Annotated in this window: 107 protein-coding genes, 1 tRNA gene and 1 other RNA gene (2 of these 109 cut by a window edge); 57 read left to right on the top strand and 52 right to left on the bottom strand. The window is 57.4% G+C overall.

Annotation, left to right across the window (positions count from 1 at the left end; all coding sequences use genetic code 11):
- Positions 1-197: the end of a tetratricopeptide repeat protein gene (locus FGU71_RS02490; RefSeq protein ID WP_142787106.1), read on the top strand. Its footprint begins 769 nt before the window's first position; 197 of the gene's 966 nt are visible here — the last part of the coding sequence; its start codon lies off the left edge, out of view; its stop codon occupies positions 195-197.
- A complete protein-coding gene (gene tilS / locus FGU71_RS02485; protein WP_407644406.1) occupies positions 185-1,219 on the top strand; it encodes a tRNA lysidine(34) synthetase TilS in 1,035 nt (344 codons plus the stop codon). The genes FGU71_RS02490 and tilS overlap by 13 nt, the downstream gene beginning before the upstream one ends.
- A 36-nt stretch (positions 1,220-1,255) precedes the next feature.
- Here the strand turns inward: tilS and FGU71_RS02480 are convergent, their stop codons facing one another.
- The 5 genes from FGU71_RS02480 to zwf form a co-directional block, all read right to left on the bottom strand.
- Complete coding sequence (locus tag FGU71_RS02480; protein ID WP_325053152.1) at positions 1,256-2,143, bottom strand: L,D-transpeptidase family protein; 888 nt, start codon at positions 2,141-2,143, stop codon at positions 1,256-1,258.
- A gap of 132 nt (positions 2,144-2,275) precedes the next feature.
- Positions 2,276-5,065: a phosphoenolpyruvate carboxylase gene (locus FGU71_RS02475; RefSeq protein WP_142787104.1), complete on the bottom strand. Its 2,790-nt coding sequence runs from the start codon at positions 5,063-5,065 to the stop codon at positions 2,276-2,278.
- Positions 5,062-6,045, bottom strand: coding sequence for a glucokinase (locus tag FGU71_RS02470; RefSeq protein WP_234035604.1), 984 nt, complete (start codon positions 6,043-6,045; stop codon positions 5,062-5,064). The genes FGU71_RS02475 and FGU71_RS02470 overlap by 4 nt, the downstream gene beginning before the upstream one ends.
- 15 nt (positions 6,046-6,060) lie before the next feature.
- Entirely contained in the window at positions 6,061-7,866 is a 1,806-nt protein-coding gene (gene edd / locus FGU71_RS02465) for a phosphogluconate dehydratase (protein ID WP_142787102.1), read from the bottom strand.
- Positions 7,859-9,322, bottom strand: a complete 1,464-nt coding sequence (zwf, locus tag FGU71_RS02460; protein ID WP_234035603.1) for a glucose-6-phosphate dehydrogenase — start codon at positions 9,320-9,322, stop codon at positions 7,859-7,861. The genes edd and zwf overlap by 8 nt, the downstream gene beginning before the upstream one ends.
- A gap of 396 nt (positions 9,323-9,718) precedes the next feature.
- On the opposite strand from zwf, the gene FGU71_RS02455 reads away from it, so the two are divergent.
- Positions 9,719-10,738, top strand: a complete 1,020-nt coding sequence (locus tag FGU71_RS02455; RefSeq protein ID WP_142787101.1) for a LacI family DNA-binding transcriptional regulator — start codon at positions 9,719-9,721, stop codon at positions 10,736-10,738.
- On the opposite strand, the gene FGU71_RS02450 is transcribed toward FGU71_RS02455, so the two are convergent.
- Positions 10,735-11,535 carry a transglutaminase-like domain-containing protein gene (locus FGU71_RS02450; protein WP_142787100.1) on the bottom strand — a complete coding sequence of 267 codons (801 nt, stop codon included), beginning with the start codon at positions 11,533-11,535 and terminating at the stop codon, positions 10,735-10,737. The genes FGU71_RS02455 and FGU71_RS02450 overlap by 4 nt on opposite strands.
- A gap of 82 nt (positions 11,536-11,617) precedes the next feature.
- Positions 11,618-13,006 carry a 30S ribosomal protein S12 methylthiotransferase RimO gene (rimO, locus tag FGU71_RS02445; RefSeq protein ID WP_142787099.1) on the bottom strand — a complete coding sequence of 463 codons (1,389 nt, stop codon included), beginning with the start codon at positions 13,004-13,006 and terminating at the stop codon, positions 11,618-11,620.
- A gap of 67 nt (positions 13,007-13,073) precedes the next feature.
- Here rimO and FGU71_RS02440 point away from each other — a divergent pair, with 67 nt between their 5' ends.
- Positions 13,074-13,472 (top strand): DUF1761 domain-containing protein, encoded by a 399-nt coding sequence (locus tag FGU71_RS02440; RefSeq protein WP_142787098.1) that lies wholly within the window; start codon positions 13,074-13,076, stop codon positions 13,470-13,472.
- A gap of 46 nt (positions 13,473-13,518) precedes the next feature.
- Here FGU71_RS02440 and FGU71_RS02435 read toward each other — a convergent pair whose 3' ends face one another.
- Genes FGU71_RS02435 through sppA form a run of 4 tightly spaced genes read right to left on the bottom strand, consistent with a single transcriptional unit; the run spans position 13,519 to position 18,619 of the window.
- The gene (locus FGU71_RS02435; RefSeq protein WP_142787097.1) at positions 13,519-14,610 is read right to left on the bottom strand and encodes a potassium channel family protein; all 1,092 of its coding nucleotides are present in this window, start codon (positions 14,608-14,610) and stop codon (positions 13,519-13,521) included.
- A 21-nt stretch (positions 14,611-14,631) separates the two neighbouring features.
- Positions 14,632-15,396: a 5'/3'-nucleotidase SurE gene (gene surE / locus FGU71_RS02430; RefSeq protein WP_142787096.1), complete on the bottom strand. Its 765-nt coding sequence runs from the start codon at positions 15,394-15,396 to the stop codon at positions 14,632-14,634.
- Positions 15,396-16,679 carry a serine--tRNA ligase gene (gene serS / locus FGU71_RS02425; RefSeq protein ID WP_142787095.1) on the bottom strand — a complete coding sequence of 428 codons (1,284 nt, stop codon included), beginning with the start codon at positions 16,677-16,679 and terminating at the stop codon, positions 15,396-15,398. Before serS ends, surE begins: the two co-directional genes overlap by 1 nt.
- 59 nt (positions 16,680-16,738) lie before the next feature.
- Positions 16,739-18,619 (bottom strand): signal peptide peptidase SppA, encoded by a 1,881-nt coding sequence (gene sppA / locus FGU71_RS02420; protein WP_142787094.1) that lies wholly within the window; start codon positions 18,617-18,619, stop codon positions 16,739-16,741.
- A gap of 125 nt (positions 18,620-18,744) precedes the next feature.
- On the opposite strand from sppA, the gene FGU71_RS02415 reads away from it, so the two are divergent.
- Together FGU71_RS02415 and FGU71_RS02410 are read left to right on the top strand one after the other, a co-directional pair.
- Positions 18,745-19,770 carry an aspartate carbamoyltransferase catalytic subunit gene (locus FGU71_RS02415; protein WP_407644390.1) on the top strand — a complete coding sequence of 342 codons (1,026 nt, stop codon included), beginning with the start codon at positions 18,745-18,747 and terminating at the stop codon, positions 19,768-19,770.
- Positions 19,767-20,996, top strand: coding sequence for a dihydroorotase (locus FGU71_RS02410; protein ID WP_142787092.1), 1,230 nt, complete (start codon positions 19,767-19,769; stop codon positions 20,994-20,996). Before FGU71_RS02415 ends, FGU71_RS02410 begins: the two co-directional genes overlap by 4 nt.
- Before the next feature lie 80 nt (positions 20,997-21,076).
- On the opposite strand, the gene FGU71_RS02405 is transcribed toward FGU71_RS02410, so the two are convergent.
- From FGU71_RS02405 to FGU71_RS02395, 3 genes are read right to left on the bottom strand one after another with little or no spacing between them, the layout of a single operon-like run.
- Positions 21,077-22,510 (bottom strand): SPOR domain-containing protein, encoded by a 1,434-nt coding sequence (locus FGU71_RS02405; RefSeq protein ID WP_142787091.1) that lies wholly within the window; start codon positions 22,508-22,510, stop codon positions 21,077-21,079.
- Positions 22,511-22,536: 26 nt separating this feature from the next.
- The gene (locus FGU71_RS02400; RefSeq protein WP_142787090.1) at positions 22,537-23,124 is read right to left on the bottom strand and encodes a hypothetical protein; all 588 of its coding nucleotides are present in this window, start codon (positions 23,122-23,124) and stop codon (positions 22,537-22,539) included.
- Between the two features lie 15 nt (positions 23,125-23,139).
- Complete coding sequence (locus FGU71_RS02395; RefSeq protein WP_142787089.1) at positions 23,140-23,859, bottom strand: ParA family protein; 720 nt, start codon at positions 23,857-23,859, stop codon at positions 23,140-23,142.
- 230 nt (positions 23,860-24,089) lie between these two features.
- Between FGU71_RS02395 and FGU71_RS02390 the strand changes: the two genes are divergently transcribed.
- From FGU71_RS02390 to bfr, 4 genes are all read left to right on the top strand, one after another.
- Entirely contained in the window at positions 24,090-25,097 is a 1,008-nt protein-coding gene (locus tag FGU71_RS02390) for an SPOR domain-containing protein (protein WP_234035602.1), read from the top strand.
- 88 nt (positions 25,098-25,185) lie between these two features.
- Entirely contained in the window at positions 25,186-26,460 is a 1,275-nt protein-coding gene (locus tag FGU71_RS02385) for a DUF418 domain-containing protein (protein WP_234035601.1), read from the top strand.
- A 73-nt stretch (positions 26,461-26,533) separates the two neighbouring features.
- Positions 26,534-26,737, top strand: a complete 204-nt coding sequence (locus tag FGU71_RS02380) for a (2Fe-2S)-binding protein (RefSeq protein ID WP_142787088.1) — start codon at positions 26,534-26,536, stop codon at positions 26,735-26,737.
- 159 nt (positions 26,738-26,896) lie between these two features.
- Complete coding sequence (bfr, locus tag FGU71_RS02375) at positions 26,897-27,379, top strand: bacterioferritin (RefSeq protein ID WP_142787087.1); 483 nt, start codon at positions 26,897-26,899, stop codon at positions 27,377-27,379.
- Positions 27,380-27,505: 126 nt separating this feature from the next.
- Here bfr and FGU71_RS02370 read toward each other — a convergent pair whose 3' ends face one another.
- From FGU71_RS02370 to FGU71_RS02360, 3 genes are read right to left on the bottom strand one after another with little or no spacing between them, the layout of a single operon-like run.
- The gene (locus FGU71_RS02370; protein WP_142787086.1) at positions 27,506-27,982 is read right to left on the bottom strand and encodes a DUF2721 domain-containing protein; all 477 of its coding nucleotides are present in this window, start codon (positions 27,980-27,982) and stop codon (positions 27,506-27,508) included.
- A complete protein-coding gene (der, locus tag FGU71_RS02365) occupies positions 27,982-29,436 on the bottom strand; it encodes a ribosome biogenesis GTPase Der (protein ID WP_142787085.1) in 1,455 nt (484 codons plus the stop codon). The genes FGU71_RS02370 and der overlap by 1 nt, the downstream gene beginning before the upstream one ends.
- 51 nt (positions 29,437-29,487) lie before the next feature.
- A complete protein-coding gene (locus FGU71_RS02360; protein ID WP_142787084.1) occupies positions 29,488-29,787 on the bottom strand; it encodes a DUF3297 family protein in 300 nt (99 codons plus the stop codon).
- A gap of 143 nt (positions 29,788-29,930) precedes the next feature.
- On the opposite strand from FGU71_RS02360, the gene FGU71_RS02355 reads away from it, so the two are divergent.
- Positions 29,931-30,015, top strand: a tRNA-Leu gene (locus tag FGU71_RS02355).
- Between the two features lie 75 nt (positions 30,016-30,090).
- A complete protein-coding gene (gene tig, locus FGU71_RS02350) occupies positions 30,091-31,677 on the top strand; it encodes a trigger factor (protein ID WP_142787083.1) in 1,587 nt (528 codons plus the stop codon).
- A gap of 87 nt (positions 31,678-31,764) precedes the next feature.
- Here tig and FGU71_RS02345 read toward each other — a convergent pair whose 3' ends face one another.
- Entirely contained in the window at positions 31,765-33,366 is a 1,602-nt protein-coding gene (locus tag FGU71_RS02345; protein WP_142787082.1) for an amidase, read from the bottom strand.
- A gap of 198 nt (positions 33,367-33,564) precedes the next feature.
- On the opposite strand from FGU71_RS02345, the gene FGU71_RS02340 reads away from it, so the two are divergent.
- From FGU71_RS02340 to FGU71_RS02325, 4 genes are all read left to right on the top strand, one after another.
- Positions 33,565-34,851 carry an acyltransferase family protein gene (locus FGU71_RS02340; protein ID WP_142787081.1) on the top strand — a complete coding sequence of 429 codons (1,287 nt, stop codon included), beginning with the start codon at positions 33,565-33,567 and terminating at the stop codon, positions 34,849-34,851.
- Between the two features lie 94 nt (positions 34,852-34,945).
- On the top strand, positions 34,946-35,650 hold the full coding sequence (locus tag FGU71_RS02335) for an ATP-dependent Clp protease proteolytic subunit (RefSeq protein ID WP_142787080.1): 705 nt from the start codon (positions 34,946-34,948) through the stop codon (positions 35,648-35,650).
- A gap of 205 nt (positions 35,651-35,855) precedes the next feature.
- The gene (gene clpX / locus FGU71_RS02330; RefSeq protein ID WP_142787079.1) at positions 35,856-37,130 is read left to right on the top strand and encodes an ATP-dependent Clp protease ATP-binding subunit ClpX; all 1,275 of its coding nucleotides are present in this window, start codon (positions 35,856-35,858) and stop codon (positions 37,128-37,130) included.
- A 116-nt stretch (positions 37,131-37,246) separates the two neighbouring features.
- Positions 37,247-37,474, top strand: coding sequence for a hypothetical protein (locus FGU71_RS02325; protein ID WP_234035600.1), 228 nt, complete (start codon positions 37,247-37,249; stop codon positions 37,472-37,474).
- A gap of 112 nt (positions 37,475-37,586) precedes the next feature.
- On the opposite strand, the gene FGU71_RS02320 is transcribed toward FGU71_RS02325, so the two are convergent.
- The 5 genes from FGU71_RS02320 to mtgA all read right to left on the bottom strand — a co-directional run bounded on the left by FGU71_RS02320 (position 37,587) and on the right by mtgA (position 41,373).
- Positions 37,587-38,156 carry a fasciclin domain-containing protein gene (locus FGU71_RS02320; protein WP_142787077.1) on the bottom strand — a complete coding sequence of 190 codons (570 nt, stop codon included), beginning with the start codon at positions 38,154-38,156 and terminating at the stop codon, positions 37,587-37,589.
- A gap of 154 nt (positions 38,157-38,310) precedes the next feature.
- On the bottom strand, positions 38,311-39,117 hold the full coding sequence (locus tag FGU71_RS02315) for an anti-sigma factor (protein WP_234035599.1): 807 nt from the start codon (positions 39,115-39,117) through the stop codon (positions 38,311-38,313).
- Positions 39,114-39,698 carry a sigma-70 family RNA polymerase sigma factor gene (locus FGU71_RS02310; RefSeq protein WP_142787076.1) on the bottom strand — a complete coding sequence of 195 codons (585 nt, stop codon included), beginning with the start codon at positions 39,696-39,698 and terminating at the stop codon, positions 39,114-39,116. Before FGU71_RS02310 ends, FGU71_RS02315 begins: the two co-directional genes overlap by 4 nt.
- Positions 39,698-40,696 carry a cation diffusion facilitator family transporter gene (locus tag FGU71_RS02305; RefSeq protein ID WP_142787075.1) on the bottom strand — a complete coding sequence of 333 codons (999 nt, stop codon included), beginning with the start codon at positions 40,694-40,696 and terminating at the stop codon, positions 39,698-39,700. The genes FGU71_RS02310 and FGU71_RS02305 overlap by 1 nt, the downstream gene beginning before the upstream one ends.
- 5 nt (positions 40,697-40,701) lie before the next feature.
- The gene (gene mtgA, locus FGU71_RS02300; protein WP_142787074.1) at positions 40,702-41,373 is read right to left on the bottom strand and encodes a monofunctional biosynthetic peptidoglycan transglycosylase; all 672 of its coding nucleotides are present in this window, start codon (positions 41,371-41,373) and stop codon (positions 40,702-40,704) included.
- 96 nt (positions 41,374-41,469) lie between these two features.
- On the opposite strand from mtgA, the gene FGU71_RS02295 reads away from it, so the two are divergent.
- The gene (locus tag FGU71_RS02295) at positions 41,470-42,807 is read left to right on the top strand and encodes an amidohydrolase (protein WP_142787073.1); all 1,338 of its coding nucleotides are present in this window, start codon (positions 41,470-41,472) and stop codon (positions 42,805-42,807) included.
- A 68-nt stretch (positions 42,808-42,875) separates the two neighbouring features.
- Here the strand turns inward: FGU71_RS02295 and rpoH are convergent, their stop codons facing one another.
- Together rpoH and FGU71_RS02285 are read right to left on the bottom strand one after the other, a co-directional pair.
- Positions 42,876-43,778, bottom strand: a complete 903-nt coding sequence (rpoH, locus tag FGU71_RS02290; RefSeq protein WP_142787072.1) for an RNA polymerase sigma factor RpoH — start codon at positions 43,776-43,778, stop codon at positions 42,876-42,878.
- A gap of 113 nt (positions 43,779-43,891) precedes the next feature.
- The gene (locus tag FGU71_RS02285) at positions 43,892-44,845 is read right to left on the bottom strand and encodes an RluA family pseudouridine synthase (RefSeq protein WP_142787071.1); all 954 of its coding nucleotides are present in this window, start codon (positions 44,843-44,845) and stop codon (positions 43,892-43,894) included.
- 17 nt (positions 44,846-44,862) lie between these two features.
- On the opposite strand from FGU71_RS02285, the gene FGU71_RS02280 reads away from it, so the two are divergent.
- The 6 genes from FGU71_RS02280 to FGU71_RS02255 all read left to right on the top strand — a co-directional run bounded on the left by FGU71_RS02280 (position 44,863) and on the right by FGU71_RS02255 (position 48,990).
- Positions 44,863-45,258: a Mov34/MPN/PAD-1 family protein gene (locus FGU71_RS02280; protein ID WP_142787070.1), complete on the top strand. Its 396-nt coding sequence runs from the start codon at positions 44,863-44,865 to the stop codon at positions 45,256-45,258.
- Positions 45,259-45,454: 196 nt separating this feature from the next.
- Positions 45,455-46,108: a histidine phosphotransferase family protein gene (locus FGU71_RS02275; protein ID WP_142787069.1), complete on the top strand. Its 654-nt coding sequence runs from the start codon at positions 45,455-45,457 to the stop codon at positions 46,106-46,108.
- A 5-nt stretch (positions 46,109-46,113) separates the two neighbouring features.
- Entirely contained in the window at positions 46,114-46,824 is a 711-nt protein-coding gene (locus FGU71_RS02270) for an N-acetylmuramoyl-L-alanine amidase (RefSeq protein WP_142787068.1), read from the top strand.
- 91 nt (positions 46,825-46,915) lie between these two features.
- The gene (aqpZ, locus tag FGU71_RS02265) at positions 46,916-47,629 is read left to right on the top strand and encodes an aquaporin Z (protein ID WP_142787067.1); all 714 of its coding nucleotides are present in this window, start codon (positions 46,916-46,918) and stop codon (positions 47,627-47,629) included.
- Between the two features lie 73 nt (positions 47,630-47,702).
- Positions 47,703-48,119, top strand: an RNA gene (rnpB, locus tag FGU71_RS02260) — RNase P RNA component class A.
- A gap of 82 nt (positions 48,120-48,201) precedes the next feature.
- Positions 48,202-48,990 carry a hypothetical protein gene (locus tag FGU71_RS02255; RefSeq protein WP_142787066.1) on the top strand — a complete coding sequence of 263 codons (789 nt, stop codon included), beginning with the start codon at positions 48,202-48,204 and terminating at the stop codon, positions 48,988-48,990.
- Positions 48,991-48,996: 6 nt separating this feature from the next.
- Here FGU71_RS02255 and FGU71_RS02250 read toward each other — a convergent pair whose 3' ends face one another.
- Entirely contained in the window at positions 48,997-50,484 is a 1,488-nt protein-coding gene (locus tag FGU71_RS02250; RefSeq protein ID WP_142787065.1) for an FMN-binding glutamate synthase family protein, read from the bottom strand.
- A 105-nt stretch (positions 50,485-50,589) separates the two neighbouring features.
- A complete protein-coding gene (locus FGU71_RS02245; RefSeq protein WP_142787064.1) occupies positions 50,590-51,390 on the bottom strand; it encodes a metallophosphoesterase family protein in 801 nt (266 codons plus the stop codon).
- Between the two features lie 333 nt (positions 51,391-51,723).
- Here FGU71_RS02245 and FGU71_RS02240 point away from each other — a divergent pair, with 333 nt between their 5' ends.
- Positions 51,724-52,659, top strand: a complete 936-nt coding sequence (locus tag FGU71_RS02240; RefSeq protein WP_142787063.1) for a TorF family putative porin — start codon at positions 51,724-51,726, stop codon at positions 52,657-52,659.
- A gap of 100 nt (positions 52,660-52,759) precedes the next feature.
- On the opposite strand, the gene FGU71_RS02235 is transcribed toward FGU71_RS02240, so the two are convergent.
- A complete protein-coding gene (locus FGU71_RS02235) occupies positions 52,760-53,410 on the bottom strand; it encodes an SIMPL domain-containing protein (RefSeq protein WP_234035751.1) in 651 nt (216 codons plus the stop codon).
- Positions 53,411-53,623: 213 nt separating this feature from the next.
- Here FGU71_RS02235 and FGU71_RS02230 point away from each other — a divergent pair, with 213 nt between their 5' ends.
- Entirely contained in the window at positions 53,624-54,061 is a 438-nt protein-coding gene (locus FGU71_RS02230) for a VOC family protein (protein WP_142787062.1), read from the top strand.
- Positions 54,062-54,093: 32 nt separating this feature from the next.
- Here FGU71_RS02230 and nhaA read toward each other — a convergent pair whose 3' ends face one another.
- Positions 54,094-55,350, bottom strand: coding sequence for a Na+/H+ antiporter NhaA (gene nhaA, locus FGU71_RS02225; RefSeq protein WP_142787061.1), 1,257 nt, complete (start codon positions 55,348-55,350; stop codon positions 54,094-54,096).
- A 90-nt stretch (positions 55,351-55,440) separates the two neighbouring features.
- On the opposite strand from nhaA, the gene FGU71_RS02220 reads away from it, so the two are divergent.
- From FGU71_RS02220 to FGU71_RS02200, 5 genes are all read left to right on the top strand, one after another.
- Positions 55,441-56,850, top strand: coding sequence for a glycosyl transferase family protein (locus FGU71_RS02220; protein WP_234035598.1), 1,410 nt, complete (start codon positions 55,441-55,443; stop codon positions 56,848-56,850).
- On the top strand, positions 56,847-57,971 hold the full coding sequence (locus tag FGU71_RS02215) for a hypothetical protein (RefSeq protein WP_142787059.1): 1,125 nt from the start codon (positions 56,847-56,849) through the stop codon (positions 57,969-57,971). Before FGU71_RS02220 ends, FGU71_RS02215 begins: the two co-directional genes overlap by 4 nt.
- Before the next feature lie 99 nt (positions 57,972-58,070).
- On the top strand, positions 58,071-58,985 hold the full coding sequence (locus tag FGU71_RS02210; RefSeq protein WP_142787058.1) for a sulfite exporter TauE/SafE family protein: 915 nt from the start codon (positions 58,071-58,073) through the stop codon (positions 58,983-58,985).
- A complete protein-coding gene (locus FGU71_RS02205) occupies positions 58,982-59,749 on the top strand; it encodes a TIGR02186 family protein (protein WP_142787057.1) in 768 nt (255 codons plus the stop codon). Before FGU71_RS02210 ends, FGU71_RS02205 begins: the two co-directional genes overlap by 4 nt.
- A 123-nt stretch (positions 59,750-59,872) precedes the next feature.
- Positions 59,873-61,546 carry an ATP-binding protein gene (locus FGU71_RS02200; protein ID WP_142787056.1) on the top strand — a complete coding sequence of 558 codons (1,674 nt, stop codon included), beginning with the start codon at positions 59,873-59,875 and terminating at the stop codon, positions 61,544-61,546.
- Between the two features lie 34 nt (positions 61,547-61,580).
- On the opposite strand, the gene FGU71_RS02195 is transcribed toward FGU71_RS02200, so the two are convergent.
- The 4 genes from FGU71_RS02195 to FGU71_RS02185 form a co-directional block, all read right to left on the bottom strand.
- A complete protein-coding gene (locus FGU71_RS02195; protein ID WP_142787055.1) occupies positions 61,581-62,315 on the bottom strand; it encodes a 7-carboxy-7-deazaguanine synthase QueE in 735 nt (244 codons plus the stop codon).
- Positions 62,306-62,467, bottom strand: a complete 162-nt coding sequence (locus FGU71_RS14040; RefSeq protein ID WP_185960179.1) for a hypothetical protein — start codon at positions 62,465-62,467, stop codon at positions 62,306-62,308. The genes FGU71_RS02195 and FGU71_RS14040 overlap by 10 nt, the downstream gene beginning before the upstream one ends.
- A 58-nt stretch (positions 62,468-62,525) precedes the next feature.
- On the bottom strand, positions 62,526-63,506 hold the full coding sequence (locus FGU71_RS02190) for a serine hydrolase domain-containing protein (protein WP_142787054.1): 981 nt from the start codon (positions 63,504-63,506) through the stop codon (positions 62,526-62,528).
- A 145-nt stretch (positions 63,507-63,651) separates the two neighbouring features.
- Positions 63,652-66,405 (bottom strand): valine--tRNA ligase, encoded by a 2,754-nt coding sequence (locus tag FGU71_RS02185; RefSeq protein ID WP_142787053.1) that lies wholly within the window; start codon positions 66,403-66,405, stop codon positions 63,652-63,654.
- Positions 66,406-66,552: 147 nt separating this feature from the next.
- Between FGU71_RS02185 and FGU71_RS02180 the strand changes: the two genes are divergently transcribed.
- From FGU71_RS02180 to FGU71_RS02165, 4 genes are all read left to right on the top strand, one after another.
- Positions 66,553-67,665, top strand: a complete 1,113-nt coding sequence (locus FGU71_RS02180) for an ABC transporter permease (protein WP_142787052.1) — start codon at positions 66,553-66,555, stop codon at positions 67,663-67,665.
- Between the two features lie 3 nt (positions 67,666-67,668).
- Positions 67,669-68,496, top strand: a complete 828-nt coding sequence (locus FGU71_RS02175; RefSeq protein WP_142787051.1) for an ABC transporter ATP-binding protein — start codon at positions 67,669-67,671, stop codon at positions 68,494-68,496.
- Between the two features lie 62 nt (positions 68,497-68,558).
- Complete coding sequence (locus FGU71_RS02170) at positions 68,559-69,506, top strand: MlaD family protein (protein WP_142787050.1); 948 nt, start codon at positions 68,559-68,561, stop codon at positions 69,504-69,506.
- A 10-nt stretch (positions 69,507-69,516) separates the two neighbouring features.
- Positions 69,517-70,137, top strand: coding sequence for an ABC-type transport auxiliary lipoprotein family protein (locus FGU71_RS02165; RefSeq protein WP_142787049.1), 621 nt, complete (start codon positions 69,517-69,519; stop codon positions 70,135-70,137).
- Here the strand turns inward: FGU71_RS02165 and FGU71_RS02160 are convergent.
- The 5 genes from FGU71_RS02160 to crcB are packed head-to-tail and all read right to left on the bottom strand — an operon-like array spanning position 70,134 to position 73,351.
- A complete protein-coding gene (locus FGU71_RS02160; RefSeq protein ID WP_234035597.1) occupies positions 70,134-70,865 on the bottom strand; it encodes an ATP12 family chaperone protein in 732 nt (243 codons plus the stop codon). The genes FGU71_RS02165 and FGU71_RS02160 overlap by 4 nt on opposite strands.
- On the bottom strand, positions 70,832-71,071 hold the full coding sequence (locus FGU71_RS02155; protein WP_142787048.1) for a hypothetical protein: 240 nt from the start codon (positions 71,069-71,071) through the stop codon (positions 70,832-70,834). The genes FGU71_RS02160 and FGU71_RS02155 overlap by 34 nt, the downstream gene beginning before the upstream one ends.
- On the bottom strand, positions 71,068-71,724 hold the full coding sequence (locus FGU71_RS02150) for an HAD-IA family hydrolase (protein ID WP_142788930.1): 657 nt from the start codon (positions 71,722-71,724) through the stop codon (positions 71,068-71,070). Before FGU71_RS02150 ends, FGU71_RS02155 begins: the two co-directional genes overlap by 4 nt.
- A gap of 2 nt (positions 71,725-71,726) precedes the next feature.
- The gene (locus FGU71_RS02145) at positions 71,727-72,950 is read right to left on the bottom strand and encodes an RluA family pseudouridine synthase (protein WP_142787047.1); all 1,224 of its coding nucleotides are present in this window, start codon (positions 72,948-72,950) and stop codon (positions 71,727-71,729) included.
- 2 nt (positions 72,951-72,952) lie between these two features.
- Positions 72,953-73,351 (bottom strand): fluoride efflux transporter CrcB, encoded by a 399-nt coding sequence (gene crcB, locus FGU71_RS02140; protein WP_142787046.1) that lies wholly within the window; start codon positions 73,349-73,351, stop codon positions 72,953-72,955.
- Positions 73,352-73,589: 238 nt separating this feature from the next.
- On the opposite strand from crcB, the gene rpsU reads away from it, so the two are divergent.
- From rpsU to FGU71_RS02080, 12 genes are all read left to right on the top strand, one after another.
- Complete coding sequence (gene rpsU / locus FGU71_RS02135; protein WP_006834591.1) at positions 73,590-73,796, top strand: 30S ribosomal protein S21; 207 nt, start codon at positions 73,590-73,592, stop codon at positions 73,794-73,796.
- Positions 73,797-73,945: 149 nt separating this feature from the next.
- A complete protein-coding gene (locus FGU71_RS02130) occupies positions 73,946-74,530 on the top strand; it encodes an FKBP-type peptidyl-prolyl cis-trans isomerase (RefSeq protein WP_142787045.1) in 585 nt (194 codons plus the stop codon).
- A 15-nt stretch (positions 74,531-74,545) separates the two neighbouring features.
- Positions 74,546-74,848 (top strand): Asp-tRNA(Asn)/Glu-tRNA(Gln) amidotransferase subunit GatC, encoded by a 303-nt coding sequence (gatC, locus tag FGU71_RS02125; protein ID WP_142787044.1) that lies wholly within the window; start codon positions 74,546-74,548, stop codon positions 74,846-74,848.
- A gap of 20 nt (positions 74,849-74,868) precedes the next feature.
- Positions 74,869-76,350, top strand: coding sequence for an Asp-tRNA(Asn)/Glu-tRNA(Gln) amidotransferase subunit GatA (gene gatA, locus FGU71_RS02120; protein WP_142787043.1), 1,482 nt, complete (start codon positions 74,869-74,871; stop codon positions 76,348-76,350).
- On the top strand, positions 76,341-77,072 hold the full coding sequence (locus tag FGU71_RS02115) for a hypothetical protein (RefSeq protein WP_142787042.1): 732 nt from the start codon (positions 76,341-76,343) through the stop codon (positions 77,070-77,072). The genes gatA and FGU71_RS02115 overlap by 10 nt, the downstream gene beginning before the upstream one ends.
- Positions 77,073-77,133: 61 nt before the next feature.
- Positions 77,134-78,273, top strand: coding sequence for an acyltransferase family protein (locus tag FGU71_RS02110; protein WP_185960178.1), 1,140 nt, complete (start codon positions 77,134-77,136; stop codon positions 78,271-78,273).
- 78 nt (positions 78,274-78,351) lie between these two features.
- On the top strand, positions 78,352-78,573 hold the full coding sequence (locus FGU71_RS02105; RefSeq protein ID WP_142787040.1) for a hypothetical protein: 222 nt from the start codon (positions 78,352-78,354) through the stop codon (positions 78,571-78,573).
- Positions 78,566-80,065, top strand: coding sequence for an Asp-tRNA(Asn)/Glu-tRNA(Gln) amidotransferase subunit GatB (gene gatB, locus FGU71_RS02100; RefSeq protein ID WP_142787039.1), 1,500 nt, complete (start codon positions 78,566-78,568; stop codon positions 80,063-80,065). Before FGU71_RS02105 ends, gatB begins: the two co-directional genes overlap by 8 nt.
- Positions 80,066-80,104: 39 nt before the next feature.
- Positions 80,105-80,644 carry a hypothetical protein gene (locus tag FGU71_RS02095; protein WP_142787038.1) on the top strand — a complete coding sequence of 180 codons (540 nt, stop codon included), beginning with the start codon at positions 80,105-80,107 and terminating at the stop codon, positions 80,642-80,644.
- Positions 80,641-81,456: a hypothetical protein gene (locus FGU71_RS02090; RefSeq protein ID WP_142787037.1), complete on the top strand. Its 816-nt coding sequence runs from the start codon at positions 80,641-80,643 to the stop codon at positions 81,454-81,456. The genes FGU71_RS02095 and FGU71_RS02090 overlap by 4 nt, the downstream gene beginning before the upstream one ends.
- 130 nt (positions 81,457-81,586) lie before the next feature.
- On the top strand, positions 81,587-82,180 hold the full coding sequence (locus FGU71_RS02085) for a hypothetical protein (RefSeq protein WP_142787036.1): 594 nt from the start codon (positions 81,587-81,589) through the stop codon (positions 82,178-82,180).
- On the top strand, positions 82,177-83,184 hold the full coding sequence (locus tag FGU71_RS02080) for a hypothetical protein (protein WP_142787035.1): 1,008 nt from the start codon (positions 82,177-82,179) through the stop codon (positions 83,182-83,184). The genes FGU71_RS02085 and FGU71_RS02080 overlap by 4 nt, the downstream gene beginning before the upstream one ends.
- 92 nt (positions 83,185-83,276) lie before the next feature.
- On the opposite strand, the gene FGU71_RS02075 is transcribed toward FGU71_RS02080, so the two are convergent.
- The 3 genes from FGU71_RS02075 to FGU71_RS02065 form a co-directional block, all read right to left on the bottom strand.
- On the bottom strand, positions 83,277-83,579 hold the full coding sequence (locus FGU71_RS02075; protein ID WP_142787034.1) for a hypothetical protein: 303 nt from the start codon (positions 83,577-83,579) through the stop codon (positions 83,277-83,279).
- Between the two features lie 234 nt (positions 83,580-83,813).
- Entirely contained in the window at positions 83,814-86,684 is a 2,871-nt protein-coding gene (locus FGU71_RS02070) for a M16 family metallopeptidase (RefSeq protein WP_142787033.1), read from the bottom strand.
- A 72-nt stretch (positions 86,685-86,756) separates the two neighbouring features.
- Positions 86,757-88,979 (bottom strand): acylase, encoded by a 2,223-nt coding sequence (locus tag FGU71_RS02065; protein ID WP_142787032.1) that lies wholly within the window; start codon positions 88,977-88,979, stop codon positions 86,757-86,759.
- Positions 88,980-89,164: 185 nt separating this feature from the next.
- Here FGU71_RS02065 and clpB point away from each other — a divergent pair, with 185 nt between their 5' ends.
- Positions 89,165-91,741 (top strand): ATP-dependent chaperone ClpB, encoded by a 2,577-nt coding sequence (gene clpB, locus FGU71_RS02060; protein WP_142787031.1) that lies wholly within the window; start codon positions 89,165-89,167, stop codon positions 91,739-91,741.
- Positions 91,742-91,885: 144 nt separating this feature from the next.
- Here clpB and FGU71_RS02055 read toward each other — a convergent pair whose 3' ends face one another.
- Positions 91,886-94,984 carry a TonB-dependent receptor domain-containing protein gene (locus FGU71_RS02055; protein ID WP_142787030.1) on the bottom strand — a complete coding sequence of 1,033 codons (3,099 nt, stop codon included), beginning with the start codon at positions 94,982-94,984 and terminating at the stop codon, positions 91,886-91,888.
- Between the two features lie 430 nt (positions 94,985-95,414).
- Between FGU71_RS02055 and FGU71_RS02050 the strand changes: the two genes are divergently transcribed.
- From FGU71_RS02050 to FGU71_RS02025, 6 genes are all read left to right on the top strand, one after another.
- Positions 95,415-96,587 (top strand): acetyl-CoA C-acetyltransferase, encoded by a 1,173-nt coding sequence (locus tag FGU71_RS02050; protein WP_142787029.1) that lies wholly within the window; start codon positions 95,415-95,417, stop codon positions 96,585-96,587.
- A 64-nt stretch (positions 96,588-96,651) separates the two neighbouring features.
- Positions 96,652-97,437, top strand: coding sequence for an SDR family NAD(P)-dependent oxidoreductase (locus FGU71_RS02045; RefSeq protein ID WP_142787028.1), 786 nt, complete (start codon positions 96,652-96,654; stop codon positions 97,435-97,437).
- A gap of 156 nt (positions 97,438-97,593) precedes the next feature.
- Complete coding sequence (locus FGU71_RS02040) at positions 97,594-98,802, top strand: acyl-CoA dehydrogenase family protein (protein WP_142787027.1); 1,209 nt, start codon at positions 97,594-97,596, stop codon at positions 98,800-98,802.
- Between the two features lie 31 nt (positions 98,803-98,833).
- On the top strand, positions 98,834-99,964 hold the full coding sequence (locus FGU71_RS02035; protein WP_142787026.1) for an acyl-CoA dehydrogenase family protein: 1,131 nt from the start codon (positions 98,834-98,836) through the stop codon (positions 99,962-99,964).
- A 35-nt stretch (positions 99,965-99,999) separates the two neighbouring features.
- Positions 100,000-100,872, top strand: coding sequence for a crotonase/enoyl-CoA hydratase family protein (locus tag FGU71_RS02030; RefSeq protein ID WP_142787025.1), 873 nt, complete (start codon positions 100,000-100,002; stop codon positions 100,870-100,872).
- Positions 100,873-100,920: 48 nt separating this feature from the next.
- Positions 100,921-101,415, top strand: coding sequence for a MarR family winged helix-turn-helix transcriptional regulator (locus tag FGU71_RS02025; protein ID WP_142787024.1), 495 nt, complete (start codon positions 100,921-100,923; stop codon positions 101,413-101,415).
- Between the two features lie 88 nt (positions 101,416-101,503).
- On the opposite strand, the gene FGU71_RS02020 is transcribed toward FGU71_RS02025, so the two are convergent.
- The 7 genes from FGU71_RS02020 to FGU71_RS01990 form a co-directional block, all read right to left on the bottom strand.
- Positions 101,504-102,505, bottom strand: coding sequence for a type II secretion system F family protein (locus tag FGU71_RS02020; RefSeq protein ID WP_142787023.1), 1,002 nt, complete (start codon positions 102,503-102,505; stop codon positions 101,504-101,506).
- A 17-nt stretch (positions 102,506-102,522) separates the two neighbouring features.
- Positions 102,523-103,494, bottom strand: a complete 972-nt coding sequence (locus FGU71_RS02015) for a type II secretion system F family protein (protein ID WP_142787022.1) — start codon at positions 103,492-103,494, stop codon at positions 102,523-102,525.
- Between the two features lie 127 nt (positions 103,495-103,621).
- Positions 103,622-104,905: a pilus assembly protein CpaE gene (locus FGU71_RS02010; RefSeq protein WP_142787021.1), complete on the bottom strand. Its 1,284-nt coding sequence runs from the start codon at positions 104,903-104,905 to the stop codon at positions 103,622-103,624.
- 3 nt (positions 104,906-104,908) lie between these two features.
- Entirely contained in the window at positions 104,909-105,556 is a 648-nt protein-coding gene (locus FGU71_RS02005; RefSeq protein WP_142787020.1) for a CpaD family pilus assembly protein, read from the bottom strand.
- Positions 105,557-105,575: 19 nt separating this feature from the next.
- Entirely contained in the window at positions 105,576-107,219 is a 1,644-nt protein-coding gene (locus FGU71_RS02000) for a type II and III secretion system protein family protein (RefSeq protein ID WP_142787019.1), read from the bottom strand.
- An 80-nt stretch (positions 107,220-107,299) separates the two neighbouring features.
- Positions 107,300-108,358: a Flp pilus assembly protein CpaB gene (gene cpaB / locus FGU71_RS01995; protein WP_142787018.1), complete on the bottom strand. Its 1,059-nt coding sequence runs from the start codon at positions 108,356-108,358 to the stop codon at positions 107,300-107,302.
- A gap of 88 nt (positions 108,359-108,446) precedes the next feature.
- Positions 108,447-108,929, bottom strand: a complete 483-nt coding sequence (locus FGU71_RS01990) for an A24 family peptidase (RefSeq protein ID WP_142787017.1) — start codon at positions 108,927-108,929, stop codon at positions 108,447-108,449.
- A gap of 112 nt (positions 108,930-109,041) precedes the next feature.
- On the opposite strand from FGU71_RS01990, the gene FGU71_RS01985 reads away from it, so the two are divergent.
- The 3 genes from FGU71_RS01985 to FGU71_RS01975 are packed head-to-tail and all read left to right on the top strand — an operon-like array spanning position 109,042 to position 111,413.
- Entirely contained in the window at positions 109,042-110,043 is a 1,002-nt protein-coding gene (locus FGU71_RS01985) for an alpha/beta fold hydrolase (protein WP_234035596.1), read from the top strand.
- Between the two features lie 6 nt (positions 110,044-110,049).
- The gene (locus FGU71_RS01980) at positions 110,050-111,195 is read left to right on the top strand and encodes an NAD(P)/FAD-dependent oxidoreductase (protein WP_142787016.1); all 1,146 of its coding nucleotides are present in this window, start codon (positions 110,050-110,052) and stop codon (positions 111,193-111,195) included.
- 41 nt (positions 111,196-111,236) lie between these two features.
- Positions 111,237-111,413 (top strand): YegP family protein, encoded by a 177-nt coding sequence (locus tag FGU71_RS01975; RefSeq protein WP_142787015.1) that lies wholly within the window; start codon positions 111,237-111,239, stop codon positions 111,411-111,413.
- Positions 111,414-111,471: 58 nt separating this feature from the next.
- On the opposite strand, the gene rnhA is transcribed toward FGU71_RS01975, so the two are convergent.
- The 3 genes from rnhA to ispH are packed head-to-tail and all read right to left on the bottom strand — an operon-like array spanning position 111,472 to position 113,902.
- Positions 111,472-111,927, bottom strand: a complete 456-nt coding sequence (gene rnhA / locus FGU71_RS01970; RefSeq protein ID WP_142787014.1) for a ribonuclease HI — start codon at positions 111,925-111,927, stop codon at positions 111,472-111,474.
- A 28-nt stretch (positions 111,928-111,955) separates the two neighbouring features.
- Positions 111,956-112,909, bottom strand: coding sequence for a homoserine kinase (locus FGU71_RS01965; protein ID WP_142787013.1), 954 nt, complete (start codon positions 112,907-112,909; stop codon positions 111,956-111,958).
- Between the two features lie 18 nt (positions 112,910-112,927).
- Positions 112,928-113,902, bottom strand: a complete 975-nt coding sequence (gene ispH, locus FGU71_RS01960; protein WP_142787012.1) for a 4-hydroxy-3-methylbut-2-enyl diphosphate reductase — start codon at positions 113,900-113,902, stop codon at positions 112,928-112,930.
- 105 nt (positions 113,903-114,007) lie between these two features.
- Here ispH and FGU71_RS01955 point away from each other — a divergent pair, with 105 nt between their 5' ends.
- Positions 114,008-114,220: the beginning of a hypothetical protein gene (locus FGU71_RS01955; RefSeq protein WP_142787011.1), read on the top strand. The gene runs 438 nt beyond the window's last position; only the first 213 of its 651 coding nucleotides appear in the window; it begins with the start codon at positions 114,008-114,010; the stop codon falls past the right edge of the window.

Below are 114,220 nucleotides of genomic sequence, written 5' to 3'. Positions count from 1 at the left end.
ATTATCAGGCCGACCGGACGGCGGCACGCGCACCGGACAGCTTGCTGCTTCTGGCCGAATCCATGATCGCAATGAAAGACACGCGCCGCGCTTGCATCGCGCTTGCTGAGTTCGGAGAAACCTATCCTGCCATCGCAAGTGGTCGTTTGTTGGACAGTTACGAGGCCAACCGCCGCAAAGTGACCTGCGAGGGATAGGCTTTGAAGGAGCGGAGCCGCTGATTGATACGCAAATCAATCCTGAACTGATCGCGCGATTTCGCGCCGATCTGGATCGTTTCGGTTTTGCTGATACGCGGCTTGGCCTTGCGGTTTCGGGAGGTCCGGACAGCCTCGCTTTGTTATTGCTGGCCCATGCGGCCTGCGGATCAGAGCGTATTGCGGCAGCAACCGTCGATCATGCCTTGCGAGCCGAAAGCGCGGCAGAAGCCGAATTCGTCGCTGAAATATGCCGCCGGCTTGGCGTCGACCATGCGATCTTGAAGGTGAAAGTCGAGCCCGGCAATGTGCAGGCTGAGGCGCGCACAGCGCGGTATCTTGCGCTGGGCCAATGGCATGATGATGCGCGGGCGGCTGTGCTCATGACGGCGCATCATGCCGATGATCAGGCCGAAACCATATTGATGCGCTTAAACCGCGGAAGCGGTGTCCCCGGCCTTGCGGCGATCCGCTCAACCGCTGAAATTCCCGGCTGGGGCGGTACGCTTGCCCGTCCTTTGCTGCGTTGGAGCAAACGCGAACTGGAATCGGTGGTGTCATCGGCTCAGATCGAGCCTGTGCGCGATCCCTCCAACAGCGACGAGCAGTTTGATCGCGCCCGGGTCCGGCGCTTTCTTTCGGATCAGGATTGGCTTGATACGCAGGCTCTGGCGGCCAGCGCAGAGCATATCGAGGACGCCTGGCGCGCGATTGAATGGTTCGCTGCGGAGGACTGGGAAACACATGTCGTGCCCGATTCCGACGAGACAGGCCGCGGATTTCGATATTACGCCAATGTTCCGCGCGCGATTGCGATTGAGACGATCTGCCGCGTCATCGGCGAGCTGGGCGGAGATGCAGCGCGCGGCGACGCGGGGCGTGCATTCGATCGGTTATGGCGCGGTGACAATGCGTCTCTGGCAGGCGTCTTGATCGTTCCGGGAATCGAGCAGATTGCCCAGACGGGCGTAACCATGCGGGTTTGGCGTTTCAGCCCTGAACCGCCCCGCGCGGCGCAATAATTCGATCAAGTTTATGCGCGGGTATGTTTCCCGGCTTTAGCTCATGATTTTGTCGCCGACGCCGATCAATGACCCGCGAGTGATCACCACCTTGTCGCCGCGTTTCGCTAATGCGAACAGTTTTTCGGCAAAGGGATCGGGCACTCCGATACAGCCGTGACTGGCATAGCCATTGAGTACGGGTGAGCCGTGGATCGCAATCCCATCCCATGTCAGGCGCAGGGTCCAGGGCATCGGAGCGTTGTTGTATTTCTCCGAAATGTTATCCTTTTCCTTGGTCAGGATGGGGAAGGTACCGACAGGGGTCGGGTGCTTTTTGGTGCCTAGCAAAGCAACGGCGGTACCGATTTCGTGACCGTCGCGAAACACGCTGATGACGCGTGCATCCAGATCGACTGTCATAACGAGTTTACCGGTCGCTGGTGCGCGGCTTTCGTCCCAGTACCAATCGCCATATCGGATCGTGCCTTCGATTGGCAGGATGCTTTTGACGACGAAAGGATCATCTGCATCAAATGCGGGCGCTGCTTGGACGACAGGTTGCGCAATCATCCGTGCGGCAGGGCCGCGAGGAGGCAGCGCGGCTGGCGGCGGCGCAAAGGCCGGTTCGGCAAGTTCGGGCGCAGCCGCGATGGCTGCCGGTGCTGCACTGATTACAGGCAGGCCAGGTTCGAATTTTTCAGGTGCGTCCGTTGCCCCGGTTTCGGCGGCGTAGGGCATCGGAAGACTGGGATCTACGATCAGCGAAGATCCGCCAGTGGTTGGATCAATCCTGCGGATTTCGTCCTGCGCTTCCTGCGCGATCTGTTCGGCAGCGTCAGCAGCGGCATCGGTGGATGTCTGCTGGGCAAGGGCGGAATTGCTGGCAAGCGCACCAAGAGCGAGGGCTGCGGCAAAACTGGAGTAATGTTTCATCTTCATCATGCGGCGCATTATGCGCGAAATTGGTCTTAACTGCCAGTGACTAACACGCCTCCGTCTCGCGAAGGGACGGAGGGCAGGGGCAAAAGTTAACACGTAAAATCTTGTCGCGACGCTGCGAGAGGCTGCGCTCTTCTATCCGTGCGCTCCGAATTGATTCGCTATGCTGATCGAAAGCCTCAGCATCAAAGAATAGGCACGCTCGATCGGATCGATGAAATCGCGCCCGATCTGGGCATAACCCTCGCTGGTTGCATCCGGGTAATCCGCCGGTGCATCCATTGCGAAATCGCCGGGCGCGGGAAAGTGGGTCGGGAATGCACGGCGCATTTGCGCCAAGGCATCTTCGATCCGCAGGCTGAACACCATTTCAAGCACATCTTCGCGGCTGATATCGTTTGCCCGGCTGAACACCGGAACAGACACAGCCTTCAGGAAAATATGCTGCATCAAGGCAAGCCGGACAGATTGCGCAGCGCCAATCATCCTGCGGGTCGTTTCGCGGTTGGAGTCCGGATCTTCCGCCGGAAGCAGATCGAACAGGCGATAGAGTTTCAGCGCATCGACCCGCAAACGCGAAGCAAGCCGGCGATAAACTCCGGTGCGGTCATCCTTCGTCAGGAATTCTGCCAGTGTTTCACACGCGCCCGACAGGTGCGGCTCTGTCCCGCGATAGGGGCGGCTGGCCCAATAGGCCGAGTTGAACAATTCACCATAGGCGGCGACCGTTTTGATGCTGGCAAGGCCATTGGAAGCCCGTGCAAGGCTGATCAATTGCTGCCCGCGCGGGCTGGATTCAATCAGGCTGGCCAGTTCTTCATAATTGCCATCTGCGGCGCTGCCGATGCCGGAAATGACGTTCACCGGATAGCCGAGCTGCTGTAGCACGGAATTGTGCGGGATCGCGCGGATTTGCCGCAGGTTCATATCGCGGTCGGCTGAAATATCAGACTGACGTCGGGAAACACGGCTGCCTGTGGAATTGAGCAGACCCAGTCCAAACGCCGTGACCGCGCGCGAATAGGTCGCGCTGCGCAAATGTTGGCGCTGGTGAGCGCGAACTGCGCGATAGAAATCAAGGCTGATATCTGTGCGGCTGTAGAACGGATCATTGGCGGCATCGGCATTATCGACCGGTGCGCAGACGATGCGCGAAAGGGTGGCGAGCGCCAATTCCGGGCGCGAGAAGAATAGATAGCCGTCACCGCCTTGAAAGCTGACTTCGGGTTCCAGCTTGATGCCGGAACTGGCGAAACGGTGCCTTGCCCAACCGCTCATCGGCCAGCTTAGCCGGTCTTCAAAATTCGCAGGATGCGCGCCGCGCCCCATGCTTTCGCCGTGAGTGTTGAAAATCAGTGCAGCGACATCGGCGAGATCGTTTTTCGCCATGGCCTGGGCAAATCGGCCCTGCAGGCGTTCAATTGCGAGACTTGCCGGGATCTGCCCGACAAACCGGCCAGCGTCGGAGAACCCGGTCTGGATACACGCGCGCCCGCGCAACCGAACATAGTCGCGGTATTGCTGCTCTGCGCAAAGCGAATCCAGAAACCGTCCGCCATGTTCCAGCGCGCTTTCGGTCTCGAACAAAGGCGAGACATCGACTTTGTCCTCAATCCCGAAAGTGCGCGCAAAATACAGCGCGGCGAGCACGGTGGAGGGCTGTTCGCATTCCGCAATCAGCATCCGGATCGGGGTGTCTGCATCAATATGCTCGAGGATCTGAGCCATGGCCAGGAATTGCCGGATCGCGGTGGAACTTTCGATCGCCAGGCTGGCAAAATTGGTGCGCATCGGCTTTCTGCCGGCCAGCATCCGGCGCAGCGTCGCCACCGCGCCTTTGCTCGCAAGATCAAGCTCAGGCGTTTCGTGCATATGGCTGCGGATGGCGTTGTGCAGCTGTTTGGCGTTCACGCGGAAATGGACATGGCCCATTCCCAAACCATCGGCGCGCATACACGAGGTCAGGGTCTTGATCGCAATCGCCTGATCGAGATCGTCGCTCGCTGCGGCTTCATCATCCAGCTGGGCAATGATCGCTGTGAGCGATGTCAGTTTGTCGGGGTGGTCGTATGTGAGCCTGTTAGCGGCCTGAGACAGCGCTTCGGGCGCACTTAAATCCTCACCAAAATCCTCGGCGCTGCGGCCTGCGTGATCCGCGCCCGAACGCAATGTATCGATCAATGCGTGAGCAGGGACGATCGCTTCAAGATCATCGGCAAAGCGGCGTAAGCGTTCGGCTTTTTCCGACAGTCGGAACCGGATGGATGTGTACCATTTGATATCGGTCCGGCCATCCATGTCATATCCGACCCAGCTGGCGAACCGGAATGGCAGGGGCGCAAGCGCGTGCCATTGGTCAGGCCAAACCTTGGCCGCATAAGCCAGCGTTTCCGAGACGATCTTGGATCGTGCATCCTGCGCGTTGGCCAATGCCTTGCTCACTTCGCCGTGTTCGTATTCGAGCGTGATCGAAGGGCGCTGCGCATCTGCGGCGCAGACCGACCGTGATATGGGCGTATCCTGACTGGCGGCATCGGCCACGGCGGCAGATTGGCCCGGTGTCATCAGGAACGTCGGGTGGGCCGTAAACACAGCGTGCAGCCGGGGCGATTCCCACCGCGTACGAAACGCATCAAAATCATCCGCCGATCCGAGCGCGGCATTCAGCGCAGCTTCGTTCGCTTCTGGCGCGACAGGAGCGACCAGACGCTGCAAACGGCCTGCACGCGCCTCTAGCCCGGCACATTCGAGTTCTTCGACCAAGGCTTCAAGCGCGTCGAGATCGGTTGAGCCCCCCTCAAGCGCCCGCGACAAATCGAGCCCCAATTGAAATACCGGATTGAAAAGCGGTGTCTCGCGGGTGCGGGCATGAAGTTCCTGCAAGCGCGCACTGAGATCGGCGGTATTTTTAAGCGGAAGGGTCATGCGGGAGTTTCTCCGAGGTGTTCTTGTACAAAAGCCGCCGCCGCGCCGAGTAGGCCCGGTTGAGGATGGGTGATGAGTTTGACCGGCAGATTGCCCATCATTCCGGCGAAGCGCCCCTTTGCTGTGAAGCGCGATGCAAAGCCTGAGGCAATGATGGTTTCGCGGATCCGGTAACCTAGACCGCCTGCGATAACCACTCCGCTGGCTCCCTGGATCAAGGCGATGTCTCCGGCAACCGAGCCCAAGGCGAGACAGAACCGGTCGACCGCAGCCGCCGCCAGACTGTTTGAACCATCGGTGCCCGACGTCCAGATTTCAACATCGCTCAGCTCTTTGACCGCGCGGCCTTCCATTGCGGCAAGTGCTTCGTAAATATCGACAATTGCGGGGCCTGATACGACCCGTTCATCCGAGACACGGGTGTGGCGTTTGCGAAGGCGGGCGAGGATCGCGTCTTCGATGGCATCGACTGGCGCGAAATCACCATGCCCGCCTTCGGTTGCTTGTACGCGGTATGTGCCATCGGGGCTGCGGTAGAAATGGGCAACGCCCAATCCTGTGCCTGGGCCAAGCACGCTGATTGTCCCGGTTTCGGGCAGCTCGCCTTCGGGTCCGGCCAAATGAATAAACTCATCCGCAGGAGCGCGCGCCGCAGCATGAGCGACCGCGCCGAAATCGTTGATAATCGTGTGTTTACCGCAGCCCAGCTTACTCTGGATCAGAGGCGGGCGAATGATCCACGGATTGTTCGTAAAACGGATCAGATCGGGCTTGATCGGTCCTGCGACCGCCATGGCCAGCGCATCGGGCAGGCTTCCGCCCATCCGATCACGGTAATCTTCCCACGCAGTCTGGAAACTGGCGTGATCTTCGGTGTGCAGCGTGGTCGGTTCGCCTAATGCAATACTGCCATCTGCGCCGAGTTTCGCGATCGCAAAGCGGGCATGGGTGCCGCCGATATCGACCGCTACAATTTCCATGCTTCCGCCCATATCCTATAATCCAGCACTGGCGAGCATGGCCGAGGCACCTTGTTCCGCGCCGTCCGCTTGCATTTGCAGCATCCGGTACATTTCCCGGCCCACGCCCCATTGCGGCTGGGGATCGGGGGCGGGAGTGCGCGATGAAAGATCGGCGGTGGTCGACAATTCGCCAGTGCTCGCGCAGACTTTTACAATATCGCCGGTCTGGATCAGCGAGAGCGGCCCGCCGCCAAGCGCTTCGGGTGTGCAATGGATCGCAGCGGGCACTTTGCCTGATGCGCCTGACATCCGCCCATCGGTAACGAGCGCAACCGAATATCCCCTGTCCTGAAGCACAGCGAGCGAAGGCGTGAGTGAGTGAAGTTCCGGCATGCCATTGGCGCGCGGGCCCTGAAACCGGACGACGACGACGACATCCTGATCAAGCTCGCCCGCTTTGAAAGCGGTTACGACATCAGCCTGATTTTCGAACACGCGGCAGGGGGCTTCGACGGTAAAGCGATCAGGCGAGACGGCCGATGATTTGAAGCAGGCTCTGCCCAGATTGCCAGTGACAAGTTTCATGCCGCCATCGGCGATAAACGGATCGGAGGCAGGGCGCAGCATCGTATCATCGCGGCTTTCCTTCACTGGCGTCCATGACAGTGCATCATTTTCCAGAACGGGCTCTGCGGTGTACGCATCCATGCCACCTTCCCAAACGGTGAGGATGTCGGCGTGGGCCAGCCCTTCGTCCAGCAAGGTGTGCGTCACATAGGCCATGCCGCCAGCAGCATGGAAATGGTTCACGTCGCCTGCACCGTTCGGATACACGCGCGCAAGCAAGGGGACCACGCTGGAAAGCTCAGCCAGATCGGTCCAGTCAACGATGATACCTGCCGCGCGGGCCATCGCCGGAATGTGGATCGCGTGATTGGTCGAACCGCCAGTCGCAAGCAAACCGATGACCGCGTTCACGATGGCTTTTTCATCGACGACTTTGGCTAGGGTGCGCTCGGTGGTTCCGGCCAGTTCGGCCAGGCGATGGATCGCCGCACGATCGAGTGATTGGCGCAGTTTCGTACCCGGCTGGATGAAAGCGCTGCCGGGAATGTGCAGGCCCATCATTTCCATCATCATCTGATTGGAATTGGCGGTGCCATAAAATGTACAAGTGCCGGGCGAATGATAGCTGCCGAGCTCGCTTTCAAGCAGCGCGTCCCGGCCAATTTCGCCTGCGGCGAATTTCTGGCGGGTTTCCTGTTTCTGTTTATTGGATATGCCCGATGGCATCGGCCCCGAAGGCACGAATACCGCTGGCAAATGCCCAAATCTCAGCGCACCCATAAGCAGGCCGGGCACGATTTTGTCGCATATGCCGAGGCAGGCAATGCCATCATACATCTGATGCGAAAGCGCGATCCCGGTAGACATCGCGATTACATCACGGCTGAACAGCGATAGCTCCATGCCATCTTCGCCCTGCGTTACCCCATCGCACATGGCCGGCGTTCCGCCTGCAACCTGCGCTGTCGCACCGACTTCACGCGCAAAAATTTTCATGCGGTCAGGATACCGGCCATATGGCTGATGCGCGGAGAGCATGTCGTTGTAGGCGGTAACGATCCCAATGTTCGGACCGCGTCCGGCTTTCATCGCGTCCTGATCTTCCAGCGCACCGGCAAAAGCATGGGCCAGGTTGGAACAGGCCACGTCTTTATGCTCTGGCTTGCGGTCCGCTTCGCGTTGCATCAGTTCAAGATAGGATGCACGGCTTGCCCGAGAATTTTCGACAATCCGCTCGGTCACGCGGCGGATGGTATTGTTCAACTTAGTCATGCCAGCTTACTCCGTCACGCTCAGTCAGGGCTATGGCTGCGTTGGGGCCCCATGTGCCCGCGCTGTAGGGTTTTGGTTTGATCCCTGCTTCTTCCCAGACCGCGCGGATCGCATCAATCCATTGCCACTGCGCTTCGACTTCGTCGCGGCGCACAAACAGCGTCTGATCACCTTGAATCAGATCGAGCAGGAGGCGTTCGTAAGCAATCCGGCGATGCTGTCCGACAAAGGCATCGGGCATCGTAATCTCAAGCGGCACCTGACGCAATTTTACGCCATCCACTCCAAGGCCGGGAACTTTTGCCATTAAAGACAGCGTGATGTTTTCTTCCGGTTGAATTCCGATCAACAGCTGGTTGGGCTGCATGCCTGATCCCATCCCTTCGAAAATCGAATGCGGGACGCTGCGGAAGCGGACGACGATCTCGGTAACGCGTTCTTGCAGGCGTTTGCCGGTGCGCAGGTAAAAGGGCACCCCTTTCCAACGCCAATTATCAACATGGGCCTTGATCGCGACAAATGTCTCTGTGTCGCTGCTTTTACCCAGCTCATCATCATAGCCGGGCACGGCTTCGCCATCGACTGCGCCCCTGCTGTATTGGCCGGTGACCGTTTCATCGGCGGCAACGCGCCGAAGCGCGCGAAGGGCTTTCACCTTTTCATCCCGCACCGCGGTCGCATCGAAACTGGTGGGTGGCTCCATCGCGACCAGCGCAAGCAGCTGCAACATGTGGTTTTGCACCATGTCCCGCATCGCTCCGCTATCATCATAATATCCGACGCGCGATTCCAGGCCGACCGTTTCGCCAACGGTGATCTGGACGTGCTCGATATAATTGGAATTCCAGATCGGTTCGAAAAGGATATTGCCAAACCGCAGCGCGAGCAGGTTTTGGACGGTTTCCTTGCCCAGATAATGATCGATCCTGAAAATACGGTCTTCGGTAAAGGCTTCGGCCACCGCATTATTAATAGCGCAGCTGCTATCCAGATCGGTGCCAAGCGGCTTTTCAAGCCCGATACGCACATGGTCACCGGTCAATCCGGCATGCTGCAATCCGGCAATCGTCGGACCAAACAGGCTTGGTGCTGTTGACAGGAATATGGCCAGACCACCTTCGCCATCTTTGCTGGTGGATGGCCCCACTTTTTCAGCGAGGTCTACAAAACCGTCCAGTGTCGTCGCATCGAGCGCCTGATAGCTGAGCCGGTTCAGGAACGTGGCCATACCGCCGCGCCGCTCTGCGGGCAGGAATTTCTCAAGCGCTTCGCGCGCCATGTCGCGAAATTCGCTGTCGCCAATTTCACTGCGAGCTGTGCCTACGATGCGCAATGTCTCTGGCAACAAGCCATCTGCGTCCAATGCACAAAGGCTGGGCAAGAGCATGCGCCGCGCCAGATCACCGGTTGCTCCGAATAACAGCAGCCGGTCGGCAGATATCGCCGGTATATCCATATGTGACACTTCCTTTGGGTGTGGCGCTGTTATTATCTCAGCATGGTTTAGCGCGCTGCGCAGCGGACGACCATAGCGCCGCATAGCTATTCAAACATACCCCGAATTTCCGACCATTTGCCCGACCTGTGACATTCAGTGTCCCAAACCAAATTCCCGATCAAAGCGAACATCAACACAGCGTCGCGGTCCAGGGTGGCTCTGCGTAAGATATAAAGGATCGTAAATGAAATCTCTGATGACCGCGCCAAGAGGCAAATTCGGCGGTTGATGGCAGGCTGGGCAAAGCTGCGGCGATAAGTTGTGTGCATTATATCTTCTCACGCTGGTATGAAGGGCTATTGTCCGGCATAGGCAAATGCATAGCTATGCATTGCCCTTTGGGAGGGGCGCCTGATGAACTCCGTCCGTAAAGCCCCAAGGGTGACCAGTTTCGACGTCGCAGAACGCGCTGGCGTAAGCCAGTCAACCGTGAGCCGCGCATTGTCAGGGTCTGCCGTGATCAGCGAGGCGACGCGTGACAAGGTGCTCGATGCGGCGCAGGCGCTCGGATATTTTGTTGATGAACGTGCGGCGCGGCTGCGCCGGGGGCACACCGGCACCCTTGCCACGATTGTGATCTGCAAACCGGGCGGCGGCGCGCGCGATGTGAACCCGTTTTCCTATGCCTTGCTGGGCGGAATTTGTGCGGCTGCGGCTGAACGGGGGCTGGAAGTGCTTGTGTCGCTTCAGTCCGAGGAAGATCGCTTGTTCGGGCACTATGTCGAGCGGGGGCAAGCCGAAGGCATGATTGTCATCGGCACCACGGCCAATCGCACGGCGTGGGATTATTTTCGCAAGGCTGGAGAGACAACACAGCCGGTGGCTTATTGGGGATCGCCGCTCGGCGACCTTGATTGGGTGTCTTCTGATAATGAAACAGGCGCGCGGCTTGCCGCGGAACATCTGGCTGAGCGCGGGTGCAAAAAACTGGCAGTCATCGGATCGCACACCAGCACGCAGCGCCAGTTTGGCGAGCGTGTTGATGCGTTTATGGCGCGTGCCAAAGAGTTAGGCGTGACAGCCATCCTGGAAACGATCGAGCCGGGCGGAGCGCGCCGCGAACAAGGGCGCATGGCAGCCGAGGCCTTGCTGGAAAGTGGCACAAACTTTGATGGTGTTTTTGCCGTTTGTGATGCGCTGGCTTTTGGCGTCATGGATGCTCTTCAGGCGGCAGGCTGCTCCGTGCCCGATGATATCAAGATTGTCGGGTTTGATGGCATCCCTGCGAGCGAGCTGACCACGCCGCCACTCACGACGATTGAGCCGGATCTGGATCAGGCCGGCCGCCTGCTGGTCGAGGCTGTCGCCGATGGCAGTGAACATCCGAGCGTAAGGCGGGTGCCCGTCAGGCTTTTGGTGCGCGGGAGCAGTTAGGTCGTTTGCGCGACCTGTACCTCGCTGTATTCGAAAAGATGAGGTCCGAAACTGGTCAGGAAACTTACATCGGCTGCATCCCTGCCAACGCCGATAATCACGGTATCTTGCGGCGCGGCCATTCCTGTAGTGTCGATCAGATGCCAGGTCCCGCGATTATGATCCGCCCGATCGGCAAGGTATACCTGCGCAACGGCATGGAAATCGGGCGGGCTCACACCTGGTGAAAAGCACGCGACATAACGGGCAGGGATCATCGATGCACGTGCCAGCGTAATCATGAGATGCGCATAATCGCGGCAGATGCCTTGCCTCACAGCAAAGGTTTCCGACGCATCGGTTTCTGGTCCGCTGACCCCTGCGACATAGCTTAAATGATCGGCAATCCATGTCCGGATTGCGATAATCCGGTCGCCGCCCGAGGTGCCGCCAAATTCCTGTTCGACAAAGTTGTGAAAGTGCCCTGACGGGCAATAGCGGGAATCAAACAGATAGTTGGTCGCTATCCCGGACAAAAGGTGCGGCGGCATCGCTGGTAAACCAGCAAGATCCTCTTCGTTGCGTTCAATCAGAATCGCCGCATCATACCGCGCTTCGAAACGCCCCTTGGCATGGACCCACACCCGTTCGCCGACACCATCCTGAGCCGAAATTCGAGCGGTGTGATCGGCCGCGCTTAGATGCGTCTTGCTCGACAATATGACCTGACCTTCGATAGGCGCCGCTTCGAATTGGAGCAGCACGTCTGTCGGTTCATCAAGTTCAAAGGCAAATGAGGCGGTGATTTCAATTGGCATTACAGATGAAACGGCTGGTGGGCGGATCGTTCCTTATCCGCGCTCGCCCCAATCCGTATTCGGTCACTCTTGTGCAAGCGATCTAGTCCGCGATCACGCCGTACAAATCATGCGCGTCGGCGTCTTCGACATGGACGGTGACAATATCACCGGCCGTCAATTCCTCAGGCACATCGCGAAGATAGACCGCGCCGTCGATTTCAGGCGCGTCAGCCTGACTGCGGCCGGTTGCGCCGATATCGCCATCCTCGTCGGGTTCACCCACGTCATCGATAATGACCGGGATTGACCGGCCGACTTTAGCGGACAGTTTGGCTGCGCTGATCCGTTCGGTGACCTCCATCAGGCGCGCATAGCGCTCTTCCTTGATTTCTTCTGGCACCGGATCGGGCAGGTCATTCGCCTTGGCGCCTTCGACAGGTTCAAACCGGAATGCGCCAACCCGGTCGAGCTGGGCTTCTTCAAGCCAGTCGATGAGATATTTGAAGTCGTCTTCAGTTTCACCCGGGAAACCAACGACAAAGGACGAACGCACGGCGATATCAGGACAAATCTCGCGCCAGCCTTTAAGCCGTTCGAGAACCTTGGCCTCGTTCGCAGGGCGCTTCATGCGTTTCAGCACACTCGGCGCAGCGTGCTGAAATGGAATGTCGAGATAAGGCGTCAGCAACCCCTCAGCCATCAGCGGGATGACCTGATCGACATGCGGGTAAGGGTAAACATAGTGCAGCCTCACCCAAGGCGCAGCGTCATCGGATGTGCGCAACTGGCCCAGCTCACGGGCGAGATCGGTCATGTGGGCGCGGACTTCGCGGCCTTTCCATTGGCGCGGATCATGGCGGGTATCCACCCCATAGGCCGAGGTGTCCTGGCTGATAACGAGCAGCTCTTTGGTGCCAGCCTCAACCAGTTTTTCCGCTTCACGCAGCACCGCATCGATCCGGCGGCTGGCCAGTTTCCCGCGAAGGTCGGGAATGATGCAGAACGAACAGGAATGATTGCAGCCCTCTGAAATTTTCAGATAACTGTAGTGGCGCGGGGTCAATTTGATATCGGGTTGCGGGATCAGATCGACATAGGGGCCTTGCGAAGGCGGGGCGTGCGTGTGCACGGCGGCCACGACTTGTTCGTATTGATGCGCACCGGTCACGGCGAGAACTTGCGGATGGGCGGCGCGGATCGCGTCTGCGTCTTCGCCCATACAGCCGGTCACAATCACGCGGCCATTTTCTGAAATCGCTTCGCCAATCGCAGCGAGGCTTTCCTCTTTGGCGCTATCCAGAAATCCGCATGTATTCACCAGAACCACATCGGCTCCGGCATAATCGGGGCTCATCGCGTAGCCATCTGCGCGAAGGCGGGTCAGGATGCGTTCGGAATCGACCAATGCCTTGGGACAGCCGAGCGAAACCATGCCGACGCGTTTTTGATCGGCCAGCTTTGTTGGATCTGAGGTGGTTGTGTTGTTCATCTTGGCCGCGCCTCTACACGTAGGCAGGCGATTGCGCTAGTTTCGTAAACGAACAGGGAGATTCTTGATGAGCGATTTCGCACTTTGGCCCGTACTCGCTGGCGCAGGCGCGTTCTTTGTTGTCGGCGCGCTGTGGTACGGCGTGATCTTTGGCACAGCCTGGCAAAAGGCCGCCGGCATGTCAGATGATCAGGTGCAAAGCGGTAATATGCTTGTGATTTTCGGCCTGACATTTCTGTTTGAGATATTGATTGCGATGGTCCTGTGGCATCTTATCGCCCGCACCAATCCGGCTCCGCACGTGGTCATGATGATGTCTGTCGGATTTGCCATCGGCGTGATGATTCCCGCGGTCGGCATCCATTATCTGTATCTGCGCAAAAGCCTCGCGCACTTTTTGATCGATTCGGGTCACATGATCACCGGAATGGCGGCCATGGGCGGCGTCTTCCTGCTGTTCCTGTAAGAGCGGGCGCGGGCCCGGTCATCTGCGAATGCCGGGCGGTGTTACACTAATGCCCGTCGCCTTGGGTCTTGCCATTTTCGCTAGGCACGATTTCAACCAGCACGTCTCCCGGCTGAAGGCTCTCGCTTTCCTCTTCCCAGTATCCGATAGCGCGCCCGTTGCGATAGATCCGCAGGCCGCGCCCGCCGCTGCTGAGCTCTGTGATAGAGCAGCCGCATTCTTCTTCGGTCACGACCCGTTCGACCAATTGGACACGCCCGCTCACCGAAGCGAGATCGGCCAGATAATCGGCGATATGTTCTCCCTTTGCCGATCCGGCCAGCAACAGGCCGGTAAAGCGTACCGGGTTGATGACGTTGTTGGCACCCGCCTGACGGGCCAGCAATTCATTGTCATCGGCGCGAACGACGACGCTGATCGGGACTTTCGGTGCGAGGTGACGCACCGTAAGAACGATCAGGATCGAGGTGTCATCACGTCCGGCGGACACGAGCACATTGCTCGCCTCCTGAATACGCACCGCTTTCAGGGTCTCATCGCGTGTGGCGTCCGCACCCATCACATTCACACCGAGCTTTTCAGCCGATGCCAGTCGTTCCTCGCTCGGATCGACAACAACAATATCGTTCGGATCAGTGCCGCGTTGGATCAGTTCTTCGACGCTTTGCGAGCCCGATATGCCATAGCCGAGCACGACCACGTGATCGCTTAGTTTTTCCTGGATACGGGCCATACGCCATTTCTCCCAGCTACGTTTGATGATGAAATTGTAGGCAGTGCCCACGAAAATGAAAAAGACTGCAAAACGGATCGGGGTCACAATCACCGCTTCGATCAATCGCGCGCTGTCGGTGACAGGCGCGATATCGCCGAACCCAGTGGTGGTGATCGAAATCATGGTGAAATACACCACGTCGAGAAAACTGATTTCGCCATCGACGCTATCGACCAACCCGTCACGGTCAAGCCAATGGATCATCACCACGATGAAAATCAAGAAAAGCGCAAGACCAAGCCGGATGCTGAGATCGCCCCACACCGGCAGTTTTACAGAGCGACGCAGCGGCTTGAACTTGCTGGCGGCAACAATCCTGTCAGGTTTGCCGGAGAAAATCTTGTCCGTCTCGCGTTTTGCCATGAAATATCCCAGCCTCGCGGCTTACCCCTCAAACCGCTGTGCCATCGCATTAAGCGATGCGTGATGGGTAAGGTCAAGCTGTAGCGGCGTCACAGAAATATAGCCTTCGTCGATCGCTTCCAGATCGGTGCCGTGATCCAACGTGTGTTCGATGGCGTGAAGGCCAAACCAGAAATACCGGTAGCCGCGCGGGTCTTTGCCTTCGACAACGCTACCGCGCGAATAATCGTGGAAACCCTGACGCACAACGCGGATGCCTTTGACTTCGTTTGCCGGTAGGGGCGGGAAGTTCACATTGACCAGTGTGCGTTCTGCAAACGGAGCATTCAACAGCGGTTCGATCACTTTCGCGCCCCATTCCAAAGCCGCGCCAAAAGGCACGGTGTCGGCCATGCCTTCGCGGGCGTAGACTTGGCTGAGAGCGATGGAGCGGACCCCTGCCAGCGCGCCTTCGATGGCGGCGGAAACCGTGCCCGAATAGGTGATGTCATCGCCCAGATTGGCCCCGCGGTTCACACCGGACAGCACAAGATCAGGCGGACCGTCCATCACCTCGCGCAGCGCCATCATAACGCTGTCGGTCGGTGTACCCGTGACGGCGAACCGCCGCTCGGCAAATTGCTGCAAACGCACCGGGCGATTGAGTGTCAGCGAATGCCCTGCGCCCGATTGTTCTTCGGACGGGGCACAAATCCAGATGTCATCGGAAAACTGGCGCGCGATTTTCTCCAGCACTTCGAAACCGGGCGCGTGATAGCCATCGTCATTGGTCAAAAGGATGCGCATTAAGAAACAGGCTCCAGCTTGGTCACGCCGTCCATATAGGGATGCAGAACCTCAGGAACGAGAACGCTGCCATCGGCCTGCTGATAGTTTTCGATCACGGCAACAAGTGTGCGGCCCACGGCGAGGCCGGAACCGTTGAGCGTGTGGACGAATTCGGTCTTCTTTTTCTCGCCTTCGGGGCGGTAACGGGTGTTCATCCGCCGCGCCTGAAAATCGCCGGTGTTGGAACACGAGCTGATTTCGCGATAGGCGCTTTGTCCGGGCAGCCATACTTCGAGATCGTAGGTTTTGCGCGCGCCAAAGCCCATATCGCCGGTGCACAGCAGCACTTTGCGGTAAGGCAGATCGAGCGCCTGCAGGATCGCTTCGGCGGCGCCGGTCATGCGTTCATGTTCGGCGCTGCTGTCTTCGGGTTTGACAATGCTGACGAGTTCGCATTTTTCGAACTGGTGCTGACGGATAAATCCGCGCGTATCGCGGCCCGCTGAGCCCGCTTCGGAGCGGAAACATTGCGTGAGCGCGGTCAGGCGGATGGGCAGGGCGCTTTCGTCGAGGAGATCGCCCATGACGGACGCGGTGAGAGGCACTTCGGATGTGGGGATGAGCCAATGCGCTTCGGTTGTGCGGAAACTATCCTCGGCAAACTTTGGCAGCTTATCCGTGCCGTACATCGCCTCGTCCCGAACCAGAACCGGCGGCATACACTCGGTGTAACCATATTCGCGGGTCTGGCGGTCGATCATAAATTGGCCGAGTGCGCGGTGCAGGCGGGCCATGTCGCCGCGCAGGAAGGTGAAGCGCGCTCCCGAAAGCTTCGTGCCGGTCTCGAAATCCATGCCGAGATCAGGCGCGAAATCGGCGTGTTCCTTTGGCTCGAAATCAAATTCCGGTTTTGTGCCCCAAGTCGAAACTTCGACATTGCTCTCTTCGTTCGCGCCTTCGGGCACGTCATCAAACGGCATGTTCGGGATCACCGCCAGAGCGGTTTGCAGTTGCTCGCCCAGCTCACGCTCGCGCTCTTCCAGAGCGGGCATGTCCTGCTTGATCTGGGCGACTTCCGCCTTCAGCGCCTCGGCTTCGTCGGTGTTGCCTTGGCCCATCGCCTTGCCAATGGCTTTGGAGGCTTCGTTGCGGCGGCTTTGCGCCTCTTGCAGCTTGGTCGCGACGGCGCGGCGTTTCTCGTCCAGCGCAAGGATTGCGGCGGCAACAGGGTCGGCGCCGCGCCGGGCCAGCGCGGCGTCAAATGCTTCGGGGTTCTCTCGGATAAAACGAATATCGTGCATGGCTTGCGCCTATGCCCGCTTCGCATCGCCTTGAAAAGTGTTCGTGATCAGGCCCCGCGCTACTTTGTGATCACAGCGCGGAATATTTCGATCAGGTCCGAAGAGCTGCGCGAGGCTGAGGTATCGTATTCGGCCGGACATTCGAGGCAATAGGCCTGAATGCCGCGCGTGCCGGTAAGCCGTTCGATATCCCCTGCAAGCCTTCCCAGCATCAATTCGCGGTTGATCGCTGCGCGCGCGAACAGATCGGCGCCGCCCGTTGGCTGCGCGGTTTCAGCAGACAGCAATTGCCGGATCAGGGAATTGTAATTGGCAGCTTGTTCACCCAGGAACACCGGATGCCAGTCGCCCTCTTCAAGGTTGGCTTTGCCAGCAACCCATGCCAGCGCATCGTCCAACCCGCCGAATTGGTCGATCAGGCCAAGCTGACGGGCTGATCCGCCATCCCACACGCCCCCTTGGGCAATGGTGTCGACATCGGCGGTCGATTTGCCGCGCGCTTCGGCGACCCGCGCCAAGAACCGGTTGTAAGTGTTGGCAATGGACGCTTGCAAAATGGTGTCCACTTCCGGCGTCAAACCGCCGATCAGGTCCGGCTGACCAGACAGCGGCGTGGTGCGGAAACCGTCTGCGTTCACACCGATTTCGCCAGCGGCATTTTCAAAGGTTGGCAGCACGGCAAATACGCCGATGGAACCGGTGATGGTTTCTGGCTGGGCAAAGATGCGGTCGCTGGAGGTTGCGACCCAATATCCGCCGCTTGCTGCGACATTGGCAAAGGAGACGGCAACCGGAATATCCTTGGCCTGATGGCGCTCGATAGCGCGAAGGATTTCTTCAGAGGCAAGCACGGAGCCGCCTGGCGAATTGACGCGCACGACCAGTCCGGCAAGATCATCGGAAAGCGCATCGTCAAGCAGCTTGGCAATGCGCGTGCCGCCCGCCGTTCCCGGTCCCGCTTCGCCATCGACAATGGTGCCGGCAACAGTGACTACAGCGATCGCTTTGCCTTTTTTGGCGGAGGCTATGTCAGCGAGGAAAGGTGCAAAATCGCTTTTCGCATAGCTTCCGGGGGCTTTGCTCCAATCGTCTTCGCCAGCGACTTCGGCAACGCGATTGCCGAATTCAACGCGGTCACCCAGCTTGTCAACAAGCCCAGCGGCAAGCGCGGCTTTGGCCATGTCTCCGCCATTGTCCTCGATCCATGCAACCGGATCTTTGGTCACCTGTTCCAGATCGGCACCCGGACGCGCTTTGGATACGTTGGCCTGCCATTCTTCCCATAAAGCGCCATAGAGCGCGCCAATATTTTCGCGGGCTTCATCAGACATAGAGTTGCGCGAATAGGGCTCAACTGCGGCTTTAAATGTGCCGATACGGTAGATCCGGGCGTTGATTTTCAGCCGGTCGAGCAGATCCGCGTAATACAGATTGCTTCCCCCGGGGCCGGATATCATCGCGCCGCCGAACGGATCGGCCCAAACCTCGCTGGCATGGGCAGCCAGATGCATATGATCGTCACTGTATGCCAGCGCATAGGTAAAGACCGGTTTGTCGGCTTTGCGAACGCGGTCCATAGCCTCGCCCACTTCCTGCATGTGGACCTGACCGCCTCCCAGAAATGTGGTGAGATCCATCACCACCGCTTTGATGCGGTCATCCGAGGCCGCCGCGTCGAGCGCGCGCACAAGATCGCGCGCCTGATGTTCGATCGGCGGGGCCTGTCCGCTGAGCAAGGTCGCGATAGGATCGACTGATGAGCGTTCTTCAACAACAAAGCCGGACATATCGATGTAAAGCGCGCCATCGCGCACTTGGCCCGGATTGGGGCTGGCCGACAGCAGGCTGAACAGCGCCACAAAGAAAAGCAGCATGAAAATCATAACAAGGCCATCTTTGACCCCGACCAGGATTTTCCAGACTTTGCCGACAAAACTCATATAATCAGTCCCCTGTAGGGCGCACCGCCCATAATGTTGTGCCCACCTAGACACCAATGCAGCGAATTTCCATGGGCAAGGCGTTGCGCAATGGGTTGAGTGACGCATAGGCCTCGACTAAAGGCATGGCTTTAATGACAGCAGCAAATTCTTCTCAGGCGCAAAACCGCTTTCCAGCGGGCCGTCTCGCATTTCCGCATCGCAATCTGACCGGCATTGGCCAGCTAGAGCGGCACGAAATCCTTTATTTGCTGGATCAGGCCGAACAATGGGTCGATCTGAACCGTCAAAGCGCCAAACATGTGGATCTGCTGGGCGGGATGACGATCATCAATGCCTTTTTCGAAAACTCGACGCGCACGCTTTTGAGTTTCGAGATCGCGGGCAAGCGTTTGGGGGCAGATGTCGTCAATATGCACGCCGCGCAAAGCTCTGTGAAAAAAGGTGAAACGCTAATCGATACAGCGATCACTCTTAACGCGATGCGCGCGGATGCGATTGTTATCCGGCACGGTTCAAGCGGCGCGACGCAGCTTATCGCGGATAAGGTGGATTGCCCCGTTTTGAACGCGGGAGACGGGCAGCACGAACATCCCACACAGGCTTTGCTGGATGCGCTGGCGCTTCGTCACAAGCTGAAAGATCGCGGCGAGACGGGTGATGATTTCACCGGCATGACGATCACCATTTGCGGCGATATCTTGCACAGCCGTGTCGCCCGGTCGAATATCCTGTGCCTTCAGGCGATGGGAGCCAGTGTGCGCGTATGTGCACCGCCAGCGTTGATGCCGACAGGGATAGAGGCGCTGGGAGCCGAGGCCTTTCACGATTTTGACGCGGCGCTTTCGGGGGCCGATGTGGTGATGATGCTGCGCCTTCAATCCGAACGGATGGCCGGTCAATTCATTCCGTCTGAACGGGAATATCATCACCTTTATGGCCTTACGAAAGCGCGGCTCGGCAAGGCTGCAGATGATGCCATCGTCATGCATCCCGGTCCGATGAATCGCGGGGTCGAGATTGATAGCGAAGTCGCTGACATGATTGATCGTTCAATCATTACGCAGCAGGTCGAAATGGGTGTCGCGATCAGAATGGCGTGTCTTGATATTCTGACCCGCACTGCGCGCGGGCAGGAGGGGTGGTCATGAAACACATTCCTGCTGTCACCATCATAAACGGGTCACTGGTTACGCCCGGCGGACTGATCAAAGGCGCGGTCCGGCTGGAGAATGGTCTTATTGCGGAGGCGGGACCTGATGTCTGTGCCCGTGATGGGGATGAGACGCTGGATGCGCGGGGCAAATTGATTGCACCTGGACTGGTCGATCTAGGGGTTTTTTCAGTCGACAAGACCGCGTTTCATTTTGGCGGGATCACGCGTGCCGCATTGATGCCTGATCAGTCGCCACCGCTCGATTATCCCAGCCGGGTGAACTTCATCGCCAAGAGCGGAAAGCCGGACCTATGGGTGCATCCTCTTGCCGCTGGGACATGCGGGCTGGAAGGTCAGCGATTGGCGGAAATCGCCTTGATGAAAGAGGCCGGCGCGCGCGGCGTCGCCACGGGCAGGCACTGGATTTCTGATAGCGGTGTTATGCTGCGATTGCTGCAATATGCCTCGATGCTCGATCTGGTTGTGGTTTCCCATCCCGAAGATGGCAATCTGACTGGAAATGCGGCCGCGAGTGCAGGCGAAATCGCTACGCGTCTGGGCCTGCCCAGCGCGCCTGCCGAGGCGGAGGCTCTGGCATTGGCGCGCGATATCGCGCTTGCTGAAATGAGCGGCGCACGCGTGCATTTTCGGCAGGTCACAACCAAGCGCGGCTTTGATCTGATGCGCGATGCAAAGGCGCGGGGGGTGAATGTCACCTGCGGCATTACGCCTGCGCATTTCATGCTTTCGGATCTTGCAACGGCCGATTTCCGCACCTTTACCCGGTTGTCGCCGCCGCTGCGCAGTGAAGCGGACCGACAGGCTACGCGCGATGCAATCGGTGAAGGCGTGGTTGATGTCATTTCAAGCGGCCACGATCCGCGCGGTCCCGAGGGCAAGAGATTGCCTTTTGCCGATGCAGAGCCCGGTATGGCAGGGGCGCAAACGCTTCTGGCGTTGACACTGGGATTGGTTCGTGACGGCGTGATCGACATGACGCGCGCTTTCCAATTGCTGGCCGCGAACCCTGCGGATCTGCTTGGTGTGAATGCGGGTGCGATTTCAGCAGGGCGTGAGGCTGATATCGCGGTGATCGATCCTGATGCGCCGTGGTTTGTTGATCGCACCAAGATGGAAGCGACCTCTGACAACACCCCGTTTGACCGTCAGGGTGTCCAGGGCCGGGTTAAGGCGCTGTTTAAAGGCGGTGTGCGGATCTAAAGCTGCCATCTGCCAACCAATACAAAAATGCCCCCGAAACTCTCGCTTCGGGGGCAGTCTTGCTAAGAATTTGGGTGTGTTTACCGGGTGCGGGCAGCGATGCGTACGCCGCGATCCACTGCGCCTTTTGGCGGGCTGGATGCCGCATAGGCGAAACAGCCCAGGCCGCTCGATTTGACAGAGCCGCACATGGTGCGCGCGCTTTTGGAAGTGAAACCGGCTGCGGCTACGCGGAAATATGTTTTGCCGTTTACCTTGGCTTCCGTGATCACGACATCATGACCCTTCAGCTCAGGATGTTTGCGCTGCATATCATCCCACTTCGCCTCAGCCACAGAGCGGGTGTTGAAACTGCCTAGCTGAACCAGATGCGTGCTGTTCATGCCTGACGCAGCGGCCATGCGGCGCTGAGATGTTTTCTGTGCGACGCGTGTTGGCGCCGGAACTGGGGCCGGCTTTGCTGACGCAGCGGGGACCTTTTGTACCATCGTGTTAGATACAAAGCGCGGGCCGGATTTGGGCGCTGGCTTGGCTGCGACGCGGGCTGCCGGCTTGGTATCGGTGACCGTTTTACCGGCTGTAGGCGATACAGGCTTGCTTTGGGTGGCCGCCAGAATTTGGGCGACAGCAGGGTCGGCTTTGCGGACCCGTTTTGGTCCTTCGGACAGTGTCGCTGCCGAGTTTGGAACGGTGGCAACGGCTGGTTTTGCCATTGCCGTTTTAACAGGTGCCTGCGCGGCTGCTTCTGCGACCATCATTTGCTGGCTTGGGAAATTGCCCAGCGCAAGGCGTTGTGGTTGGCCGCCATCGGCCCGCGGTGACACATTCAACAAGGATGCGACGCGAACTTGAAAGTCCTCAGGCTTCGACTTGGACGCCCAATCGGACAAACGGCTATCGACCTGACCGGCGGGTACATCTTCGGCGGCCATCACGCGTGCAGCGCGCCAGTTTCCGGCGAGCGCATATGTGTAAGCAAGGTTCTGACGCACTTTTGCAGTGTTCTGACCGCCGCGCAGTGTGTTGGTAAGCACATGGACGCCGCGCTCAGGCTTTCCAGCGAGCGCGATCGCCAGACCGTAATCGGCGGGATTGATTGCGCTTTCCCACTCGCCAAGTTTTTGCAGGGCGGCATTGTTGTCACCCATAGCGACCTTTGCCAGCGCATAGCTTAGCACGGTGCGGGAATCTTCGTCGCCCAGTTCCATCGCATCTTCAAAACTGGTTGCTGCCGATTGGAAACGGCCTGCTTCAAGATATGCAGCGCCCAGCATGGCGCGGAAACCGGAATTGCGCGGTTCGGCATAAACAGCCTCCTCGGCAAAGCCGATCGCTTTATCGACCTGACCTTTTTCAAGCGCGACTTGCGCTTTGGTGAAAGACGACGCAGCCGGCGGCGCAGAAGACGTGGTGCAACCGGAAAGCGCAACGCTTGCAAGCGCTGTTGTCACGACAAGCGCCAATTTTGGCGCGTTCACGCGGCTCTTGGTGATGCTTTGAGTTGTGTTGGCCATGATTCTGTTTCCCTGTGCCGTATCGCTCAATTGCGTTTCATGCGCTCGGCGAGCGCATCTAGTTCTTGAAATTCGGTAAGCATGGCGTCGAGCGCTTCGGTTACGAGCGCTTGCGCACTGATGCCCTTGATCGTCGATGCAAGCCGCAGCTTGAGGTGACGTTCCGGATCAAGGCGCAGCGTAAAGGCTGCGCGTCTGCCAGACGTTTTGGCTTTCTTGATCGTGCGAGCTGCCCGGTTTGCGGTCTGCTCGGCAATCTTTTCACTGGTTGGCATCGCCGCCTGGGCGAGTACCCGTTCGGAAAGGTCTTTTTGCTGGCGGCAGACAATCGGGCTGGGGGCCTCGATGATGTCCTCATTCGCCGCGCTGGCAGTGATGGAAACCACCTCAGCACCGCGGTCTGGGCCATGGTTTGTCGCAGTGTTCCGCGGCGTCTCGGCGTTTTCACCGCCCATATCGTTCCAGCCCAGATCTTCGAGCTGTTCGTCCGCCATCGCTGCCATCTCCGCCGGATCGTTGGGGAGCGGTGCGAGCTGCGGGCGCATGGCAGGCTTCGCCCCGCCCTTGCGAGCGAGCAGAGCCGGATTCAAAGAGGCAAAGCTAGCTTCTGACATGGTCCAATCAGCCTTTTACTGAGCAACCCGGCGGCCGAAGCTACCACCTGCACGCGCGGTGTTGGCCTGCGGCTGACCGCCACCCGGAGGCGCGGCAAACACAGTCCGGCGGAAATTCTTTTCGAGGCGGTCCGAAATATACTTCCACAATGCAGTCATTTCGGCAGCGCTTCGGCCTTCTGGCTCCACTTCCATCACGGTGCGGCCATCGATCATCGAGGCTGCAAAGTCCGTGCGATGGTGCAACGTGATCGGTGCAACAGTGCCGTGCTGCGATAGCGCGACGGCGGCTTCCGATGTGATTTTTGCTTTCGGGGTGGCACCATTGACGACGAAGACCAGCGGTTTGCCAGCGCGTTCGCACAGATCAACGGTGGCACCGACCGCGCGCAAATCATGCGGGCTGGGGCGGGTCGGCACTACGATCAATTCTGCAACTCCGATCACCGACTGAATAGCCATGGTGATCGCAGGCGGCGTATCGATGACAGCCAGTTTGAAACCTTGTTGACGAAGAACCGCAAGGTCATTGGCCAGCCGGGATACAGTGGTCTGTGCAAAGGCCGGATATTCCGCCTCGCGTTCATTCCACCAATCGGCCAGCGATCCTTGCGGGTCGATGTCTATAAGTACCACCGGGCCAGCGCCTGCGCGCTGAGCCTGGACGGCCAGATGTCCGGAAAGGGTTGTTTTCCCTGATCCGCCTTTCTGCGATGCCAAAGCAAGTACACGCAACGTCTGGGTCCCCCTGATTGTGACCAATGGTGTCGCTCAAATGCGACCGAGTGACCTTGAGATCGCAGACTACCCCTAATTTTAGGTTAATGGACGAAGATCTAAACCGGATTGCGCGCGTCACAAGGCAGGCAACGAAATCCTAACTCTTGATTCACTATAGCGGCTGCCAATAGACATAAGTGCCGCGCCGCGCCGAGCGGCCGGCTGTAATCAAGGAGCGTAAGCACATGGCAAACCGCATCACCCGACCATCCCGTTTTATTCGCCGCGCTGGCCTTGTCGTGGCGGCTGGGCTGGCGTCCATGGCTGCACCGGCCTTTGCCGATGTTAAAGCGGGTGTGGAAGCGTGGAGCGCCGGTCAATATGGCCGCGCGGTATCCGAATGGAGAGGGCCAGCCGAAAACGGCGATGCCGATGCGCTGTTTAACTTGGCGCAGGCCTATCGATTGGGCCGCGGCGTGCCAGCCGATGTGGAGCGCGCCAAAGAATTGTATGCCGAGGCCGCACAGAAAGGCCATGTGAAGGCGGCTGATAATTACGGCCTGCTGCTTTTCCAACAAGGCCAGCAGGTTGATGCGATGCCGCTGATCCGGGCTGCTGCGGAGCGCGGTGATCCGCGCGCGCAATACGTGTTGGGCCTTGCCCATTTCAACGCCGACTATGCCGAAAAAGACTGGGTGCGGGCCTATGCCTTGCTGAGCCTTGCACAATCGGCAGGCCTGCCGCAGGCGTCAAAGGCTCTTGGTCAGATGGACCAGTTTATCCCTGTCGAAGATCGCCAGGGCGCGCAATCGCTTGCACGCGAAATTGAAGCAGAGGCAGGCAATCGCCGCGCTGCCGAGCTGGCGGCTGTCGATCTTAACACCAGCCGCCCGATCACGCCGCGGGTGGCCCCTTCTGTGGCTTCACCTGTACCCACACCGCGCGCGCCGGCGCCCCGCTTGGCAGCAGCAGCGCCGCCCGAACCACCTGTTCGCGCTGTGAACAATCAGCCCGCAGCCACTGGCGGCAAATGGAAAGTGCAACTCGGTGCATTCGGCGTGCCGAGCAATGCCGATCGGCTCTGGTCGAAATTGTCGCGCAATCCTGCGCTTTCGGGAACACGCAAAGTGTTGGTGCCCGGCGGCAAAGTCACGCGGTTGCAAGCCGCAGGGTTTGCAACCCGCGCCGATGCCCAAGCGGCCTGTGCGCAGCTTAAGGCTCAGGGCCAGGGCTGTATGGTGACTTCAGGTTAGACTGGCGGGTTTGCGCGTTCTAGTGATATTCTGCTTTCCCTGAACCGATCCCCTGCTAGTCTTGCGGCGGGATCAATCGGGGGAAAGCATGACTGATATAGCGGACGAACATACCGGCGTAGAGCAGATCGCGCCGACTGCCCCCGGCGAGCGTATCCTCAGCCTCGATTTTATTCGCGGCATTGCGGTCATGGGTATTCTGGCGGCGAATATCGTCGCGTTTGGTCAGCCATTTGCAGCCTACATGTATCCGGCAGCGTTTCTGACCGAGCACGGCGAGACTTCCGACTGGCTCTTGATCGCGCAATTTGTGCTGATCGACAACAAGATGCGCGGATTGTTTACGCTGCTGTTCGGTGCCGGACTGTATCTTTTTATGGAGCGTACATGGTCACGCGGCGGAACCCGCTGGCGGCAGATGTGGCGATTGTTTGTGCTGCTGATTTTTGGCCTGATCCATTTCTTCTTCATTTGGTACGGAGATATCCTGCTCTATTATGCCTTGCTCGGCTTTTTGATCGTGCCTTGCTTGAAATGGACCGCAAAAACCCAGCTTGTGACCGGTCTGCTCGGGTATCTTGTGGGTGCAATTTTGTATGCAGCGATGCTGACGCTGCCTTACCTCGCGGCTGAGACCAGCATGGGTGAAAGCGGACCTTTCACAGAAATGCGCCAAGGCACTCTGGACGCTGTTCAGGTGGCTTTGAAAGATGGCGAGGTGGAAACCGCTTTGATCAAATCGGGCGATTTTGCAGGGCAAATCGGCCACCGGTTCAGCGAGCACTGGGCTGATCCGCTCGGGAACGTCATGCTCTTCTCGTTGGAAACGCTGCCACTGATGATGCTGGGCGTTGCACTTTACAGGTTTGGTTTTTTCAGCGGAGGTTTTGCGTCGCGAAAGATGCGGATGTGGGGCTGGATTGGTGTCTCGATCGGATCTGCGTGGTTCCTTGCGCTGGGCATATGGCTCAAATCCGTCGGTTTCAGCTATTACGCGATGCTTGCCGCGTTTGTCGGGTGGAGCGCCATTCCGCAATTGATGATGGTTGTCGGTCTGGCGGCGCTGATGGTGGAATATTCTCCGGGCTGGACCGGCTGGTTTGCCGAACGGGTCAGGGCGGCAGGCCGCGCAGCCTTTACCAATTATCTCGGCACTTCGATTGTGATGCTGTTTGTGTTCCAGGCATGGGGGCTGGGGCTGTTCGGACAGCTTAACCGGCCGCAGCTCTATATCGTCACTCTGCTGGCGTGGGGATTGATGCTGTTATGGTCAAAGCCGTGGCTCGACCGGTACCGTTACGGACCGCTTGAATGGCTATGGCGCTGCATGACGTATGGGAAAATATTCCCTCTGAAGCGCTAAATGTCTTGCTATTGATAATAATTCGCATAAATTGCTTTTTGCAAACGCTTCGCAGGAGTGATTCTTTAAGCCAATGTATATTTGCATATGCAACGCAATCCGGGAAACGGACCTACGCAAAGCCGCTTTGACGAGCGGCGGTGACGCTGAAACGACCTATGCGTGCCTGGGCAAACGTCCCAATTGCGGGCAATGCCTTGGAAAAGCGGGCGAAATCATCGATCAGGAACGGGCGCTGGCAGGTCAGCATGCATCTTGCGAGAAAGTCGCAGTATAAGTTGCGAAAGCGTTATTGCGAACTGATCGCAAGTACCTGATTTTTAACGAAAAAATTGAAACGTGGCCTTGCAAGAGCGGGGGAGAGGGCGCATATAGTGCGTGCTCAATTCAACACCGCCGTGCCTTTGCGCGGCCATAGTCCAAGGAATGCAACGCCATGAAGGGCGATCCCAAAGTTATCGAATTTCTGAACAAGGCGCTCACCAACGAGCTGACCGCGATCAACCAATATTGGCTGCATTACCGCGTGCTCGATGATTGGGGCCTGACGAAGCTCGCCGAATATGAGCGTAAGGAATCGATTGAGGAAATGGAGCATGCAGACAAGCTTGCTGCGCGTGTCCTGTTCCTTAATGGTCTGCCCAATTTTCAGGCGATCCATAATCTGCGCGTCGGCGAGAATGTCGAAGAGCTTTTGAAAGCCGATCTTGCGCTGGAAGGCGATGCAATTCCGCTGCTGCGCGATGCGGTCGAATATTGTGAAAGTGTGCGTGACTATGTCAGCCGTGACCTGTTCGCACACATCCTCGACAACGAGGAAGAGCATGTCGACTTTCTCGAAACGCAGTTCGACATGATCGAGAAAATGGGCCTGCAAAATTACGTACAACTGCAAAGCAAGGCCGCAGGCGAAGAGTAAGTCAGGCTTCTTCTTCCGGGCCGTTCGGCCTTTGGGAGGGCTTTTGAAAATCTGTTGGGGCGGGCTTTCTTATGGGGAGTTCGCCCCTTCGCTTTCAGCGCGAAAGGCAGGCCAGATTGCGCGCGGTCACACCGCTTTCGTGTGATCTGGACCGGTAGCGGCCAGCAAAGTTTCGCGCAGGAAGTGATACAGCGCGGTGATCAACAAGGCCATCGTTACGACCCACAAGAACACCACGAGGGTCCCGATACGCGTATGGATATACACCGATACGAACAGCACCGCGATTACCACACTGATGATGCCAGCCGCCGCAGTTGCCAGCATTATCGCCCGTCTCGCAAACAACCGTCGCTTGCGCAGCCAGACAATCTCGCTTGAGAATTTGTCGATTACCTGATCCGTTTCCTGATCCATCAGACGTTCAATCCGGCCAGCGATCCAATTGAGCCGGGTGACCATCACATTCATGATGCTACCGATGCCGACCAGCAGGAAAGCCGGGGCAAGGCTGAGCTGAACTGCGCGAAGGACGTCGGGTGTGCTGGATGTTCGCTCGATAATCTCGGCGGCAAAATCAGTCGCGGCGAAAAGATCGAGCATCACGTCCTGTTTGATCCACCGCTGAAATTGCCGCCTCCGCCGCGATTGGCATTGTACGGGTTTTTCGGACTTTTCAAAGTAACGCGGACCGGCACAGCGTCAAAGCCTAACTTCGCGCGGATGCCGTTCACCAGATAGCGTTCATAGCTTTTTGGCAAATCGTCGAGACGCGTCCCGAAGATGACAAAGCGCGGCGGACGCGTGCCTGCCTGAGTGATATAGCGCAGCTTGATCCGGCGGCCGCCCGGCGCAGGGGGCGGATTTGCGTCCAGAGCATCGTCAAACCACCGATTTAACGCCGCTGTCGGAACCCGTTTTGACCAGCTTTCGCGGATCTCAAACGCGGCGCGCAGCATCGTATCAAGCCCTTTGCCGTTCTTGGCACTGACTGCGAAGAGCGGCAGTCCGCGAACCTGCGCGAGGCCATCATCCAACGCCCCGCGAATTCCATTGAACAGGCCCGAAGGCGTATCGGTCCCGATCTGGCCAGCGACGTCCCATTTGTTGATCGCGATCATGAGAGCGCGCCCTTCTTCAAGAACGTGACTGGCGATCTTGAGGTCTTGATGCTCCAGACCCTGAGTCGCATCGAGCAAAAGAATCACGACTTCGGCAAAATCGACCGCGCGGCGCGCGTCGGCAACCGAAAGCTTCTCCAGCTTTTCCGTTACATTGCGCTTTTTACGCATTCCGGCGGTGTCGATCAGACGGATTTCACGAACACCGTCATCATCAGGCCCGGCCTTGGGATCGGTCCATTGCCAGTCAATCGCAATCGAATCGCGTGTGATCCCGGCTTCGGGACCGGTTAACAGGCGGTCTTCGCCAAGCAGGCGATTGATCAGCGTGGATTTGCCCGCATTCGGCCGCCCGACAATCGCGAGTTTCAGCGGTCCCAGCGGCGCGTCTTCGTCAAGTTCATCCTGAAGCTCAGCTGCGGCCTCTGCCGCGTCGGCTTTCTCGCCAATAATTGGCCAAAGCGCGCTGAACAAATCGGCAATGCCTTCGCCGTGTTCTGCCGACAGCGGGACTGGATCGCCAAGGCCGAGGGAATAGGATTCCAGAATGCCCGATTCCCCGGCGGAGCCTTCGGCCTTGTTGGCGACGACCACGATGGGAACATCGTTCTCGCGCAGATATCGGCCAATCTCTTCGTCAAGCGGGGTCAGGCCAACGCGCGAATCGATAACGAACATCGCGGCGTCTGCGCCTTCAAGGCTGGCTTCGGTTTGCTTGCGCATCCGGCCCGGCAGAGTGAGCTCGTCCTCATCCTCCCATCCGGCGGTATCGACGACTGTAAATTGCAGTCCCGCAATTTCAGCATCGCCCATCCGGCGGTCACGCGTGACGCCGGGCTGGTCATCCACCAACGCAAGCTTTTTGCCGACGAGCCGATTGAATAGCGTCGACTTGCCCACATTGGGACGTCCGATGATGATGACCTGAGGTTTCATAGAGCGCATCAAGTGGCCCCTATCCTGCCACTTGGCAAGGAAAGGGCGCGTCTAACCTTTTTTGGCGATGGGCGGATTGTCGCCCAGATCTTCAAACCAGGCTTCGACCGGGCCTGTCAGTTTGATCGTGAGCGGCTGGCCCTTGCGGTCCATCGTTTTGCCGGCCTGAACGCGAACCCAGCCTTCGGAGATCGAGTATTCCTCAATGTCGGTGCGCACGCGCTCTTTAAACCGGATGCCCACGCCGCGTTGCAGCGCCTCGGCGTCAAAGGCCGGATTGCGCGGATTGACCGACAGGTGGTCTGGCGGAACGTCGTTACCGGATGGTTCTGGTGTGTTTTCTTCAGTCATAAGCGGCCCATTAGTCTGCTCGGCACTGCGAAACAAGCATCCAATCACAAGCCTGTGCTTGCCCTTTTGTTCAACCGGATATACAGGCCAGCCCAGATGCGCGCGGGAGACTCTTGGTTTTCCGCGCGGCTTCGTCTGGGAATGCGGGCGTGGCGGAATTGGTAGACGCGCTGGTTTTAGGTACCAGTATCGTAAGATGTGGGGGTTCGAGTCCCTTCGCCCGCACCAATGACTCGCCCCGGACCTCGGATGAAAGCAGAAACGCAAACTATTCTGGCTCAAGAAGGCTTTAGTAAAAACCTCATGCAAACTAAGCAGACAACCAACGAAGGCCTAAAGCGCGCCTACACCGTCACCATCACCGCTGATGAAATCAGCGCCAAGATTGATGCCGAGATCAAACGGATCGCTCCGCAGGTCCAGATGCCGGGTTTCCGCCCGGGCAAGGTGCCGGCCAATCTCGTCAAGAAAATGCACGGCGAACAGATCCACGCGCAGACCGTCAATGATGTGATCCGCGAATCGGTCGACAAACTGATGAAGGACGAAGAGCTGCGTCCCGCAATGCAGCCGTCCATTTCGCTTGGCGAAGGCTATGACGAAGGCAAAGACGCCGAAATCACCGTCGAGCTTGAAGTTCTGCCAAAGATCGACGTTCCTGAAACAGACGGTCTGAAGCTTGAAAAGCTGGTCGTGCCAGTGGCCGATGAGCAGATCGACGAAGCAATTCAGAACATCGCCGGTCAAAACAAGAGCTATAAGGACGCAGCCAAAACCAAAAAAGCTGCCGACGGCAACCAGCTGATCATCGATTTTGTCGGCAAGCTTGACGGTGAAGAATTTGAAGGCGGCAAAGCTGAAGACGCCGCTCTGGTAATCGGGTCGGGCACTTTCATTCCGGGTTTCGAAGAGCAATTGGTCGGCGTGAAGACCGGTGATGAGAAAACAATCACCGTGACATTCCCTGAAGAATATCAGGCCGAGCATCTCGCCGGTAAGGAAGCGACCTTTGATGTCACCGTGAAAGCGGTGAAGGTGGAAACCGACACCAAGATCGACGATGAATTCGCCAAGCAACTCGGCCTCGACAGCATCGACAAGCTGAAAGAGATCATGAAGGGTCAGCTGGAACAGCAAACCGCCGGTCTGACGCGCACGCAAATGAAGCGGTCGCTACTGGATCAACTGGCCGCTGGTCATGATTTTGAGGTTCCGGCCACGATGGTCGATGCCGAATTCGAACAGATCTGGGCTCAGCTGCAGCAGGAGGCCTCTAACGAGGAGAACCCTGAAGAGGCTTTGAAGCAGATCGAAGACGAAAAAGACGATTACCGTTCAATTGCCGAACGCCGCGTGCGTTTGGGCCTGTTGCTGTCTGAAATTGGCCAAGCCAATGGTGTTGAGGTGTCTGCGCAGGAAATGCAGATGCTGATCCAGCAAGCTGCGCAGCAATATCGCGAAGAAGATCGTGAACGTTTCGTGCAGTATGTACAGCAAGAGCCTATGGCCGCAGCCCAGCTGCGCGCGCCGCTTTACGAAGACAAGGTTGTTGATTTCCTGTTCGATAAAGCAGACGTGACCGAGCGCGAAGTTACGCAGGAAGAGCTGCAAGCGGCGATTGAAGCCGAAGATGAAGCCGAAGCGGCAAAAGCCAAGGCCGCACCAAAGAAGAAAGCGCCGGCAAAGAAGGCCGCAGCCAAGAAAGCCCCGGCCAAGAAAGCTCCAGCCAAGAAGGCCAGTGCTGAAAAAGCGGCAGATGAAAAGCCAGCAGCAAAGCCAGCAGCAAAGAAGGCCGCGGCCAAGAAACCTGTAGCCAAGAAAGCGCCTGCTAAAAAGCCAGCCGCCAAGAAACCCGCTGCGAAGAAAGCTCCGGCCAAGAAAGCCGATTAAACCGGCTTTGGCATAAACCCAAAATCAACGGGCTGCGCTTTGTGAAAAGCGCAGCCCGTTTTGTTTGAAGCCCGTTTGAAGCCTGGTTTATTCGCGATCCTCTGACCAGCGTTTAAACGATGGGGTGGGCAGAGCGGCACTGCGCGCTCGTTCATAAGCGGCGCCTGCCTTTAACACGGCGTGATCTTCCCACTTGGCTCCGAAAAAGCTGATGCCTACTGGCAATCCTTCAATCGCGCCCATCGGTACGGTGAGGTGCGGGTATCCCGCGATGGCGGCGGGTGATCCGAAGCCGATTGATCCATTGAAATTGTCGCCGACGATCAGATCGCTCACCCATGACGGACCCCGTGTGGGGGACACGAGAAATTCGACATCGTTATCAGCCAGCAGCACGTCGAGCGTTTCCTCACCCGCGATCCGTACAGCGTTTTTGCGCGCCTTTTCATACGCCTCGCGATCTTTGGTGTTTTCGGCCGTTTCAAACGTGCTCTGATCGAACCAGCGCATCTCTGTCTCTGCGTTGGCTTCGTTAAACGCGATCAAATCAGCCAGACTGCGCGGAGTTTTGCCTTCTGCAAAGGCCGGGATGGAAGACAGGTATTTCCCCATTTCATCACGCAATTCAAACATCAGCACCGTAAAACTGTCGTTGAACATCTGCGTATCGATTTCAAAATCGATATCGACGAGGATCGCGCCAGCCCGTTCAAGATCAGCCAGAGATTGTTCGAACAATTCGGTCACGTCGGCGCGGTTACCAATCTGGTTGCGCATGACTCCGATCCGTACGCCTTCCAAAGAATATTCATCGAGGCCCGCAGCATAATTGGTGCTGCGTTTTGCGCTTAAAGTGGCGCTGTCCGCCGGATCTGCTCCGGCAATCGCCGTAAGCAGCAAAGCCGCATCCGCGACCGTCTTTGTCATCGGGCCAGCGGTATCCTGAGTGCTCGAAATCGGCACAACATGGGTCCGGCTGACTACGCCAACGCTCGGTTTGAAGCCTACGACACCGTTGATCGCGGCGGGGCAGGTTATCGATCCGTTGGTTTCTGTGCCGATCGCGCCCCATGCAAAGCCAGCTGCAACCGCAGAACCGCTTCCAGAGGAAGACCCGCACGAATTGCGATCAATCGCATGTGGGTTGCGTGTCAGGCCGCCGATTGCGCTCCATCCGCTGGTGGAATTGTTCGACCGGATATTGGCCCATTCGGACAAGTTCGCCTTTCCGAGCATAACCCCGCCATTGCGGCGCAGATTGGCAATCAAAGGCGCATCGCGCCCGGTCATATTGTCTTTGAGAGCAAGGCTGCCGGCGGTTGTTGGCAATTCGCGCGTTTCGATATTGTCTTTTACCAAAACGGTCCGCCCGCGCAGCAGCGTGCGGGTCTGAGCGGCATTGCGCGTGTCTTGCTGCCAATTCGGGTTGAGCGCGATCACAGCATTCAGACCGTCCGGACCGCTATTATACTGCTCTATGCGCCGGACTGCATCCATCGCCATCACTTCCGCTTCGGATTGAGGCCGCGATGATTGCGCCGCATTTGCCGGATTGATCTTTCCAACCATCGGAGTGCTTGGCGTATTTGCCGCGCTGTCTTGCGATAAAGCGGGGCTGGTTAAAGCAGCAAGGGCAATGGCACTTGCGGAAAGGCTGGCGGCGAAAAACGGTGATCTGTGTGTTGTCATGGCCAATGTATCGCGCCTTCCCCGATCACGCGCAAGAGGCAGTGAATCGGTTGGTAACCATTTGGAAGGGCTGCGTCTCAATAATAGACGCACGAATTCCTGCCATTGAAGCTGGTGAGGTGCTGCGCAAAGCAACACCATACCGCCGAACCTTAATTCAGCGGGCCCCGCTCATTGGCCCTAGTTAATTGGAAGCCCATGCAAAACACGATCAAATCGCCGCCTGCACGAAAACACTATCACGATATTGATGGTGCGCGTTCGGTATTGATGTTTCTGTCGGTCGCGCTGCACGCGGGGACGGTGTACGCGCCCGCTCGCCCGTGGATCACGGGTAACACCGACCGGGCAGATTTCTTCGATTGGCTGATTTTCGGGTTTCACCTGTTTGTTACGCCGACATTTTTCTTTGTCGGCGGGTTCTTCGCGGTGCTGCTACTGACCCGGCGTGCAGCGGGAGATTTCATTGCGAACAGATTGCTTCGTACTGCAGTCCCGCTGGTTGCGATTGCGCTTACATTCAACATGATCGAACATTATCTGCGCTGGCTTGATACCGGCGGTCAGGGGTCGATGATCGAATGGGCAGGCAGCCCTGCGTTCATAGAGATCTGGGCCAATGGCACCTGGCAATTGCACCTGTGGTTTCTTGTCAGCTTGCTGCCGATGTTCCTGTTGGCGGTGACAGTGCATTCGATCCTGCCAAAGACTTCGCGTTTGCGCACTTTGGCGGTGCAATTTTCGAATCGCACGGCAGGCTGGATTTCCGGCAGCCTCGCATTCGCCTTTGCACTGTTGATCTTTGCGCTGGTCAACACGGCCAATTATTCTGCCGCTGCTTTGGTCCCCGGCGGATACGACCTGATCTTTCCGGGTTTTCAAAGCTGGTACAAACTGGCGTCTGAATTCCCGTTCTTTGTGATGGGCGTTATGGCGGCGCTTTCCCCGCGTTTGCTCAATGCCTTGTTCGAATGGCGCTGGTGGATGCCTTATGCCGCCGCATCTGCGCTGTTTTTCCAGCCCTATCCCGACCCCTCACAAACTTTCGAAGTCGGGCTTGCCATGCTGTTCGCGAACCAACTGGCGATTTGGACAATCGTGCTGTTCATCCTGCAATTCTTCCATCGCTTTTTCAGCGAGGGCGGGCAGCGCACGAGGTGGCTCGCCGATTGCGCGCTGTCGATGTATCTGTTCCACCACTGCTTTGTGTATATTTACGGGAGGATGCTGACTGCTGTCGAATGGCCGATCGTGGTTGAATTTACGGTTCTGACTGTCGCCGCTGCGGTTACAGTGATCGCCATTCACGAAGGGCTGGTCCGTCGTTTCGCGCTTGTCCGGCTGTTGTTCAACGGCAAGACCGATATCGAAGCGATCAAGAAACAGCCCGGCTTTCTGGCAGCGTTTGGCAAAGTTCAGAAAACCTCTAAAGGTTCGCAGCAAGCGGGTGCGATTGGCTCCAAAGGGTCGCTTTCCCCCAGATGATTGGCAAATGACTGGGTGTTCAAAGGTTAAAGCCCTTGAATCCAAAGCGGCATGACCCGACATTGCGTATCCGACATTCAAAAGGGCTTTTTACATGATCAATCTGTTCGGCAACTCCGGCGAAACCTATGGCTCGCAAGGCCAATTCACGACTGACCCGCTGACAGGAGCGTTGGTGCCGGTCGTGGTCGAGCAGACCAGCCGGGGCGAACGCAGCTTTGATATTTTCTCGCGGCTGCTGCGCGAGAGGATCGTGTTTGTGACCGGTCAGGTCGAAGATGGCATGGCGTCCCTGATTACAGCGCAGCTGCTGTTTCTGGAAAGCGAGAACCCTTCCAAACCGATTTCGATGTACATCAATTCACCCGGCGGCGTGGTTACAGCGGGCATGGCGATCCATGACACGATGCAATACATCAAACCGCGGGTTTCGACCGTTTGCATGGGTCAGGCGGCGTCGATGGGCAGTTTCCTGCTTGCCGCAGGTGAGCCCGGTATGCGGGTGGCGTTGCCGAATGCGCGGATCATGATCCACCAGCCTTCGGGCGGCGCGCGCGGCATGGCATCAGATATCGAAATTCAGGCACGCGAAATCCTGCGGATCAAATCGCGGATGAACGACCTGTATGTGAAATACACCGGCAAAACGTTGAAAGTGATCGAAGACGCGATGGACCGCGATACGTTCCTTGAAGCGGAAGAAGCCAAAGAATTTGGCCTTGTCGATAAAGTGTTCGAGACCCGGCCCGAAAATGAAGAAGGTGACGAGAAAGAAGGCTCTGGCGGCGCTCCTGCGTAAAGCGGGCGCCAGCCATTGCCGATCGCCCCGAAGCGGGACAGGCACCTTTTGAAGCCGATAAATCGGCCACACAGGCAGGGGCTTTCTCTCCTATGCGGACCGAAAAACCATGCGGATGAGTTGATTCATTCGGCATGACAGATAATGTTGACGAATCCCCTTGGGTTCACAGGCGTGTGAATCGAAGGGATTCGAGGATTACAGGATGACCAAATTGACCGGATCTGACAGCAAGAGCACTCTGTATTGCAGTTTCTGCGGAAAGTCGCAGCACGAAGTGCGAAAGCTAATCGCGGGCCCGACCGTATTCATCTGCGATGAATGCGTGGAGCTGTGCAATGATATCATCCGCGAAGAAACCAAAGCGGGTATCGCGGGCAAGAAAGAAGGCGAAGTCCCCAGCCCACGCGAAATCTTTGAAACGCTGAACGATTATGTCATCGGTCAAAACAGTGCGAAACGGAACCTCGCGGTCGCCGTGCACAACCACTATAAGCGTCTGAAGCACTCAGGCAAAGCTGGCGGTGATGTAGAGCTGGCGAAATCCAACATCCTGCTGGTCGGCCCGACCGGGACAGGTAAAACCCTGCTGGCGCAGACGCTGGCCCGTACATTTGATGTGCCGTTTACAATGGCCGATGCGACCACTCTGACCGAAGCCGGTTATGTGGGTGAGGATGTCGAAAATATCATTCTCAAACTGCTGCAGTCGTCCGACTACAATGTTGAAAAAGCGCAGCACGGCATCGTGTATATCGACGAAATCGACAAGATTACGCGCAAGGCGGAAAACCCATCGATCACGCGCGATGTGTCGGGTGAGGGTGTTCAGCAGGCGCTGCTGAAATTGATGGAAGGCACAACCGCCTCTGTCCCGCCGCAGGGCGGCCGTAAGCATCCGCAGCAAGAATTCCTTCAGGTCGATACGACGAACATCCTGTTCATTTGCGGCGGTGCGTTTGCGGGCCTCGATAAAATTATTGCGGACCGTCTTCAGAAACGTTCAATCGGTTTCGGCGCGCATGTTGCCGATCCCGACAAGCGCAAAGTCGGCGAATTGCTCGAAAAGAGCGAGCCGGAAGATCTGTTGAAATTTGGCCTGATCCCGGAATTCGTTGGCCGTTTGCCAGTGATCGCGACTCTGCATGATCTCGATGTCGATGCGCTCGTCACGATTCTGCAAGAGCCGAAAAACGCTCTGGTAAAACAGTATCGCAAGCTGTTCGAACTCGAAGACGTCGATCTGACCTTCACTGATGAAGCACTGGTCGCCATCGCCGAACGCGCAATCCTGCGCAAAACCGGCGCGCGCGGCCTTCGCTCAATCGTGGAGGGCATCCTGCTCGATACGATGTTCGATCTGCCCGATATGGACGATGTATCCGAAATCGTGATCGACGAAGACGTTGTTTCGGGCAAGAAAGACCCGATCCGCGTTGTCGCCAACGACGATGGAGAGGCAAAGGAAGAGGCGGCTTAATCTCCGGATTGGTTAGCCAGAATTTCCTGTTCGTTTGCGGAAAGAACAAGCTCCGCAGCCCTACTGCTGAATACATTTTTGCAAACGTCGCGGGCATTAATACGCTTTCCGCAGGCGTGAATCGCGACGCGCAGGAGCGTGTGTCCGATGAACTTGTCGAATGGGCGGACATCATTTTCGTGATGGAGCGCCAACATCGCACGAAGCTGCAAAAGGCGCACAGCGCCGCATTGAAAGGCGCGCGCATAGTCGTTCTCGTAATACCGGACGACTACGCGTTTATGGATCAACGCCTAGTGACCCTTCTAAAAACCAAAATGAGCCGCTGGCTTCCCGTGCAGTAAACACAAAACCCCGCCTGGCCGGAGGGGGTGGCCAGACGGGGTCGTGCAATGCGCCGTTCCATTGGGAGGGGTTGGGGGGAACGATGAAACGACGCGGTAAGAGGTATTGGCGTTAGGCCGGCAGGAACACTCCGTCAGTTACGTGGATTACGCCGTTCGAGGTCATGACATCTGTTTGCGTTACCGCAGCCGCGCGGCCTTTGGCATCGGTGATGATGACAGTGTCGCCGGACAGGCGCGCAGTCAGTTTGCCACCCGAAATGGTGTCGATTGTGGCGCTCCCGCCGTGCTTGTTAATCAGCGCAACAAGATCACCGGCGGTCACTTTTCCAGCGACCGCGTGATAGGTCAGAATGGTTGTCAGCGTGCCTTTATTTTCCGGCTTTACCAGCGTCGCAACCGTGCCATCGGGCAGTTTTGCAAACGCGGTGTCGGTTGGCGCGAATACGGTGAATGGGCCGGGGCTGGAAAGTGTTTCGCCCAGACCGGCGGCGGTTACGGCTGCAACCAGAGTGTTATGCACACCGGTGCTTTGCGCGGTTTCAACGATGTTTGGCGCCGTTTTGGCTGCGGTTTTGTGATCGTGTGCGGCAACCGGGGCGGCGGCGAAAGCGGCCAGGCCAGTGGTTGCGGCGATAGCAGCAAAAGCTGCGGATTTGAGTGTCTTCGGGGTTACAGGCATTGGTATCTCCTTTGTCTGCAAGCCCCTCCCGGATCTTGCATGTAGAGCTACGCAGGCCTTCTCAAAGTGGATGCGAAAAAATCACAAATAATTGAAAAATAATATGAAATTAGCGCACCAAAAGATGAAATCGCGCAGGACACATAGCCGCCGATCAAACTTGTGAGAACGCGCCTTCGGCCACAACCGGCCCGGCATCGACGCCTTCCGGCTTTCCGCCAATCGGTTCGCGGGTCAGCACCAGTTGCGCTCCGTCGCTCAGGTTTCGCGCGATGGTTTCCGGCAAATCCATCGATTGAACTTCGCCCGGTGCGACCACGCCCAATGATTGCAGATCGCCGCCATTGGCGGGGACCAGCCAAAGTTCATGATCGTGAACCCCATCGGCGGTCAGACCGATGGCTCCGATGAGCATTTTCTCGCTTGCGGGAATGTAGGTCACATCAAGCCGGAGCCCGGTATCACCGATCGGTACCTGCGCAACCAACGGATCTGCCGAGGCAAGAGTGGTTGTCGGCACATCTGTCGGAGACTGGACTGCGGAAGGGCCAAAAGCGGCAAACGCCAAGGCTATTGCAGCAGCGGCAGAGGTAAGGCCTGCGGTCCATTGCCAGCGGCGCAGCCGTGACTGCAGATCAATGACATTGCCGGCTGAGCGATCTGGCATATTGTTGGTGCTTGCCGCAACATTGCCCGCTGTTTCGGCCTCGCGCTGCGCATTTACGCGCGCTTCGATCTGGGCCCAAAGCTCGCTGCGCGGAACCATCGGGGCGACTTCATCCAGCAGCGGCGCACAGCGATCTTCCCACAAAGCCACTTCGGCTGCGAATTCAGGCTCTGAAGCAACGCGTCCGCGCGCGGTGAGCAATTCCTGCCCTTCAAGCAAGCCCAAAGCGTATTCGATGGCAATCATCGGATCGTCGCGTTTGATGCCTTTGGTCATTTCGGTATCCTGGCTCATTCGCCCGCCTCCAGGCAAACGCGCAATTTCATAATGCCGCGGCGGATCCAGCTTTTCATTGTGCCCAAGGGTACATCGGCGCTTTCCGCGAGCTCGGCATAGGTTTTGCCATCAAAAAAAGCGGCACGGATATTGGTGCGTGCCGGGTCTTCGAGTTTCGCAAGGCAGGCGTGAACACGCGCCGCCCGCTCGCCATCGATCATCAATTGATCGGCGAGTGGAGCGGCATCGGGCAACGGCGCTGCTTCTTCGACAGGCACGGCCCCGCCGCGCACTTTTCCCGTGCGCAGGCGATCAATCGCGCGATTGCGCGCAAACGTCGCGAGCCACGAAATCGGGCTTGCCCGCGTGGGATCATAACGGTCGGCCCGCTGCCATAGATTTATGTAGACGTCTTGCAACGCGTCTTCTGCCTCCTTTGTATCCCCCAAGATACGGAAGCAAATCCCGTAAAGTTTCACACGGGTCGCGGCGTAAATCTGTTCCAACGCATCACTGTCCCCGTCTGCCAGACGAACCATGGCTGCGCGCAGAGCTTCGCGGGCCTCGGTGCTGGCCGGTGTCGGGCCGCGATCAGCCATCAGCAACCGGTTCCGCAATTCAGCGCGCCGGCACCATCGGTGCCGCGTTCCACCTGAATGGTCGCGTGGCCAATTCCGAACCGGTCTTCGAGAGAATGCGCGATTTCATGCAGAAATTCGTCACTGCACGGCGCGCCCGGCATTACCAGATGCGCAGTCAGAGCCGTCTCTGTGGTCGACATTGGCCAGATATGCAGATCATGCACGGTTGTTACCCCTTCAAGCCCTGCCAAATGGCCCCGCACCTCGGCCACGTCAATCCTTGCAGGAACTGCAAGCAAGCCCATTTTCAGGCTGTCTTTGGCAAGGCCCCACGTGCCCCATGCGATCATCGCGACAATAGCAAAGCTGACCATGGGATCGATCCACCACAATCCGGTGAAAATGATCGCAAGACCTGCGGCCACGACCCCCACCGAAACAAGCGCATCGGCGGCCATATGAAGATACGCGCCGCGAATGTTCAAATCCTCTTGTCCGCGCATAAACAGGAACGCGGTAAAGGCGTTGATGGCAACACCAATACCCGCAACGATCACCATAACCATTCCCTGCGGCTCGGTCGGTTCGAACAGCCGGTGGAATGTTTCGAACAAGATCGCGCCGACTGCAATGGCGAGCAGCAAGGCATTGCCAAGCGCGGCAAGAATGGTCGAGCTTTTGAAGCCGTAGGTGTATCTTTCCGAAGGAGGTCGTTTGGCGGCAATGCTGGCGCCCCATGCCAGCAGCAGAGCCATGACATCGGACAGGTTATGCCCGGCATCGGCAACCAATGCCATTGAGCCATAGAGGAAGCCGAAAACAGCCTCGACCACGACAAAGACGCTGTTCAGAATTACACCGATCAGGAATGCATTGCCGAAATCTGCGGGCGAATGATGGTGGCCATGATGGTTATGCAGGCCGTGACAATCGGTATCGCCGTCGCCGCGGCCCGGCGCGTGACCATGATGCGCGTGATCGTTTTGCGCGTGATGATGTGCGTGTCCGTGGCCCATTTGCATCAATCATACACGCAGGAAGCGAGGCCGTCACCTTGAACGGTGCGCATCCGGGCCTCTATCGTGTTGCCATACCGGCCAAGCCAACCACCGGGATTGGTAACAGAGCGGGTTTTGGGGCTGGGCAGGGCGACTGCCATCCGGCTGGCTTCATCGGCTGAAAGCCGCGCTGCGGATTTGCCGAAATATCGCTGCGCGCCGGCCTCTGCACCATAGGTACCGATGCCGGTCTCCGCGACATTCAGGTACACTTCCATGATCCGCTCCTTGCCCCAGATGCTTTCGATCAGAAATGTAAACCACGCCTCCAGCCCTTTGCGGAAATAGCCGCCACCTTGCCATAGGAACACGTTTTTGGCGGTCTGCTGGCTGATTGTGGAGGCACCCCGGCGGCGCTGACCCTGAGAATTCTCCTTGATCGCTTTTTCGATCGCTTCGGTGTCAAATCCCCAATGCTCACAAAACTTGCCATCCTCCGCCGCGATTACAGCGGCGACGAGATTGGGATCGATATTTTCAAGGCTTTCCCAATCTTTGGTGATGCCATTTTCGTCCATCAGCATGGTCGCTGTTACCGGTACAGGTATCCATTTGAACGCGATCACCAAAATCAGGCTTATGCCGACAAACCACAATATGATCTTCGCAAGAATTCGGGTGAGTTTTATGGCCATCGCGCTGCATTTAGAGGGGCTTGGCCGATTGCGCAATTACGTCTGCCTTGCGGATCGCCGTGGCGCGTGCTTTTTAGCTGTCCAAGGGGAAAACAGATGTACACTTATTACAAGACCGCCGCCGCTGCCATTGCCTTGGCAGGTGCGACATTTTCAATGCCGGCAATTGCCAATGACCGTGAAATAGCCGCCTCGGTAGAGGCCGATTATGACAGCTACCTTGCACCTTTGTTCGTGCATTTTCACAAGAACCCCGAGCTGTCCTTTCTCGAAACAAAAACAGCCAAGCGTATGGCCAAAGAACTGCGCGCGGTGGGTATGGATGTAACAGAGGGCGTCGGCGGCACGGGTGTTGTCGGCATGATGCGCAACGGGGATGGGCCGCTGATCCTGCTGCGAGCGGATATGGATGGTCTTCCGGTGCCCGAAAAGTCCGGCCTCGATTACGCATCCACTGCGATGCAAGTGGGGCAAGACGGAAAAGAATATCCGGTCATGCATGCCTGCGGCCATGATGTGCATATCACTTCGATGGTGGGCACTGCGCGGCGGCTGATGGCGATGAAGGACCAGTGGAGCGGCACGATCATGTTTGTGGTCCAGCCCGCCGAGGAGCGCGTGGGCGGGGCCAAGGCGATGCTCGAAGATGGCCTGTATGACCGTTTCGGCAAACCGGATTACGCGCTGGCACTTCATGTCGGCTCGAACATGGAGACGGGCACGATTACCGCATCGGAAGGCATCCAGTATTCCAGCGCGGATTCGGTCGATATCATGGTGCCGGGGATCGGAGCGCACGGTGCAAGCCCGCATACGGGCCGCGATCCAGTCTATATCGCGTCGCAGATCGTCACCGCTTTGCAGAGCATCGTAAGCCGCGAAATCGGCCCGCTTTCTCCGGCTGTCATCACGGTCGGCTCGATCCACTCTGGCACCAAGCACAACATCATATCCGACCGCGCCGATCTGCAATTGACGGTGCGCGCCAATGATGAGCGGACACGCGCGCAATTGCTCGCCGCGATCGAGCGTATCGCCGTTAATATGGGAAAAACCCACGGCCTGCCTGATGATCTGCCTGTGACGGTGAAAGTAAGCGAGGGCACGCCGGTGACCAACAACGATCCAGAGCTCGCGCGGCGGCTTAATTCGGTGATTCAGCGGGATCTGGGTGCGGAAGTTTTCATACCATTCAGCCAAGGCGGCATGGGTGCAGAAGATTTCGCCTATTTCGTCGCCGATGAATACGGCGTGCCCGGCTATTATTTTCGCGTCGGCGGAACCCCTGCCGAGGCATTCGAGGCGGCTGAGAATGGCGGTCCGCGCGTGCCATCGCACCATTCGCCCCTATTCAAAATTGCCCCGCGTGAAAGCGTAACGCTGGGCACGCGCGCGATGATCGCAGCGGTGATGGACCTCGCGCCGGTTAAGTGACGACCAAACAAAAACCGCCGCGAACCTGCTGGCTCGCGGCGGTTTTCTGTTTTCAGGTCAGTTAAAGCTTACGCCACTCCCGGCAACAACCGTTCACCGGCGATCCGCTGCATTGCTTTTTGCAGTTTTTCAAAGGCCCGCACTTCGATCTGACGAATACGCTCGCGCGATACATCGTAAACCTGTGACAGCTCTTCGAGGGTCTGCGGTTTTTCCGTCAAGCGACGCTCTGTCAGGATGTGTTTTTCGCGGTCGTTCAGCGAACCCATCGCTTCGACCAGCATATCGTGCCGCACTTCTGTTTCCTGTGCGTCAGCGACCAGCTCATCTTGCAGGGGGCCATCATCGGTCAGCCAATCCTGCCATTCGCCCGAACCCTCTTCACCGTTGCGCATGGGCGTGTTGAGCGAGCCATCGCCGCCCATCATCATGCGCCGGTTCATATTGACGACTTCCTGTTCCGGTACGCCGAGATCAGTGGCGATTTTCGTCACATCATCCGGTGTCAGATCGGTGTCTTCGTAGGCTTCGAGCTGTTTTTTCATCCGGCGAAGGTTGAAGAACAGTTTTTTCTGAGCGGCAGTCGTACCCATTTTCACGAGCGACCAGCTGCGCAGGATGTATTCTTGGATAGAGGCCTTGATCCACCACATCGCGTATGTCGCGAGGCGGAAACCGCGATCGGGCTCAAATTTCTTGACGCCCTGCATCAGGCCCACATTCCCTTCGGAAATAAGGTCAGACACGGGCAGCCCATAGCCGCGATAACCCATCGCGATTTTCGCGACGAGACGCAGGTGGCTCGATACGAGCTGTGCCGCGGCATCGGGGTCTTCGTGTTCGGAATAGCGCTTGGCGAGCATGTATTCATTCTCAGCCGTCAGCACCGGATATTTTTTGATTTCCGACAGATACCGGTTGAGGCCTTTCTCTCCGCCCAGTGCCGGGACTGTGGTCTTTGCTTTACTCACTTTAATCCTAACCTTTCTTATGTCGACCTCTACCGACGGACCCCTGATGGGCATCCGTCATTTCGGGCCACACGGTTACATATACACATAAACTGCGCGTTTTGTTGCGCATTTCATCGATTAAAACGCCCAAGTTGGTCGATTAGTTCCGCCATATCGGCGGGAACCGGTACTGAAAGAGATACGGTCTGGCGCGAAATAGGATGCAAAAATCCCAATTCGGCCGCGTGCAGGGCTTGCCGTGCAAAACCTATCTTTGAAATCAGCGTTTTCAATCGCTTGGGTGTTTTCCCGTAGGTCTGATCTCCTATTAAAGCATGGCCGATTGATGCGCAGTGAACGCGCACCTGATGGGTGCGGCCGGTTTCAAGGCGGCATTCGATCACCGCGCTTTCCTCCATCGCTTGCAAAACCTTATAATGGGTAACTGCATGCTTCCCGCGTGAGGATTTCTTGTCGAGCACAGCCATTTTCTTTCGATTGGCTTCGGATCTGCCGATTCGCTCGTCGATTGTGCCTTCCACCGGCTTGGGGTGTCCGCTGCATACCGCCAGATAGCGCCGGTGAATCGAATGATCCGCAAATTGCGCGGCAAGCCCTTCATGCGCGGCATCTGATTTTGCAACCACAAGCAGGCCGGATGTGTCTTTATCAATCCGGTGGACGATACCGGGCCGGGCCACCCCGCCGATGCCGCTCAGCTGCCCCCGGCAATGGTGCAGCAGCGCATTGACCAATGTGCCATCGGGATTACCCGCAGCAGGATGCACGACCATTCCGGCGGGCTTGTTGACGACAATCAGATGCTCATCCTCAAACACAACATCGAGCGGTATGTCTTGCGGTTTTGCCGTTGCTTCAATCGCCGGGGGAACAGCAATCCGAAAAACTGTGCCCTCATCGACTTTTGCGGATGGAGACGAGGCGACATGGCCGCCAATCTCAACCTGACCCTCGGCGATGAGCGCCTGAACGCGGGCGCGCGACAATTGCGTGGCCTCGGCCAGCGCTTTGTCGAGCCGCGCGGCAATGCGCACAGTGCCGGAGATGATTTCTTCAGCGGACATGGTTATGGCAATGGGCGATGTCATTGGAAGTCTCAAGAGCAGTAATCGAGAGGATGGAGCGCGCCGCAATCGCCGCGCAGCCCGAGGAAGCCTGCGCCATTTTGCTGGGGCAGGGCAATTGCATCTCTGCACTGTTAGAGACGCGCAATGTTCATCCCGACCCGCGCACGCATTTTGAGATCGATCCGCACGCCTTGATCCGCGCATTTAAAGCCGAACGCAGCGGCGGTTTGCAGGTGATCGGATACTTCCATTCCCATCCCAGCGGCGATCCCAGCCCGTCCGCGACCGACCGCGCCATGGCTGCGCATGACGGCAAAGTATGGGCCATATTTGCCGGCGGCACCATCGCGTTCTGGCGAGATAATAAAGACAACTTTGACACGCTTTCCTACGCTATGGGAACCGACTAGGAAAATTTGGCAAATGAGGGGTGCGCCGGGGAGCAATTTTTGCTCTAGTCGTATCGGACAAGGCGAAAGTCACACTTTACGCCGGTAGAATGGGATTAAATACAGCAATGACAATGGTATACTATTCATCGGTTGGAATGCAGGAACACGGTTCTGTGTCACCTTCGACCACTTTGATTGACGATGGGAACGCGCAATGACTTCGCAAACCGACCTTGCTGCGCTGCTCTGTTCGCGCCTGTGCCACGATCTGCTCTCTCCTGTCGGGGCGCTGGCCAACGGGCTTGAGCTGCTCGCTGATGAGCAAGATCCCGAAATGCGGGCGCGATGCGTCGAATTGCTCGAACAAAGCGCCAAGACCAGTACGGATAAACTCAAATTTTTCCGGCTGGCTTTCGGCGCGGCGGGCGGTTTTGGAGAGAATGTTCCTGTCGAAGAAGCGCGCGACGTGATCAACGCGCTGGCCAGTGATGCCAAACGGGTTGAGATCCAATGGGCCATTTCGGAAAATAGCCTCCCCAAACCTGCGGTTAAAGTGATGCTGAACCTGTCGCAAATCGCGCTGGACGCGCTGGTGCGCGGCGGCACGCTGGATATTGGCGCGGAAAAACGCGATGGCAATATCGAGATTGTGGCCCGCGCAACGGGACCAAAAATCGCCTTTGACGAGACAATCGGCCACGCATTGCAGGGCGATATTGCCGCGGTTGAAATCACCAGCCGCACCGCTGCAGCGCATATGATCGCATTGCTGGCGGAGGAAATTGGCGGCGGCTTGCAATATGCGGTCACTGATGATGCGCTGGTGCTTGGCGCTGTGTTGCCGGAACCAGAAGGCATGATCGGGTGAGCGCGATGGAGACAAATGAGCTAGTCCATGCGGTGAAAGCATCACCCAATTTTGACGAGCGCACGTCTCCGATCAGCATGCTGGTGCTGCATTATACCGAAATGAAACCGGTGGAGACCGCGCTGGAACGGTTAACCGATCCCGAGGCCAAGGTTTCGGCGCATTACCTGATCAGTGAAGAGGGTGTGGTCACCCAGCTTGTGCCGGAAGAAAAGCGGGCCTGGCATGCCGGCGCTTCGTTTTGGCGCGGCACGAAAGATGTAAATTCCGCCAGTATCGGGATCGAACTGGATCATCCGGGACATGCCGGTGGCTACCGCGAATTTACAGACGTGCAAATCGAAGCTCTGGTGCCTCTGGCTGCGAGAATTCTGAAGCAATATGATATTCCGCGCGCCAATGTGGTGGGCCATTCCGATGTTGCCCCGCTTCGCAAAGTGGACCCGGGCGAGCTGTTCCCTTGGGATCGTCTCGCGGAATATGGCCTGTGCCTGCCGCGTCCGGAAAAACTGGATCAGGTTGATCCCTTCCATAATGAAGGCGCCTTTATCCTCGCATTGGAGCGATACGGTTACGACATAACCGAAGGGCGCAAAACCATCGAAGCGTTTGAGCGGCGTTGGCGGCCCAACCGGATCGAAGGCCGGTACGACGCGCAACTGGGCGCGATCCTGTGGCATTTGCTGTTGGAGCGTGACCGAGGCGACACGCGTTAGAGCCGCCAGTTTACAAACCCTTACAGCAGATTTCGGCCATTTGTGCTTTTATGACTGCATAACGCGGTTTTGAAATATGGAGGGATCTGAAATGATGCGGAAGCTTGGAGCCGAATTTATCGGTACATTCTGGTTGGTGTTCGGAGGCTGCGGATCGGCGGTGCTGGCAGCGGCTTTTCCTGAACTCGGGATTGGCTTTGTCGGCGTATCGCTTGCATTCGGACTGACTGTTCTGACTATGGCTTATGCGGTCGGCGGTATTTCAGGCGGGCATTTCAACCCCGCTGTTTCGCTTGGGCTCGCGCTTGGCAATCGTTTCAGCTGGGGTGAGTTGATCCCATATTGGGTCGCACAGCTTCTCGGCTCATTCACTGCAGCGGGTATGCTGTATCTTGTTGCAAGCGGTGTTTCGGATTTTCAGGCGGGCGGCTTTGCGTCGAATGGGTATGGCGAATTATCGCCCGGCGGCTTTTCGATGACCTCGGCGCTAGTGATCGAAATTGTACTGACCGCAGGGTTCTTGATCGTGATCCTCGGGTCGACTTCCGCGAAAGCTCCTGCGGGCTTTGCGCCGATTGCGATCGGTCTTGCTCTGACGCTGATCCATCTGATCTCGATCCCGGTGACCAATACATCGGTAAATCCAGCGCGGTCCACAAGCGTGGCCTTTTATGCAGATACAGCAGCGGTCTCGCAGCTATGGCTGTTCTGGGCTGCGCCTCTTATTGGAGCCGCAGTCGGCGCGCTGATCTGGAAGCTGATTTCGCCGGATGAGCCGATCGAGAATATTGGCGGTCAAGAATAATGATTGCCTAAACCTATCATCCTTCAAGGGCCGGCTTTCCTAAAGCTGGCCCTTTCGGTATAAGTGTCATTGTCAGGGGGCCGAGGCAGCTGCGGGGTCGAAAGATCGCGAGGAAAGTCCGGGCTCCACGAAGCAAAGGTGGCGGGTAATGCCCGCCGAGTGTTCGCCTTTTAGGCGGGCATTTAGGGAAAGTGCCACAGAGAGTATACCGCCGATGGCCCCTAAAGGGCACAGGCAAGGGTGAAAGGGTGCGGTAAAGGCGCACCGGGGCGCTGGTAACATCGTCCGCATGGTAAACCCCACCTGGAGCAAGGCCAAATAGGGATCTCGCGCCGTTACGGCAGGAGCGCTTCGCGCCGAGAGATCCGGGTTGGCTGCTTGAGCTGTTCAGCAATGGACAGCCTAGATGAATGGTTGCCGCCGCACGGCAGGTCTGCCTGGCAGATACCGCGGGCGGAGACAGAACCCGGCTTATGAAGCCCCCTGACACTATCGTTGGCCTACACCTTTGCCAGGGTGAGGCCAATTGAGCGAGCCCCGGAACGTGGCAATCAAAGAGCCGTTAGAACATTATGGAAAACACCCTATTTCGTGAGCGCAGCGTCTTTCAGAGGATCGCTATTGTTCTTGCGGTCGTCTGCCAGATTGGATCAACCTTTCTTCCCGCTTTTGGAATGGGAGAACAAATCGGTGCGCGTTCGGATTCTGTCAGGACGCTGATCACGCCATCTGGATGGGCCTTTTCCATTTGGGGGCCACTGTTCCTGGGCTCATTGGTGTTTGCGATCTGGCAGGCGCTGCCCGGCCAGCGCCGCAATGCGTTGCTCGGTACAATTGGCTGGCCTGCGGCGATTGCATTGGCTGCGCAAGGTGTGTGGGCGATGTATACGCAATTCAATAATCTCACGGTGATATCCGCCGTTATCATCTTCACGTCGCTGATTGGTTTGCTGGTGGTTCTGCGCGCGTTGGGAGAGCAATCCTATTTTACGCATAAAGAGCGCTGGATTGTCGCTCTGGTTTTTAGCGGGCTTGCCGCCTGGCTTACCGCGGCCAGTATCGTCAATGTTTCTGCGACGCTTGTGTATTCGGGTGTTCTTGCGGACGGACCCTATCCGCTCGTCACGGCGATCATGGTCGCGATTGGCGGCATAATTGCCGCGCTTGCCACTGTGCGAAGCCGGGGCAACCCGTGGTATGCGCTGGTATTTTGCTGGGCGCTGACGGCGATTTATTTTCGCGGCGGACAGGAAGATCCGGCGATTGCATGGGCCTGTATCGGCTCCGGCATCATGGTTGCACTGGCTGCCTTTATCGGCTTGTCTACGCCGAGTAACCGCCGCCATTGGCTGGGTGTTTAGGCCGGTTCATGCCGCTTTTGATGTGCCGACACTCGGATACAGTTCATCTAGCGGGCGGGACCTTCCATCGGCGCACACCAACCGCACATGATGCCGTTTCATGCCGCGCGGATTGGTCACGCCCACCGAATGGGCGATAACGCCCACCTCCTTGCGCATCTGCTTTACAAAATTGGCAACCCGCACCGCTTTATTCGCCGGATCTAGTCCGCGTTGCAGGCTGGGATCGTGGGTGGTGATACCGGTCGGGCAGGTGTTTTTGTTGCATTTCATCGCTTGAATACAGCCAAGCGCAAACATGAAACCGCGGGCCGATATCGTGAAATCCGCACCCGCGCAAAGAGCCCATGCCACTTCGCTGGGTGTCACCAGTTTGCCGCTGGCGACAATGCGGATGCGATCGGTAAGGCCTGCTGCGTCGCGCAAATCGACCAGCATCGGTAACGCCTCTCTCAAGGTCAGGCCAACATTATCGATGAGCGGCATCGGAGCCGCGCCCGTTCCGCCGTCACCGCTATCGACGGTGATGAAATCTGGCGCGCTCTTCGCCCCGCGTTTGTTGATTTCGGCAAAAAGGTCTTCCAACCAGCCATAGGCTCCGATGACAGTTTTGAACCCCACAGGTTTCCCGGTCACCTCGCGGATATGCGCAATCATATCGAGCAATTCGTCGATATTGCCGATATCCGTATGGCGATTGGGTGAAATCGACGCTTCGCCTTCCGGGATGCCGCGAATTTCGGCGATTTCGGCATTCACTTTTGCGGCGGGCAAGATACCCCCTTTGCCCGGCTTCGCTCCCTGAGAAAGCTTTAATTCGAACATCCGGACCTGATCGTGCGATGCCACTTCGCGCAGCTTTTCGTCCGACAGATTGCCTTCATTGTCGCGCACGCCATATTTGGCGGTACCGATCTGGAACACGATGTCGCAGCCCCCTTCGAGATGATAGGGAGCAAGGCCCCCTTCGCCGGTATTCATCCAGCAACCGGCCTTGGCCGCGCCATTCGATAAAGCGCGCACAGCCGGCGTCGAAAGCGCGCCATAGCTCATCCCGGATATGTTGAAGACCGATGGCGCGTCATAAGGAATGCGGGCTGCGCCTTCGCCAATTTTCATTGCCGGTGCTTTTACCGCATCCCGCTCAAGCGTAGGCCAAGGGCAATTGACGAAAATCGGGGTGCCAACAGCGTCAAGATTGCGGGTGGAGCCAAAGGCCACATTGGTCGATATGGCTTTGGATGCATCATCGACCCAATCACGCTGAGCCCGGTTAAAGGGGAGCTCTTCACGATCCATCGCAAAGAAATATTGCCGGAAGAATTCACCAAGTTCCGACAAGACATAACGCATCCGGCCAATCACCGGGTAATTGCGGCGAACCGTATCGCTGGTCTGATAGCGGTCGATGAAGAAAATCGCGATGAGAACAAGGACGATCAAACCCACGATAAAGATGAACAGGCTGGTCAATCCGTCCAGAATTGCAGTCATTTTATCGTCCCTCATCCAATGGTGTGCCGGCAGGCTTTTCAATCACGGCTATACCGGATGCATGGTATTATCAGAAAGACAGGTGTCTACTGCAATCGGGAGGAATTATGCCGATTGTGCAATCTCAACAGTGATTTGATCGTCATTGGTGGAGGTTTGAATGGTCCTGCGGCTATCCCCTTCAAGGACGAGCGCGGTCAGCACTCCAGACCGAAATGCACCTGTGTCGATCCCAATGCGGTTGCCGCAATCCATGACTTTGTCGAAAATTGTATGGCCATGCACGACAACCTTTTCCAGCGCGCCTTGATGATCAAGGAAGCGATCCCGAATCCACAGCATATCACTGCGTTTCTGGGCGTTGAGCGGCACCGCCGGATCAATTCCTGCATGGACGAAGGCGTAGTCGCCAGCGACGATCATCTCTTCGAACGCGGCGATATAATCGCGTTCTGATTGGGGGATCAGTTGCGGAAGGAATGCGTGCATCTCTTCAAGTGTCATCGCGTTGAACTGCTTTTGCGATATCCCGTAACTCAGGATAGTCTCGCGTCCGCCATGTTTTAAGAAGTGGCGCAGAATGTCAGGCTTTTCAAACGACTGCAGAAACATTTCTTCGTGGTTACCGGCAAGCACGCGAACATTGCGCTCTTTCTGCCATTTGCGCGTTCGCTCGATCACACCGGCACTGTCCGGGCCTCGGTCTACCAGATCTCCCAAAAGGATAATTTGAGTCGCTGCCGGAATGCTGGCCGCGTCGTCACGCTCGACGGCATCAATCAAAGCCTCATACAGATCGAGCCGCCCGTGAATGTCACCTATCACATAATACCGCGTGCCGTCTGGCACAGCGGGGCGCTGTATTTGAGAGCGGGATCTGAAGATCTTGCTTAGAGTGTTTAGCATAGCTCGATATTCGTTTTAGCATGGCCGCAATTGGGGGGATAGCAGGCCTGAAATAGGGTGTTCGCCGCTGCGTTTGCACTGCGATGGCAGCGCGGGCGGCAGGTTTCACATAGGCATAGCTTCACTGAACCGCAAATGACCCGGCCCTATCGATTGGTATGATGCATAAATCACACAATTCGTTTGGTTTTGGTCGCATCGCGCAATTTCTCTTGTGCGGTGCGGCATAATTGTGCACGTTTGTTTCGCATTTGGATGAGATCATCGCATAAAATGATGACCGCCGGATGTGCAGGTGGGACGAAGCAACAACAAAAATTTAAGGAAGTTGTAATGCTCACGTCCATCCGCGGCCTAACCGCCGCTACTTTCTCTGCGGGCCTCCTCCTCTCTGCGGCGCCCGCATTTGCCTCTGAAACCGTTTCAGAGGTGGTCAATATCACCGTCGATACAGGTGCAATCGAAATCAGTGACGAGCTGCTCGCAGCTTCAGCTGAGCTGGATGGCACCGCAAGCGATCAGAATGTCGTCGTCATGGCGACCTCTATCGATCGTGCAAACGCGCCGGTTGATGATGCCAAGATCAGCAATATCCAAGGCGAAGAAGAAGAGAGCAGCCCTCTCTCATTTTCCGCCAACATTGCTTTTGCTACCGAATACCGTTTTCGCGGTGTTGCGCTGACTGACGGTGAATTCGCTGTCCAAGGCGGCTTTGACCTTTCACACGAATCGGGTCTTTACGTCGGCACCTGGGCTTCCAATCTGGATGAACAGACTGTCGGATACGGCTCGACAGAGCTTGACCTGTATGGCGGTTGGAGCGGTAATCTAACCGATGGCCTTTCGGCTGATGTCGGCGCTATCGCTTATCTTTACCCTGACGCGACCGGTCCAGGTGATTTCGATTACATCGAATTTTACGGCTCGGTCAGTTTCGGCCTCGGCCCGGCATCGCTGACTGGTGGTATTGCTTACGCACCGGATCAGGATTCGCTTGGCGGGACGGACAATCTGTACCTCTATTCCGATGTCAGTGTCGCCATCCCAGACTCGCCGATCACCTTGAATGGCCACCTTGGCTATACCGAAGGCTTCTTGACGTTCACCGCCGATAGCTCCGCTGTCGATTGGTCGATCAGCGCTGATCTGGCCGTTGGACCGGTTACATTCAGCGCCGCTTACATTGGTGTTGAAGGCGATGCATTGATTGATCCAGCAGGAACTTTCACCGATGATGCATTCGTCGTAACGCTCAGCGCAAGCTTCTAAACAGTTGCTCAGTCGCAGGAGCGAACGCCCTATCCGCAGATAAGCGGAATAGCGGGACCTCTAAAGAACGCGGGACCAGCGATGGTCCCGCGTTTTTTGCTTAGTCGAGGTTGAAATTCACGGTCGTGACAACGCGTACCTTTTTGTACGGACTATCGGATTTGCCCCAGCCGCCGCCAACACCGTCGCGCGCGTCGATGGAGAAATATCCCTGCGTTGCATCCTTGATTGGTCCGACCCCTGCGCCCGAGTCCTCGGCAAATTGCTGCGCTGAAGCGCGCGCATTCTTGGTCGCCTCGGCCACCATTTCCGGTTTAATGTCATTGAGGCGGGTGAATGTGTAGCTCATCCCGGACCCTTCCTCGAGAAACACGCCGCGGCTAACCAGATCAAATTGCCGGGCCACTGCCTTTTGCGCGCGCGCAATATCATTGGTCCGCAATGAAAGCCGTTGCCTAACGGTGTAGGTTGTCACGCCGCGATTGGTGTAACTGGACACGTTTGCTCCGGTCGGTTGAAGCGCGCTTTCAGGAAAGCCGAGCCCGGCAAAAAATGCCTCGATGGCCTGTGTATCACTGCGTACCTTTCCCTGCGCTTCGCCCAAATCGGTCGCGCTCGCGGAATAGGAAATGGTCCATGTCGCAAGGTCTGCGGTTACATCGCGCTCGGCCAAACCGCGCACAGTTACTGACCGTTCGGCTTCCTTGGCTCTCAACAATCCATCGCCCAGCAGGTATCCGCCCGCGACCATACCAACCGATACAATGGCGGCCGTGCCGAACCAGCGTGTGGTTACAGATCCAAGGTTGCCCTTGCGCGCTGGCGCCGGTGCCTCCATGTCCGCGTGTGTCGTTGAATTATTTCCGGTCATCAAATCCTCCTCATCGCTAAACCTGCGGTGAGTTGTGCATAATAATCGATGAACCGAAATTGAATTGCTGCCAAATGAACGCGAGGAGTCAGCATGACCAAGTATCTTCATTCCATGATCAGGGTCTCTGATCCCGATGCCACGGTGGATTTTTTCAAGCTGATCGGATTGGAGGAGGTGCGCCGGTTTGATGTCGAAGCGGGCCGGTTCACTCTGATCTTTCTCGCTGCGCCGGGGCAGGAGGGCATCGCCGAGGTTGAATTAACCTATAACTGGCCAGCCGAAGATGGCAGCGCGCCAGAGCATTACGATGGTGGCCGCAATTTCGGCCATCTCGCCTACCGCGTCGATAATATCTACGAAACGTGCCAACGGATCGCCGATGCAGGCCATATTATCCATCGCCCGCCGCGTGACGGCCATATGGCGTTCGTGAAATCACCGGACGGGATTTCAATCGAGTTGTTGCAGGACGGCAATCTTGAGCCGCAAGAGCCGTGGGCCAGCATGGAAAACACCGGAAACTGGTAATTCGCCGCGCGGGCCCCTCTGCGCTGTAATAATCAGCGCAAGGGGTCTTCTGGATACGGGTCCAACGGGGCGGTGCCCTGATCGTCGCAATCCTCATCGGGATGCGTGGTCGTAAGCCGCAAGATCACGAAGCCCAGTATCGCAGAGATCCCTGAACCCAGCAGGATGCCGATTTTCGCTTCCTCGACCAGGGTTGGTTGGTCAGGAAACGCCAGTCCGCCGATGAAAATGCTCATTGTGAAACCGATCCCGCAAAGGATCGATACGCCCCAAATCTCGGGCCAACTGGCCCCTTCAGGACGCTTTGCAAAGCCGGTCTTGTCCGCGATCCACACGATTGTGAAGATGCCAAGCTGTTTGCCAACCACCAATCCTGCGGCAACGGCCAAAGGCAGCGCCGCGACAAGCGCCTCTGGACCCATCCCGGCAAGAGAAACACCTGCATTGGCAAAGCCGAATACGGGCACCACAAGATACGCGCTCCAAGGAGCAAGCCCGTGCTCGAGCCGCTCCAGCATCGAATTGCCGTCTTTGCGATGCAACGGGATAGTCAACGCGGCGACCACTCCTGCGATCGTTGCATGGACACCGGAATTGAGCGCGCAATACCACAGCACCACAGCAAGCAGGATATAGGGCCAAAACACCGATACCCGCATCCGGTTGAGCGCAAACATCAGGCCGAATACGATAACCCCTGCGAGCAGCCATTCGGCATAGAGCGACTTTGTATAAAACAGCGCGATGACGACCACGGCGCCAATATCATCGACGATGGCAACCGTAAGCAAAAATAGCCTTAAGGATGCGGGCACACGGCTGCCCAGCAATCCAAGTACACCCATTGCAAAAGCGATATCGGTGGCTGCGGGAATGGCCCAGCCATCGGCGTATGTGCCTCCGCCCGAGATTACCATGTAAACGCCAGCCGGAACCAGCATGCCCGCTGCTGCGGCGAGCATCGGCAAACGCCGCGCTGCCGGATCGGCCAGTTGGCCGGCAACAACCTCGCGTTTAACCTCTAGCCCGACGACAAAAAAGAAAATCGCCATCAATCCATCATTGATCCAATAATGGAGATCCTTGAGTTTTGCGATGGGCGTCCAGGACAGCTCGCCGTAAAACAGTTCACGATATTCGCTTGCATAGGCGGAGTTCGCGGCGAGCATTGCGGCGGCAGCCACAATAATCAGCAAAATCCCTGCAGAGGCATCGCCTACGAACAGCGCGCGGACCGGCGCAAAGATTTTGCGAAGCGGTTTGATGGGGAGAGGATCGATATCTGGCATATTGCGCGCACTCTTTGAGAAAACTTGAACTGGTTGCAAGGCCTATCAGGCCGCGTTAGTCTATTTTTCTCGTGAGGTATGGGGGTCGCCTTGACGCTTTTGAGTTTTGATTTGTGGCAATGGCTGGCTTTGTTCCAGCATGAATTGCTGTTATTTGCAGGCGTGTTTTTCCTGATCGGTGCGGCTGATGATCTGGCCGTCGATCTGGTCTGGATATGGCTTAAGCTGACAGGGAAAGCCGATACTCCTGTGATTGACCGCGCTCGGATGCAGCGCGAACCCTTACACGGGGGCGCTGCGATATTCATTCCGGCATGGGACGAAGCCGAGGTGATCGGCGACACGATCCGGCACGCCCTTTCAAGCTGGCCGCAAAAGGGGCTGCGGCTTTACATCGGCTGTTATCGCAATGATCCGGCCTCGATCACCGCTGCGATGGCCGCCGCTGGGGGCGATGCGCGTCTTCGCATAGTGATTCACGATTGCGCCGGCCCCAGCACCAAAGCCGATTGCCTGAACCGTTTATATGAGGCGATGTGTGACGATGAACGGCGAAGCGGTGAGCGCTTTACCATGACCGTTTTCCACGATGCAGAAGACCTGGTCGATCCTGCTGGCCTCGCACTGCTCGACAGGGCGGTTTGTGCAGGCGCCGATTTTGCTCAACTACCGGTCGAACCCCTCCCGCAAGCGCGCAGCCGGTGGCTTGGGAGCCATTATTGCGAAGAGTTTGCCGAGGCGCATGGCAAGGCGATGGTCGTGCGCAATGCTCTGGGCGCGGGCTTGCCAGCGGCCGGGGTGGGATGTGCCGTATCGCGCGGCGCGCTTGAGCGGTTGTGCCATCAACGCGCCGATCACCGCCCCTTCAACGCGGAATCGCTGACCGAAGATTACGAGCTGGGTCTGGCTGTCGCACAGGCCGGCGGGATCTGCCAGTTTGTAAGAGCCCGCGATCAAGACGGGCTTCTTGTCGCGACACGGGCCTATTTCCCCTCGCGATTGGAGGAGGTGATCCGTCAGAAAACTCGCTGGGTTCACGGGATCGCATTGCAGGGTTGGGACAGGATTGGCTGGGGCGGTAGCGTGATCGAAATGTGGATGAGAGGCCGCGACCGGCGCGGCCCGATGACGGCGCTCGTGTTGCTAATGGGGTATACCCTTCTCGCGCTGACCACATTGGGGTGGACCGCGGCTGCGATGGGATATGGGCAACCTGTGGCGCTGTCACCGCTGCTTGAATGGTTGCTGATTGCCAACTTTATTGCGTTTCTCTGGAGAGCCGGGTTCCGGTTTGGCTTTACAGCGCGGGAATATGGCCCAGCCGAGGGGCTGAGGGCTGTTTTGCGCATCCCTATCACGAATATCGTTGCGATCATGGCCGGAAGAAGGGCGACGTTCGCCTATATCAAAACTTTGTCGGGCAGCGCAGCTGTTTGGGACAAGACCCCGCACAGATCGCACCCGGCATCTCTCGCCAACGCGCGGGCAGGCGCCCAATGACCCACAAAACTTATACATCCCGCAGGGGCAGCCCCTTAATCGTGTTGGGTCTGGTCTTTGCGGTTTGGGCCGGTGGACGGGCGATGACATGGGAAAATCCGTTTCCTATCGCCCTGCCGTTTCCGACCGCACAGACGTTGTTCGCTGACGCGAATAGCCGTCCGGTATCATCAGCGCCCGTCAACAAAGAGAACAAGTTTTCGGTCTTCACAAAGGGCGGTCGATCACAGATCGATGCCCTTCCTGCTCAATTTGCGGCAAGGCCGGGGATGGAAGGCACCGTTAGCGTGCAAACGGATCCCGATATTTCATTCGGCCATCATATGCTGTGGTTGAAAGCCCTAGGTGCAAAATTGCCGCTGGGTGAAACGCCAATGCATGCAACAAAAGCGCCAGAGCAGCTCGCCGGTGTCACTCCTATTGCGCCGCCTATCCAAGGGCGATCGAAGCCTGGCCGATGGAGTTTCGACACATGGGGTTTCTGGCGCGCGGGGTCATCATCGACAGCGATCTCGCAGGGACGCGTTCCGATTTACGGGGCAAGCCAGATTGGTGCCAATTTGCAGTACCGGATTAACCCCTCATCGCTGCGGGATCCGCGGATTTATGCCCGTGCATACCGGGCTATGGTCGACAATGGAGAGAGCGAGCTGGCAGCAGGCGCATCGGCCCGGCCGATCGGCGCGGTTCCGGTGCGCCTCGCCGCAGAATGGCGCGTCACACAGACGCGGTTTTCAACGAACGTCCGCCCAGCAGTTATGGCCATCACTGAATTGCCTCCGCAGAAACTGCCGGCCAATTTCCAATTGGAGGCATATGGCGGGGCAGGATATGTTGGCGGCGAAGGCGCAACGGCGTTTGCCGATGGTCAAGCAGCGGTAACGCGGAAGCTGGTCAATTTCTCTGGTCCTGCCGATACCAATGCCCGCCTTTCATTAGGGGCAGGCGCGTGGGGCGGGGCACAAGAAGGGGCGGCCAGAATGGATGTCGGGCCGACAATGCGGCTTGATCTGACTTTAGGCGAGGTTCCGGCCCGGCTGTCGATTGATTGGCGAGAGCGGGTTGGCGGCGATGCGTCGCCCGGTTCCGGGGTTGCAGCCACTTTGTCGACACGCTTCTGAACAGTCGGATGAAGACGCGCTTGATCCGCGCGGCTTCATGGGGGAACACCGCGCAAGAGCGGCTATCATCAAAGCGCTGCGTGGAGTATCGCTGGCACCATGGACGTCTACCTCCCAATTGCGAATCTCTCGGTGAACGGATTGTTCATCGTGCTGCTTGGCGGGCTGACGGGTATTTTGTCCGGTCTGTTCGGGGTTGGCGGGGGCTTTTTGACGACGCCTTTGCTGATTTTTTACGGCATCCCGCCCACTGTCGCTGCGGCATCCGCAGCAACTCAGGTAACCGGTGCGAGTGTTTCTGGCGTGCTGGCCCATTCGAAACGCAAGGGCGTCGATTATCGTATGGGCGCGGTCATGGTTGGCGGCGGTGTTGTCGGCGCGCTGATCGGTGCTGTCTTTTTCAACATCCTCGAGGCGCTTGGCCAGATCGATGTTGTGATCAATATTCTCTACGTAGTGCTGCTGGGATCAATTGGATCGCTCATGATGCGTGAGGCCCTCACCGCGCTTCGTCCGAGCAAATCGGGCGAGACTGCGCAGCCGCGCAAGCGACGTCACCATCCGCTGGTGGCTGGTTTACCGTTTCGGTGGCGGTTTTACCGTTCGGGTTTGTATATCTCTCCGCTTGCTCCGCTGATTTTGGGAACATTGGTTGGAATTTTGACCATGCTGATGGGGGTCGGCGGGGGTTTCCTGCTGGTACCAGCGATGCTGTATTTGCTTGGGATGAGCGGCAACGTGGTGGTTGGTACGTCGCTGTTCCAGATCCTGTTTGTGACGATGGTAACAACCATGACCCACGCGCTGACCACCAAAGCGGTCGATATTGTCCTTGCCGGTCTGTTGCTGCTCGGATCTGTGCTGGGTGCGCAATTCGGGACGCAAGTTGCAATGAAGGCCAGGCCCGAAGTGCTGCGTTTGGTGCTGGCTGCTATCGTGCTCTTGGTCGCGCTGCGTATGCTTTATGGTCTGGGGGTTCAGCCGGACGAGATTTACACCGTCAGTCCGCTATGATCGAGCGCGCTTTTCGGATTGCATTTTTGGGCCTGGCTGCGTTTTCACTGACGGCCCAGCGCGAGCCTATTCTGGTTCCCGAGGTCAGCCAATCGCGGATTGAGGTGCGCCAGGGTTTTACGGGAGCGGACCTGCTGCTTTACGGCGCAGTGATTGATCCTGTCGGCGGACGGGACGCAGCGCAATACGATATCGTCGTCGTCTTGAAAGGCCCGGCTGAACCAATCCGCTTGCGAGAGAAAGACCGGATCGCGGGTATCTGGATGAATGCCGGAGCGAGCGATTTTCGTTCGGCGCCGGCATTTTTCGCCGTGGCATCCTCCAGACCGGTTGCGGAAATCGTCGATGAGCGCACTGCCGCCATCTATGAACTGGGCACTGAATTTATCCAGCTAAGCCCGAGCGGGGAGATTGAACCCGAAGAACAAGCACGCTTTGCAGCCGGTCTTGTCGAAATGCGCCAGCGTGCAGGGCTGTATAAAGAAGACGAAGACGGCGTCCGGATCAGCGAAGGGGTGCTGTATCAGGCGCGTATTACCCTCCCGTCCAATGTGATCACCGGCCTATACACGGCGGAAACTTTCGCCATTGCCGAAGGCCGCGTTCTGGCCAGTGCCACTGCGGATATCGAAGTGGCAAAAGTCGGCCTCGAAGGCCGCGTTGTGGCCGAAGCCGAACGGAACTCCTTCGTCTATGGTCTTGTCGCAATCCTGCTTTCGCTGGGCATGGGCTGGTTTGCGGGACGGTATTTCAATCGCTCTTAGCGCCGCCGGTACGCGTATCGTTGACGCGATCTTAACCGAGTCCCGATAATCCCCTGACTTTGGAAACACAGCCAGATTGTAATGATCTAGGCGAGCAATCTTGCAGTCAGAGGACCGCCGAACATGAACGATATGGCCAGCCAGAATTTCGACAGCGCGGCGGCAGACGCACGGCCTTCGCCGGATGACGAGATGGATAATGCCCGTATGCCGATTGGTGTCGTGCTGGAAATTTCAGGCGCGGGCTCGCAAATTGCGCTTGATCTCCAGCGTCTCAACGAATGCATGGATGATGATGACCCCTCGATTAAACTGGCAGGTCAGGTCGGCAGCCAGATTAAAATTCGCGTCGGCGATGCATGGTTGCTCGCAAGTGTTCGCGATCAACGCAAGGATCGCCGCAGCGAAAGCGGGATTATCGCACATATCGACTTTCTCGGCGAAGGCAGCGAGGAGAAGCTGACGGGTCGGATCAACGGATTCAAACGCGGTGTGACCCGCTATCCTGTTCCCGGAGCGATGGTATTTCCTGCCAGCACGCCAGATCTTGAACAGATATATGCCAGCGATGGCCGGGCAAACATCACCATTGGCAAGGTCTTCCCGACCCGCGATATTCGGGCCGGTTTGTATATCGATGCGATGCTGGGCAAACACTTCGCGTTGCTCGGTTCGACCGGTACCGGTAAATCCACCAGCGCCTCGTTGATCCTCCACCGCATCTGCGAAGCTGCGCCGAATGGTCATATCGTCATGATTGACCCGCACGGCGAATATTCCGCAGCCTTCCGCACAACCGGCCAAATCCTCGATGTGTCCAATCTTCAGATGCCGTATTGGCTGATGAACTTTGAAGAACACTGCGAAGTGCTTCTCACCAGCGCGGGCAATGAACGCCAGGTCGACATGGATATTCTGGCCAAGTGCCTCTTGCACGCGCGCTCGAAAAACCGGCTGGCGGAAACGATGGGCAAAATCACGGTGGATTCGCCGATTCCCTATCTCCTTTCCGATCTTTCCAACGTCATTCAGGACGAGATGGGCAAGCTCGATAAAGCAACGTCGTCAGCCCCCTACATGCGGATCAAGGGCAAGCTCGATGAGCTGAAGGCCGATCCGCGCTATCAATTCATGTTCTCCGGCATGTTGGTCGGCGACACGATGACAGATTTCATTTCCAAAGTGTTCCGCATGCCCGGCGGGGGTAAACCGATTTCGATTATCGATGTGTCCGGTGTGCCATCCGACATCACTTCGACCGTGGTTGCTGTCCTTTCGCGTCTGGTCTTTGATTTCGCAATCTGGGGCCGCGAAGAGCGCACCCGTCCAATCTTGCTCGTATGCGAAGAAGCGCACCGTTATGTTCCCAACGAGAAAAACGCCGACGGGTCATCGGTTGGCAAAATCCTCAGCCGGATTGCCAAGGAGGGCCGGAAATACGGTATTTCGCTCGGTCTGATTACCCAGCGTCCCTCCGACTTGGCAGAAGGCGTTTTGTCGCAGTGCGGTACGATCATATCGATGCGCCTCAACAACGAACGCGATCAGGCTTTCGTGAAAGCAGCGATGCCCGAAGGCGCGCGCGGTTTCCTCGATTCCATCCCTGCCTTGCGCAACCGCGAATGCATCGTCTGCGGAGAGGGTGTTGCCATCCCGATCCGCGTAAACTTTGACTTCCTCGAAGAACACAAACGCCCTGCTTCCGAAGACCCCAGCTTTGTCGATCTTTGGAGAGAGGACGGCGGAGAAGAGGAGCTGGTCGAACGCGTTGTTCTGCGCTGGCGCTCGCAAGGCTAGGCGGGATTTCTCCGGCTGCTTTTGGCCCAAGATCCTACGTGCCGCGTGTGTCTCCATACAGATGGATATGCATTCGGTCGCTCATCCGGAAACCATGTTCGAGGCACAAACCGCTGAGCCATTTCTCGCGTATGCGCAGCGTCTCGCTATCGGTGCCTTCGGGCATCAGAAAGACGTGGCCCGGTTTGAACCGGTAGGTGCGCTGCAATTCCAGCACTTCGTCGACGTCCTCGGGGCTGGCGATCACGAATTTGAAGAAAGCACGCGGGTCGCAGGCATAGAAATCAAGCCGCTCTGGGATCAGCGCGAGGTCGGCGGCATTACCGCTATGCGAAAGCTTGGGGCTGACATTGTATTGATCGACGCGAATATCGACGTGGCTGGGCGCTTTGGTGGTGCCGTTGGTTTCGATCTCGACTTCGATATCGGGCAGGTGCGCCAGCATATCGGCGAGCGCGCCGCCCTGCATTAACGGCTCTCCGCCCGTAATCACGAGGCGCTTTTGCCCCAAAGCAGCAATCCGCTGCGCCGCATCTTTCGGATCAAGCGACACCTGATTGGCTGTACGGTCGAACGTCACCCCATCGCGGTGCTCGCGATTATCGCCTTCGAAATGCCACGTATAGGCCGTGTCGCACCACGTGCAGGCAAGGTTGCACCGCGACAGGCGGATAAACGCCACCGGCACGCCTGCGCTTGGCCCTTCGCCTTGCAGCGAGGCGAAAATTTCAGGTCCGCCGGTGTCGTCAGTGGCAAGTACTAAAGCCATGGCGGCATTCCTGTGTTGGGAACGCATGACACATTATCCAACATGTCACCCGTTTCATACATGCCCAAAGCTTTGAGAACGCGTGAAAAACTGCGAGTAGGACACAGGTGACAACTTTCCAATTTCGGCGGCATGGCGTCGGCGTTCAACATGGTTGCGCGTTAGCGTGAATGGCACGCGTAGGAAAGGTTGGTGGTCACGGCGCCTCGTTCATTCCGGGAGACTGCCCAACCATGCATTCCGAGGATCCTCGACAGCATGCTCTTTGCCGGATGCGGTCATCGCAGCAAAACCGATATCGTTTTGCGGATCATAAATCGCAAAGGCTTTGTATGGGCCGATACTACCGCTCTGCCAGCTCCATTGCCGCCCCATATGCTCAATATATCTTCCACCCAGAGTATAGCTTTGGTCTGGCGTTGTAATAGTTGTCAAAGCAGCCAGTGACTCAAACGAAAGTCCGCCTTTGTGAGGGAAGCGCAATAGCGCTAACAAATCAGCGGGTGTGGTTGCAGGGCCGCCTGCACACTGCAAGAAGCGCGGAAGATTTTTTGCGGGGTTTTCCGGCTGTTGTCCGCGTGGACCAAGCTGACCGACGAACATGTAGCTATTGCTCATTCCCGCCGGTTTCAAAACGGTATCCTGCAACAGGTCGGCAAAGCTACGCCCGCTGGCATGTTCTAGAACAGCTTGCACGACAACCCAATTGAGCAGGTTGTAAGAGAAGGTCTCATCTGGCGCGCCAATCGTCTCACCAGAAGCGTAGAGATTTGCGGCCTCAATTGCGGTTATTGTAGAGGGCGGGACCGCTGCATCCGTCAGAAACTGTGGTCTCGGTCCGTCGGGCAGGCCCGAGCGGTTGGCGAGCAAATGACGGGTAGTAATTACTGGCGAACCGCCATCGAAATCAGGAAGAATATCGGCAATTGGCTGATCAATATCGAGCAGGCCTTGATCGGATAGTCGCAGGGCCGCCAGCGTACAGGCGAACTTGCCGATTGATCCAATATTGAACGCGGCGTTGGCACGGTCATATCCGACGACCGAGGAATTGAGTGTGCCATCCGATGAAAGAATTGCGCTCACATGCGGAGCGTCTTCTTTGGCGTGAAGCGGCAGGCTTAAAGTCGCAGCTGCCACTCCGGTCAAAATGAGGTTTACGATTGAGCGAACGGTTCGTTTTTTATCCATATCACTTAGCTAGAAGGTCCACAGGTGTTTTACAAGGGTAATACACTTAGCGCCTAAGCCGCCTTTGCATTCATCCGCCCCGCACTCGGATATAACGCAGTCCCCCGTGGTTTCTTGAAAACAGACATTCCGCCGATAACGTTGTCTACCCCAACCGTTTCAGCGCGCCTTCCAGCCGCTCCACTTCGGCTGAATGATGCGCGTGGTCAGCCTTGGCTTTCTCCACCGCTTCGGGCTTGGCGCGTTCGACGAAGTTCGCATTTGAAAGCCGCCCTTCGAGCGATTTGGCTTCCTTTTGCGAAGCGGCGAGCGCTTTTTCCAGACGCGCTTTTTCCTCGGCGATGTCGATGATCCCTTCGAGCGGGACGATGAACACGTCGCTGCCTCCCGATGCCTGCGCCGTTACCTGCATGGCGGGGCCATCGGGCGCTTCGCCGATGGTGACGGGCGTCAGGCGCGCGAGGCGCTCAATCGCGGCGCTGCTGCGCTCGATTGTGCTGGCCGCGAGGGGCGAGGCATTCGGCAGGAACGCGGCGAGTTTCGCGCCGGGCGGAATGCCAAGCTCGTTTTTCGCGCTGCGGACATTGGTGGTGAGGTCGATCACCCAGTCGATCGCGTCGGTTGCTTCCTTGGAAACTTCGGCGCGCGGGTTTGGCCAACTGGCGACGATCAGATCGTAGGAGCGCGTGCCCCCCTGTTCAACCTGCGCGTGCCACAGTTCTTCGGTGATGAACGGCATGAACGGGTGCAGCATGACAAGGATCTGGTCGAGCGCCCAACCGGCGACCTCGCGGGTTTCAACCGCTGGCATCGCGTCCGGGTCTGCGCCTTCGGCAAATACGGGCTTGATCAGTTCCAGATACCAGTCGCAGAATTTGCTCCATGTGAACTGGTAAATGGCATTGGCCGCCGCATCGAAACGCAGATCGGCCATCGCATGTTCAATCTCGGCGCAGACTTGCTGGACTTCGCCGATGATCCATTGGTTCGCGGCGAGCTTGGCTTTGGGCGCGCGCAGCGTGGAGGACGCGCCGATGCCGTTGGACTGGCAGAAACGGGTCGCATTCCACAGCTTGGTCGCGAAATTGCGGTATCCCTCGACACGGCGTTCATCCATCTTGATGTCGCGGCCCTGACTTTCCATCGCGGCCATAAAAAACCGCAGCGCATCCGCGCCATATTGGTCAATCAGGCCGAGCGGATCGACGACATTGCCCTTGGACTTGGACATTTTCGCGCCGTCTGCTGCGCGGACCAGACCGTGCAGATACAGTTTGGGCCACGGGGCCTGTCCCATATTGTACTGACCCATCATCATCATCCGCGCATCCCAGAAAAACAGGATGTCGAAGCCGGAGATCAGCAGGTTGTTGGGGAAGTGTTTCTTGACGAGATCGGTATTGTCCGGCCAGCCGAGCGTGGCAAACGGCCACAGCGCAGAGGAGAACCACGTGTCGAGGACGTCATTGTCCTGCGTTAGCACGGCACCGTCACCGGCCTGCGCCTGAGCGCTTGCCTCGTCCTCGGCGACATAGGCATTGCCGTCCGCATCGAACCACGCGGGAATCCGGTGCCCCCACCACAGCTGACGCGATATGCACCATGGCTGGATGTTTTCCATCCAGTTGAAGAACGTCTTTTCCCATGTCGCAGGGACAATCTCGATCTCGCCGGATTTGACCTGCTGGATCGGTTTGGCGGCGAGCTTTTCCGCATCGACATACCATTGATCGGTCAGCCACGGTTCAATCACCACGCCGCCGCGATCACCGAAAGGCGTTGCGATTTGGCGCGGCTCTGCGTCGTGTTCGACCTCTTCGCCTTTTTTCGTCTTGGCGATGTGCGGGATCAGGTAGCCGTCTGCTTTCAGACGCGCGACCACAGCTTCGCGGGCGCCGTCTTGTCCGTCACGCTTGAAGCGGTGCAGGCCGATAAATTCGTCAGGGACCATGCCGTCAGAAGTCTGACAGACATTGGCATCGCCATCGAGCATGTTGAGCATCTCGCCCGCCGCAAAGCCTGCGCGTTTGCCGACTTCGAAATCGTTGAAATCGTGGCCCGGCGTGATCTTCACCGCGCCGCTGCCCAGTTCGGGGTCGGCGTGTTCGTCCGCCACAATCGGGATGCGGCGGCCCGTAATCGGCAGGACGACATGCTTGCCGACGACGCTGGCATAGCGTTCGTCTGACGGGTGCACCGCGACCGCCATATCGGCCAGCATCGTTTCGGGCCGCGTGGTCGCAACCTCGATATATTCGCGCCCATCTGCCAACGTCACACCGGCCTCTAACGGGTATTTAAAGTGCCAGAAACTGCCTGCGATCGTCTGCGTCTCGACTTCAAGGTCGGAGATCGCGGTTTTCAGTTTCGGGTCCCAGTTTACCAGCCGTTTGTCGCGGTAGATCAGGCCGTCATTGTACAGATCGACAAAGGTTTTCAGGACCGCTTTGGTGAAATGCGGGTCCATCGTGAACTGTTCGCGGCTCCAGTCCATCGAACAGCCCAGCCGGCGCAGCTGATTGGTGATCGTGCCGCCACTTTCGGCTTTCCATTCCCACACTTTATCGACGAATTCTTCGCGCGAATAATTGGTGCGCTTGTCCTGCTTCGCCTCCATCTGGCGTTCGACTACCATCTGCGTGGCAATGCCCGCATGATCGGTGCCGACCACCCATAAAGCATCCTTGCCGCGCATCCGTTCATACCGGATCACGATATCCTGAAGCGTGTTGTCCAGCGCATGGCCGATATGCAGGCTGCCGGTGACATTGGGCGGCGGATTCACAATGGTGAAGGCTTCCGCGTCGGGCCGCTCGGGCCGGAAACCGCCGGTTTCTTCCCAATGTTTGTACCAGCGTTCCTCGATAGAGGCGGGGTTGAATGTGGTGTCGAGTGTCATTCTTTTTCTCGTATGCTGCGCTGTGAAAGCGCCAGATTTTCGTCTCCCTCCAATACAGCGCCAATGGGCGGGCGCAACGGAGAGTTTGATAATTGCCGAACTGGCGGGTTGTTTGCGCTGCGATTTAACCGCATAGCTTACGGCGTTATGGACGCGGCCGCGCAATTCACACTTGATCAAAGGGACGATGGGCGCGCCCTGCTGTCAATCGAAGGGGCGCTGCTCGTCTCCAGCATCGGCGCGCTTGATAATGAATTCAATCGGCTTGATGCCGACATTTCTGTCATCGATATCAGCGGCGTAAATGAAATCGACACAATCGGCGCGTGGGTCATGGTTCGGCTTGCGGATCGTCACGAAGCCGAAATCGTCGGAGCGAATGATCGCGCCGCGCGGCTGCTAAATGCGGTTCAGGATGCAAGCGGCGATGCCGGCGATGGCCCTGTGCGCGACCCGGTGTGGATCCGCGTGCCCAAAGCGATGGGCGAGCTGGTTTTCGATATGCGCGCCGGGATCATCGGGGTAGTCGGGTTTTTGGGCCGCGTGCTGATCGGGATGGGCCGCCTGATCCGCAATCCGAGCCGTTTCCCGCTCAAGGCGACGGTACGCCAGATGGAACTGGTCGGTGTGTCCGCTCTGCCGATTATCGGATTGATGAGCTTTCTGATCGGGATTGTCATCGCGCAGCAAGGCGCGGTGCAGCTGGAACAGTTCGGCGCGGAATCGCTGACCATCAATCTTGTCGGACGGATCACCTTGCGCGAACTTGGCGTCTTGATGACAGCGATCATGGTTGCCGGGCGATCCGGCAGCGCCTTTGCCGCACAATTGGGCACGATGAAGCTCACCGAGGAAGTCGATGCGATGCGCACAATCGGCATTTCCCCCGCAGAACGCCTGGTGATCCCGCGCATTCTCGCCTGCACGTTTATGATGGTGCTGCTCGGCTTTTATTCCTCCGTCGTCGCGATAATCGGGGGCGCTGTGGTCGGGCAGTTTGCGCTCGGCATACCGTTCTTCACGTTTCTCGAACGTATTCAGGAAGTGGTACCGACACATGATATGTGGGTCGGATTGATCAAGGCCCCGGTATTTGGCCTGATTATCGGGCTTGCCGGTTGTTATCACGGCATGAAGGTAGAGGGGAATTCGGAACAGGTCGGCCTGCGCACGACCATGGCGGTGGTTTCTGCCATCTTTGCCGTCATCGTGCTCGATGCGTTTTTCGCGGTGTTCTTTACAGAAATCGGCTGGGGCTGAGCGATGGATGATACGCTTCACCCCCGTTTCAGCGGAAACCCGCCGGTTGTGGTCAAAGGGCTGGTCAACCGGTTCGGCGATTTCACGGTCCATCAAGACCTTTCGCTGGAGGTTCGCGAAGGCGAAATTCTGGGCGTCGTTGGCGGTTCGGGTACCGGCAAATCGGTGTTGATGCGCTCGATCATCGGGCTGCAAACACCCAATGATGGCCATATCTCGGTATTCGGACGCACAATCACCGGAATTGATCCGGATCAGGACCTGGGCGTCAGATGCCGCTGGGGCGTTATGTTCCAAGGCGGCGCGTTGTTCTCAACCTTAACCGTGGGCGAAAATGTCGAAGTGCCTCTCAGGCAGTTTTATCCCGATATTTCGCCTGAACTGCGCAAAGAAATTGCGCGTTATAAAGTGCTTTTGTCGGGCCTGCCCGAAGATGCGATTGCCAAATTCCCTTCGGAATTGTCCGGCGGGATGAAAAAACGTGCCGGTCTGGCCCGCGCGCTCGCGCTTGATCCTGAATTGCTGTTTCTTGATGAGCCAACAGCGGGCCTCGATCCGATTGGCGCGGCTGCTTTTGACCGGCTGACCAGAGAGCTGAAAGAGACGCTGGGCCTCACCGTCTTTCTGATCACGCACGATCTCGATACGCTATATGAAATTTGCGACCGGGTGGCGGTGATCGCGGATAAACAAGTGGTGGCTGTCGGCACGATCCCCGAACTTATCGAAACCGGCCATCCATGGATCGAGGCGTATTTCAACGGACCGCGCGGCCGCGCAGCGCAAAGCTCGCATCAACGCGCGCATCAACGTCAAGATGGCTCGGAATGACAGACTGCCAGATGGATAAGGCGATGGACAGACACGCCTTTGGGCGTTCATAGGGAACCGACATGGAAACAAGAGCTAACCATCTCTGGGTCGGTGCGGTCACGCTGCTATTGCTGGCGGGATTGGCAGCGGCAATTGTCTGGATTGCTGGCCTCGGAAAAGGTCAGCAGAACGAATACGACATCTTCTATGCCCAATCTGTCTCCGGCCTCGCGAATGGCAGCCAGGTGGCTTATGCCGGTGTGCCCGTGGGTCAGGTGACAGAGATTGCGCTGTCCGATGATAACCCTGAATTCGTCCGCGTTCGCGTGCGCGTGAAAGAAGACGTCCCTATTCTGGTGGGCACCACCGCCACCATTCAGGCGAGTTTTACCGGCGTATCCAGCATCCTGCTTGATGGCGCGCGCGGCGGGGCTCCTGCGATTACGTGTGAAACGACCGCTTGCCCCGAAGGCGCGCCGGTTATTCCGCCGAAAGATGGCGGCATCAATGCGCTGCTTAACAACGCGCCGCTGCTGCTGGAGCGGCTGGCGACCCTGACAGAAAATCTGAACATTCTGCTCGGCCCTGAAAATCAACAGCAGCTTGCCGGGATTTTGCGCAATTCCAATGATCTGACGCAGCAGCTGGCGCGCACCGCGCCGCAGCTTGAAGGCACGTTTGCAGAACTTGAGACCGCTTTGAAAGAAGCGGGAGAGGCGCTGAATGCGTTTGAAAAAGCGACTGCGACGACTGATGAGCTGCTGAACAAGGAAGGCCCGGCTTTGGCAGAGGAGCTGCGCGGAACCTTGCGTTCGGCCAATCTGGCGGCCGCGTCTCTTTCGGCCACGTTGGAAGACACTCGCCCTGCCGCACGGCAATTGCGCGAAACCACTTTGCCAACCGCAGAAGCGACATTGCAGGATCTGCGCGTGACCAGCCGCGCTTTGCGCGCGCTGACGGAGAAACTCGACAACCAAGGCGTCGGCGCGCTGGTGCAGGGCCAATCGCTGCCCGATTATGAGCCATAAGGATATGCGTATGCCCACCCGGACCCCACTGGCTTCCCTGCGTATCGGCGTGATCGCGGCTGCGGCATTTGCCGTGGCGGGCTGTGTCAGTTTTGAAACCGAATTGCCGACCAGCCTGCTGACTTTGCAATCGACAAATTCTGCGCCTGCGGGTTCCGGCGCGCAGGCTGGCGATGAAGACAGCGAAGGCGCGATTGCCGTGTTGACGCCGGAGACACCGGCCAAACTGGACGTTGTGCGCATTCCGGTGACTGTCAGCTCGACAGAGATCGCCTATTTGCAAGACGCGGTCTGGGTGGAAAAGCCTGCGCGCTTGTTCCGCCGGCTGCTGGGTGAGGCACTGCGCACGCGCAGCACGGCTTTGATCATCGACAGCGATGATACCCCGACCCTCGCCGCCAGGACGGTGCGCGGCACGTTGTTCGATATGGGTTATGATGCGGGCACGTCCTCTGTGATCGTGCGGTACGAAGCGATTGTGGCCGATGCCGATGGTAAGGCTGTGTCTCGCCGGTTCGAAGCGGTGGAGGATAATGTTCTGCCAGAGGCAGCATCAGTCGGTCCGGCGCTTAACCGGGCGGCCAATTCGGTTGCCGATGACGTTGCCGAATGGATCGTCGGCGAAGATTAAGCGCGGACAGCGCGGACAAAGCTCCACGCTGTCAGGAAATCATTCTGGCGCTTGGCGCGGCGGTGTTCCGCCTCGAGATCGCGGCCCCATAAATCCGCCTGCCATTCTTCTTCCAGACTGGCCGCCTGCCACAGCGCAATTGCGTCTGGCTCTTCGTCGCGTTCCAACGCCGAAAGCGCGATAATCAAGGACGCGGCAAGCGATGTCTTTGTCTCGATCCCGGCAAGCTCGAAATTGCTAAAAGCGCATAGCCGTTCGCGCAATTTGGCGAGTGCGTCTTCGCTTTGCGGTTTGTGAATGATCCCGCTGATCCGGGTGAGGGTGATGCCTTCGCGCTGTTCAAACGCGCTAACCAATGGCTCCCACACCTGCTGTTGCCGGGCATACAGCGCGTCTTCGGGATCGCCCCGGTACAGCAAAGTGTCGGTATCGCCATAGGTCACAATCTTGTCCGCATGGCCGGCGATATCGCTGCTGACGACATCAATCGCATAATCGGTCATATCGCGCAGCTGGAATTTCGCCGGATCGAGTTTTTCGCCCTGGCTATCCCATTCCTGCGCGAGTGCTTTTGCCAAGGTTTGGCTTGGTACGATCTGCGGTGATCCCTTGACCGTCTTAAGCCCGCGCCCGTCCAGTGTTACCTGCCAGCCTGTTTCGGTTTGCAGCATGTCCACTGCATCATAGAACCGCTTCACTGTGCGTCGTCTCCGGCTGATGATTTCCATTTTCGCGCCAGCGCGCGCGGGCCGAAATAAAATGCCAGCAATCCGCCCACGGCCAGCGCCACACCTAACGGGTAGGGCAGGTCGATCACCGACCGCGCAATCGCAAGGCCAACGATCAGCGCGCCGAGCGAACCGATCCGCACCGCATTCATGATCATAAATCGTTGGCGGGCGATCGCTTCATCGGTGCCGATTGGTGCGTTCATCGGGCCTGATCCAATGCCGCGCGCAGCTCTGCCATCGTATCAACCACCTGTTCCGCACCGGATTCCAGCAATTCCTGTGGCGGATGATAGCCCCATGATACGCCAAGCGAGCGAACGCCAGCGGCGCGGCCCATATGCATATCAAAACTGGTGTCACCGATCATCACCGCCTCAGATGGCTGAGCGCCCGCTTCGAACAAAGCAGCCTCCAGCATGGCGGGATGCGGTTTGGAAGGGTGGCGGTCTGCCGTTTGCAACGAAACGAAGAGATCGGTGAGGTTGTGCCCGGCCAGGCAAGCGACAAGGCCGCGATCCGATTTGCCGGTGGCCACAGCCAGGCTCCATCCATCGGCGTGCAGTGAATGCAGCAAATCGGCCATGCCATCGTAAAGCGGTTCGTCCAGCAAGCCTTCTTCGCGGCGCGCGCGAAAACTGGATTTATAGAATTCGGTGACATCGCGGGCCTGCTTGTCGGCCAGACCCGGCGCCAATTCGCGCACTGCAACACCCAGGCTCAATCCGACCATCCGGCGCACTGCGTTGGGATCGGGCGGGGTCAGACCGGCTCGGGTGAATGCGCGTTCCATCGACCAACAGACATCGGCCTGTCCATCCACCAGCGTTCCGTCGCAATCAAAGACAGCCAGCCGCATCGTCATTTCTTGCGGCGATCCGGACGCGGTTTGCCCTTGCCTTTGCCTTTTGATTCGGCCTTGGCCTTTTTCTTGGCGGTTTCGGCCGAAATGGTACGTCCGCGCCGCTCTCCGCGGCGGTCCTTGCGATATTGTTTCGCATGGCGGCGCGCGGCCTGTTTCTTTTCAGCCGGAGTGCGCTCTGGCGCTTCATCGCGAACGGGGGAGGCATCGGAAAGATTTTCATCAAAGCCGAGCGCTTCCATGCTGGCTGCAAAATGTTCGGGCAATTCGGCGGTTACATCCAATTTGCCGCCGCCTGTTTGCCCGCCCGCGCTTTTGTTATCAGGCTGGGAGATGATCAGACGCCGCGCGTGCAGGTGCATTTTGCGGCTGATCGCTCCGGTAAGGAAAGCATCCTGCCCGCCATATTTACCATCGCCAACAATGGGGTGGCCGATGGCCGCCATATGGACGCGCAATTGGTGCGTACGGCCGGTGAGCGGTTCAAGCTCTACCCATGCGGCGCGCATTCCGGCGCGTTCAACAACGCGGTAACGCGTTTTTGCCATCGCGCCGTTTTCTTCATCGACATGCATTTTCTCACCGCCGGTGCCCGGCTGTTTGGCGAGCGGCGCGTCGATCGTGCCTTCGCGGACATCGGGAACACCGACGATCAGCGCCCAGTAAATCTTGCGCGCGCTGCGCCCTGCGAACCGGCGGGAAAAACTGGCGGCGCTGCCGGGTGTGCGCGCAATCAGAAGCACGCCCGATGTGTCTTTATCCAGCCGGTGGACCAGCCGCGGGCGCGGCGTGTCTTCGTCCGTCACAAATGCATCAAGCAGACCGTCAACATGTTTGGTCATCTTGCTGCCGCCCTGCGTCGCAAGGCCCGGAGGTTTGTTGAGCACGATCGCGCTCGGCGTTTCGCGGATGACCATGGCGTGGGCCTGTGCTACCTCTTCATCGGTCAATTCGCGTTTCGGACGCGGGGCTTTATGCTTTGCCTCGCCGCCCGGCGGGACCCGCAATGTCTGACCCGCTTCGAGCCTGTCTTCGGGTTTTGCGCGCTTGCCATCCACGCGGACCTGTCCGGTGCGCGCCCATTTGGACACGGTCGCAAAACCGATCTGCGGCAGATTGCGTTTGAACCACCGGTCCAGACGGATGCCGTCATCATCCTGCGTTACCGTAAACTGGCGGACCTGATCGCTTGTGTCTGTTTTGTGTGTTTGGGGGCCGCTCATACTCAGTCTTTCATTACTACCAGGCCGAGATACAGCGCCGCGACCCCGGCGATCACCGATGCGGCGATAAACAATGCGGCCATGCCCAACGCGCCGCGTTGGATCATCAATATGATTTCAAGGCTGAACGCGCTGAAAGTGGTGAACCCGCCCAGCAATCCGACCGCGAATAGCAGCCGCTGGGTTTCGGTGCCGCCGCCATGCGACGCGAACCAGCCGAACACCAATCCCATGGCAAGGCTGCCCAATGTGTTAATCCCGAGAATCGCCCAAGGATAGCTGCCTTCGCCCATTACAGAGGTAAGCGACCGCCCCAGAAAATAGCGCGCGACCGATCCCGTCGCACCGCCTAGCGCGACAAAAAGGGCTGCTGCCATGGAAGAGACCGCCGGGGTTGCCATGGCACAGCTCTTTAGCGGCGCAGGCGCGCCCTGCATAGCGTAGTGCGCGCTTCCAGGCCGATTTGAGCTATTGAATACCTTGCCAATTTACGAGCCGGCCGCTATACGGACACCAACTGCAGCGCGTTCCGGAGCCTTAAATGGCGGGAAACGCGCCGTTTTTAGCGTCAAATTTACGCGTTTGCCCCGCGAATCATGAGCGGGCTTTCGTGCTTTTGGAATGAGGTAATAGTCGTTTATGCAAATCATGGTTCGCGATAACAATGTCGATCAGGCTCTCCGCGCTCTTAAAAAGAAGCTGCAGCGCGAAGGTGTTTATCGCGAAATGAAGCTGCGTCGTCATTACGAAAAGCCCAGCGAAAAGCGCGCCCGTGAAAAGGCAGCAGCTGTTCGTCGCGCTCGTAAACTCGAGCGCAAGCGCATGGAGCGTGACGGCATCAAGTAATATGCCGGTATTCAGGCGCAAATCCGCTTGAATACACCAACATGATAAGCCATCAGGGCGCGGTATCCATTCCGCGCCCTTTTGCTATCAAAAATCGGCACTTTTTAACGGTATCGGCAAATCGCCGCGCATTCGATCAGGGATCAACAATGACCGAGATTACCCGAGTTCCAATCCAGCCTGTCGCCAAAGGCTCGCTTACCAAGCTGTGGCTTGGCGTAGTTGTTGCCATTCTGATCGGTGCCGGCCTTGCGTGGAGCGCCATGCCCAAGGGTGCGAATATCGAAACCCTCGTCGCGGGTGAGGGCGATACCCCAAGCGTCGGCGATGTCGCGTTTGTGAAATACACCGGCAAGCTCGCTTCAAACGGTGAAGTTTTCGACGAATCGCAGGATATACCGCTTCCGGTCCAGGGCTTGTTCCCCGAAGGCACGCCATTCCCGATTGAAGAAGGCGCGACCATCGATGGTTTCTTCAACAGCCTGCAGGAAATGCAGAAGGGCGGCAAATACGAAGTCTATATCCCCGCCGATCAGGCTTACGGTGCAGAGCCGCCTCCCGGCGCGCCGATCCCGCCCAATGCCGATTTGATTTTCGAGATCGAGCTGGTTGATTTCATGACGAAGGATACGTTTGATCGTAACCTGCAAATCCTGCAGCAAACAATGCAGCAACAACAGGGTGCCGGCGGGCCTGGCGCGCCTCCAGCCGCACCGCCAATTCCGGCCGAATAATCGAAAGCTGAGACTATGTCGGTAGACAAACAGACAGTTGCCAAAATTGCGAGCCTTGCCCGGATCAAGATGGGCGATGACGAGCTCGAAAAAATGGTGCCAGAGCTGAACAACATCCTTCAATGGGTCGAACAGCTTGGCGAAGTGAATGTGGACGGGGTGGAGCCGATGAGCGCGGTCATTCCCAATACGCTGCGCCTGCGCGAAGATGTGATAGACGCCGATCCGAAAACCGCCGGTGGCAGGCGCGATGATGTGCTTGCCAATGCACCCGCCGCTGAACACGGATTTTTCGGCGTCCCCAAAGTGATCGAATAGGCCGAAGGTAATCGAATATTATGACTGACCTGACCTCTCTCGGTGTCAAAGCCATTCGTGATGGCGTGCGCAGCGGCGATTTTACCGCGCGCGAAGTGGCCGAAAGTTTTAATGATGCCGTGGCTGGTGCCGCTGCGCTCAATGCCTTTATCGTCACCACCCCCGATCATGCGCTGGCCGCGGCAGACGCCGCTGATAAAGCGCGCGCCGATGGCAAGGATCTGGGCCCGATGGCCGGTGTGCCAATCGGCATGAAGGATTTGTTTGCAACCCACGGCGTGCAAACCACCGCTGCGAGCCACATCCTCGAAGGGTTCACGCCGCATTATGAAAGCACCGTCTCACAAAAGCTGTGGGATGCCGGTGCAGGGATGCTGGGCAAACTCAACCTTGATCAGTTCGCGATGGGTTCCTCGAACGAGACGAGCTTTTTCGGCAATGTTTCCTCGCCATGGCGTAAACAGGGCAGCAATGCCGCGATGAGCCCCGGTGGTTCATCGGGCGGATCATCCAGCGCGGTCGCCGCGCGGATTGCGCCTGCTGCGACCGGCACAGACACCGGCGGTTCCATCCGTCAGCCTGCCGCCTTTGCCGGTATCTCCGGGATCAAGCCGACCTATGGCCGCTGTTCGCGTTGGGGTGTGGTGGCGTTTGCTTCCTCGCTCGATCAGGCGGGGCCAATGGCGCGCTCGGTCGAGGATTGCGCGATCATGCTGGGCGCGATGGCGGGATTCGATCCCAAAGACGCGACCAGCCTGGAAATGGATGTGCCCGATTGGGAGGCGGCGCTCTCGTCAGACCTCAAAGGCAAGAAAGTCGGAATTCCCAAGGAATACCGGATGGAAGGCACCGATCAGGCGATCCTCGATAGCTGGGAACAGGGTAAGGCGTGGCTGAAGGATGCTGGCGCGCAGATCGTCGATATCTCGCTGCCGCACACCAAATACGCGCTGCCAGCCTATTATATTATCGCTCCGGCAGAAGCATCGTCCAACCTCGCGCGCTATGATGGTGTGCGGTACGGTTTGCGCGACCTACCCGAGGGTGCTGGACTGCAGGATATGTATGCCGCAACCCGCGCCGAAGGATTTGGTGACGAGGTGAAGCGCCGCATTCTCATCGGCACTTATGTGCTCTCGGCCGGGTTCTACGATGCGTATTATACGCAGGCGCAAAAAGTCCGCACGCTGGTGGCGCGCGATTTCGAAAATGCCTGGAATGAGTGCGATGTGATCCTTGCGCCAACCACCCCGACGGCGTCTTTCCCGCTGGGATCGCTCGATGCCGATCCGCTGACGATGTATCTCAACGATGTGTTCGCTGTACCGGCCTCGCTCGCGGGTCTTCCTGCGATGAGCGTGCCTGCGACGATGAATGAAGATGGTCTGCCGCTTGGCCTGCAATTGGTGGGTAAGCCGTTTGACGAGCAGACTGTCCTCGATGCGGGATTGGCGATTCAGCAGCGCAGCGGATTTGCGCATGCTCCTGCGAAATGGTGGTAGGCAAAGCCAGCTTACAGAGTAAGGCGCGGGCCGCTCTCGGGCGATTTCCGAACCTGTATATCGCGGTTCAGCGCCTGCGTTATCGCAACCCGTTTGGAGAGCCGAACAAAGCGAGCCTCAGGCGGCTGTTATGCGATGAAACCGAAATCGTGATCGAAGGGTTTCCGCGCTCTGCCAACAGCTGGACCGTGCGGGTGTTTCGGCACTGGCAAGGCCGCCGGATACGCATCGCGGAACACCAACATTCCGAAGCCCAAATCCTTGCGGGATGCCGCCGGGGCCTTCCGGTGATCGTTTTGATCCGCAAACCACAGGATTCCATCAGAAGCTGGGATCAGTATGATCCAGCTTTGGATTTGGGGTGGGCGCTGCGCCGGTGGATTGCGTTTTACAGCGCAGTCGAAAAAGTCGCAGATCAGGTGGTTATCGCCACGTTCGAACAAGCGACCGAAGAATTTGGATCGGTGGTACAGCAGGCCAATGCAAAGTTCTCCACCCGCTTCCTTTACGGTGAGATCACCGACAAGCTGCGTGAAGCGGTGACGAGCAAAATGGCCGTCACGGCGCGTCCGGACCCAGAGCGGCGCGAGCACTTGCAGGATGTGACGGATCGGCTTGATCCGGCAAAATTGTTGTGCGCCAATGCGCTGTACGAACGGCTGGCTGCAAGATCGCAGAACCGCGATAAAGCCGCAGCGGCCAAACAGGGGAAACAGGCCTGATCATGGTTTATGCCGCCCATTCCATCGCCGGGAAAAGCGGGTTCAGCCGCGCAAAGCGGAAATGGTGGTAGGATCAAACCCGACCTCCGGTTGGTCACCAGATCAACAGCGGTTTACCGCGCTTGATTCATGGCGCGGGATCGCAGCACTGGCCGTGGCATGGGGGCATATCGAAGGTCCGGCCTGGTTTCTGAACAATGTGTTTCACCAGCGCACCGGATTGGCGGTTGATTTCTTCTTCGTCCTTTCGGGCTTTGTGATCGCGGCCAGTTATGGCGAGCGGCTGCGCAAAGGCTTCTCGATCGTAACATTCATGTTTCTGCGGCTGGCGCGGCTTTGGCCATTGCATGTCACCGTGGTTGCGATGTTCGTCGCGCTTGAATTGGTCTTTCTGGCGCTTGGTGATCTTGGCTTTCTCAGCGGGCGGGAGCCATTCGGCAAATCTCGCGAATTAAGCTCGCTGCCTTCGACTATCCTGTTGTTGCAAGCCTACACCCATCCGCAAGAGCACCCGTGGAGCACTGCGTCGTGGTCTATTTCTGTCGAAGTCGGCTTGTATCTTCTGGCGGCAGTCCTGTTCGCATTTGCCAAGCGCGCCGGTTGGGCGTTTGGCCTTGGGATTGCGGGTCTTGCCGGGGCCGCCATGATCATGCGGATCGGGTTTGAATGGATCGACATCCTGCGCGGTCTGTTGGGTTTTGGTGCGGGGCTTGCGCTTTATGAAGCGTGGAAAATTATCCGCCGCCGTCCGCCAACAGTGATGGTGGCAACCATTTTGGAAGTGGCCGTAATTCTGGGCATGGTGCTTGCCATTGCCGATAAGGTCAAACGCCCGGAGATGGTGGTGATTTTCGCCGCATTGATCCTGATTTTCGCGTTTGATCGTGGGGCGGTGAGCAAGATGTTGTCGGCGAGGCTATTCGTGCTGCTGGGGGCGATGAGTTATTCGATATACCTTATCCATGGGATGGTGATCGGACGGGCATTTGATGTTCTGGGTCTGGTTCAGAGCCGGATTGGCGTGCGACTGGTTGAAAGCGGCCTTGGCGGGGCCGACGAAGTGGTTGCGCCGGGGTGGCCAAGCGCGGTCATTGTCATCACGATGCTGGTATCTTCGATCCTCGCGGCAAGCATTACGTGGCGATTTATCGAAGAGCCCGCGCGGCGATGGTCAAAGCGTAAAGCTGCAGGCTGGAGCTGATGATGTTGACGGAATCGACCTCTGCCATAACCTCAGCGATTGAACCGCGCGCAGGGCGGGGCTAAACGGCTTAGAACTATGGTATTCGCAACAATCTTTATGGTCGCATTCGTGCTTTTGGGCGGGGTCGTCTTATATCTTTCAAGGACGATCGATCACGGCGAAGCGCGATTTGATGCCAGCGGCAAGCAGGTGAAGGATGAACAGGCGCCCAAAGGCCCTGCAACCCCGGCCAGCAGGCTCGATACAAACAACACAGGCAATGACCCGGACCGGGCAGGTGACACAGACAATGAGTAATTATCGCATTCAGGGACAGACCGGGGATTGGGAGGTCGTAATCGGCCTTGAGGTTCACGCGCAGGTTACCAGCAAATCCAAACTGTTCAGCGGAGCCTCAACCGAATTTGGCGCGGAGCCGAACAGTCAGGTCAGTCTCGTCGATGCAGCAATGCCGGGAATGCTTCCTGTCCCCAATGCGGAATGTATCCGTCAGGCCGTGCGGACCGGCATGGCGATCGAGGCCGAGATCCACAAATGGAGCCGGTTCGACCGCAAGAATTATTTCTATGCCGATCTTCCTCAGGGTTATCAGATCAGCCAGCTTTACCACCCGATCGTGGGTGAAGGGCAGCTGTTGGTCGAAGCTGATGAGAAAACCGGTATTCCCGCAGACAAGATTATCGGGATTGAACGGATTCACATAGAGCAAGACGCCGGCAAGCTGATGCATGACCAGCATCCGACCATGTCTTACGTTGATCTCAATCGCAGCGGCGTTGCGCTGATGGAAATCGTGTCCAAGCCGGACATGACCTCGCCCGCCGAAGCAGGGGCCTATGTCCGCAAATTGCGCAGCATCCTGCGCTATGTCGGATCGTGCGACGGCAATATGGAAGAAGGCTCCATGCGGGCCGACGTGAACGTATCCGTGCGTAAGGTTGGCGATACCGAACTTGGCACACGGACCGAAACCAAGAATGTCAATTCGGTGCGGTTCGTGATGCAGGTCATCGAATATGAGGCGAACCGTCAGGTTGATGTCCTCGAAAGCGGCGGCAAAATCGATCAGGAAACGCGCCTGTTTGATGTCGCGACCGGCACAACGCGGACCATGCGCAGCAAAGAAGACGCGCATGATTACCGGTACTTCCCCGATCCCGATCTGCTGCCCGTGGTGCTGGAGGATGATTTCCTCGAAGATTGCCGCGCAAGTCTGCCTGAACTGCCCGATGCAAAGCGCACCCGTTATGAAAGCGAACTGGGCCTGACGCCGTACAATGCGCGTGAGCTGACCGCCGAGGTTGAAACTTTTGCGCGGTTTGAAACGCTGCTTGCGGAAACCGCGAACCGGATTGGCAAATCCGAATCCAAGGTTGCAACGCCGGTTGCAAACTGGGCGCTTTCGGTTGCGCCGGGTGTGATCAAATCACTGGGCGATGAAGCCAATCTGGAACATGCCACCGCGCAGGCGCAGGCGAGCATTCTGGCGATGCAGGACAAAGGCGAGATTTCGGGCGGACAAGCCAAGGAAATCTATGAAATCGTGCTGAAAACCGGTCGATCTCCGGATGAAGTCGCCGATACCGAGGGGCTGAAACAGGTCAGCGACACAGGCGCGATTGAAACCGCGATTGACGAAATCCTTGCCAACAATACGGACAAGGTCGAACAATATCGCGGTGGTAAGGATAAGCTGTTCGGGTTCTTCGTCGGACAAACGATGAAAGCGATGCAGGGCAAAGCCAATCCGGCCGTTGTGAACCAGATTTTGAAAGACAAGCTGGGTTAACCAGCCGCGCTGCGCCGATATCTCATGGTGGAGAGGGATGTGAGGAAGCTCGGATTGATCTTGGTAGGTTTTTCAGCGGCGATGCTATCAACCTCGCTTGCTGCGCAAGATACGCCTGATCCATTGCCGTCTCAGCCTCCGGCGATCCCGGATCTGTCTTCCCCGGAAAACGAGCTTGGCGATGAACGCAAATATATCGTGTTTCATAAAGAGGGTATCTCTTATGAGCGGGCGCTGTCTGATGTGAAAGAATGCGCGGCGCATTCGGGACGACTGGTCCAGCGCAAGGCGGATACATTCATTCCGTGGGGCAGGGATGAAACGGGCCGGGCCGTAACCTATGATGGCGGTCAATTCGGCTTGGTCGGCTTTGCTATCGCTTCGATTATTGATGGTCCGATTGAACGGTCGATCCGGCAATCCATCATGATCCGCTGTATGACGCCGCGCGGATATGTGCGGTACCGCGCAAACAAGGATCAATGGCAGGATCTGTTCGAAAACGGCGAAAACGGCAGCGAAATTCTGGCCGCGATCGCATCTGGACCAGTTCCGCCAACGCCAAAGGCTAACCCATGATTGCGCGCATGATATTCGCGGCAATGCTCGCTGCTGTTCTGCCCTTCGCATCGCCCTCGGCTGTTTTGGCCAAGGATGAATCCGGCTTTGTGCAATTGCGCAAAGAGGAACCTGTCGAGATCGCTGCGGACAGGGCATATTTCCTGATGCGCGTGCCCGAAGCCGCCAATTCTATCTTCTTCCTGCGCGTGCCAAGCGATGAAGAATTGCAGTCATACGAGGCAGCAAAACGCGCCGAGTATGATCGAAAATCGCGCAAGATGCCGTACGAAGAATTCGTGTTCGATTGGGAAGATGTAACCAATCTTTATGAGGTCCGGCCAAAGCGGCAATATGTCGAATTGCAACCCGAAATGCGCGTGCAAATCGTCGCCGCGCCGCCCGGTGACTATGTTGTGTACGGGCTCGGCTACAACGGTTTTCTCTATCAATGCAATTGCATGGGCAGCGTCGGTTTCTCGGCAAAGGCCGGACAGGTCACCGATCTTGGTACTTTTCTGATTTCGAATGCATGGGACCCGTCGCCCTTTCCTGAACTGAACGCGGAAAGCGATCTGGGCCGTGTTGCGCGGATGGATTTCGGGATGTTTGCGTTCGGGATAAAGGCGGCGGAACCGCAAGACTTCATTCCCCCTCAATTGTCCGGTTCAAGCCTCACGCCGGCGGCTTATAAAGCGATTGGACCGTGGGTGGACCGCAGGCGCGTTTTTGCCAATCGTCTGGCTACTATGCCGGGGGTACTGGAATACCGCGAAGGCATCCCGTTTGACCCGGTTACTGCGCAGGAACTGCGTTTGTCTCTGGACGATTGACGCTGCACATTACAGCAGCGCCGCCGACTATCTGCCGGCCTTGCCATTGGTTTGAAATGTCGCGCAAATACAATCGCATCCTCAGGTCTGAGGGTAATTAATCGGGGATGTAAATCGGGAGGGGTTTCATATGAAGTATAAATGGGCAGCGCTTGTCGGCGCGCCATTGCTCGCGCTCGCATCGGCAGCGCCTTCAGCGGCACAGACGAATGAAATGACGGACAAGGATTGGCGCGAATGGCAGCCTGATCCGGCGGAATTATCGATGCCGGTGCTCGATTTTGAACCGGACGACAATGACGTCGCAAACTACAAGAAATACTATTATTTCAATCGCAGCGAAACGAGCTTTGAAGAGGCGCTGAGCGATCTGCGTTTTTGCGATGAGCTGGCGCGCGGTCTGGCGACCCAGAATTATTACTCCAATGCGGGCACGTCGGCGATTTATGGCGTTGGCGGTGTGATTGGCGGCGCGATCGGCGGCGCCATGGCGCAGGCGATCTATGGCTCGGCTGAAAAGCGTGCAAAGCGCCGCGTGAATATGCGCCGCTGTATGCATTTCAAAGGCTACGCCCGGCACGGCCTTGCCAAGGATCTCTGGCAAGAATTCAACTTTGAAGAAGGCAATTCGAGCGTCGAAGAAAAAGAACGCCAGAACATGCTCGCGGTTCAGGCGCTTGTCGCGTCGAGCGATCTTCCAGCAACGGAGAATGTCGGGCTATGAACATCGCGAAATGTACCCTTGCTGCGGCCACCGCCGCCCTGATCGCCACCGGGTCGCCGGCGCTTGCCGATGATGATCTGCCGGAAATCGAATTTGAAACCCAGATTGTTAAAGACCGCGAAGATGTCGTCCTGGATCCAGCAAAAGCGTATATCCTGCTGCAATCGCCGGTCGCCATTCCGGCAACCTTTTTCAAGGTGCCAACCGATGAGGAGCGCGAGATTGTCTCCAATGAGCGCGCCGCTGCGCTGACAAAGGCGCACGAGAAATGGGTCAAGGAACAGGCGGGTTATGAACGGCATCTCGCCACGGCCCAAAAGAGGAACGAGCAGCCGACCCGCACAAAACCGATTGAGCCTACGGAAGAGAATTTCTCTTGGATCCCGCCGGAGCAACAGATGATGTTCTCCATCGGGCCGCTTAACCGGTTTGAAAAAGGCGAAGGCCTGTCTTTGTATCTGCAGGAAGTGCCAGCGGGCGAATATGTCTATTATGGCACAACCAATCTGGGCTTGGGTGCCTGTGCCTGCATGGGCACTGTAAAGTTCGAAGCGAAGCCCGGCACGATCACGGCTTTGCGCTATGACGGTGTGTGGCTGGACAAGAATGGTGACCCCATCGGCCGCGGCAAGATCCCTGATGGCGTTGATACCAATGATGCGTTGGTCCGGGTCGCGATGATCATTGAAAAGGTCGATGATGCCGCATTCGATCCGCGTCTACCGCGCGATTGGATCCGCGATGCCGATCTGGTGCCGATGCCATTTGTGCCAAACTGGCTGGGGGCAGAGATCAACCGCATCGCTCCGATTCCGGGCGTCCTGCGCTATGAACGTGACGAGATGATCGATGTTCAGGCAGAGCTGGCGCGCGAGCAGGCCGAAGCTGATCGGCTGGCAGCAGAGGCTGCTGAGGCAGAGGCGCGGGCGAAAGCCGATGCAGCCGCCGCCGCAGCCGAGGCTGAGCAGGCCGAAACAGAGGCAGAGGCCGCGACCGAAGGATAAACGCACAGACAAGGCATATTGTGCAAACACAAAGGGCCGCCGGAGCGATATGCTCCGGCGGCCCTTTTGGTATTGGCAAAAGCGGTGAGGGCTTAAGCGGTTTTGGTGCCGGTTACCGGCATTGCACCGAATGCGCCTGCATTGACGTTACCCGCCAGCGTGTCGCCTTCGATGGTTGCTTCGCAATCGAGCGTCATTGGCATTGGAACAGTCATGTTCATTTTCCAGGTGAGGGTGTTGCCATCAACCTTGCCATCTTCGACGTCCATTGCGCCCATGCCGCCGGCCATGTTGCCGCTGAAAGTGCCATCGCCGTTATCGACGACAGTGAAAGTACCGCTTTGATCGCCCATCGGGCTTTTGACGGTGGTGGTGTAAGTACCTGAAAGTGACATCGTATTCTCCTTGCGTGTCAGGCCGTTTAACCGGCCTTGATTGACCAATCGGGTCAGAGGTTTTGCGAGCGTGGCTGACCGTTGCGGCCAAAAAACTCAGGGTGTTTGTTTACACGTGTGTCAGTTGTGTTCAACCGGATTCCGGCCATCTCAGATCACTGAAAAGAAAGGGCGGGACCGCACCGAATGCGATCCCGCCCTTTGAAATTCACGAAACCCAAAGGGGCCGTAGCGTTACTCGCCCGTGTCAGGCTCGCGCACTTCGAGTGGCAGGCCCAGCTCTTCGAGCTGGCTTTGTACTTTGCTGGCATCGCCAACGACGACCCAAACGAAGTTTTCCACTTTCAAAGCTTCACGAGCAGCCGCATCGAGGCTTTCCGCGGTCTGGCCCTGATACTTGGCAACCAGCGTCTCGTAATAGTCATCCGGACGGTTGTAGAGCGCATTGCTCTGCATTGCGCTAAGCACGGCGGGCGATGTTTCAAACCGGCCCGGCAGCTCGCCAACCTCGGCAGCGACATTGCGCTCCAATTCAGCCGCAGTCACACCGTTGCTGGTCAGGAACTCGGCCGTCTCGCGGATCATCTCGGCCACACTGTCTCCGGTACGGTCCGCCTGAACCCCGCCGGAAATCGCATAGACAACTGCATTTTCCTGAGCCTGCGGGCCGCCGCGAACGCCGTAGCTCCAACCCTTTGTCTCACGCAGGTTCATATTGAGCCGCGCGAGGAAGTTTCCGCCAAGCGAATTGTTCGCATTGGTGAAATCGACATAGGCAGGATCGCTTGCGTCGAGGCCGGTCAATTGCGCGCCGACGATAACGCTCTGCGGTGAGTTTGGACGGTTGATCAGGATGATGCGGTTGCCCGATGTCGCCTGACCATTATCGGTAAAGGTCTTTTCGCCCTTCGCGATTTGCGGTGCAGCCCAATCGCCAAATACGGCGTTAAGCGACGTCACAACCTCATCCAGCGGACGGTCGGAGATAACAAACACTTCGCCGTTATCCGGGCGGATCCAGCTGTCTTTGAAACCGAACAGATCATCACGCGTGATGGAGCTGACGCTTTCAACCGTGCTGCTGCCGCCATAGGGGCTGTCCGGTCCGAAAATTTCCGGAGCGATTGCCCGTCCGGCGAGACCTTGCGGTGATTTCAATTGTTGCTGGATACCGGTGATCGTCTGGGTGCGAACACGCTCAAGATCGCTTTCGGCAAAGGCCGGTTCGCGAATGATCGAGCTCATCAATTCGAGCGACGGTGTGAGGTTTGATGACAGCGCCGACAAAGTGAATGTCGACCGGTCGGCCCCGCCGCCTGTGCCAAGTGTGAGGCCCAGACGTTCGCGCTCTTCGGCGATTTCCTGGCTCGACATGTCGGCAGTGCCTTCGTCGAACAGCGCCATTGTGAGGTCTTCCAGACCGCGCTTGCCAGTTGGATCGGCCGCGCTGCCCGCGTTGAAAGACATGGTCACATAGGTCGCTGGCACGGCATCACGCTGCGCATAGGTCACCTGCATGCCATTGGCGAGGGTGGCCCGCTCAAGCTCAGGGAAATCGAGCTTTGCAATGCTGTCGATGGGCGGTTTGGGGCGCTCGACCGATACAGTCAGCGTGTTGTCCGCAGGCGCGGCATCTGCTGCGCTTTCGTCTTCGACCGATGCGGCTTCTTCATAGGTCGCATCGCGCTCACCCGGCTCAAGCACCAATGTAAAGCTGGGCTTCGTCATCCAGCGCTGCATGGCGGCTTTCACGTCAGCCGGGGTCAGCGTGGCGAGAACATCGAAGTTCTTTTTGTAGTTTGCAGGATCATCGGCCAGCACTTCACCGCGTGCCAATGTTACGGCCTTGCCGCCAAATCCGCCGACCTGTTCCAGACCGCGAATGGTGCCAGCCAGTTGGTTTGTGGCCGCGCGGCGCACTTCGTCTTCGTTGGGGCCTTCGGCGATATATTCCGCGATCAGTTCATCGAGCCGTGCTTCGAGTGTTTCAAGTTCGACGCCCGGACGCAAGGTTGCGCTGACCGAGAGAATGCCGACGCGTTGGAAATCGAAATTGCCAGCCGAAACGCCCACAGCAAGCTGTTCTTCGCGAACAAGGATTTGATCGAGGCGGCTGGATGCCAGACCGCCAAACACGCTCGCGCCGATATTGAGCGCGGTCAATTCGTCGCTGGTGATGCCGGGGGCAGGCCAGTATTTGGTGATCGTGGTCGCTGCGACCTGATCTTTCATCACTGTGCGGATGTCTTCGGGCAAGGTCGGAATGTCAGCCTGCGCCGGATTGTTCACCGGGCCGCGCTCAATCGCGCCGAAATACTTTTCCATCATCGGCCGCGCTTCTTCGGCGGAAATATCACCGGCAAGAACGACGGTCGCGTTGTTCGGACCATATTTGTCGCGGAACCAGTTGCGCACATCTTCCATGGACGCACTGTCGAGGTCAGCCATCGAACCGATTACAGAATGGTTGTACGGGTGGCCTTTAGGGAAAAGCTTGTCGAGCAGTTCATAGAATACAAGCCCGCCGGGCTGGTTATCGCCCTGGCGTTTTTCGTTTTGCACAACGCCGCGCTGGTTATCGAGTTTTTCCTGCGTGACCGCGCCGAGCAAATAACCCATCCGGTCGCTTTCAAGCCACAATGCGCGTTCGAGCGCAGGCGAAGGAACGGTCTGGAAATAGTTGGTACGGTCGAAATTGGTGGTGCCGTTATAGTCGGTCGCGCCCATTTCCTGAAGGTATTGGAAATAATCCGCTGGCGCATTTTCGCTGCCGTTGAACATCAGGTGTTCAAACAGGTGGGCAAAGCCGGTCTTGCCGGTCGGTTCGTCTTTGGAGCCGACATTGTACCATACCGCGACGCCGACAACCGGAGCTTTGCGGTCTTCGTGAACGATCACGGTCAGACCGTTTTCGAGTTCGAATTCTTCGTAAGGGATAGCAACCTGCGCGACCAGATCGGTCAGATCGCCGCCTGCCTTCATTTCGCCTGCGGCGTGATTGCCGTGGCCATCGGCCAGAGCCGGAGTGGCAGGTGCGACAATCGCAAGCGCGATCGCGGCCAGGCTGGTAGTAGCAAGGCGGGTGCCTGCGTTCAGAACGGACATTAGAGTATTCTCCCCTTAGGAATTTCAATAGCTTGCTATGTGGTGCGCAAACCGACGATTTTCAACAATGGATCAATTGGAATTGGTTACGGTGTATCGCCGTTTGGCGTTCGCCAAAACATCTTCGCGCCAAAAATAGACGGGCTTCAATTTATGATCGACGAACAGCTGCATTTGATCGGTGTGATGCGGGCTTTCGGGCCGAGTGATCGCTGAACCGAAGGGCTGGATCGAGCGTGAGAAGACGCGCTCGCCCTCGTTCCATTCAACCCACTGGATAAAGCTGTCACCGTGAACGAGGCTGAGCCGCCCGTCTTCGTGCACTTCCCATGTGGTCGAAGCGCGCAAAGTGTCTGATCCGCCATCCAGCGGCAGATCGACCTCACCTTGGCGCAAACGCAGCAGGTCGCTCATTGGCGGGTCAATCCGGCCGAAATGCTCCGTCAGATGCTCGACCGCCTTGTGCAGCATCTCGCGTACATCGGGCATTTCGCTCTTGTTCTGATACTCCGCCGACATGAAATCGCGGATCATCAGCAAGGCAAGAGCGTCTGCGCGGCCTTTGCCGTCAGCGGTAAAATCCCAATTCTTGAGAAGCTCGGCCGCTTCCCCGGTTCCCGCAGGCTCTGTAGTAAAGAAGCTATCCATCGCTTCAATCTCGTCCCACAAATCAGCAACATAGCCTTCGCGCTCATAGGAGGTGTCATATTTGATCCGCTCCAGATTAGCGCGGTCAAGCAGGCTGGATTCGGACAAAAGCTTGTAAGCGCGGCGTGACCGATTGGTCTGTTTTTCTTCGACACCAAGGATCGGCGAAACGCTGTCACGGGCAATATCGTCTGCTGCTCCTGCCGCAGTGAATGGCTCATTGTTGGCATTATAGAGCCAGCCTGAGGCCGGATTGATGACCTTGGGCAGCTCAGCATAATCGACTGCGCCTTCCCAGATCAGGTCCGAGCGAGTGCCATCCAGCACGTTGCGCCAGTCGGCCTTCACATCTTCGGGCCGGTCAGGGATCGCCGCGTTATAGACATAGGCGATGTTGCCCGTTTCATCGGCGTAGATGAAGTTGGTCGACGGGATCGCCATGCGGGCCATCTGCGTCTGCCATTCTTCGAAATTGGTTGCCTTGTTGATCCGGTAATAGGCATCTAGCTGCTCGACGCTTTCCATACCGCCGTAACGCACCGCGAAGAAGCCATTGTCATTCTCGATCACGGGTCCGTGAACGCTGCGATGCACTTTGCGAGGTATCGGTAGCACAACCGGCCCCATGCGAACCGGCAGGAACACCGTCTTCGTCTCCAGATCGCGCCATTCCCCGTCGAGCCGATACTGGTCGCCCGCATCGTTCATTTCCAGCTTGTAGATATCCACCATGTCGGGGCGGTTCACGGTGTTGGTCCAGCCCAGATGACGGTTATGACCAAGGAACGGAAAAGGCGATCCGGGGAAGTTCGCACCGGTAAAATGCCAGCCTTCCTCACTTTCTACGGTCAATTCGTACCAGGCAACACCGCCGCGCAGCGGCTGATGCGAGTTAGAGATCAACGTGGTCGGGCCGCCCGATTTCTCTGGCGAAACCGCCCATGCGTTTGAACCCAGCAGCGCGGCGTCCTCTCCCCAAGGCAGCGGATGAATGCCGGTTTTCGCCATGCTTTCGGTACCGGCCTCTTTCGCTGGTTCCGATCCCTCTCTGGGAAATCCAGGAATATCCGGTCCAAATTCACGGCGCAGATCGCCGCCTTCGACCAGCGGCCCCACGACATTCGCGAGGCCATAGAAAAACGGCTGGCGCAGGACAAATCCCGCCGCGACATCTTCCCCGTTGACCGGAAACAGATTGCTCAATTTCACTTCATCTGGGTGATCTTCGGCATATTGGTTAAGGCCGCTGGCGAAGGCTTCAAACAAAGCGCGGCTGTCTTCGGGAAGTTTCGGGTATTCCCGGCTCGCGGTGCCGCGCGCATCCAGCAGATGGTAGACATAATCAAACGTCGCGCCTTCTTCCCCCGCAATCGCGCCATACCGCCCGCGGCTCATCGCGACGACATCTTGCAGGGTGAAGAAATCATCCTCTGCCTGAGCAATTGCCACACCAAACGCGACATCGGCATCGGTCTTTCCGTAGATCTTCGGCACTCCGAATTCATCGCGGATGATTTCCGCAGAATAGGTCCGATCTGCCGGCGCATCGCTGCTGCCCGCCGCAATCGGTTCCCACGTGGCCAGAATGACGAATGCGATGATCAACAGAACGATCAGCGTGAAAGCGCTGCGTTTAACCCAAGCCATGTATGTGTATTCTCCCGGTCTCTCGTTACCGCGATCATCGCCTGCGCGGTTGGGCAGGTCAAGCGCGAGGGCGGAAGAACCCCGGCACTTGCAAAGCTCACAATTCCCACCCACCTATTCAGGTAACACACCTTGCGCATGATATCGCGCGATCAAAATGCATGCAGACGAAGGGATCAGGCCCCATGAATCTTGAGAAATTTACCGACCGCGCCAAAGGCTTTTTGCAAAGCGCACAAACCGTCGCGATCCGAATGAACCATCAGCGCATTACACCGCTGCATTTGCTGAAAGCGTTGCTTGAAGACGAAGAAGGCATGGCGGCCGGATTGATCCAGCGTGCCGGCGGCGAGGCGACCTTGGCTGTCAGCGCAGTCGATGCGGGGCTGTCAAAGATCCCTGCGGTTACTGGCGGCGGTGCGCAGCAAACGCCGGGGCTGGATAATGACGCGGTGCGCGCGCTCGATTCTGCAGAGCAACTCGCGGATAAAGCAGGCGACAGTTATGTGACCGTCGAACGCGTGCTAACCGCACTTGCGCTGGCGCCGGGCGCGGCGGGCGAGGCGATGAAAGCGGCGAGTGTCACCCCGCAAAGCCTGAATGCGGCGATCGAGGATCTGCGCGGCGGTAAAAAGGCCGATAGTGCCAACGCCGAAAGCACGTATGATGCGATGGAAAAATTTGCCCGCGATCTCACACAGGCCGCGCGCGATGGTAAACTTGATCCGGTTATTGGCCGGGATGAGGAAATCCGCCGGACGATCCAGATCCTTGCCCGCCGGACCAAGAATAACCCCGCGCTGATTGGCGAGCCGGGCACCGGTAAAACCGCCATCGCCGAAGGGCTGGCGCTGCGCATTGCCAATGGTGATGTTCCAGACAGTCTGAAAGGGCGCACTTTGATGAGCCTCGACATGGGCTCTTTGATTGCCGGCGCGAAGTATCGCGGCGAGTTTGAAGAGCGCCTAAAATCGGTGCTGGACGAAGTGAAGAATGCAGACGGTCAGATCATTTTGTTCATTGACGAGATGCACACGTTGATCGGAGCAGGCGCAAGCGAAGGCTCGATGGATGCCTCCAACCTGCTGAAGCCCGCGCTGTCACGGGGAGAGCTGCACTGTATTGGCGCAACCACGCTCGATGAATATCAGAAGTATGTCGAGAAAGACCCTGCGCTTCAACGGCGGTTTCAACCGGTCTACATTGAAGAGCCGAGCGTTGAAGACACGATTTCGATCCTGCGCGGGATCAAGGACAAATACGAGCTGCACCACGGTGTGCGGATCACCGACGGCAGCATTGTTGCCGCTGCACGGCTGTCTGATCGTTATATCCAGAACCGTTTTCTGCCGGACAAAGCCATCGATCTGATGGACGAAGCCGCCTCGCGCATCCGGATGGAAGTCGAATCCAAGCCCGAGGAAATTGACGAGCTTGACCGCCGGATTATCCAGCTCAAGATCGAGGAATCTGCACTCGAAAAAGAAGACGATGCCGGATCGCGTGACCGGCTCAAGGCGCTGCGGGATGAGCTCGCTAATCTTGAACAAGATTCGTCTGAGCTCACGACCCGCTGGCAGAATGAACGCGACAAGATCGAAGCCGAGGGCAAGATCAAGGAGCAGTTGGACGCGGCGCGGCTTGAACTGGAGCAAGCGCAGCGGACGGGCGATCTCGCGAAGGCAGGCGAACTTTCATATGGCACGATCCCTGACCTGGAAAAGCGATTGGAAGCCGCAGAAGATCTGACCGATGACGCGTTGCTGCGCGAAGAAGTGACAGAGGAAGATATCGCAGGCGTTGTCGCGCGCTGGACTGGCATCCCTATGGAACGGATGATGGAAGGCGAACGCGAGAAGCTGCTGGATATGGAGAATATCCTTGGCAAGCGGGTAATCGGGCAAAGCGATGCCATCGCCGCAGTTTCAAAAGCCGTGCGCCGCGCGCGCGCCGGGTTGCAAGATCCTGGCCGCCCGCTCGGCAGTTTTCTGTTTCTCGGCCCGACCGGTGTCGGCAAGACCGAGCTGACAAAGGCGTTGGCGGGTTTTCTGTTCGATGATGACAGCGCCATGGTGCGGATCGATATGAGCGAATTTATGGAGAAACACTCCGTCGCCCGGCTGATCGGAGCGCCTCCCGGTTATGTTGGATATGATGAAGGCGGCGTGCTGACGGAAAGCGTGCGCAGACGCCCGTATCAGGTGGTGCTGTTTGATGAGGTGGAGAAAGCGCATAGCGATGTCTTCAACGTGCTGCTTCAGGTGCTTGACGATGGCCGTCTGACCGACGGGCAGGGCCGCGTAGTCGATTTTTCCAACACTCTGATCATTCTTACATCGAATTTGGGAAGCCAGTTCCTGTCGAATCTGGCGGACGATCAAAAGGTGACCGAGGTCGAGGATCAGGTGATGGATGTTGTGCGCGGCCATTTCCGCCCCGAATTCCTGAACCGGCTGGATGAAATCATCCTGTTCCACCGCTTGGCGATGGAGCACATGGCACCAATCGTCGCGATTCAGGTGAAACGGGTGCAGAAATTGCTGGATGACCGGAAGATCACGATTGATCTGACCGAGGCGGGGCTGCGCTGGCTCGGTAGGGTGGGGTATGATCCGGTATACGGCGCGCGCCCCCTGAAACGCGCTGTGCAGCGTTACTTGCAGGATCCGCTGGCGGAAATGTTGCTTGAAGGCACTGTGACCGATGGCATGACCTTGAAAGTCGATGAGGGCGACGGCGAGCTCAAAATGACACCTGCCTAAAACTAATAAGAACCATCGGGGCTTGCGGAAAGGCGGATGCATATTGTGCCGCCTTTCGGAGCCTTCAAATAATTTGGACCTGAAACGAAAAAGGGCCCCGGTTTCCCGGGGCCCTTCTTTTTGTTCAGGTAAAACCTGCTTCGATTAGAACGCCTTGGTGACGTTCACGGTGAAGCGACGACCGAATGCGTCGTTGATCACGGCCGGGATCAGAATACCGAAATATTCTTGGCCCTGACGGTTGAGCAGGTTGGTTACGTTGAAGTTGAAACGGAAGTCATCTTCGGTTTGGAAGAAGACGTTCATGTCAACGGTTACGAAGTCATCGTACTGGTCGAACTCACGAGTGTCGTTCGGGCTATCGCCGCGGTTAAACCGCGATGCCAGCTGCTCACCAGTGTAGTTAACCACGGTACCGATACCGTAATTGTCTACGGTGTATTGAGCGCCGAGCTGTGCACGGAACTCAGGGTCACCAACGGTTGCATCTGAACGCTGAACGTTAACACCGGTTGAGGAGGTGATACGCTCACGAACGTAAGTCATCGACCCGCGGATCGACAGATCACCAGGGAAGCTGATGCCGTCGAGGCTGGTACGATAGTTCATCGTGCTTTCGATACCGGAATACTCAATCAGAGCACCGTTAACGGTACCAGTTGTCACACCTGGGTTAACAGGATCGTTGACCACCTGGCCATCGGCGTCGCGACGGATAAGTGAGCAGAACTGGTTGCCGTTGGCAGGATCGTTGACGTCGAAGTTTTCGTTGTCGAAGCAAGCGCCAGCAATAGCACCGGCTGTCAGGTTCACGATCGGGTCAGCGATTTCAATGTCGATGTAATCGACAGTGATGGCCAGGTTGGGGATCCAACGTGGTTCAATCACTACACCAAAGGTAAAGCTGTCCGCGACTTCGTTACGAAGTGATGGGTTACCACCTGTCAGGATCGGAACCGAAACGTTTTGAGCGATCAACGGAGTTGCGTTCGGGAACGCGCCGAGGAAGGCCGTGCAGTTACGGTTACGTGTTTCAGGAACGGCGCCCGCATTGCGGTTACCCGGCGCACAGAAGTCACCGATGAAGCCACGAGTAGCGATTTGCGGAGCGAAGAGCTCGGCAATTGCTGGTGCACGGAACGACTTGGTGTAGTTACCGCGGAACGTAACGTCTTCAACGATGCCGAATGCGCCACCGGCGCTCCATGCGAAGAAGCCGCCGTTGATCGAGTTGTCGACATAGCGACCACGACCGAACACATCGAGACGGTTAATGAAGAAGTCGTTCGAAGGTGTAATCACCGGTACAAAGACTTCGCCGAACACTTCGTTAACTTCAAACGCACCACCTACGTCTGCAACAGCAGCGTCGATACCACGGCCCAGTTCAGCTTCTTCCGAAGCGTCAAAGAAGCCTTCTTCACGGCGGAATTCGTAACCGACGTTGAACGATACCGAGTTGTCGAAGAGTTTGAACAGGTCGCCGCCGACGTTGGCGTTGAAGACGTACTGTTCAAGGGTCGAAACGTTGCGGTTTTGGAAGGTGATGTAATCAATCGATTCAGCAGAAGCTGTGTTTGCGCCGAACAGGCTAACAGGAACACAGGCTGCGTCAGCGATCGGGTCGAGACCCGAGCTAGCGAAAGCGTTGAAGGTGAGGTCCGTACGGCACTCATTCAGCGAGTTTACGTAGTTCTGAAGATTGATGTCCTGACGAAGGTCAACAATTTTCGAACGGCCGTAGTTCAGGCTGACTTCGTAGTTCCAAGGCAGATCGCCCAGAGCATCGAATTCACCGCGGACACCGCCGACAAAACGCATCAGTTGGTTTTCTGTGCTGGTCGATGTGTTGGCAAGGTCAAGGTTCACACGCTCAAGACGGAAAGTGTCCTGACCGGTGCGAGCCAGAACCGAACGCGCTTGATCGGTCAGCAGTGGGTTGTCGAGACGGAATGTAACCGCACCAAGACGACCACCAAGGAACGTCGAGTTGAAGCCTGGTTGCTCAACAAGGTTCGTACCCACTGATTCAAAGTACATGCCTTCGAAGAACAGTGTGGCGTTGTCTGTCAGATCGTAGTTCGCGTAGACCTGAGTGCTGAAACGTTCGAGATCCGAAGTAACCTGTTCGAAATCAGGGAACTGGAAGCTGTCGCCGCCAAGTTCGAAGATCGAACGGTTCTGGATGCCCGGCTGGTACGGACGAAGCGTGCCATCTGGGTTGAACGTGAAGTTGTTCGCACGTGCCGCTTCACTGAAATACGATGTGAAACCGCCAGCCAGATCGACAACGCCGTTCTGGTTGAGGTTGGCAACGTTGAAGGCCGGGCAGAGCACGAAACCTGGGTTGCCGTCACCGGCGCCAGCATCAGGTGCGATGTTCGGGTTGATGTACAGCGAACGGTCGAATGCCGGTGTAACGCCATCAGCGAGTGTTTCGTTCGAGCAGTTTGCGATACCGGCGCGCAGGAATTCGCGCTGGTTGTTCAGGAGGCCTTCTTGCTGCGAGTAGAAGCTGCTTACAGTGATGTTACCGCGACCGTCAGCGAAGTTGGTGCCGAAAGTACCGGTGAACTGGAAGCGGAACGAGTCGCCTTCTTCGGTGATACCCGAAGTTGCGCCAAGCTCGAGACCTTCAAAGTCGTCTTTCAGGATGTAGTTGACAGTACCGGCAATAGCGTCCGAACCGTAAACAGGAGCACCACCGATCGACACAACGTCGATACGCTCAATCAGAGCGGTCGGGATGATGTTAACGTCAACCTGTACGCCTGGGTTGGCGAGACCAGCGTTTGCTGGCGAGTTCGACGAAACAACACGGCGACCGTTGAGAAGTGTCAACGAACGCTGCGAGCCGAGGCCGAAGATGTTGATGAAGTTAACGCCAACGCCGCTGGAGCCCTGGTTGCCATCTGGCGTGACCGAGCCGCGAACGATCGGGAGATCGTTCAGAGCGTCTGCAGCGTTAATGAAGTTACGTTGTTGAATGTATGTGTCATCAACGAACTGGGTTGGCTCGAGGTTTTCAACGTTAGGGTTGCGAATACGCGAACCGGTAACAACGATGGACTGGCCAGCGTCTGCAGTTGAATTGTCGGCTACGTCAACAACGGCGGCGCCGTCATCGTCTTGGTCTTGGGCAGCTGCCGGCGAAGCGACCGCTACCAGCGACATGGCAGCAAGACCGGCACCCGCATAAAAGCGTGCGCGACCTGCCGCAGAAGCTGAGGTAAGCTTTTTCATCTAATAGTCCCCTAGTGAAGCTAAATCTTTAGCGATCCCCCTAAAAGCAATGACGGGCAAGGGTTGCAACCTTAGTCGCAGGGTTCGATGAAATTTGCTGACAAGACCCCCCAGATCGTAGCGCAAATGCAACATTATCGTGCGTAGGGGCGCAATTCTTTCAAAAAATCGGTCGGAAAATTGCGCGGCAAAGTCTGCGATCAAGCGCGGTTTTCGCATTATTTGCGCCCTGGAGGCGGCAATGTGAGCCTCGAAACCGGGGGTTTGAGGCTCAATTGGAGGCGCTCTGTAGATATAGATGCCTTGGTTTCATCCGTTACGCGCGCAATCGCCGCCGCGCGATGGCATTCCGATATTTGTGCGCTTGATTCCGGCTTCGTGCTCCCATAGTCAGTGGCAAACAGCAACTTTACGTGAGAGGAAACCCCTGATGGCTACCGCCTATATCGTTGACGCCGTTCGCACAGCCGGAGGCCGCCGCGGTGGTCGTCTGGCCGGAATCCATCCTGTCGATCTGCTCGCCAAATCACTTGATGCCGTGGTCGAACGCAGTGGGATCGATCCCAGCGCAGTTGATGATGTCGTGACGGGCTGCGTCAGTCAGGCTGGTGAACAGGCTGGTCAAATCGGGCGCATGGGTGTTCTTGCGTCCAAATTGCTTCCGCAATCCACACCGGCTGTTTCGATTGATCGCCAATGCGGATCATCGCAGCAGGCAATTCAGTTCGCTGCTCAGGCTGTAATGAGCGGGACTCAGGATGTGGTGATTGCGAGCGGGGTCGAGAGCATGACCCGCGTGCCCATGGGCACCAATATGACGCTTCATATGAAAGAAGGTCTGGGCAATTATATGTCACCCGGCGTCAAAGCCAAATATCCGGGTGTTCAATTCAGCCAGTTCATGGGCGCGGAAATGATCGCCAACAAGCATGGCTTTTCCAAGGATCAGCTCGATGCTTTTGCGTTTGAGAGCCACAAGCGCGCGATCGCGGCGACAGAATCCGGAGCGTTTGCGAACGAAATCCTACCGATCGAGATCGAAACCGCCGAGGGCACCGAGATGCACACGGTTGATGAAGGCATCCGTTTTGACGCCACACTAGAAGGTATCGCCGGTGTCAAACTGATTGCCCCTGACGGCAAGGTCACAGCTGCAAGCGCCAGCCAGATTTGCGATGGTTCATCGGCGTTGCTCGTGGTTTCCGAAGCCGCGCTTAAAAAGTACAATCTCACTCCGATGGCCCGCATCCACAATCTGACGGTCACAGCGGGCGATCCCGTCATCATGCTTGAAGAGCCATTGTTCGCGACGGACAGGGCGCTTGAACGCGCGGGCCTCAAAATTGACGATATTGATCTGTATGAAGTGAATGAAGCATTCGCGCCGGTGCCGATGGCATGGCTTAAGCATACAGGTGCAGATCCGGAAAAGCTCAATGTGCATGGCGGGGCGATCGCGCTAGGTCATCCGCTGGGCGCGTCCGGCACGAAATTGATGGCGACTTTGGTCCACGGGCTTAAGCGTCATGGCAAGAAGTACGGACTGCAAACGATGTGTGAGGGCGGCGGAGTTGCCAATGTCACCATCGTTGAATCGCTGTAGGCGTATTGGCGTTTACCGGCGCTGCGGCCACCAGAATTACCCTGAAATCTGAGAGGAATACCCCATGGAAGTATCTGCAAACACACCAGCCGTTGTCACTGGCGGCGCATCGGGCCTTGGCGCGGCAACAGCGCGCGCGCTGGCTGCAAAAGGCGCAAAAGTTGCCATTTTCGACATGAACGAAGAAAAGGGCGAAGCCATGGCCGCCGAGATTGGCGGGGTGTTCTGCAAGGTCAATGTGACCAGCGATGACGACGTGGATGCCGGTTTTGCAAAAGCGCGCGAAGCGCACGGTCAAGAGCGCATCCTTGTGAACTGCGCCGGTATCGGCAACGCAATCAAAACGGCCAGCCGCGATAAACAATCAGGCGAAATCAAGCATTTCCCCATCTCGGCGTTCGATTTCGTTATTCAGGTGAACCTGATCGGCACATTCCGCTGTATCGCCAAATCGGCGGCTGGCATGATGACGCTCGACCCCATCAACGAAGAAGGCGCACGCGGCGCGATGGTCAACACTGCTTCGGTCGCTGCCGAAGACGGTCAGATCGGCCAAGCGGCATATTCGGCATCAAAAGGCGGCGTTGTTGGCATGACGCTTCCGATTGCGCGCGATCTGATGCGCGAAGGCATCCGCGTAAACACCATCTTGCCAGGTATCTTTGAAACTCCGCTGATGAATGCAGCTCCGCCGCAAGTTAAAGAGGCGCTGGCCGCATCGGTCCCGTTCCCGAAACGGCTCGGCAAACCTGAAGAATATGCAAAGCTCGCCATGTGCATGATCGAAACCGGCTATTTCAACGGCGAAGATGTGCGTCTTGACGGTGCGATCCGCATGGCACCCCGTTGATAAGGGGCATTGATAACAGGCGTTGATTTGATCAGAACCGCTGCTGTCCGGGTTGCTAATACCGGCGGTAGCGGTTCAATTCGTGCATCCAAGACGCCGCACGCACCGAATCTGCTTGAGCAATCAAGCAACCACGTTTCCTAGGAGAGGACCACCATGAACCTTGAATTCACGCCCGAAGAATTGGCGTTCCGCGAGGAAGTCCGCACGTTTATCGAAGCGAACTATCCCAAGCATCTCGGCGATACCGGAATGCGAGAAGACCTGTCGCGCGAGGATTTCGTCGCCTGGCACAAAGTTCTCGGTGAAAAGGGCTGGTCTGTTCCAGCGTGGCCGGAACAATATGGCGGCACCGGGTGGACCCCGACGCAGCGCTATATCTGGTCCGAAGAAAATGCGCGCGTCAACGCGCTGATGCCGCTTCCGTTCGGTGTGTCGATGGTTGGTCCGGTGATCTACACCTTTGGCAATGAAGAACAGAAAGCTCAGCACCTTCCCGGTATTCGCAGCGGCGAAACATGGTGGTGTCAGGGCTATTCAGAGCCGGGCGCAGGGTCTGATCTTGCCTCGTTGAAAACCACCGCTGTGCGCGATGGCGATCACTATGTGATCAACGGGCAAAAGACATGGACGACTTTGGCGCAATATGCCGATTGGGGCTTTTTCCTGTGCCGCACCGCTCCCGATGCCGCCAAGCCGCAGGAAGGCATCAGTTTTATCCTGATCGACATGAAGACGCCGGGCGTCGAAGTGAAGCCGATCAAACTTCTGGATGGCGGGCACGAAGTCAACGAAACGTGGCTCACCGATGTTCGTGTTCCGGTCGAAAACCTTGTTGGCGAAGAGAACAAGGGGTGGACTTATGCCAAATTCCTGCTTGCGCATGAGCGCAGCGGGATTGCCGGTGTTGCCCGTTCCAAACGCGGGGTAGAGCGTCTGCGCGAGATCGCGGGCGAGGAACTTCTCGATGGCGAGCCGTTGATCAACGATTTCGATTTTGCACGCAAAGTCAGCCAGCTTGAAATCGATCTCGCCGCGCTTGAAATTACCGAGCTGCGCACGCTGGCAGGCGAACAGGCGGGCAAGGGTCCGGGACCGGAAAGCTCGATCCTCAAGATCAAGGGCACCGAAATCCAGCAGCGTCTGACCGAACTGACGCTGGAAGCGGTCGGCAGTTATGGCACGCCGTATTATGGCAACATTGCGGGCCTGTCCGGGGATGAGGGATCGAACCAGTACCCCATCGGCCCCGATTACGCGCACCATTCGGCAGCGACGTATTTCAATATGCGCAAGACCTCGATCTATGGCGGGTCAAACGAGATCCAGCGTAACATCATCACGAAAATGATCCTCGGCCTCTAACGGCACCGAGAGAGACTGAGAGGAAACAGACGTGGATTTTAACTTCACCGAAGAACAGGAAATGGTGCGTGACGGATTGTCGCGCATGGTGCGCGAGCAATATGACTGGGAAACGCGCCGTAAAGCGATTGAAAGCGAAGCCGGATGGCGTCCCGAAGTGTGGGCGCAGCTGGCAGAGCTCGGTATCCTTGGGATGCCGTTTAGCGAAGACGATGGCGGCTTTGGCGGCGGCGCGATTGATTCCATGGTGATCATGGAAGAATTCGGCAAAGGGCTGGTGGTCGAACCGTTCGTGCCGACTGTCGTATGCGCTGGCGGGTTCCTTAAACACGCTGGCACCGAGGCCCAGAAAGAAGACCATCTGGCCGCAATCATCAGCGGCGAGCGTGTTTTCGCCTTTGCCTATGCCGAACCGCAGGGCCGAGGCGATTACGCTAACCTGACAACGACCGCGAAAAAAGATGGCGATGCCTTTGTCCTGAACGGGCACAAGGCCGTTGTGATCGGCGCGCCTTGGGCGAGCCATCTGGTCGTCACCGCGCGCACATCAGGTGACCAGCGCGATGCGCAGGGCATCAGTGTTTTCATCATCGACAAGTCCAGCGACGGGGTTGTCACCCGCGATTATGAAACGGTCGATGGCCGCCGCGCTTCGGAAGTGTATTTCGAAAATGTCGCGGTTCTCCCTGATGCTCTGATCGGGGAAGAGGGGGCGGCGCTGCCGTTGATCGAAAAGGTGGCTGACGAGGCAATCGCCGCGCTTTGTGCAGAGGCCTGCGGCGCAATGAAGGTCGCCCATGCGCAGACGGTCGAATATTCGAAACAGCGCAAACAGTTTGGCGTGCCAATCGGCAAGTTTCAGGTGCTCCAGCACCGTATGGTCGATATGTACACGGCCTATGAAACGTCGGTTTCGCTGACCTACCTCGCGACGCTCAAACTTGGCACGGACGACAAAGAGCGCAAACGCACCGTTTCCGCCGCCAAGGTGGGCGTGGGGCAGGCAGCGCGTCTGGTCGGTCAGGAAGCTGTGCAGATCCACGGCGGCAACGGCGTGACCGATGAATATGCGATCGGCCACTATTTCAAGCGGTTGACGATTTTCGAAAACGAATTCGGCAATGTCGATCACCACATGAAGCGCCACGTCGCGCTTTCATAAAACCATCTGCCGCGGGCGATTGAGGAAAGAAGAACATGACCGATTACACTCAGATCGTTGTTGAGAAAGCCGATGGCATCGCGACCATCACCCTCAATCGCCCGGACAAGATGAATGCCTATACGCGCACGATGGGTGCAGAAATTATAGCGGCGATGGATGATATCGACGCGGATGATAACGTGCGCGCAGTCATCTTTACTGGCAGCGGCGAGCGTGCCTTTTGCGCCGGAGCGGACCTGACACCGGAGGGCGGGGGACACGTATTCTCCGACCCGAGTCAGGTTGATGATTTGTCTGACGAGCGTGTCCGCGATGGCGGCGGCTTGCTCACTTTGCGGTTGTTTGAAAGCAAAAAACCGCTGATTTCGGCGTGCAACGGTGTGGCCGTGGGTGTTGGCGCGACAATGCAGCTGGCGATGGATATCCGGCTGGCCAGCGAGAATGCGCGCTATGGCTTTGTCTTTGCGCGGCGCGGGATTGTGCCTGAGGCCGCATCAAGCTGGTTCCTGCCGCGGATCGTCGGCATCTCTCAGGCGCTTGAATGGTGTTATTCGGGCCGCGTATTTAATGCCGAAGAAGCCAAATCAGGCGGTCTCGTGCGATCAATCCACCCGCAAGGCGGCCTGATGCAAGCTGCGCGTGAGCTGGGCCGCGAGATCGCACAGAATACCTCGGCTGTATCGGTGGCGATGACACGCGCGATGATGTGGCGCCTTATGAGCGCGGACCATCCGATGGAGGCGCACAAGATTGATAGCCGCGCAATCTATCGTCTTTCGCGCGGTGCCGACGCGAAGGAAGGCATTGCCAGTTTCCTCGAAAAACGCCCCCCGCAATATCCCGCGAAAGTCAGCGAAGACATGCCCGATTTCTATCCCTGGTGGGATGAGCGCGCGTACAAGTAAGATCATGGGGTCTTGCAAATGCGTTTGGTTTCATGAGAAACCTTTCGCATGAGCACGACTGCAAACGACAATTCTGAGCCGACGCGGGATGACTGGCGGCTGGCCGAATTTCTTCCCTATCAGCTTTCGATCACTTCCAACGCTGTCAGCGATCTGATCTCTGAACGGTATCGCAAACGCTTTGCGCTCAAGATACCCGAATGGCGGGTCATGGCGGTGCTGGGTGATAGCGAGACTGCGGCAGCGACGCAGCAGGCGCTCACCCAGGCGACTTTGATGGACAAGGTTGCCGTAAACCGCGCCTGCAAAGTGTTGGAGGAGCGCGGGCTTATCCGGCGTGTTCCCAATGAAAGCGATGGGCGTTCGCACCTGCTGGAATTGACCGGAGAGGGCATGGCAATCCATCAGGAGGTCATGCCGTTGGCGGTCGCAACACAGCAGGAATTGTTTGAAGGTTTCGCACCCGAAGAACGCGCGCAGTTCCGCGAATTGTTGAGCCGGATGCGCGCGCGCGCGGGCATCCTTGGTCAATCTTCCGAATAGCAAAAGGGCCGATCAGGCAAATATACCTGACCGGCCCATTTTATGGTGTGCACAGCCCCGTTTGTTCGGGTTGGCTTTTACGCCGTGTCTATTCTTTGTTGATCAAAGCATCGGAGATCGAGCAGGCCGCAGGGCCGAGGATCACGATGAACAGAACCGGCAGAATGAACAGGATCAGCGGGACTGTCATAATCGCGGGCAGACGCGCGGCTTTTTCTTCGGCGCGCATCATCCGCTCATTACGGAATTCGGCCGACAAAACACGCAGCGCGCTGGCCAATGGTGTACCGTAGCGTTCGGTTTGAACCATGGTGGTTACCACGCCTTTGACCGCTTCCAGATCGACCCGGTAAGACAGATTGTTAAACGCATCGCGCCGCTCGTTCAGGAACGAAAGTTCAATCGCCGTGAGCGCGAACTCGTCACCCAGCTCGGGATAAGCGCGGCCCAGTTCCTTTGCCACGCGGTTAAATGCGGCATCGACGGTTAGACCGGCTTCGGCACAGATGACCAGCAAATCGAGCGCATCCGGCAGGCCTTTCTGGATCTCTTTGGTGCGCTTTGATGCGGTGTTGGACAGATACAGTTCCGGGCCTTTGTAAGACAGGAACAGCATCATGGCCAGCGCGCCCAGACGGGTCATTGGGCCCCAGTCCGGGAACATTTCCATGACATAAATGCCCAGAAAGCCGAGACCGCCAAAGATGACCGGCAAAATCGCCCGCGCGCCGATGATGTACACGGCAAGCTCTTTGTTGCGATACCCTGCATGCGCCAGTTTTTGCTGGATCACTTCGAGCTGGCTCTGTTGCAGCACTTTCATGCTGTTGAGGTGTTCTTTGATCCGGTCAGTCTTGTCGGTCTTGCGGACCAGACTGGTGCGTTTCTTCGATCCGGCGCTGATAACGCCTGCTTTCAATTCGTCGCGCCGCGCTTCAAGTGCTTTGACGCGTTTGGCCATTGGGTCCTTGATTGTGACCGCCGCATAGATTGCGAGCACCACAGCAAAGGCAGCCAATCCGGCCAGAATGGTCCCGACGAGAATAACGTCAAAGCCGAGCAGAGTTGGACCTGCGGGTTGATCAAGCATGATTGTGTTCCTCCCGCTTAGATTTCGAAATTGACCATTTTGGCCATGATAAAGACCCCGATGCTCATCCAGACAAGCCCGCCAAGGCCGGCGATAATCAGGCGATCTTCATAGAAGAAACCGCCAATATAACTCGGATTGATCATGTAAATCAGGCCGAAGACGATGAAGGGCAGCGAGCCAACGATATAGGCAGAGGCTTTTGACTCTGAACTCATCGCTTTGATCTTGAGCTTCATCTGCGAACGTTTGCGCAGCACGTCGGCAAGGTTCGAAAGGGTCTCTGCCAGGTTACCACCGGTCTCGCGTTGAATCGCGAGTGTGATGCAGAAGAAGTTGAATTCGGGAATGCCCAGACGGTCGGCTGTTTCCTGAAGCGAATCTTCCATCGTTTTACCGATCTTGATCCGTTCAACGATGCCTTTGAATTCGAGGCCCACCGGTCCATCAACCTCCGTCGAAACCACAGAAAGGGTTTCTGTCACGGGAAGACCGGAGCGCAGACCGCGCACCAGCAATTCAATGGCATCCGGGAATTTGTCGTTAAACGCGTTTGTGCGTTTCCCGATCAGAAAACCCACGACAAGGTGCGGCACACCTGCACCGATTAACAGACCAACGCCTGCCGACAGCAGGAACGCGCCGCTTTGCATGAAGATTGCCATCGCAACAACAACCGCGATGCCCAAAGAGGCATAGGCATATTGCGTAACCGTCCACGGTTTCCCGGTCCGGTCCAGCCGCACTTCCAATGCTTCAATACGAGAGCCCGATCCAGCGATCCGGTGCGCTTTGGGTTTGCGCGCTGCGATCGCTTTCTTAAGCTGCGATTCCACTTTGGTATCGGTGCTTTCGGAATGTCGATAGCGCAGCGCATCAAGGCGGCGTTTTTGCGCCGAGCTCGCACCCGATCCGGTGAAGGCAAAATAGCCCACCAGTATCACAGCAAAAATGCCGCCGGTAATGAGCAGGGTTTGGGTAAAGTCCATTATAGCATCCCGCCTTGTTCAACACATCGCGCTGCGTTCATCACAGCTCTGCCAGTTTGGGCCACTTGCGACCCTGCGCGAGCGGGCAAAGCATGATGCAAAGCCCGTTCGCGCCGAGAGCAACAGCCTATTCGGCTGGTTCCTGCGCTGGCGTTTTATCCTTCTTCGCAAGCAGCGATTTCAGATCGAAACCGCCAAGCAGCGATTTCTTCTCTTCGACGACTGCCGTGAGGTCTTCCTCGCTTGCGCCCATGATCCGTTCGGCAATCTGCTTGATTACCGACGTGGCCTTGCTCGATTTGTTGGCTTCAACGAACACCTGACCCAACTTGGCAGCATTCGATGCGGCCTTGATGTCATAGGGGATCGTGAAGTCGATCTTACGTTCGATCGAGGCTTCGAAATCGGCCTTGCTGATCTCCGATACGCCCTGCTGCGCTTTGTTGCAGACCAACATCGGGTGCGCGTGCGGTGCATTGGTTTTGAGCCATGACAGGATGCGGATCGTGTCGCGAGCCGAAGCCAGCGTTAATTCACATGCAAGAACCACCAGGTTCACATCAGTCAGCAAATGCGGGAAGTTGATCAGCATGTTGCGCGGCATATCGATGACAGTCATCTCAAACGCGGAACGGAATTCTTCTTCCAACTGCACAAATGCCGATCCATCGGTCATCAGTGGCTGGCTGATCGGGGCCTCTGCCGAAAGGATCGAAAGCGTTTCATTGGCCCGCGTCATAGCGCGTTCAATGAACAGCCCGTCAATCCGGCTTGGGTTGTCGATGGCATCGGTCAGACCGCGGCCCGGCTCCAGATCAAGCGCCAGTGCGCCCGTTCCAAAGTGGATATCGAGATCAAGCAGGGCGGTTGGCGATTCGTGTTCACCGCTAAACAGCCATGCCAGCGATGTCGCCAATGTCGATGCACCAACACCGCCGCGCGTCCCGACAACAGCGGTCGAGATATGACGTTTGACAGTCTCGCCATCGCCGGCTTTTGGCGATGTGAAAACGGCCAGCGCCTGATTCAGCGAATCGTGCAGCTGCTGCGCATTGAGCGGTTTGAGCAGATAGTCATGAATGCCGCTTGCGATCAGATCGCGGTACAGACGAACATCATTGACCTGACCAATGGCGATAACCACCGTGCCGGGCTCGCAGACTTCTGCCAGAGCGTTGATATCATTGAGCGGATCGCCGCTTTCGGACAAGTCGACCACAAGGATGGCCGGGCTTGCGCTGACGGACAGCGACTGGACTGCATTGCGCAGGCCGCCTTTGTTACATTTTTCCGGCTGCCAGCCCATTTCAATGACGACCGGGCGCAGCACATCAAGCGCTGCATCGTCGCAGATATAGGCGGCAAAGGCATCACGATTGCCGGGGAGGCCTGATTTCCAGGGAGCGTTCATGACTTATTCTCCTCCTTGGCCTTGCGCATCAAGCAGGCCGTTTGAACCGCTTGGCGGTGCTTCACGGTAGCTGTCGATGGCTTTGGTGCCGGTTGAAATGATGGTTTCGCCTGAGCCTTTTTGACCTTCGAGGAGGTCTTGCGGATTGGCGACCATGGCGGCGAGATTGCCGTTCACAGCGCAGCCATATCCAGGGCTGGTGGCATTGTTATAATTCATGTCGGATTTCGCCGACCAGTCGGGGCAACCCGGAACCGAAGCGCTCGAACGGGTGATAACCACACGTGCCTGACCCGGTTGCAGGTATCCTGCGGTTGTCGGAGCCGTTTGGCTGACCAGAATGCCGTAACGGTTCGCCAGATCGCTGACCGCGCCTGCAACAGCGGGGCTGCTAGAAGGGTCTTCGATAGTGACGCGGTCACCATAGCGAAGATCCATCGCTTCGAACCATCCGTTCAGACGCGATTGTTCGCCAATCGGCAGACCGGATCCGTTGGTTTGGACGTCGAACGTAAAGTTCGTGCGTTCCACCACCGGTTGTTTGGTGCTGTACAGCGATGTGTTGGTTGGCATTCCGCCACAGCCTGTTGTTACCAGGCCGATCGAGAGTGCGAGAGCCCCCGCGAGTTTGTTTTTCCGTGCGATATGCATCGTTCTCACCTTTCTCGAATTACAGGCTGAAGCCAGGAGCCGCGGCATCTGCTGTGCGGTCCTTCTTCTTGCGATTTTTGGTGTCCGCGCGGCGCGGATTCTTCGGGGCGTTGTTTGGAACAATCGCAGAAGGATCGGCATTGCTTACATCAGGAAGCGGGGCTTCCTGATCTTTGGCAGTCGGACCGGGGCGGGTTGCGCCGGAGACGCCGGACTGTTCTTTGAAACCAACCAATTGCTCAAGCTCGCTTGAAGAACGGAAGCCGTCAGTTGGCAGTTTGATGTCACTCGCATTGACCGGTTTCACCAGATACGGTGTCACCACGATCACCAGCTCAGTCTCGCCGCGGCGGAAATCGCGGCTGCGGAACAGATTGCCGAGGATCGGCACATCGCCAAGGCCGGGGGCCTTGTCGAGCGCGTTTTGCGAACTTGTGCTCATCAGACCGGCAAGCATGAAGCTTTGGCCGGAGCCGAGTTCTACGGTTGTTTCTGTGCGGCGAATTGTCAGCGCCGGAACCTGAAACCCGTTAAGCGTGACCGACCCCTGCGTAGACAGCTCGGAAACTTCCGGGCGGACGCGCAGCGAGATGCGGCCATTGGCCAGAACGGTGGGTGTGTAGGCCAGGCTGACACCGAAATCGCGATATTCGATCGAGACGTTGCCCAGACCCTGACTGATCGGGATCGGGAATTCGCCGCCCGCAAGGAACGTAGCGGTTTCGCCCGAAAGCGCGGTCAGATTTGGCTGTGACAGTGTAGTGATCAGACCGAGACGTTCGGACAGATCCATCGCGCCCAAAACGTTGAGACCGAACAGGCGGCCAAGCCCGGCAAGCGATGTTCCGCCTTGGGAATCGATCGCAGGACCTGTCAGTGTTTCGGTCAGGATCGAACCATTATCATCAAGGACAAACTGGCCCATCGCGTCAAGCACCGGGATCTGCTGGCTCACGCCGGCAGCGCCGTTGCCCGCAGACAATGGTCCGCCGAAATTGAAGCCGTTATCCTGGCCCAGAACGCGGCCTGATCCGATCGCACCGCGGAACCCGTTGGTTCCGTCTGCGGTGGTCAAGTTACCGCCAATCTCGCGGACGAGGCTGCGGCTGACTTCGGCGAACTTCACTTGCAGATTGACCTGCAGCGGAGTTGCCGTTTTCAGGCGGGTGATGACATTGGCGTCTTCACCCAGAAATGCCTGGACCAGACGCTGCGCTTCGGCTGCGTCTTCGGGTGCGCTGACTGTACCTGTAAGCAGGACGGTGTTTGAACCCATCGTCGCGACATTGATGTTGGCCTCTGGCATGGCCAGCGCCATCATCTGGTCGATGCTTCCGATATTGTTGCCAACGCGGATGTTGGCGGCAAAGATCACATCACCGCGAGCATTGCTGGCATAGACTGTCGTCTCGCCGCCCGCTTTACCGAACAGGTACAGCTGACGCTGAGATTTGACCTGCACATCGGCTACGCGATCGTCGGCGACAAAAACGTCGGCCATTGAACCGGGGATGGTGACCAATTCGCCTTTCCCGATCGACAGGACAATATCCTGCGATGGTTTGACGACTTGCTGAGCCGTTGCCGTTGCCAGCGGAACCGCTGCAATCGGAGCTGCGGCGATACTCGCGAGCAGCAATTTGGCTTTAAGTTGGCGCTTCATTGTGCGGCCCCCCATGGATTTCCCGGTGTCCGCAGATGCGGATTTCAAGCGTGGTGTCTGACGAAACATTGATATTCTCCTCAGCGCACAAGCTGCGAATTGGTGCTGCTGCTGCCGGTGTTGACAGGGACTTCGCGGGTATCTTTGCCGCGGGTCACACGAACCGTTGGACCAGGATTGATCGCCACGATGCCCGACTTGGCAGCGCTGCCTGAATATCCTTGCTCCTGTGCTTTGATCCGGCGGTTGATGATCGCTTCATCTTTGACCTGGATCGACCGGCGGAACTGCGACAGGCCAAACGAAGATTCGTAAGACTTGCTTCCAGAGACTGGACCGCTGCGTGCAGCGCGCAAGATACGCTCTTCTTCCTCAGGGCTTGCGCCATCGGGAATGTTGACATCACCGCGAGCGATTGCCCGTTCAAGTTCTGCCTGGCTGTCGGCCAGCGGACGCAGGGACAAGCTGAGCGTGCCCATGGTCTGAGCAAGGCCAACCTGCTCGGCAATTTCCGGCGTCACTTCGACTGTGACCGTGCGGAAAGCGCGAACAACAGTCTTGCCTTCCTCATTGGTTACCGTCTCGGTCGATTGGTCGGTGGCAAGAACGCGGACATTCTTGAGGATGGTTTCCGATCCTTCATATTCCAGATCGGTCACTTCGCTGCGATATTGCTGGGTCAGGACCACATCGACGCGGTCACCCGGGAAAACGAAGCCAGCGACACCGGTACGGGCCGAAACCGGCACAGTGACAGCGCGCATACCAGGGGCAAGCGCCGCAGCCAGAAAGCCGCGATCGCCGGGGCTGACAAGAGAACCCTGAGTAAGGGGCTCACCAGCGGTAACCGGGAAACGGACAACCGTCCCGATCAACTGGTTCACATCGGATTCGCCATCAAGGAAATAGGCATCCTTCACCAGTTCTTCGGGCCATTGCTGGTAACCCAGCGCATCAGCCGTAATGATCGTGCCTGCGGGCAGACCGCGATTGGCAACAAGAACTTTCGGGCCGTCTGGCTCAGGGGCCGCGAGGACCTCCGGCGCAGCGCCTTCTGCGAACATGCTCCGCGCAGCAAAAGCGGTACCAATCGCGATGATCAGCGCTCCAAGCAGCAGAACCAGTTTCTTCCTATCCATGGCTTCTAAGCCCCCTAAAATGTGCCCTCAGAAAATGATCGGGCGGGTATGGTTGAATGTCGTAGGCCTTAATTGGTTAAAATCGGGTTCACGCGATGCCGGCAGTGCTGGGCATGTAATTCGCAGCAAGGACCCAAAGCCCCCCGAAAGCGATGGCCACACCATAGGGAATGGCGAGGCGTTCTTTTTGTTGTTGGAGAAAATGCCAGGCGCCCATGACGATGGTCAGAACCCCGCCGGCCAGCGCCATAATGATGATCAGTTGGACAAACGAATTGGGTTCAATCCACAGCGCCAGCGCGGTCAGCAATTTGACATCGCCGCCGCCCATCATGCCCAATGCAAACATCCCTGCAAGCACGGCAAAGGCCGCGGCAGCTACGCCAACCTGCATGGCAATATCGGGCCATAGCGACAGCCCGCTGCTCCACCAGAACAACGGCGCACCGATGGCGATGGCGAGATTCAGCTTATTGCTGATCTGGCGGCTGCGGATATCGGTGAATGCGGCAAAGACGAGCGCAATTGCCAAGGCAATCAGCAAACCGTAGTGAAGATACATTGTAAGCATCAAAGCCCCCAAAGGTGGCCCGCCGAACTGTCCGGCTGGACCGATTAAGGGTGTTGTTACTGGTGAGTGCTTACCAAATAGTAACCAAACCCAGAGGCTTGAAATTATCCAAGTGAGTGAAGCATTGCCCTTAAATCAGCCAGCCACAGGTGCCGCCATTGATCGCCGGGTCATCCCGCCTGACGCGAGCGAGACAATCTGGCACGCACCAGACGGACACGCCGTTCGGCGCATCGACTGGCCGGGCGCAGCGACAGGCGGCGACGCGCAGCCGCGCGGCTCAATCCTGTTTTTGCCGGGACGCGGTGATGCCTATGAAAAATACCTCGAATGCCTGGAACAATGGCACCGCGCCGGTTGGCGTGTAACCGGCGCCGATTGGCGCGGACAGGCGGGCAGTGGGCGTTTGGCCGGCGATGAAGTGACCGGACATATTTCTGATTTCAATGTCTGGGTCGATGATCTGGCGGCATTATGGGCGGATTGGACGGCGCATACGCCGGGCCCCCACGTGCTGGGCGCGCATTCCATGGGCGGTCAGATTGTGATGCGCGCTTTGGTCGATAATCGCATTGCGCCGGACGCTGTATTCCTTAGCGCGCCTATGCTCGGCATGGCGGGGCCGCCTTTGCCCATTCCGATGCTGCATGGTGTCGCGCAGGTGATGACCAAGGTTGGTGATCCGCTCAGACAGGCTTGGAAATGGAGCGAGAAACCCGGTCAGTTGCCAGTGGGCCGCGCGACATTGCTGACGCATGATAAAGACCGTTACGCGGATGAAGCGTGGTGGCGCGAGGCGCGGCCAGAATTGGTCATGGGCCCTGCCAGTTGGCACTGGGTTGAGCGGGCTTATGCATCATGGCGTGAATTGGAAGAGCCGGGCGCGCTTGAAAAGGTAAAGACGCCCATTCTGATCGCGTCGACCAAAGCCGACAAATTGGTTAGTCATGATGCCAATGTGCGCTCTGCCGGTCGCTTGCCCAATGCCGAATTGATGGAATTGGGCGATGAAGCCGCGCATGAAATCCTGCGCGAAGTGGATGCCGTGCGTGACCGCGTAATGGCCAAGATTGCAGACTTCCTCGATAAAAACGCCCCGCCTGTCTCTGGCTGAATTACTATGGCCGAGATGATTTACGACTTTGCGATCGCAGGCGCAGGTATGGCGGGTGCCAGCCTCGCGGCGGAGCTTGCTCCATATGCCAGCGTGCTGGTGTTGGAGGCTGAAGATGCACCGGGATACCACGCAACCGGACGATCGGCCGCATTCTGGGAGGAATGTTATGGCGGACCCGGCGTTGTCCCGCTGACGCTCGCCTCGGGCCGCTATTTGCGTGAGAACGGTTTTTTGACAGAACGCGGGGCGCTTTACGTCGGGCGCGGTGAGGACCGGGATCAGGTTGATGAGTTTGTAGATACGTTCAGCGGAACCGGCGTCACCATCGAACGCCTCGGACGGACCGGCATGGCCGCGCGGGTGCCGCATCTTCGCAAAGAATGGTGTGATGCCATCTGGGAAGCTGCCTGCGCCGATATTGATGTTGCCGGGCTGCATCAGCATTACCTTAAATCAGCCAAAATGCAGGGTGCGCAGATCAATTGCCGCGCCCGAATTGCCGGATTGAACCGGGATGCCGGTGTCTGGACCATCGCGACCGAAGCGGGCGACGCCTACCGGGCAGAAACAGTCATCAATGCTGCGGGGGCTTGGGCCGATAATCTTGCCCAATTGGCCGGAGCCGCGCCGATTGGTATCGAACCGCTGCGCCGCACGGTCGTGCAATTGCGCGTTTCGCCTGCGGCGCCTGCTGATCTGCCGTTGGTGCTCGACATCAACGGCGCGTTCTATTTCAAGTCCGATAATGGCCGATTGTGGCTAAGCCCGCATGATGAAATCCCGACTGTGCCGTGCGATGCCGCGCCGGAGGAGCTTGATGTCGCGACTGTGATCGACCGGTTCCAGAAAGTGACAGACTGGCATATCGAAGCCGTCGAGCGCCGCTGGGCAGGCCTGCGCAGTTTCGCACCGGACAGATTGCCGGTGTATGGCCGAGATCCGCATCAAGAAGGCTTTGTCTGGTTCGCCGGGCAGGGCGGCTTTGGTATCCAGACTGCGCCGGCAGCCGCACGTTTGGGTGCGCAAATCATCTTGGGACATGATGCGGATGATCTGACCCGCGGTATTGACCCTGCGCCGTATAATCCGTCTCGATTTTTTACAATTGCAGCAGCGTCACAGTCTAGCCAAGCCAGCGGTGATATGTAACATAACGGTCAACCAACGCACTCACCAAAGGGAGAAAAATAATGGGCCATCATTTTGAAATCTATAAAGACAAGTCCGGCGAATTCCGCGTCCGCTTTAGCTATAACAGCGAAGTGATGTTCTCGACGCAGGGTTATTCGAGCAAGTCGTCTGCACAAAACGCGATCGATTCGATCAAGAAAAACGGCCCGGGCGCCGATGTCGTAGACAACAGCTAGGCTGCGATTGAACGTCATGTTCTAAACGGGCGTGCCCTTTGCGGGGTGCGCCCGTTTGCTATTCGGCTTCCGGTTCGCCAGCGGCGATCTTGTCTGCCGCATCGCTGGCAAGGATATCGACCCGTTCATTTTCAACGTGGCCGTTGTGGCCTTTCACCCAGTGCCATTCAATTTCGTGCCGCGCCGCGACTTCGATCAGTTCATGCCACAGGTCTTCGTTGCGGACCGGTTTTTTGCTGGCTGTGACCCAGCCTTTGCGTTTCCAGCCCTCGACCCACTTGGTGATGCCGTCGATCACATATTTGCTGTCGGAATAGATTTCGACCTGACATGGCTCGATCAAAGCGCCTAGCCCTTTGATAACTGCTGTCATTTCCATCCGGTTGTTGGTGGTGTCCTCCTCGCCTCCGGATAACTCTTTTTCGTGCTTACCCATTCTGAGCAAGGTGCCCCAGCCGCCCGGTCCCGGATTGCCTTTGCAAGCGCCATCAGTGAAGATTTCGACCTTTTTCATATTTCGTTTCTTGTGCTCTTTTGAATGATCATCTGAACACGCTGTTGCCGTGTTGGTTATAAAATTGCCAGCGTTTGGCGAACTGCATCGGATCTTTGCGGGTGACGAGCGCATCATCGGGCGTGTCGAGCCAGTCTTCGGCCCGGCTGGTGACAAACCGCAGGGCCACACCCTTTGCGATTTCGGCCAGCAAATCGCGTTCGCGTGGCTCCAGCTGGCGCGCGCTTTCATAACCAGCCATCAAAGCCGAACCGACATTCTCGCGGTATCCGCCATCACCGGCAAAGCACCATGCCGCATGGGTTGTCGCAAGATCGAGAGCCATCGCTCCCGTGCAGGCAAAGTAGAAATCAATGAGGCCGGTCACTTTATCGCCCAGCATCAGGACATTGTCCGGAAACAGATCAGCATGAATATTGGCTTGAGGCAGATCGGCAAGATCGATGGCTGCTGCGGCGCGCGCGGGCGCGATCATCGCTGGCAGATCCGGGTGGATCGAAGCCAGTCCGCCTTCGCCGCATTGCTCCAGCACCGCCAGATTATCCGCAAAACCCATTGTGTTGGCGCGGTTGAGGGTGAAATCCTGACTGGCGATATGCAGCTGCGCCAAAACTTTGCCAACAGAACGGGCCTGATCAGGGGTCGGATGCGTAGGCGAGACTCCGGGAAGAAATTCGATCAGGGCCACCGCTTTGCCGCTTTCCATCCGAAACGCCGCGCCGCTGCGGTCGTGGATGGTGCGCGGCACAGGGCAGCCTTTGGCCGAGAGATGATCCAGCAGGCCAAGGAAATACGGCAGGTCGCCCAATTCGATCCGGCGTTCGTACATGGTCAGGATATAGCGTGACCGGGTTGTTTCGATCAGCCAGTTGGAATTGGAGACGCCTTCGGCAATACCTTTGGCCGAAACCAGATCGCCAACATCATAATGCGCGATCAGCTCGGCTAGATCTTCCGCGCCAAGATGGGTGTACACTGCCATACGTGCGGCCGGTCCGGTCTATTCGGTTAACTGTCGTGGCAGTTTAAAGACCATCTTCTCTTCGGCGGCAGTGATGGTTTTTTCATGAACATCGCGCAGCTGGCCGATGGCGTTCACCACTTCGCGAACCAGAACTTCGGGGGCCGATGCGCCCGCTGTCAGGCCCAGAGTTTTGACGCCGTTAAGCCATTCCGGGTCAATTTCGTCGGCGCGCTGGATCAGCTTGGCCGGTGTTCCCAGCCGTTCGGAAACCTCAACCAGTCGCAGCGAATTTGAAGAATTGGGCGCGCCGATGACAAGCACCAGATCGCAGTCAGGGGCCAAATCCTTTACCGCTGCCTGACGGTTGGATGTCGCATAACAAATGTCTTCGGCTTTTGGTCCGCGAATATTGGGAAAACGCCATTCCAGCGCGGCGATCACTTCGGCTGTGTCATCCACCGACAGCGTGGTTTGCGTCAGATAAGCGAGCTTTTCGTCGGTATCGAAAGGAAGTTTGTCGACGTCCTCGATTGTCTCCACCAGCGTCATCTGGCCCGGTTCAACCTGTCCCATTGTTCCGATAACTTCGGGGTGGCCTTCGTGGCCGACAAAAATGATGTGCCGTTTCTTTTCAATCTGGCGCTCTGCCTGACGGTGAACCTTCGATACCAGCGGACAGGTCGCATCAAGATAGATCATGTTGCGGCGTTCTGCCTCTGCCGGGACTGATTTGGGCACGCCATGCGCGCTGAATACAACCGGCGCATCGGCGGGCACTTCGTCCAATTCCTCGACAAAAATCGCGCCTTTGGCTTTCAAACCTTCGACGACATATTTGTTGTGGACGATTTCATGCCGGACATAGACGGGCGCACCATAGCGTTCGAGCGACTTTTCGACGATCTCGATCGCACGGTCTACACCGGCGCAAAAGCCGCGCGGTGCCGCGATCAGCAGGTTAAGGGGGGCTCTGTCGGTCTGAGCGTCGGAATTGTTAAAGGGCGCGTTCATGTCACCCCCTCTAGCGCTTTGCTGCGCGCACCGCTAGGGCGTGTGCAACAGCTGCGATGATTGTTTTGTGGCCAATTGGATCGATTATTCGAGGACGTGTTTTTCATGGCTTTTCGCACCCGTATTCTTTCTGCCGCCGCGCTTGCTGTTGGTTTGGCAGGGTGTGCCAGCGAAGGTGATCTGGTGGTTGATCAGGGCGTCGGGATCACGGCGGTTCTGAGTTCGTGCCCTGCCGTTGGTATTCCTGATTATACCGGCGATGTCACGGTGTTCCGCACGGCGGGCGACCAGACATTGAGCAATATGGACATGACCGCT

Source organism: Erythrobacter insulae, assembly GCF_007004095.1.
Taxonomy (GTDB): Bacteria; Pseudomonadota; Alphaproteobacteria; order Sphingomonadales; family Sphingomonadaceae; genus Erythrobacter; species Erythrobacter insulae.
This window is presented reverse-complemented; position numbering and strand designations above follow the sequence as displayed.

Bases quoted from the DNA above. Each gene is read 5' to 3' on its own strand.
- clpB (WP_142787031.1), top strand. From the start codon at position 89,165: ATGAATCTTGAGAAATTTACCGACCGCGCCAAAGGCTTTTTGCAAAGC.
- aqpZ (WP_142787067.1), top strand. From the start codon at position 46,916: ATGATGCGGAAGCTTGGAGCCGAATTTATCGGTACATTCTGGTTGGTG.
- FGU71_RS02245 (WP_142787064.1), bottom strand. From the start codon at position 51,390: ATGCTAAACACTCTAAGCAAGATCTTCAGATCCCGCTCTCAAATACAG.
- bfr (WP_142787087.1), top strand. From the start codon at position 26,897: ATGAAGGGCGATCCCAAAGTTATCGAATTTCTGAACAAGGCGCTCACC.
- FGU71_RS02295 (WP_142787073.1), top strand. From the start codon at position 41,470: ATGTACACTTATTACAAGACCGCCGCCGCTGCCATTGCCTTGGCAGGT.
- FGU71_RS02230 (WP_142787062.1), top strand. From the start codon at position 53,624: ATGACCAAGTATCTTCATTCCATGATCAGGGTCTCTGATCCCGATGCC.
- FGU71_RS02090 (WP_142787037.1), top strand. From the start codon at position 80,641: ATGATTGCGCGCATGATATTCGCGGCAATGCTCGCTGCTGTTCTGCCC.
- FGU71_RS02480 (WP_325053152.1), bottom strand. From the start codon at position 2,143: ATGATGAAGATGAAACATTACTCCAGTTTTGCCGCAGCCCTCGCTCTT.
- FGU71_RS02440 (WP_142787098.1), top strand. From the start codon at position 13,074: ATGAGCGATTTCGCACTTTGGCCCGTACTCGCTGGCGCAGGCGCGTTC.
- FGU71_RS02115 (WP_142787042.1), top strand. From the start codon at position 76,341: ATGGTGGTAGGCAAAGCCAGCTTACAGAGTAAGGCGCGGGCCGCTCTC.
- FGU71_RS02380 (WP_142787088.1), top strand. From the start codon at position 26,534: ATGTATATTTGCATATGCAACGCAATCCGGGAAACGGACCTACGCAAA.
- FGU71_RS02280 (WP_142787070.1), top strand. From the start codon at position 44,863: ATGTCATTGGAAGTCTCAAGAGCAGTAATCGAGAGGATGGAGCGCGCC.
- FGU71_RS02385 (WP_234035601.1), top strand. From the start codon at position 25,186: ATGACTGATATAGCGGACGAACATACCGGCGTAGAGCAGATCGCGCCG.
- FGU71_RS02410 (WP_142787092.1), top strand. From the start codon at position 19,767: ATGAAACACATTCCTGCTGTCACCATCATAAACGGGTCACTGGTTACG.
- FGU71_RS01990 (WP_142787017.1), bottom strand. From the start codon at position 108,929: ATGCTTACAATGTATCTTCACTACGGTTTGCTGATTGCCTTGGCAATT.
- FGU71_RS02315 (WP_234035599.1), bottom strand. From the start codon at position 39,117: ATGAGCCAGGATACCGAAATGACCAAAGGCATCAAACGCGACGATCCG.
- FGU71_RS02345 (WP_142787082.1), bottom strand. From the start codon at position 33,366: ATGACAACACACAGATCACCGTTTTTCGCCGCCAGCCTTTCCGCAAGT.
- FGU71_RS02455 (WP_142787101.1), top strand. From the start codon at position 9,719: ATGAACTCCGTCCGTAAAGCCCCAAGGGTGACCAGTTTCGACGTCGCA.
- sppA (WP_142787094.1), bottom strand. From the start codon at position 18,619: ATGAGTTTTGTCGGCAAAGTCTGGAAAATCCTGGTCGGGGTCAAAGAT.
- mtgA (WP_142787074.1), bottom strand. From the start codon at position 41,373: ATGGCCATAAAACTCACCCGAATTCTTGCGAAGATCATATTGTGGTTT.
- FGU71_RS02470 (WP_234035604.1), bottom strand. From the start codon at position 6,045: ATGGAAATTGTAGCGGTCGATATCGGCGGCACCCATGCCCGCTTTGCG.
- FGU71_RS02145 (WP_142787047.1), bottom strand. From the start codon at position 72,950: ATGAGCGGCCCCCAAACACACAAAACAGACACAAGCGATCAGGTCCGC.
- FGU71_RS02275 (WP_142787069.1), top strand. From the start codon at position 45,455: ATGACTTCGCAAACCGACCTTGCTGCGCTGCTCTGTTCGCGCCTGTGC.
- FGU71_RS02005 (WP_142787020.1), bottom strand. From the start codon at position 105,556: ATGCATATCGCACGGAAAAACAAACTCGCGGGGGCTCTCGCACTCTCG.
- FGU71_RS02215 (WP_142787059.1), top strand. From the start codon at position 56,847: ATGACCCACAAAACTTATACATCCCGCAGGGGCAGCCCCTTAATCGTG.
- FGU71_RS02235 (WP_234035751.1), bottom strand. From the start codon at position 53,410: ATGGTCGCGGGCGGATACCTGCTGGGCGATGGATTGTTGAGAGCCAAG.
- surE (WP_142787096.1), bottom strand. From the start codon at position 15,396: ATGCGCATCCTTTTGACCAATGACGATGGCTATCACGCGCCCGGTTTC.
- FGU71_RS01965 (WP_142787013.1), bottom strand. From the start codon at position 112,909: ATGGCAGTGTACACCCATCTTGGCGCGGAAGATCTAGCCGAGCTGATC.
- FGU71_RS02240 (WP_142787063.1), top strand. From the start codon at position 51,724: ATGCTCACGTCCATCCGCGGCCTAACCGCCGCTACTTTCTCTGCGGGC.
- FGU71_RS02110 (WP_185960178.1), top strand. From the start codon at position 77,134: ATGGTGGTAGGATCAAACCCGACCTCCGGTTGGTCACCAGATCAACAG.
- gatB (WP_142787039.1), top strand. From the start codon at position 78,566: ATGAGTAATTATCGCATTCAGGGACAGACCGGGGATTGGGAGGTCGTA.
- rimO (WP_142787099.1), bottom strand. From the start codon at position 13,006: ATGAACAACACAACCACCTCAGATCCAACAAAGCTGGCCGATCAAAAA.
- FGU71_RS02185 (WP_142787053.1), bottom strand. From the start codon at position 66,405: ATGACACTCGACACCACATTCAACCCCGCCTCTATCGAGGAACGCTGG.
- clpX (WP_142787079.1), top strand. From the start codon at position 35,856: ATGACCAAATTGACCGGATCTGACAGCAAGAGCACTCTGTATTGCAGT.
- zwf (WP_234035603.1), bottom strand. From the start codon at position 9,322: ATGGATATACCGGCGATATCTGCCGACCGGCTGCTGTTATTCGGAGCA.
- FGU71_RS02160 (WP_234035597.1), bottom strand. From the start codon at position 70,865: ATGGAAATCATCAGCCGGAGACGACGCACAGTGAAGCGGTTCTATGAT.
- FGU71_RS14040 (WP_185960179.1), bottom strand. From the start codon at position 62,467: ATGTTGAACGCCGACGCCATGCCGCCGAAATTGGAAAGTTGTCACCTG.
- FGU71_RS02210 (WP_142787058.1), top strand. From the start codon at position 58,071: ATGGACGTCTACCTCCCAATTGCGAATCTCTCGGTGAACGGATTGTTC.
- FGU71_RS02250 (WP_142787065.1), bottom strand. From the start codon at position 50,484: ATGACTGCAATTCTGGACGGATTGACCAGCCTGTTCATCTTTATCGTG.
- FGU71_RS02010 (WP_142787021.1), bottom strand. From the start codon at position 104,905: ATGAACGCTCCCTGGAAATCAGGCCTCCCCGGCAATCGTGATGCCTTT.
- FGU71_RS02055 (WP_142787030.1), bottom strand. From the start codon at position 94,984: ATGAAAAAGCTTACCTCAGCTTCTGCGGCAGGTCGCGCACGCTTTTAT.
- FGU71_RS02085 (WP_142787036.1), top strand. From the start codon at position 81,587: ATGAAGTATAAATGGGCAGCGCTTGTCGGCGCGCCATTGCTCGCGCTC.
- FGU71_RS02305 (WP_142787075.1), bottom strand. From the start codon at position 40,696: ATGGGCCACGGACACGCACATCATCACGCGCAAAACGATCACGCGCAT.
- FGU71_RS02255 (WP_142787066.1), top strand. From the start codon at position 48,202: ATGGAAAACACCCTATTTCGTGAGCGCAGCGTCTTTCAGAGGATCGCT.
- FGU71_RS02150 (WP_142788930.1), bottom strand. From the start codon at position 71,724: ATGCGGCTGGCTGTCTTTGATTGCGACGGAACGCTGGTGGATGGACAG.
- FGU71_RS02270 (WP_142787068.1), top strand. From the start codon at position 46,114: ATGGAGACAAATGAGCTAGTCCATGCGGTGAAAGCATCACCCAATTTT.
- FGU71_RS02030 (WP_142787025.1), top strand. From the start codon at position 100,000: ATGACCGATTACACTCAGATCGTTGTTGAGAAAGCCGATGGCATCGCG.
- FGU71_RS02415 (WP_407644390.1), top strand. From the start codon at position 18,745: ATGGCTTTAATGACAGCAGCAAATTCTTCTCAGGCGCAAAACCGCTTT.
- FGU71_RS01980 (WP_142787016.1), top strand. From the start codon at position 110,050: ATGGCCGAGATGATTTACGACTTTGCGATCGCAGGCGCAGGTATGGCG.
- FGU71_RS02020 (WP_142787023.1), bottom strand. From the start codon at position 102,505: ATGCTTGATCAACCCGCAGGTCCAACTCTGCTCGGCTTTGACGTTATT.
- tig (WP_142787083.1), top strand. From the start codon at position 30,091: ATGCAAACTAAGCAGACAACCAACGAAGGCCTAAAGCGCGCCTACACC.
- edd (WP_142787102.1), bottom strand. From the start codon at position 7,866: ATGACTAAGTTGAACAATACCATCCGCCGCGTGACCGAGCGGATTGTC.
- FGU71_RS02405 (WP_142787091.1), bottom strand. From the start codon at position 22,510: ATGGCCAACACAACTCAAAGCATCACCAAGAGCCGCGTGAACGCGCCA.
- FGU71_RS02320 (WP_142787077.1), bottom strand. From the start codon at position 38,156: ATGCCTGTAACCCCGAAGACACTCAAATCCGCAGCTTTTGCTGCTATC.
- gatA (WP_142787043.1), top strand. From the start codon at position 74,869: ATGACTGACCTGACCTCTCTCGGTGTCAAAGCCATTCGTGATGGCGTG.
- gatC (WP_142787044.1), top strand. From the start codon at position 74,546: ATGTCGGTAGACAAACAGACAGTTGCCAAAATTGCGAGCCTTGCCCGG.
- FGU71_RS02340 (WP_142787081.1), top strand. From the start codon at position 33,565: ATGCAAAACACGATCAAATCGCCGCCTGCACGAAAACACTATCACGAT.
- ispH (WP_142787012.1), bottom strand. From the start codon at position 113,902: ATGAACGCGCCCTTTAACAATTCCGACGCTCAGACCGACAGAGCCCCC.
- FGU71_RS02400 (WP_142787090.1), bottom strand. From the start codon at position 23,124: ATGTCAGAAGCTAGCTTTGCCTCTTTGAATCCGGCTCTGCTCGCTCGC.
- FGU71_RS02165 (WP_142787049.1), top strand. From the start codon at position 69,517: ATGCCCACCCGGACCCCACTGGCTTCCCTGCGTATCGGCGTGATCGCG.
- FGU71_RS02080 (WP_142787035.1), top strand. From the start codon at position 82,177: ATGAACATCGCGAAATGTACCCTTGCTGCGGCCACCGCCGCCCTGATC.
- FGU71_RS02045 (WP_142787028.1), top strand. From the start codon at position 96,652: ATGGAAGTATCTGCAAACACACCAGCCGTTGTCACTGGCGGCGCATCG.
- FGU71_RS02360 (WP_142787084.1), bottom strand. From the start codon at position 29,787: ATGACTGAAGAAAACACACCAGAACCATCCGGTAACGACGTTCCGCCA.
- FGU71_RS02285 (WP_142787071.1), bottom strand. From the start codon at position 44,845: ATGTCCGCTGAAGAAATCATCTCCGGCACTGTGCGCATTGCCGCGCGG.
- FGU71_RS02065 (WP_142787032.1), bottom strand. From the start codon at position 88,979: ATGGCTTGGGTTAAACGCAGCGCTTTCACGCTGATCGTTCTGTTGATC.
- FGU71_RS02050 (WP_142787029.1), top strand. From the start codon at position 95,415: ATGGCTACCGCCTATATCGTTGACGCCGTTCGCACAGCCGGAGGCCGC.
- FGU71_RS02130 (WP_142787045.1), top strand. From the start codon at position 73,946: ATGACCGAGATTACCCGAGTTCCAATCCAGCCTGTCGCCAAAGGCTCG.
- crcB (WP_142787046.1), bottom strand. From the start codon at position 73,351: ATGGCAACCCCGGCGGTCTCTTCCATGGCAGCAGCCCTTTTTGTCGCG.
- FGU71_RS02155 (WP_142787048.1), bottom strand. From the start codon at position 71,071: ATGAACGCACCAATCGGCACCGATGAAGCGATCGCCCGCCAACGATTT.
- FGU71_RS02070 (WP_142787033.1), bottom strand. From the start codon at position 86,684: ATGTCCGTTCTGAACGCAGGCACCCGCCTTGCTACTACCAGCCTGGCC.
- FGU71_RS01975 (WP_142787015.1), top strand. From the start codon at position 111,237: ATGGGCCATCATTTTGAAATCTATAAAGACAAGTCCGGCGAATTCCGC.
- FGU71_RS02040 (WP_142787027.1), top strand. From the start codon at position 97,594: ATGAACCTTGAATTCACGCCCGAAGAATTGGCGTTCCGCGAGGAAGTC.
- FGU71_RS02475 (WP_142787104.1), bottom strand. From the start codon at position 5,065: ATGACCCTTCCGCTTAAAAATACCGCCGATCTCAGTGCGCGCTTGCAG.
- FGU71_RS02025 (WP_142787024.1), top strand. From the start codon at position 100,921: ATGAGCACGACTGCAAACGACAATTCTGAGCCGACGCGGGATGACTGG.
- FGU71_RS02105 (WP_142787040.1), top strand. From the start codon at position 78,352: ATGGTATTCGCAACAATCTTTATGGTCGCATTCGTGCTTTTGGGCGGG.
- FGU71_RS02015 (WP_142787022.1), bottom strand. From the start codon at position 103,494: ATGGACTTTACCCAAACCCTGCTCATTACCGGCGGCATTTTTGCTGTG.
- rpsU (WP_006834591.1), top strand. From the start codon at position 73,590: ATGCAAATCATGGTTCGCGATAACAATGTCGATCAGGCTCTCCGCGCT.
- FGU71_RS02205 (WP_142787057.1), top strand. From the start codon at position 58,982: ATGATCGAGCGCGCTTTTCGGATTGCATTTTTGGGCCTGGCTGCGTTT.
- der (WP_142787085.1), bottom strand. From the start codon at position 29,436: ATGAAACCTCAGGTCATCATCATCGGACGTCCCAATGTGGGCAAGTCG.
- FGU71_RS02175 (WP_142787051.1), top strand. From the start codon at position 67,669: ATGGATGATACGCTTCACCCCCGTTTCAGCGGAAACCCGCCGGTTGTG.
- FGU71_RS02170 (WP_142787050.1), top strand. From the start codon at position 68,559: ATGGAAACAAGAGCTAACCATCTCTGGGTCGGTGCGGTCACGCTGCTA.
- FGU71_RS02200 (WP_142787056.1), top strand. From the start codon at position 59,873: ATGAACGATATGGCCAGCCAGAATTTCGACAGCGCGGCGGCAGACGCA.
- rnhA (WP_142787014.1), bottom strand. From the start codon at position 111,927: ATGAAAAAGGTCGAAATCTTCACTGATGGCGCTTGCAAAGGCAATCCG.
- FGU71_RS02435 (WP_142787097.1), bottom strand. From the start codon at position 14,610: ATGGCAAAACGCGAGACGGACAAGATTTTCTCCGGCAAACCTGACAGG.
- serS (WP_142787095.1), bottom strand. From the start codon at position 16,679: ATGCACGATATTCGTTTTATCCGAGAGAACCCCGAAGCATTTGACGCC.
- cpaB (WP_142787018.1), bottom strand. From the start codon at position 108,358: ATGGATAGGAAGAAACTGGTTCTGCTGCTTGGAGCGCTGATCATCGCG.
- FGU71_RS02390 (WP_234035602.1), top strand. From the start codon at position 24,090: ATGGCAAACCGCATCACCCGACCATCCCGTTTTATTCGCCGCGCTGGC.
- FGU71_RS02195 (WP_142787055.1), bottom strand. From the start codon at position 62,315: ATGGCTTTAGTACTTGCCACTGACGACACCGGCGGACCTGAAATTTTC.
- FGU71_RS02075 (WP_142787034.1), bottom strand. From the start codon at position 83,579: ATGTCACTTTCAGGTACTTACACCACCACCGTCAAAAGCCCGATGGGC.
- FGU71_RS02370 (WP_142787086.1), bottom strand. From the start codon at position 27,982: ATGCTCGATCTTTTCGCCGCGACTGATTTTGCCGCCGAGATTATCGAG.
- FGU71_RS02335 (WP_142787080.1), top strand. From the start codon at position 34,946: ATGATCAATCTGTTCGGCAACTCCGGCGAAACCTATGGCTCGCAAGGC.
- FGU71_RS02190 (WP_142787054.1), bottom strand. From the start codon at position 63,506: ATGGATAAAAAACGAACCGTTCGCTCAATCGTAAACCTCATTTTGACC.
- FGU71_RS02180 (WP_142787052.1), top strand. From the start codon at position 66,553: ATGGACGCGGCCGCGCAATTCACACTTGATCAAAGGGACGATGGGCGC.
- FGU71_RS02310 (WP_142787076.1), bottom strand. From the start codon at position 39,698: ATGGCTGATCGCGGCCCGACACCGGCCAGCACCGAGGCCCGCGAAGCT.
- FGU71_RS02000 (WP_142787019.1), bottom strand. From the start codon at position 107,219: ATGAAGCGCCAACTTAAAGCCAAATTGCTGCTCGCGAGTATCGCCGCA.
- nhaA (WP_142787061.1), bottom strand. From the start codon at position 55,350: ATGCCAGATATCGATCCTCTCCCCATCAAACCGCTTCGCAAAATCTTT.
- FGU71_RS02450 (WP_142787100.1), bottom strand. From the start codon at position 11,535: ATGCCAATTGAAATCACCGCCTCATTTGCCTTTGAACTTGATGAACCG.